The organism is Robertmurraya korlensis, from assembly GCF_023715225.1.
GTDB lineage: Bacteria > Bacillota > Bacilli > Bacillales > Cytobacillaceae > Robertmurraya_A.
On sequence record NZ_JAMBNS010000008.1, the window covers coordinates 1 to 115343 of the forward strand.

119 protein-coding genes and 1 riboswitch (1 of these 120 running past the window's edge) are annotated in these 115343 nt (G+C 41.8%); of the genes, 99 read left to right on the top strand and 20 right to left on the bottom strand.

All coding sequences use genetic code 11. The features are described from left to right. Nucleotides 1-144: 144 nt before the first annotated feature. On the bottom strand, nt 145-678 hold the full coding sequence (locus tag M3175_RS14750; protein WP_251520342.1) for a GbsR/MarR family transcriptional regulator: 534 nt from the start codon (nt 676-678) through the stop codon (nt 145-147). A gap of 325 nt (nt 679-1003) precedes the next feature. Between M3175_RS14750 and M3175_RS14755 the strand changes: the two genes are divergently transcribed. From M3175_RS14755 to M3175_RS14795, 9 genes are all read left to right on the top strand, one after another. Continuing rightward, entirely contained in the window at nt 1004-2203 is a 1200-nt protein-coding gene (locus tag M3175_RS14755) for a quaternary amine ABC transporter ATP-binding protein (protein ID WP_251520345.1), read from the top strand. After that, entirely contained in the window at nt 2200-3036 is an 837-nt protein-coding gene (locus M3175_RS14760) for an ABC transporter permease (protein ID WP_251520348.1), read from the top strand. The genes M3175_RS14755 and M3175_RS14760 overlap by 4 nt, the downstream gene beginning before the upstream one ends. A gap of 17 nt (nt 3037-3053) precedes the next feature. Next, entirely contained in the window at nt 3054-3932 is an 879-nt protein-coding gene (locus M3175_RS14765; protein ID WP_251520351.1) for a glycine betaine ABC transporter substrate-binding protein, read from the top strand. A 123-nt stretch (nt 3933-4055) separates the two neighbouring features. Then, entirely contained in the window at nt 4056-4316 is a 261-nt protein-coding gene (locus M3175_RS14770; RefSeq protein WP_251520354.1) for a YiaA/YiaB family inner membrane protein, read from the top strand. A 178-nt stretch (nt 4317-4494) separates the two neighbouring features. Beyond that, nucleotides 4495-5580, top strand: a complete 1086-nt coding sequence (locus M3175_RS14775) for a serine/threonine-protein kinase (RefSeq protein WP_251520357.1) — start codon at nt 4495-4497, stop codon at nt 5578-5580. An 11-nt stretch (nt 5581-5591) separates the two neighbouring features. After that, nucleotides 5592-6701 (top strand): glycosyltransferase family 4 protein, encoded by a 1110-nt coding sequence (locus tag M3175_RS14780; RefSeq protein ID WP_251520360.1) that lies wholly within the window; start codon nt 5592-5594, stop codon nt 6699-6701. Then, the gene (locus tag M3175_RS14785) at nt 6694-7488 is read left to right on the top strand and encodes a HipA family kinase (RefSeq protein ID WP_251520363.1); all 795 of its coding nucleotides are present in this window, start codon (nt 6694-6696) and stop codon (nt 7486-7488) included. Before M3175_RS14780 ends, M3175_RS14785 begins: the two co-directional genes overlap by 8 nt. Continuing rightward, nucleotides 7485-8390, top strand: a complete 906-nt coding sequence (galU, locus tag M3175_RS14790) for a UTP--glucose-1-phosphate uridylyltransferase GalU (protein ID WP_251520366.1) — start codon at nt 7485-7487, stop codon at nt 8388-8390. Before M3175_RS14785 ends, galU begins: the two co-directional genes overlap by 4 nt. Continuing rightward, nucleotides 8387-9706, top strand: a complete 1320-nt coding sequence (locus M3175_RS14795) for a UDP-glucose dehydrogenase family protein (protein ID WP_251520369.1) — start codon at nt 8387-8389, stop codon at nt 9704-9706. The genes galU and M3175_RS14795 overlap by 4 nt, the downstream gene beginning before the upstream one ends. Before the next feature lie 17 nt (nt 9707-9723). Here M3175_RS14795 and rluF read toward each other — a convergent pair whose 3' ends face one another. Beyond that, entirely contained in the window at nt 9724-10428 is a 705-nt protein-coding gene (rluF, locus tag M3175_RS14800; protein WP_251520372.1) for a 23S rRNA pseudouridine(2604) synthase RluF, read from the bottom strand. A 195-nt stretch (nt 10429-10623) separates the two neighbouring features. Here rluF and M3175_RS14805 point away from each other — a divergent pair, with 195 nt between their 5' ends. The 3 genes from M3175_RS14805 to M3175_RS14815 all read left to right on the top strand — a co-directional run bounded on the left by M3175_RS14805 (nt 10624) and on the right by M3175_RS14815 (nt 15054). After that, entirely contained in the window at nt 10624-11955 is a 1332-nt protein-coding gene (locus M3175_RS14805) for a hypothetical protein (RefSeq protein ID WP_251520374.1), read from the top strand. A gap of 132 nt (nt 11956-12087) precedes the next feature. Next, nucleotides 12088-13254, top strand: a complete 1167-nt coding sequence (locus M3175_RS14810; RefSeq protein ID WP_285852296.1) for an acyl-CoA dehydrogenase family protein — start codon at nt 12088-12090, stop codon at nt 13252-13254. 123 nt (nt 13255-13377) lie between these two features. Continuing rightward, complete coding sequence (locus M3175_RS14815; RefSeq protein ID WP_251520377.1) at nt 13378-15054, top strand: glycoside hydrolase family 13 protein; 1677 nt, start codon at nt 13378-13380, stop codon at nt 15052-15054. A 28-nt stretch (nt 15055-15082) separates the two neighbouring features. Here the strand turns inward: M3175_RS14815 and M3175_RS14820 are convergent, their stop codons facing one another. After that, complete coding sequence (locus M3175_RS14820) at nt 15083-16735, bottom strand: M20/M25/M40 family metallo-hydrolase (protein WP_251520382.1); 1653 nt, start codon at nt 16733-16735, stop codon at nt 15083-15085. Nucleotides 16736-16904: 169 nt separating this feature from the next. Here M3175_RS14820 and M3175_RS14825 point away from each other — a divergent pair, with 169 nt between their 5' ends. Next, nucleotides 16905-18020, top strand: coding sequence for a TIGR04053 family radical SAM/SPASM domain-containing protein (locus M3175_RS14825; protein WP_251520385.1), 1116 nt, complete (start codon nt 16905-16907; stop codon nt 18018-18020). 61 nt (nt 18021-18081) lie between these two features. On the opposite strand, the gene ykzB is transcribed toward M3175_RS14825, so the two are convergent. Next, nucleotides 18082-18222 carry a protein YkzB gene (gene ykzB / locus M3175_RS14830; RefSeq protein ID WP_503328608.1) on the bottom strand — a complete coding sequence of 47 codons (141 nt, stop codon included), beginning with the start codon at nt 18220-18222 and terminating at the stop codon, nt 18082-18084. Next, nucleotides 18209-18394, bottom strand: a complete 186-nt coding sequence (locus M3175_RS14835; RefSeq protein ID WP_119710325.1) for a hypothetical protein — start codon at nt 18392-18394, stop codon at nt 18209-18211. The genes ykzB and M3175_RS14835 overlap by 14 nt, the downstream gene beginning before the upstream one ends. Nucleotides 18395-18583: 189 nt before the next feature. Between M3175_RS14835 and M3175_RS14840 the strand changes: the two genes are divergently transcribed. The 11 genes from M3175_RS14840 to M3175_RS14890 all read left to right on the top strand — a co-directional run bounded on the left by M3175_RS14840 (nt 18584) and on the right by M3175_RS14890 (nt 31257). After that, the gene (locus tag M3175_RS14840) at nt 18584-18913 is read left to right on the top strand and encodes a MerR family transcriptional regulator (RefSeq protein ID WP_251520425.1); all 330 of its coding nucleotides are present in this window, start codon (nt 18584-18586) and stop codon (nt 18911-18913) included. 151 nt (nt 18914-19064) lie between these two features. Next, nucleotides 19065-20792, top strand: coding sequence for an ABC transporter ATP-binding protein (locus M3175_RS14845; protein ID WP_251520428.1), 1728 nt, complete (start codon nt 19065-19067; stop codon nt 20790-20792). Nucleotides 20793-20820: 28 nt separating this feature from the next. Further along, nucleotides 20821-22554 carry an ABC transporter ATP-binding protein gene (locus M3175_RS14850; RefSeq protein ID WP_251520954.1) on the top strand — a complete coding sequence of 578 codons (1734 nt, stop codon included), beginning with the start codon at nt 20821-20823 and terminating at the stop codon, nt 22552-22554. A gap of 93 nt (nt 22555-22647) precedes the next feature. After that, nucleotides 22648-23547 (top strand): NAD(P)/FAD-dependent oxidoreductase, encoded by a 900-nt coding sequence (locus M3175_RS14855; protein WP_251520433.1) that lies wholly within the window; start codon nt 22648-22650, stop codon nt 23545-23547. A 219-nt stretch (nt 23548-23766) separates the two neighbouring features. Further along, a complete protein-coding gene (locus M3175_RS14860) occupies nt 23767-25431 on the top strand; it encodes an alpha-glucosidase (protein WP_251520436.1) in 1665 nt (554 codons plus the stop codon). A 131-nt stretch (nt 25432-25562) separates the two neighbouring features. After that, a complete protein-coding gene (locus tag M3175_RS14865; RefSeq protein WP_251520438.1) occupies nt 25563-26876 on the top strand; it encodes a UDP-glucose dehydrogenase family protein in 1314 nt (437 codons plus the stop codon). A gap of 75 nt (nt 26877-26951) precedes the next feature. Continuing rightward, the gene (gene ybaK, locus M3175_RS14870) at nt 26952-27434 is read left to right on the top strand and encodes a Cys-tRNA(Pro) deacylase (RefSeq protein ID WP_251520441.1); all 483 of its coding nucleotides are present in this window, start codon (nt 26952-26954) and stop codon (nt 27432-27434) included. 111 nt (nt 27435-27545) lie between these two features. Further along, entirely contained in the window at nt 27546-28640 is a 1095-nt protein-coding gene (locus M3175_RS14875; protein ID WP_251520443.1) for a PRK06851 family protein, read from the top strand. Nucleotides 28641-28703: 63 nt separating this feature from the next. Further along, a complete protein-coding gene (locus M3175_RS14880) occupies nt 28704-29219 on the top strand; it encodes a hypothetical protein (RefSeq protein WP_251520444.1) in 516 nt (171 codons plus the stop codon). 503 nt (nt 29220-29722) lie between these two features. Then, entirely contained in the window at nt 29723-30385 is a 663-nt protein-coding gene (locus M3175_RS14885; RefSeq protein WP_251520447.1) for a DNA alkylation repair protein, read from the top strand. A 14-nt stretch (nt 30386-30399) separates the two neighbouring features. Next, the gene (locus M3175_RS14890; RefSeq protein ID WP_251520450.1) at nt 30400-31257 is read left to right on the top strand and encodes a Cof-type HAD-IIB family hydrolase; all 858 of its coding nucleotides are present in this window, start codon (nt 30400-30402) and stop codon (nt 31255-31257) included. 26 nt (nt 31258-31283) lie between these two features. Here the strand turns inward: M3175_RS14890 and M3175_RS14895 are convergent, their stop codons facing one another. Genes M3175_RS14895 through M3175_RS14905 form a run of 3 tightly spaced genes read right to left on the bottom strand, consistent with a single transcriptional unit; the run spans nt 31284 to nt 33706 of the window. Further along, nucleotides 31284-31937, bottom strand: a complete 654-nt coding sequence (locus M3175_RS14895) for a TetR/AcrR family transcriptional regulator (RefSeq protein WP_251520453.1) — start codon at nt 31935-31937, stop codon at nt 31284-31286. Nucleotides 31938-31949: 12 nt separating this feature from the next. Beyond that, nucleotides 31950-32981, bottom strand: a complete 1032-nt coding sequence (locus M3175_RS14900) for an ABC transporter permease (RefSeq protein ID WP_251520455.1) — start codon at nt 32979-32981, stop codon at nt 31950-31952. Beyond that, nucleotides 32981-33706: an ABC transporter ATP-binding protein gene (locus M3175_RS14905; RefSeq protein ID WP_251520956.1), complete on the bottom strand. Its 726-nt coding sequence runs from the start codon at nt 33704-33706 to the stop codon at nt 32981-32983. The genes M3175_RS14900 and M3175_RS14905 overlap by 1 nt, the downstream gene beginning before the upstream one ends. 153 nt (nt 33707-33859) lie before the next feature. On the opposite strand from M3175_RS14905, the gene M3175_RS14910 reads away from it, so the two are divergent. Beyond that, on the top strand, nt 33860-34309 hold the full coding sequence (locus M3175_RS14910; RefSeq protein ID WP_251520457.1) for an SRPBCC family protein: 450 nt from the start codon (nt 33860-33862) through the stop codon (nt 34307-34309). Between the two features lie 40 nt (nt 34310-34349). Here M3175_RS14910 and bshB2 read toward each other — a convergent pair whose 3' ends face one another. Together bshB2 and M3175_RS14920 are read right to left on the bottom strand one after the other, a co-directional pair. Then, nucleotides 34350-35015, bottom strand: a complete 666-nt coding sequence (gene bshB2 / locus M3175_RS14915; RefSeq protein ID WP_251520459.1) for a bacillithiol biosynthesis deacetylase BshB2 — start codon at nt 35013-35015, stop codon at nt 34350-34352. A gap of 13 nt (nt 35016-35028) precedes the next feature. Then, nucleotides 35029-35376 carry a YojF family protein gene (locus M3175_RS14920; RefSeq protein ID WP_119710310.1) on the bottom strand — a complete coding sequence of 116 codons (348 nt, stop codon included), beginning with the start codon at nt 35374-35376 and terminating at the stop codon, nt 35029-35031. A gap of 156 nt (nt 35377-35532) precedes the next feature. Beyond that, nucleotides 35533-35680: riboswitch (FMN riboswitch) on the top strand. Between the two features lie 497 nt (nt 35681-36177). Between M3175_RS14920 and M3175_RS14925 the strand changes: the two genes are divergently transcribed. From M3175_RS14925 to ribH, 4 genes are read left to right on the top strand one after another with little or no spacing between them, the layout of a single operon-like run. Then, a complete protein-coding gene (locus tag M3175_RS14925) occupies nt 36178-36447 on the top strand; it encodes a hypothetical protein (RefSeq protein WP_251520461.1) in 270 nt (89 codons plus the stop codon). Next, nucleotides 36428-37084: a riboflavin synthase gene (gene ribE / locus M3175_RS14930; RefSeq protein WP_251520463.1), complete on the top strand. Its 657-nt coding sequence runs from the start codon at nt 36428-36430 to the stop codon at nt 37082-37084. Before M3175_RS14925 ends, ribE begins: the two co-directional genes overlap by 20 nt. Nucleotides 37085-37096: 12 nt before the next feature. After that, nucleotides 37097-38290, top strand: a complete 1194-nt coding sequence (locus M3175_RS14935) for a bifunctional 3,4-dihydroxy-2-butanone-4-phosphate synthase/GTP cyclohydrolase II (RefSeq protein ID WP_251520465.1) — start codon at nt 37097-37099, stop codon at nt 38288-38290. Between the two features lie 12 nt (nt 38291-38302). Then, complete coding sequence (gene ribH / locus M3175_RS14940) at nt 38303-38770, top strand: 6,7-dimethyl-8-ribityllumazine synthase (protein ID WP_251520467.1); 468 nt, start codon at nt 38303-38305, stop codon at nt 38768-38770. Between the two features lie 78 nt (nt 38771-38848). On the opposite strand, the gene pdxK is transcribed toward ribH, so the two are convergent. Continuing rightward, on the bottom strand, nt 38849-39670 hold the full coding sequence (pdxK, locus tag M3175_RS14945) for a pyridoxine/pyridoxal/pyridoxamine kinase (protein ID WP_251520469.1): 822 nt from the start codon (nt 39668-39670) through the stop codon (nt 38849-38851). A 192-nt stretch (nt 39671-39862) separates the two neighbouring features. Here pdxK and mobA point away from each other — a divergent pair, with 192 nt between their 5' ends. From mobA to M3175_RS14990, 9 genes are all read left to right on the top strand, one after another. Beyond that, the gene (mobA, locus tag M3175_RS14950) at nt 39863-40468 is read left to right on the top strand and encodes a molybdenum cofactor guanylyltransferase (RefSeq protein ID WP_251520471.1); all 606 of its coding nucleotides are present in this window, start codon (nt 39863-39865) and stop codon (nt 40466-40468) included. A gap of 68 nt (nt 40469-40536) precedes the next feature. Further along, nucleotides 40537-41001, top strand: coding sequence for a molybdenum cofactor biosynthesis protein MoaE (locus M3175_RS14955; RefSeq protein WP_251520959.1), 465 nt, complete (start codon nt 40537-40539; stop codon nt 40999-41001). Further along, nucleotides 40994-41224 carry a molybdopterin converting factor subunit 1 gene (gene moaD / locus M3175_RS14960; protein WP_251520473.1) on the top strand — a complete coding sequence of 77 codons (231 nt, stop codon included), beginning with the start codon at nt 40994-40996 and terminating at the stop codon, nt 41222-41224. Before M3175_RS14955 ends, moaD begins: the two co-directional genes overlap by 8 nt. A gap of 39 nt (nt 41225-41263) precedes the next feature. Continuing rightward, the gene (locus M3175_RS14965) at nt 41264-42283 is read left to right on the top strand and encodes a MoeB/ThiF family adenylyltransferase (RefSeq protein WP_251520475.1); all 1020 of its coding nucleotides are present in this window, start codon (nt 41264-41266) and stop codon (nt 42281-42283) included. A 518-nt stretch (nt 42284-42801) separates the two neighbouring features. After that, nucleotides 42802-43536, top strand: a complete 735-nt coding sequence (locus M3175_RS14970) for a DUF4230 domain-containing protein (protein ID WP_251520478.1) — start codon at nt 42802-42804, stop codon at nt 43534-43536. Next, entirely contained in the window at nt 43526-44191 is a 666-nt protein-coding gene (locus M3175_RS14975) for a uracil-DNA glycosylase (protein WP_251520480.1), read from the top strand. Before M3175_RS14970 ends, M3175_RS14975 begins: the two co-directional genes overlap by 11 nt. A gap of 14 nt (nt 44192-44205) precedes the next feature. Then, complete coding sequence (locus tag M3175_RS14980; RefSeq protein ID WP_251520482.1) at nt 44206-44373, top strand: uracil-DNA glycosylase; 168 nt, start codon at nt 44206-44208, stop codon at nt 44371-44373. Between the two features lie 60 nt (nt 44374-44433). After that, complete coding sequence (locus M3175_RS14985; protein ID WP_251520484.1) at nt 44434-44730, top strand: YwdI family protein; 297 nt, start codon at nt 44434-44436, stop codon at nt 44728-44730. A gap of 18 nt (nt 44731-44748) precedes the next feature. Further along, on the top strand, nt 44749-45120 hold the full coding sequence (locus M3175_RS14990) for a DUF423 domain-containing protein (RefSeq protein ID WP_251520486.1): 372 nt from the start codon (nt 44749-44751) through the stop codon (nt 45118-45120). A gap of 40 nt (nt 45121-45160) precedes the next feature. Here M3175_RS14990 and gerQ read toward each other — a convergent pair whose 3' ends face one another. The 3 genes from gerQ to hemQ all read right to left on the bottom strand — a co-directional run bounded on the left by gerQ (nt 45161) and on the right by hemQ (nt 47063). Then, on the bottom strand, nt 45161-45706 hold the full coding sequence (gene gerQ / locus M3175_RS14995; protein WP_251520488.1) for a spore coat protein GerQ: 546 nt from the start codon (nt 45704-45706) through the stop codon (nt 45161-45163). Between the two features lie 29 nt (nt 45707-45735). Continuing rightward, nucleotides 45736-46158 (bottom strand): cell wall hydrolase, encoded by a 423-nt coding sequence (locus tag M3175_RS15000; protein ID WP_251520490.1) that lies wholly within the window; start codon nt 46156-46158, stop codon nt 45736-45738. Between the two features lie 158 nt (nt 46159-46316). After that, nucleotides 46317-47063, bottom strand: coding sequence for a hydrogen peroxide-dependent heme synthase (gene hemQ, locus M3175_RS15005; RefSeq protein WP_119710298.1), 747 nt, complete (start codon nt 47061-47063; stop codon nt 46317-46319). A 275-nt stretch (nt 47064-47338) separates the two neighbouring features. Between hemQ and pta the strand changes: the two genes are divergently transcribed. Both pta and lipL read left to right on the top strand, forming a co-directional pair. Then, entirely contained in the window at nt 47339-48316 is a 978-nt protein-coding gene (pta, locus tag M3175_RS15010) for a phosphate acetyltransferase (RefSeq protein ID WP_251520492.1), read from the top strand. 78 nt (nt 48317-48394) lie between these two features. Beyond that, on the top strand, nt 48395-49243 hold the full coding sequence (lipL, locus tag M3175_RS15015) for an octanoyl-[GcvH]:protein N-octanoyltransferase (protein WP_251520494.1): 849 nt from the start codon (nt 48395-48397) through the stop codon (nt 49241-49243). Nucleotides 49244-49330: 87 nt separating this feature from the next. Here lipL and M3175_RS15020 read toward each other — a convergent pair whose 3' ends face one another. Continuing rightward, nucleotides 49331-50086, bottom strand: a complete 756-nt coding sequence (locus M3175_RS15020) for an RsfA family transcriptional regulator (RefSeq protein WP_251520496.1) — start codon at nt 50084-50086, stop codon at nt 49331-49333. Nucleotides 50087-50352: 266 nt separating this feature from the next. Between M3175_RS15020 and M3175_RS15025 the strand changes: the two genes are divergently transcribed. From M3175_RS15025 to M3175_RS15035, 3 genes are all read left to right on the top strand, one after another. Continuing rightward, on the top strand, nt 50353-50577 hold the full coding sequence (locus M3175_RS15025; RefSeq protein ID WP_251520499.1) for a YuzB family protein: 225 nt from the start codon (nt 50353-50355) through the stop codon (nt 50575-50577). Nucleotides 50578-50843: 266 nt separating this feature from the next. Then, nucleotides 50844-52142, top strand: a complete 1299-nt coding sequence (locus tag M3175_RS15030; RefSeq protein WP_251520501.1) for an HD domain-containing protein — start codon at nt 50844-50846, stop codon at nt 52140-52142. 41 nt (nt 52143-52183) lie between these two features. After that, nucleotides 52184-52693: a YwgA family protein gene (locus M3175_RS15035; protein ID WP_119710292.1), complete on the top strand. Its 510-nt coding sequence runs from the start codon at nt 52184-52186 to the stop codon at nt 52691-52693. 132 nt (nt 52694-52825) lie between these two features. On the opposite strand, the gene thmT is transcribed toward M3175_RS15035, so the two are convergent. Further along, nucleotides 52826-53011 (bottom strand): 2-hydroxymuconate tautomerase, encoded by a 186-nt coding sequence (thmT, locus tag M3175_RS15040; RefSeq protein WP_066056926.1) that lies wholly within the window; start codon nt 53009-53011, stop codon nt 52826-52828. A 184-nt stretch (nt 53012-53195) separates the two neighbouring features. Here thmT and M3175_RS15045 point away from each other — a divergent pair, with 184 nt between their 5' ends. Together M3175_RS15045 and M3175_RS15050 are read left to right on the top strand one after the other, a co-directional pair. Beyond that, nucleotides 53196-53822, top strand: a complete 627-nt coding sequence (locus M3175_RS15045) for a site-2 protease family protein (RefSeq protein ID WP_251520962.1) — start codon at nt 53196-53198, stop codon at nt 53820-53822. A gap of 15 nt (nt 53823-53837) precedes the next feature. After that, a complete protein-coding gene (locus M3175_RS15050; protein ID WP_251520965.1) occupies nt 53838-54347 on the top strand; it encodes a YwhD family protein in 510 nt (169 codons plus the stop codon). Nucleotides 54348-54526: 179 nt separating this feature from the next. Here the strand turns inward: M3175_RS15050 and M3175_RS15055 are convergent, their stop codons facing one another. Further along, a complete protein-coding gene (locus M3175_RS15055) occupies nt 54527-56599 on the bottom strand; it encodes a transglycosylase domain-containing protein (protein WP_251520504.1) in 2073 nt (690 codons plus the stop codon). Between the two features lie 235 nt (nt 56600-56834). Between M3175_RS15055 and speE the strand changes: the two genes are divergently transcribed. The 6 genes from speE to M3175_RS15085 all read left to right on the top strand — a co-directional run bounded on the left by speE (nt 56835) and on the right by M3175_RS15085 (nt 63374). After that, complete coding sequence (gene speE, locus M3175_RS15060) at nt 56835-57665, top strand: polyamine aminopropyltransferase (protein ID WP_119710289.1); 831 nt, start codon at nt 56835-56837, stop codon at nt 57663-57665. 154 nt (nt 57666-57819) lie between these two features. Further along, nucleotides 57820-58692 (top strand): agmatinase, encoded by an 873-nt coding sequence (speB, locus tag M3175_RS15065; protein WP_251520506.1) that lies wholly within the window; start codon nt 57820-57822, stop codon nt 58690-58692. A gap of 1209 nt (nt 58693-59901) precedes the next feature. Continuing rightward, nucleotides 59902-60345 carry a YwiB family protein gene (locus tag M3175_RS15070; RefSeq protein ID WP_251520507.1) on the top strand — a complete coding sequence of 148 codons (444 nt, stop codon included), beginning with the start codon at nt 59902-59904 and terminating at the stop codon, nt 60343-60345. Next, nucleotides 60342-62012 (top strand): arginine--tRNA ligase, encoded by a 1671-nt coding sequence (gene argS / locus M3175_RS15075; RefSeq protein WP_251520509.1) that lies wholly within the window; start codon nt 60342-60344, stop codon nt 62010-62012. Before M3175_RS15070 ends, argS begins: the two co-directional genes overlap by 4 nt. A 57-nt stretch (nt 62013-62069) precedes the next feature. Next, nucleotides 62070-63140 (top strand): tRNA 2-selenouridine(34) synthase MnmH, encoded by a 1071-nt coding sequence (mnmH, locus tag M3175_RS15080; RefSeq protein ID WP_251520511.1) that lies wholly within the window; start codon nt 62070-62072, stop codon nt 63138-63140. A gap of 54 nt (nt 63141-63194) precedes the next feature. Beyond that, nucleotides 63195-63374, top strand: coding sequence for a XapX domain-containing protein (locus M3175_RS15085; RefSeq protein WP_160545886.1), 180 nt, complete (start codon nt 63195-63197; stop codon nt 63372-63374). Between the two features lie 317 nt (nt 63375-63691). Here M3175_RS15085 and uvsE read toward each other — a convergent pair whose 3' ends face one another. Continuing rightward, complete coding sequence (gene uvsE, locus M3175_RS15090) at nt 63692-64648, bottom strand: UV DNA damage repair endonuclease UvsE (RefSeq protein WP_251520513.1); 957 nt, start codon at nt 64646-64648, stop codon at nt 63692-63694. An 18-nt stretch (nt 64649-64666) separates the two neighbouring features. Next, the gene (gene cls / locus M3175_RS15095; RefSeq protein WP_251520515.1) at nt 64667-65869 is read right to left on the bottom strand and encodes a cardiolipin synthase; all 1203 of its coding nucleotides are present in this window, start codon (nt 65867-65869) and stop codon (nt 64667-64669) included. A gap of 231 nt (nt 65870-66100) precedes the next feature. Here cls and M3175_RS15100 point away from each other — a divergent pair, with 231 nt between their 5' ends. The 11 genes from M3175_RS15100 to pyrG all read left to right on the top strand — a co-directional run bounded on the left by M3175_RS15100 (nt 66101) and on the right by pyrG (nt 80134). Then, entirely contained in the window at nt 66101-68209 is a 2109-nt protein-coding gene (locus M3175_RS15100) for a (Fe-S)-binding protein (RefSeq protein WP_251520969.1), read from the top strand. Between the two features lies 1 nt (nt 68210). After that, on the top strand, nt 68211-68465 hold the full coding sequence (locus tag M3175_RS15105) for a hypothetical protein (RefSeq protein WP_251520517.1): 255 nt from the start codon (nt 68211-68213) through the stop codon (nt 68463-68465). Beyond that, nucleotides 68444-69631: an acetyl-CoA C-acetyltransferase gene (locus M3175_RS15110; RefSeq protein WP_251520519.1), complete on the top strand. Its 1188-nt coding sequence runs from the start codon at nt 68444-68446 to the stop codon at nt 69629-69631. The genes M3175_RS15105 and M3175_RS15110 overlap by 22 nt, the downstream gene beginning before the upstream one ends. Before the next feature lie 79 nt (nt 69632-69710). Further along, a complete protein-coding gene (locus tag M3175_RS15115; RefSeq protein WP_251520971.1) occupies nt 69711-70562 on the top strand; it encodes a 3-hydroxybutyryl-CoA dehydrogenase in 852 nt (283 codons plus the stop codon). Between the two features lie 26 nt (nt 70563-70588). After that, nucleotides 70589-71707, top strand: coding sequence for an acyl-CoA dehydrogenase (locus M3175_RS15120; RefSeq protein WP_251520521.1), 1119 nt, complete (start codon nt 70589-70591; stop codon nt 71705-71707). A 25-nt stretch (nt 71708-71732) separates the two neighbouring features. Next, complete coding sequence (locus M3175_RS15125) at nt 71733-72872, top strand: acyl-CoA dehydrogenase (RefSeq protein ID WP_251520523.1); 1140 nt, start codon at nt 71733-71735, stop codon at nt 72870-72872. 470 nt (nt 72873-73342) lie between these two features. Next, entirely contained in the window at nt 73343-73978 is a 636-nt protein-coding gene (locus M3175_RS15130; RefSeq protein WP_251520525.1) for a TetR/AcrR family transcriptional regulator, read from the top strand. Next, on the top strand, nt 73975-77244 hold the full coding sequence (gene icmF, locus M3175_RS15135) for a fused isobutyryl-CoA mutase/GTPase IcmF (RefSeq protein WP_251520527.1): 3270 nt from the start codon (nt 73975-73977) through the stop codon (nt 77242-77244). The genes M3175_RS15130 and icmF overlap by 4 nt, the downstream gene beginning before the upstream one ends. Nucleotides 77245-77402: 158 nt before the next feature. Further along, on the top strand, nt 77403-77579 hold the full coding sequence (locus M3175_RS15140) for a hypothetical protein (RefSeq protein WP_251520529.1): 177 nt from the start codon (nt 77403-77405) through the stop codon (nt 77577-77579). Nucleotides 77580-77695: 116 nt separating this feature from the next. Continuing rightward, complete coding sequence (gene rpoE, locus M3175_RS15145; RefSeq protein ID WP_371321700.1) at nt 77696-78277, top strand: DNA-directed RNA polymerase subunit delta; 582 nt, start codon at nt 77696-77698, stop codon at nt 78275-78277. A 255-nt stretch (nt 78278-78532) separates the two neighbouring features. Next, a complete protein-coding gene (gene pyrG / locus M3175_RS15150) occupies nt 78533-80134 on the top strand; it encodes a CTP synthase (RefSeq protein WP_251520532.1) in 1602 nt (533 codons plus the stop codon). A 72-nt stretch (nt 80135-80206) separates the two neighbouring features. Here the strand turns inward: pyrG and M3175_RS15155 are convergent, their stop codons facing one another. Further along, nucleotides 80207-80734 (bottom strand): DUF2529 domain-containing protein, encoded by a 528-nt coding sequence (locus tag M3175_RS15155; protein ID WP_251520535.1) that lies wholly within the window; start codon nt 80732-80734, stop codon nt 80207-80209. 206 nt (nt 80735-80940) lie between these two features. Between M3175_RS15155 and M3175_RS15160 the strand changes: the two genes are divergently transcribed. From M3175_RS15160 to nuoI, 37 genes are all read left to right on the top strand, one after another. Beyond that, complete coding sequence (locus M3175_RS15160; protein ID WP_119710273.1) at nt 80941-81312, top strand: response regulator; 372 nt, start codon at nt 80941-80943, stop codon at nt 81310-81312. Between the two features lie 240 nt (nt 81313-81552). Then, nucleotides 81553-82410 (top strand): class II fructose-bisphosphate aldolase, encoded by an 858-nt coding sequence (locus tag M3175_RS15165; protein WP_160545874.1) that lies wholly within the window; start codon nt 81553-81555, stop codon nt 82408-82410. A 115-nt stretch (nt 82411-82525) separates the two neighbouring features. Beyond that, nucleotides 82526-83173 carry a fructose-6-phosphate aldolase gene (gene fsa / locus M3175_RS15170; protein ID WP_251520975.1) on the top strand — a complete coding sequence of 216 codons (648 nt, stop codon included), beginning with the start codon at nt 82526-82528 and terminating at the stop codon, nt 83171-83173. 241 nt (nt 83174-83414) lie between these two features. Then, entirely contained in the window at nt 83415-84701 is a 1287-nt protein-coding gene (murA, locus tag M3175_RS15175; protein WP_160545873.1) for a UDP-N-acetylglucosamine 1-carboxyvinyltransferase, read from the top strand. 313 nt (nt 84702-85014) lie between these two features. Beyond that, the gene (rho, locus tag M3175_RS15180; RefSeq protein ID WP_160545872.1) at nt 85015-86283 is read left to right on the top strand and encodes a transcription termination factor Rho; all 1269 of its coding nucleotides are present in this window, start codon (nt 85015-85017) and stop codon (nt 86281-86283) included. Between the two features lie 129 nt (nt 86284-86412). Beyond that, on the top strand, nt 86413-86622 hold the full coding sequence (gene rpmE / locus M3175_RS15185) for a 50S ribosomal protein L31 (protein WP_119710269.1): 210 nt from the start codon (nt 86413-86415) through the stop codon (nt 86620-86622). Between the two features lie 479 nt (nt 86623-87101). Beyond that, the gene (locus tag M3175_RS15190) at nt 87102-87722 is read left to right on the top strand and encodes a thymidine kinase (protein ID WP_251520537.1); all 621 of its coding nucleotides are present in this window, start codon (nt 87102-87104) and stop codon (nt 87720-87722) included. Nucleotides 87723-88191: 469 nt separating this feature from the next. Beyond that, the gene (locus tag M3175_RS15195) at nt 88192-88626 is read left to right on the top strand and encodes a fimbrillin family protein (protein WP_251520539.1); all 435 of its coding nucleotides are present in this window, start codon (nt 88192-88194) and stop codon (nt 88624-88626) included. A gap of 160 nt (nt 88627-88786) precedes the next feature. After that, entirely contained in the window at nt 88787-89860 is a 1074-nt protein-coding gene (gene prfA, locus M3175_RS15200; RefSeq protein WP_251520541.1) for a peptide chain release factor 1, read from the top strand. Beyond that, complete coding sequence (gene prmC, locus M3175_RS15205; RefSeq protein ID WP_251520543.1) at nt 89853-90713, top strand: peptide chain release factor N(5)-glutamine methyltransferase; 861 nt, start codon at nt 89853-89855, stop codon at nt 90711-90713. Before prfA ends, prmC begins: the two co-directional genes overlap by 8 nt. A gap of 292 nt (nt 90714-91005) precedes the next feature. Next, nucleotides 91006-91683: a stage II sporulation protein R gene (spoIIR, locus tag M3175_RS15210; RefSeq protein WP_251520546.1), complete on the top strand. Its 678-nt coding sequence runs from the start codon at nt 91006-91008 to the stop codon at nt 91681-91683. 238 nt (nt 91684-91921) lie between these two features. Further along, nucleotides 91922-92359 (top strand): GNAT family N-acetyltransferase, encoded by a 438-nt coding sequence (locus tag M3175_RS15215; RefSeq protein ID WP_251520977.1) that lies wholly within the window; start codon nt 91922-91924, stop codon nt 92357-92359. A gap of 132 nt (nt 92360-92491) precedes the next feature. Then, complete coding sequence (locus tag M3175_RS15220) at nt 92492-93532, top strand: L-threonylcarbamoyladenylate synthase (protein ID WP_251520980.1); 1041 nt, start codon at nt 92492-92494, stop codon at nt 93530-93532. Nucleotides 93533-93611: 79 nt separating this feature from the next. Further along, a complete protein-coding gene (locus tag M3175_RS15225) occupies nt 93612-94166 on the top strand; it encodes a manganese efflux pump MntP (protein ID WP_251520548.1) in 555 nt (184 codons plus the stop codon). Nucleotides 94167-94387: 221 nt separating this feature from the next. Next, complete coding sequence (locus M3175_RS15230) at nt 94388-94819, top strand: low molecular weight protein arginine phosphatase (protein ID WP_251520550.1); 432 nt, start codon at nt 94388-94390, stop codon at nt 94817-94819. 21 nt (nt 94820-94840) lie between these two features. Continuing rightward, nucleotides 94841-96136 carry a methyl-accepting chemotaxis protein gene (locus M3175_RS15235; RefSeq protein ID WP_251520552.1) on the top strand — a complete coding sequence of 432 codons (1296 nt, stop codon included), beginning with the start codon at nt 94841-94843 and terminating at the stop codon, nt 96134-96136. Nucleotides 96137-96251: 115 nt separating this feature from the next. Continuing rightward, entirely contained in the window at nt 96252-96695 is a 444-nt protein-coding gene (rpiB, locus tag M3175_RS15240) for a ribose 5-phosphate isomerase B (RefSeq protein ID WP_251520554.1), read from the top strand. A gap of 18 nt (nt 96696-96713) precedes the next feature. Then, nucleotides 96714-97289 carry a TIGR01440 family protein gene (locus M3175_RS15245; RefSeq protein WP_251520556.1) on the top strand — a complete coding sequence of 192 codons (576 nt, stop codon included), beginning with the start codon at nt 96714-96716 and terminating at the stop codon, nt 97287-97289. Nucleotides 97290-97471: 182 nt separating this feature from the next. After that, nucleotides 97472-98719 (top strand): serine hydroxymethyltransferase, encoded by a 1248-nt coding sequence (glyA, locus tag M3175_RS15250; RefSeq protein ID WP_251520559.1) that lies wholly within the window; start codon nt 97472-97474, stop codon nt 98717-98719. A gap of 152 nt (nt 98720-98871) precedes the next feature. Beyond that, the gene (upp, locus tag M3175_RS15255; RefSeq protein WP_251520562.1) at nt 98872-99501 is read left to right on the top strand and encodes a uracil phosphoribosyltransferase; all 630 of its coding nucleotides are present in this window, start codon (nt 98872-98874) and stop codon (nt 99499-99501) included. A 137-nt stretch (nt 99502-99638) separates the two neighbouring features. Beyond that, nucleotides 99639-101873 (top strand): S8 family serine peptidase, encoded by a 2235-nt coding sequence (locus M3175_RS15260; protein ID WP_371321701.1) that lies wholly within the window; start codon nt 99639-99641, stop codon nt 101871-101873. A 276-nt stretch (nt 101874-102149) separates the two neighbouring features. Beyond that, entirely contained in the window at nt 102150-102374 is a 225-nt protein-coding gene (locus tag M3175_RS15265; protein ID WP_251520565.1) for an AtpZ/AtpI family protein, read from the top strand. A gap of 2 nt (nt 102375-102376) precedes the next feature. Beyond that, nucleotides 102377-102751, top strand: a complete 375-nt coding sequence (locus M3175_RS15270; RefSeq protein ID WP_119710253.1) for an ATP synthase subunit I — start codon at nt 102377-102379, stop codon at nt 102749-102751. Nucleotides 102752-102772: 21 nt separating this feature from the next. Continuing rightward, a complete protein-coding gene (atpB, locus tag M3175_RS15275) occupies nt 102773-103483 on the top strand; it encodes a F0F1 ATP synthase subunit A (protein ID WP_119710252.1) in 711 nt (236 codons plus the stop codon). A 71-nt stretch (nt 103484-103554) separates the two neighbouring features. Further along, on the top strand, nt 103555-103767 hold the full coding sequence (gene atpE / locus M3175_RS15280) for a F0F1 ATP synthase subunit C (protein ID WP_066059974.1): 213 nt from the start codon (nt 103555-103557) through the stop codon (nt 103765-103767). A 130-nt stretch (nt 103768-103897) separates the two neighbouring features. Beyond that, nucleotides 103898-104419 (top strand): F0F1 ATP synthase subunit B, encoded by a 522-nt coding sequence (locus M3175_RS15285; protein WP_251520568.1) that lies wholly within the window; start codon nt 103898-103900, stop codon nt 104417-104419. Then, complete coding sequence (locus M3175_RS15290; RefSeq protein WP_066059972.1) at nt 104416-104952, top strand: F0F1 ATP synthase subunit delta; 537 nt, start codon at nt 104416-104418, stop codon at nt 104950-104952. Before M3175_RS15285 ends, M3175_RS15290 begins: the two co-directional genes overlap by 4 nt. A gap of 24 nt (nt 104953-104976) precedes the next feature. Beyond that, nucleotides 104977-106485: a F0F1 ATP synthase subunit alpha gene (gene atpA / locus M3175_RS15295; protein ID WP_119710249.1), complete on the top strand. Its 1509-nt coding sequence runs from the start codon at nt 104977-104979 to the stop codon at nt 106483-106485. A 77-nt stretch (nt 106486-106562) separates the two neighbouring features. After that, nucleotides 106563-107420: a F0F1 ATP synthase subunit gamma gene (locus M3175_RS15300; RefSeq protein ID WP_251520571.1), complete on the top strand. Its 858-nt coding sequence runs from the start codon at nt 106563-106565 to the stop codon at nt 107418-107420. Between the two features lie 175 nt (nt 107421-107595). Beyond that, entirely contained in the window at nt 107596-109017 is a 1422-nt protein-coding gene (gene atpD, locus M3175_RS15305) for a F0F1 ATP synthase subunit beta (protein WP_251520574.1), read from the top strand. 22 nt (nt 109018-109039) lie between these two features. Next, nucleotides 109040-109444: a F0F1 ATP synthase subunit epsilon gene (locus M3175_RS15310; RefSeq protein WP_251520576.1), complete on the top strand. Its 405-nt coding sequence runs from the start codon at nt 109040-109042 to the stop codon at nt 109442-109444. A 1296-nt stretch (nt 109445-110740) separates the two neighbouring features. Further along, nucleotides 110741-111115, top strand: coding sequence for an NADH-quinone oxidoreductase subunit A (locus M3175_RS15315; protein WP_066059966.1), 375 nt, complete (start codon nt 110741-110743; stop codon nt 111113-111115). Continuing rightward, nucleotides 111106-111618, top strand: coding sequence for a NuoB/complex I 20 kDa subunit family protein (locus M3175_RS15320; protein ID WP_066059965.1), 513 nt, complete (start codon nt 111106-111108; stop codon nt 111616-111618). Before M3175_RS15315 ends, M3175_RS15320 begins: the two co-directional genes overlap by 10 nt. A 3-nt stretch (nt 111619-111621) precedes the next feature. After that, complete coding sequence (locus M3175_RS15325) at nt 111622-112761, top strand: NADH-quinone oxidoreductase subunit C (RefSeq protein WP_251520578.1); 1140 nt, start codon at nt 111622-111624, stop codon at nt 112759-112761. Between the two features lie 3 nt (nt 112762-112764). After that, the gene (locus M3175_RS15330) at nt 112765-113865 is read left to right on the top strand and encodes an NADH-quinone oxidoreductase subunit D (protein WP_251520580.1); all 1101 of its coding nucleotides are present in this window, start codon (nt 112765-112767) and stop codon (nt 113863-113865) included. Continuing rightward, nucleotides 113865-114878: an NADH-quinone oxidoreductase subunit NuoH gene (gene nuoH, locus M3175_RS15335; RefSeq protein ID WP_251520582.1), complete on the top strand. Its 1014-nt coding sequence runs from the start codon at nt 113865-113867 to the stop codon at nt 114876-114878. The genes M3175_RS15330 and nuoH overlap by 1 nt, the downstream gene beginning before the upstream one ends. A gap of 206 nt (nt 114879-115084) precedes the next feature. Beyond that, nucleotides 115085-115343: the 5' portion of an NADH-quinone oxidoreductase subunit NuoI gene (nuoI, locus tag M3175_RS15340; RefSeq protein WP_066057898.1), read on the top strand. It continues 161 nt past the right edge of the window; the window shows 259 of its 420 coding nt (coding positions 1-259); it begins with the start codon at nt 115085-115087; its stop codon lies off the right edge, out of view.

A 115343-nucleotide genomic window follows, 5' to 3' on the forward strand; every position in this document is an offset into this window, starting at 1 on the left:
CTAGTTGTAAATGTTATTTTACTCATGACGTCCCCTAATTCCCCATATGTTGAAATTCTAGTATATAAAAAAATACCTGTAGATAAAACACTCTTTTTCAAGTGTCCTTACTACAGGTACCATATTAGATGGTCAATCCATCCACTACTCCTTTTTTGGAATATGATTAAATATTTCCTTTGATTCGAGGCTGTCAACAAAACGGTTAAGCCAGTCATAGTAATCTAGTGCATATTGATATTTTTCAATATCTAACTCTGCAGAAGCCTTTACTTCGTCACTTGTTTCTGGATTTTCAAGAAGAGCATGGAGCTCTTTCAGTGATTTATTAATAGTAGAGATATTAAGGGAGATACCTGTTCGCCAGCTTGTGGTAAACAAGGCAGAAAACGATTCGTACCAGTCGTCTGCGGCTTGGTATAAATCTTTTCTTTCACCTTTCTTCCACACTTTTTCTACCATATTTAGTTCCTGAAGCTGTCTGACAGCTGTGCTCATGCTCGTTTTGCTCATTCCAAGCTCGTCTTTCATTTCATCAAGAGTCATTGGCTTTTCACTAAAGTATAACAATCCATACAGTCTTCCTACCGAATGCGTGATTCCGTATAGACTCATATTTTTAGCCATTGAATCAATAAAACGATCTCTTGCCTTCAATAGTTTGTCTTGTTCATTCAAGATATTTTCACTTCCCTGAGCTTTCTACCTATAGATTATCATATTGAATTTAAAAGTAGAAACGGATTATTTTGGAGGATACTGGAGCATTCGGGAGGAATTTTAACCATTTTATTGTTTAATTTGTACAGTTAAAACTTTACGAACAATATCTACGGAATATACAGAAATTTCGGCTTTGTTAAACACATGACTATCAAGCTACAATAAAAGGGCAGGAAAACTTCAAACTACTCACTCTCTTCGTTTTTCCTCTATATACAATACACATCATACCAATCTATCAATCTCTCAATTAAATAGAGATACAAAAAGGGGTTATAAAATGAATAAAATTCATGTGAAAAATCTCACGAAGGTGTTTGGCTCAAATCCAAAAGAGGGCGTTAAGCGTTTACACAAAGGGCAAACCAAGGAACAAATTTTAAAAGAAACAGGCATGACCGTCGGTGTCAACAATGCATCCTTTGAAGTGAAACCAGGAGAATTCTTCGTTCTTATGGGACTTTCAGGAAGTGGGAAGTCGACGTTGATTCGCTTAATCAACCGTTTGATTGAACCGACTGATGGGGAAGTTCTCATTGATGGGCAAGACATCACAAAGATGAATAAAAACGACTTGATGCAAACAAGAAGAAAGAAGCTATCAATGGTGTTTCAGAAGTTTGCTTTGTTTCCACATCGCACTGTACTTGAAAATGTCGCTTACGGGCTAGAAGTTCAAGGAGTCGAGAAAGGCATTAGAGAGGAAAAGGCACAAAAGGCAATTGAGGATGTGGGATTAAAAGGGTACGAAAATAGCTATCCTGATCAGCTCAGTGGTGGTATGCAGCAACGTGTGGGGCTTGCGAGAGCTCTTGCGAATGATTCTGATATTCTTCTCATGGACGAAGCGTTCAGTGCGCTAGATCCAATTATTCGTAAAGAGATGCAGGATGAGCTTCTTCAGCTTCAGAGCAAGCTTGGAAAAACCATTCTCTTTATCACACATGATCTTGATGAAGCGCTGAAGCTTGGTGACAGAATTGCGATTATGAAAAATGGAGAAATCGTTCAAATTGGAACGGCTGAAGAAATCCTTGAAAATCCTGCGAATGAGTATGTGTACAATTTTGTTGAGGACGTGGACCGTTCAAAGGTACTTATGGCTTCTAATATTATGAAAAAGCCTGACGTCATCACGACGTGGAAGGATGGCCCAAGGGTCGCGATGAAGAAAATGGAGGATGCAGGACTCTCGAGTATATTCGTCGTGGATAAAGATAAAAATCTCAAAGGAATCTTAACGATTGATGCTGCCATCAAAGCCTATAAGGAAAATAAATGGGTGGAAGATGTGTTAGAGTCAGATTTTCATACGACTGCTCCAACTACTCCATTAAGTGAGCTAATTGGGTTAGCGGCAGAATCAAAATATCCTATCGCTGTTGTTGAGGAAAACAAGCTAGTAGGAATTATTGTTAGAGTTTCGATCCTTTCGGGACTTGTGTTAGGGAAAGAGCAAAGCGAGGGGATGAAAGAATGAACTATTTTACCTTACCGTTAGAGGATTGGACAAATGACTTTGTTTACGACTGGTTAATCCCGGTCATGGGTGGATTTTTTGACTCCGTCAGCTCCATGATCTCTTTTTTCATTAATGGAGTGGCTGATTTATTTCTCATGATTCCAGCTGAAATTATTGCTTTACTATTTGTTTTATTAGCGTGGAAACTTGCTGGAAAAGGAATTGCTATTTTTACTTTAATCGGTACTTTATATCTTGGTTCCGTTAACCTTTGGGAAGATGCGATGCTAACATTAGCCGTTGTTGTTGTAGCAACCTTCTTTTCAATCATCATTGGACTTCCATTAGGGATTTTAACGGCAAAATATACAGTTTTAGATAAAATTGTTCGTCCGATATTGGACTTTATGCAAACTTTACCGAGCTTTGTGTATTTGATTCCGGCGATCTTGTTATTTGGATTAGGTGAAGTTCCAGCCGTTATTTCAACGTTTGTGTTTGCAACTCCGCCAGCGGTACGAATGACAACCTTGGCCATTAAACAAGTTCCTGAAGATATGGTCGAAGCAGCAAGGGCGTTCGGATCTACTTCATGGCAAATGCTTGTGAAGGTACAGCTACCCGTTGCGATTCCAACGATAATGGCAGGCGTAAATCAAACGATTATGTTAGCTCTATCGATGGCAGTAATTGCATCCATGATTGGGGCACCGGGTCTTGGTTCAACTGTTTTAGCCGGAATATCTAGCGTTAACGTTGGATTAGGTTTGGTTGGTGGATTAGGAATTGTTGTGTTAGCCATCATCCTAGACCGTATTACACAAGGTTTAGGTAATAAAAATAAAAAATAGTCAAGGAGTGGGGAAGATTGAAAAAACTAAGGGTAAGCTTATTATTACTACTAACCTTCATTTTACTAGTAGGTTGTAGCAGTGGAGCAAGTACTTCCGGAGAAACTGGAGACAGCAAGAATGTCACCATTAACTTTGGGGTAACACCGTGGACGAGTACAATCCCACCTACAAAGGTTGCCAAGCTTCTACTTGAAGACATGGGTTACACAGTAAAAGAAACTAGTGCCGATGCTGGTGGAGTGTACACGGGACTTTCAAAAGGAGATCTTGATGTATTTATGGATGCATGGCTACCCGAGATGCACGCCAATTATATGGAGAAATATGCAGATAGTCTGGATGATACAGCGGTAAGCTATGCAGATGGTGAGCTTGGATGGGTTATTCCAACGTATGTAAAAGGTATTGAGTCTGTTGAAGACTTAAAGGGCAAGGAAGATTTATTTGGTGGGAAGGTTTATGGAATTGAAGAAGGAGCAGGGATGACGGTTACTTCTCATAAAATAATTGAAGAGCTTGGATTGGATCTTGAATATGTTGCTTCCAGTGAAGGTGGTATGCTTGCTCAAGTGCAGCGTCTAATGGCGAAAGAAGAACCTGTTCTTTTCCTTGGATGGAGACCACATCCAATGTTTGCTAACTATGATTTAAAGGTACTTTCAAGTCCAGAAGGATACTTTGACACATCAGAAGTTCATGTGATTACAAACAATGAGTTAAAAGATAAAGCCCCAGAAGCATACGAATTATTAAACAACTGGAGCATAAATGTATCAGATATTGAAAAAATGATCGTTGAAATTGAAGACAATAATCGCGATGCGGAAGAAGTGGCACAGGAGTGGATCGATAATCATCCTGATGAAGTAAAAGCGATTAAGGGCGAGAAATAACAGGTAAAAAGGCTGACGATTAATTGTCAGCCTTTTTTATATAAAAAAGTGTAGATTTACACCATGTCTACTTGGTATAATATACCTGAAATGGAACTTATAGTTGGTTTTAGGAGGATGAATATGAAATACAGACGTAGAAATACCACGGCCTTCACCGTACTAGCTTATTTTACTTTCTTTGCAGGGGTATTCCTTTTTAGTATCGGTCTATATAACGCTGATAGTCTTGAACTAAATGAAAAAGGTTATTATATTGCTGTAATGATTCTGGTTGCTGTAGGGGCGATCCTGACGCAAAAAGTAACAAGAGACAATGCAGAGGATAACGAAATCATAGCTGAACAAGAGCGGCAGCGTTCACATTCGAATAGTATTGAGTAGGAAAGAGGGAATGGCTTCGGTCATTCTCTCTTTTATTTTTCTGTAAGCTAAAATTCGGCTTTTTCCCTAGTTAATAGCCTGTACACTTTCAATATTTTTGAATCTAATGTAAAGAGAATGTAAATATAACACTGGTTTGTAGATCGTGAATAGTATGGTAGAAAGGTGGTTACTTTTTTTGAACACTAAAGAGTTAAGAAAGATGGTTGGGCGCATCTCGGTTAATAATCTTGAAAATCAAGATGTAGAAGTGATCAATCATAGTCCACTTCGGATGATTGGGAAGGGGCGTCAAGGAGCGGTGTTTCATTATTCCGACGATGTCTGTGTCAAGGTATTTGGAAATGAAGAAGATTGCATGAGGGAGTATGAAGCATTATCAATGGGACAGCATACAGGGTTGTTCCCACGGATTTATGAACATGGACCTCTTTTTATTGTGATGGAAACCATTAAGGGCATTGATTTGAGGGAGTACTTACAATCACATCCGTTAACAGAAGAGCTATCAGCAAAGCTTATCGAAATGCTGGTCACTTTTAAAGAAATCGGATATGAAAGAATCGATCATCATAAGAGACAAATTTATCTCCAAGCAGATGGCAGTCTTCGTGTGATTGATGTTGCAAGGACCATTTGGCGTGACCGGGTATATCCATATCCTCGCAAACTATTAACATCCTTAGGAGAAACCCATAAAGAGACGTTTCTATCACATGTGAAGGCTTTTTCTCCGGAACTTCTCGAGGAGTGGAGCTATTATATGCAAATGGAAGAGTTAGCCAGAGAGATTTACCCTTTGTTATTGGAGGGTGAAAAAACAAAGTCAATTGTTAAAGACTTGAGCAGTCGCTTGTTAACTAAGGATGATAAAGATCATGTACCACAATTGGTTAATTTATTGCACAAGGTTTTTAAAGAAGAATGGGTAAAAACGATGTTAGCTAGAGGGCAAAATCCTGATGAAGTGATGGAGAAAATTGACGAGTACTGGAACGCATTAGAGCAGAAACAACAGCAGCAACCGGTAATAGAAAAGTCAAACAAAAAACAGCAAAAAATTGATTTTACAGATATCCAGCGTATCATTGATGGATTTAATAAGTCGGACAAAAAAGACGAAAAAGATGATAAGAAAAGCAAGAATGATAAAAAGAAATTTGAAAAGGCTTCTCCGGTAGAGAAAAGCAAAATGCTAAGACAGGAACTAACATCCATATTAATGCAAAAAATGTTGGATAACAGTAAAAAGGATAAAAAGTAAGGAGAGTCAAGATGAAAATACTTGTAATCTGGCGTCTACTCACGGTTGGAGGGGTAAATGCTGGGTGGCGTAACCGGGCGATTTATTTTAAAAAATATGGCATAAAAACAGAGTTTCTGTACACGACAGATCACGGTGGAATGCATATTATGGAAGATATCGCTCCCGTTTACTTGACGAAGGACAAAAACGAAATAGTGAAAATCATACAAGATAATCAGTATGACGCAATCATTGTTGTTGATACAAAGAATGCCTTTAAATGGCTGAGAATGGCCAATTACAAAGGACCAGTAATAGTCGAAGCACGTACCCCAGAACTTATAAAACTCACTCCTCATCTCCAGAACTTTCACGGCATTCACCCAGTTGCAGTCATTGTCCCCTCCCATTATCAAAAAGGGCTTGTATCTATCCTTATTGAAGGAATTCCAATCGAAGTGATCTATAACGGAATTGACCCAGCTTATTATTACGCACTAAATGAAGAAGTGATTGATTACGATTCAGAGCCGCTCCTGCCAATAGGTAAAAAAGTCATTGGTTGGATCGGACGATTGGATAAAAGAAAGAATTGGCCAATGTTAGTGGAAATCGCAAAAAGAGTAAAACAGGAACGAGATGATATTGAATTTTGGGTCATTGGTGGAGCACAAAGTGTGCAAAAAGAAGAGTTTGCTGCAAAGTGGAAAGAAGAAGAATTAACTGACATCATCAAGTGGTTTCCGGTCATTCCTTACCAGCAAATGCCACATGTGTATGCAAAGATTCGTCAATCTGGTGGCTGTACAATCGCGACCACAAAAACGGAGTCATTTGGGAACACCTTTGTGGAATCTATGATTTGTGGAGTCCCAGTGGTGGCCTCTCGAATGATGCCCGTCACAGAGATTGTAAAAGATGGAGAAACAGGAAAACTATTTCACGGAATGAATGTTGATGAGGCAATCAAGCAGCTATATTTTATAGTCGACCAGCCTAAAGTACAGAAAGAGATGTCTGAGGCGGCAATCTTGCACACAATTGAGCACTTTCATATTCATCGCGTGGCCGAAAAATATGTTCAGTTTTTACTAGCAATCATGCAAAAAGATACAGGTGAGGTGAAGGTGGGTGATTAAGCCAATTTCATATGTAAAAAAGTTAGAAGGAAAATCAAATACTCACTTAATCAAGTTTGACGATGGATATGAATATGCAGTGAAGTACTTCATAGAAGGATTCGAAAAATCATTGCCAAACGAATGGGTAGCATACAGCCTAGCCAGATATTTACAGCTTCCCATTCCCTATGCTCAAATTGTAGAAATACCAGCTGAGTTCTCCGCTCAAATTCCTGATTTTATCCCAAGTGCCAGTTGCTATCAGTTTGCGTCCAGATATGTTCCTGACTGCTACAACGCACATGAAGTCAATCAAATTAAGAAAATCGTAAACGAGCAACAGTTAGCTTCGATTATTTTATTTGATTATTGGTTATCAAACCGCGACCGAACGAAGAAAAATATCCTACTAAAAGAAGCAGGCAATGGGATGTATGATCTATGGATCATTGACCATGCGGAATGCTTTGGTTCCTATAACTGGACAGGAGAGCAGGTAGAAGATCTTCCTGTGAAAATATTAAAAAGTGCCACTCACCGATTAATGGCCCAATTTGTTAACGATGAATCGGACTTTTATGAAGCAATAAAAGTGATTCAAACCATCCCTAACTTTCTAATTGAGGAAATTGTCAGCATCATTCCAGAGGATTGGCAAGTCAGTTTGGAAGAAAGAAAAATACTTTCACAGTTCTTAATCCGACGCCGTAAAAAGATGCTTCCTAGTAGTTTGAGAAAGTTCATGGAAAGAGAGTACATCCCGCTTCATTTAGTAGAGAGGAACAGAGGGGAGGGTGAAGGATGAAGGTACGAAAGGCAATCATCCCCGCTGCAGGATTGGGAACAAGATTCTTGCCAGCAACCAAGGCACAGCCCAAAGAAATGCTGCCCATCGTTGATAAACCGACCATTCAATATATTGTCGAGGAGGCAGTCGCAGCTGGAATTAATGAAATTTTGATCATAATTGGTCGAGGAAAACGTTCGATTGAAGATCATTTTGATAAATCTTATGAACTCGAAGACACATTAACACGAAAAAATAAGGTAGAACTTCTAGAAGAAATTCGCAACTTATCAAGTTTAGTGACCATCTATTATGTGCGGCAAAAGGAACCACTTGGACTGGGGCACGCAATTCTATGTGCGAAAAGCTTTATTGGTAATGAGCCATTTGCTGTCATGCTTGGTGACGACATTGTGGAATCAGAAGTACCTTGCTTAAAGCAACTCATGGATGCTTTTGAATACTGCAATAGCTCGGTAGTGGCAGTTCAAACAGTGGCCGATGATGAGGTGAGCAAGTACGGAATTGTGAAACCAAAAGGAGCCATAGGAATTCCTAATCTATTTTCACTAGATTCATTAGTCGAAAAGCCAAGGAAGGAAGATGCTCCCTCAAACTATGCGATTATCGGGAGATACGTATTCAGACCAGAAATTTTTGAAAAGCTTGAGTCATTACCAATGGTTCCTAATGTCGAATTGCAGTTAACCGACGCAATTAATGAACTGAATAAAGAGCAAGCTGTATTTGCTTATTCGTTTGAAGGTACACGTTACGATATTGGAGACAAACTCGGGTTTGTGAAAGCAACACTCGATTTTGCTCTAAGAAGGGAAGACATGAGGGAAGTGGTTCTAGAGTATATCAAAGGCATCTATGAGAATATGGATATTCAACAACGAGAGAATGATGGAGTATGAGAATTGCTGTAATTGGAACGGGTTATGTGGGACTATCCACTGGTGTTTGTTTAGCAGAAATCGGACATCATGTGACATGCATTGATACAAGTGAAGAAAAAATCAAGGTTCTGCGTGGGGGAAAATCCCCTATATATGAACCGGGAATGGAAGATTTAATTACGAAAAATATGGATGCCAACCGATTGCGGTTTACAACGTCGCATGAAGAGGGCTTGGAGAAGTCAGAGGTCATAATCGTTGCTGTTGGTACTCCTCAGCAAAGTAGTGGAGAAGCAGACTTAACGTACCTATTTCAGGCGATTCACGATGCTGCTCCATATTTAAAAGAAGAGACAATCATTGTGATCAAGAGTACCGTCCCTGTTGGCACAAATGAAAAGGTGAAGAAATGGCTGGAGGGAACGGGTCAAAAGCAAACCTTTCCATCGGTTGTCTCCAATCCCGAATTTTTACGACAAGGATCAGCTGTGTTAGATACACTACATCCTGACCGAATTGTGATTGGGTGTGAGAACAAGGAGGCAGCTGCGGTAATCGAAAAGATGTATGCTCCTCTAAAGGCTCAGGTTGTCACGACAGATGCAAGAAGTGCAGAAATGATTAAGTATGCAGCGAATGCCTTCTTAGCAACGAAAATTAGCTTTATTAATAATATAGGAAACCTGTGTGAGGCAGTAGGTGCAAATGTAGAAGATGTATCTAAGGGGATGGGGCTAGATCAACGGATAGGGGAAGCCTTTTTACAAAGTGGAATCGGATATGGTGGGTCCTGTTTTCCTAAAGATGTTAGTGCACTTTTAGCCATCGCAAAAGAATATCATGTCCCTTTTTCAATGATTGAAGAAACCATGTTGATTAACGACCGACAGAAGCAGCTACTTGTGAATAAGGCTCTGAGTCGTTTTGGACATTTGAAGCAGAAGAAAATCGCTGTATTAGGCTTTGCTTTTAAACCGGAGACAGATGATATGAGAGAAGCTCCTTCGATTACAATTATCCACTCTTTACTGAAAGAAGGAGCAACCGTAATTGGCTACGACCCAGTGGCAACTCGAAATGCAAAAGTGATTTTCGGAGAACAAATCATGTATGCTGCTTCGGTGAAAGAGGCGTTAAAAGAGGCAGATGCTGTCTTTATTGTTACGGAGTGGAAGGAAATCAAACAGCTCGTATTATCAGAAGTGATTTCTCATATGAAAGAGCCAATCGTATTTGATGGAAGAAACTGTTTCTCGGAAGAGGCGGTTCGGGACTGTGAGGAAATTGAGTATTATCCGATCGGAAAGCCAGCCATCATCATTAAAAAAAGCTGAAGAATCCTTCAGCTTTTTTACTGTTTCGGTTCGTAATTCAATTCATTAAATAGTTCCTTTTTTTCTTCTTTTGTTAAATCCCTCCACTGACCAACGGGGAGGTTGCCAAGATGGATGTTCATAATTCTCGTGCGTTGAAGGCGAACGATTCCATACCCTAGGCTAGAACACATACGGCGAATTTGCCGGTTTAAGCCCTGTGTTAAAATGATTTTAAACACGTATTTTGAAAGCTGCTCCACTTTACAAGGAAGGGTTTTTGTATCAAGAATTTCTACACCCGATGACATTTTTGCGACAAACTCTTTTGTGATGGGTCTGTCAACAGTCACGATGTACTCTTTCTCATGTCTGTTTTCTGCTCGAAGAATTTCGTTGACGATGTCCCCGTCATTTGTGAGGAGAATTAAACCGTCAGAGTCTTTATCAAGCCTTCCAATATGGAAAATCCTTAGTGGGTGATTGACGAGATCGATAATATTTCCTTTAATATGACGCTCGGTGGTACTCGTAATTCCAACGGGTTTATTAAGTGCAATATATACATAGTTTCTCGCTACCACGATGGACTGGCCGTTCACCCTCACATCGTCTCCTGCTTCCACCTGACTGCCAAGCTCAGCGACACGACCGTTTATCGTCACTTTTCCTTCACTAATGAGCTTGTCTGCTCCGCGTCTGGAAGTAAAGCCTGATTCACTAATAAATTTATTTAATCTCATTATTTTTACATCCTTTAGGTGTTTTGTCCTTTAAAGAATACAGCAATTGTTTGCTTGTTTTCAAGCAAGTGGTTGGATGTAGGTTTTCATTCACTTCAATTGCAATCATTTTTTCTAGAAGTACTCATTGAATCTATTAAATGATAGGAGTACGATGGAACAAAAGATTACAAGTTCATTAGGAGAAGTTGCTCAATGAGAAGTTACCTTATTTTAGCGATGTGTGGCCTTTATTTGATTCAATATTTTGTAGAGCTTACCTGGCTTAGGTATGTGGTAGTGGTTCTAGCTTTGATTGCGTTTGTCGGTAGTGCTCCGAAAGCAGACCCACTACCAAGACTTCTTGGCTTTTTTATGATGGGACTTGGAATCATCCTTGAAATGGGAAAGGGGACAGGTGTTGAAGGTATAAGTGATGGCCTGTTTCTTATTTTACCTCTTCTTTGTTTAATAACATTAGCCCCTCTATTGTCCATTCCATTACGTTTTGGAGGCTATTTTGAGGCAGTAGCTTTGCTTCTAAAAAAGCTACTGCAGCAGCCAAAGAAACTATATGCAGGAATTACGGGTACTTTGTTTTTATTAAGTCCGGTCTTAAATCTGGGCTCGGTTCGGATTATCAATGAATTTCTAGATGAGTTAAAGCTTCCATCAATGATGTCAGCGAAAAGCTATCTCGTTGGCTTTACGACCGCCATTTTTTGGTCTCCATATTTTGCATCGGTTTCATTAGTTCTTCATTATTTGCATGTTCCGTTCAATCAGTACATCGGGTATGGAATTGCTCTATCAGCTTTGTCCTTACTGATCGGAAATATCTTATTCGCCCTTTGGCAGAAGCGAAACCCAATAAATGTGGAATCAACACCATCTCGTTTACTAGATAACAAGATTCATAATCAGCTTTTTCGACTCGTTTTCTTCGTTGTTTTGTTAATGAGCTCTTGTCTTTTGATTGAGTGGGCTACCCACTGGTCGATGATCATCATTGTTTGTCTGATCACTGTTCTTGTTCCGACCGCATTTGCCTTTCTCCCTCGTAACTGGGAGAAAATGCGCCCGCTGTTAATTGATTATCGAGATCGTACCGTTCCACTGATGAACAATGAAATGATGCTTTTTATGAGTGCGGGAATGCTTGCTTTTGCCATAAAAGGAACCGCCTTAGCAGAGGGAGTCAATTTTGTTCTTACTGGGTTTGCGAAGGAGTCCTTTTTCCTCTTTGCATTAGCCGTCATTGTGATCGTACTTGTTCTCACCTATATGGGAATTCACCAGATTGCTGTGGTGGGAGCGCTAGCGATGCAGCTTCAGCCCGCAGAGCTTGGTATAACGAGTATTTCTCTGGCGCTATTATTGTTACTCACCTGGGCAATGTCAACGGCGCTTAGTCCGTTCTCAGGATTAAATTTAATGGTTAGCCGATTTGCAGGAATATCTGGTGTTCAGGTTGGATTGCAGGCAAATGGAATGCATATGTCCCTCGTTGCGATCGTAGGAGTCACGATTATTTCATTTATTAGTTGATGAAACCTCTTAGATAATTCTAAGGGGTTCTTTTTTACAACGAAAGAGCCGTACCGTTATACTTATATAAAAAGCAGGAACGATAGGAGAGTTTACCTCTTCAACCAATAGGCAGGGAAGGGAGTTTTTTAAATGGGTTATCATGAGCAATATTTTTTAAAAACAAACCATCAAAAAGAGCTCTATAGCATGGTGAGTAAGTTAGCTGATTCCTTTCAAGAGCGCTCAGAACAACATGACCGGGAGGGGAGCTTCCCCTATGAAAATATCGAGGAATTAAAGAAAAGTGGCTACACGAAGCTTTCTGTTCCAAAAGAGTTGGGTGGGGAAGGAATTTCACTTTATGAGCTTGTACTTCTACAGGAAAGGCTCGCCCAGGGAGATGCTTCAACGGCACTTTCCATCGGCTGGCATATAGGAATTGTCATGGACACCGCAGAAAAGAAGGTATGGAAAAATGGTGCTTTTGAGAAAATCGCAAAAGACATCGTACATAATGGGGCCTTATTAAACAGTGCGGTTTCCGAGGCAGCAACAGGGAGTCCAACAAGAGGAGGTAGACCACAAACTCTTGCCGTACAAGATGGAGACCATTGGGTAATAAACGGTCGAAAGACATTTACGACCATGTCACCTGTACTCGATTATTTTATTGTCGTTGCAGCGGTGGAGAAAAATGACGAAATTGCTCAGTTTATTGTTCCACGTGAAACAAAAGGGTTGGAAATCGTCGAAACATGGGACACCATGGCGATGCGTGGAACCGGAAGTCATGACATTCTTCTACAAGATGTGAGAGTTCCTTATGATGCACTTGTACAAGTTCTTGACCAGGAATCAAAAAAGAAGGCGAACGGGTGGCTTTTGCATATTCCAGCCTGTTATATGGGAATTGCCTTAGCTGCAAGAAATTATGCGGTGAAATATGCTAATCATTATAAACCAAACTCTATCAAAGGTCCCATCAGTGAGCTTCCTAATATTCGTCAGCTTATCGGAGAAATGGAGCTTAAGTTAATGAGTGCAAGAACCTTTCTTTATTCTGTTGCAGAAAGATGGGATCAAGATGTGGAACATCGCTATGAGCTACATGCGGAGCTTGCAGCGGTGAAACATGTGGTCACCAATACAGCCATGGAGGTTGTTGACAAAGCCATGCGCATCGTAGGAGCGCAGAGCCTTTATCATAAAAGTCCACTGCAAAGATATTACCGAGATGTTCGAGCCGGGCTTCATAATCCACCAATGGATGATGCCGTTGTGTCCATGCTTGCACACAGAGCGAATAATGAAAAATAGATATGTCAAAAAATAGCCTTTCTTTCACAGAGATAGGCTGTTTTTTTTTGCTTGATAAAATGGTATTCTAGTGAGGAGCAAACGTTTGCACAGAGGTGAGTGCATATGAGAGGAGATATACATATGGATCAATCATGGTGGAAAGAAAGTGTTGTTTATCAAATTTATCCGCGAAGCTTTAAGGATAGCAATGGAGACGGAATTGGTGATATCCAAGGTATTATTGAAAAGCTTGATTATTTAAAGGAGCTCGGTGTTGGAATCATTTGGCTGTCTCCTGTATATAAGTCACCAAACGACGATAATGGGTATGATGTAAGCGATTACCAAGATATAATGGATGAATTTGGTACGATGGTAGATTGGGAACATTTGATACAGGAGATGCATGATCGGGAGATGAAGCTTATGATGGACCTTGTAGTTAATCACTCATCAGATGAGCATCGTTGGTTCCTTGAAGCGAAAAAATCCAAGGACAACCCATACCGGAATTATTATATTTGGCGTAAGGGAAAGGATGGCAAAGAGCCAACGAACTGGGAATCATTTTTTAGCGGTTCGGCTTGGGAGTATGATGAAACGACTGACGAATACTTTCTCCATCTATTTAGTAAAAAGCAACCTGATTTAAATTGGGAAAATCCAAAACTTCGAAGAGAAGTGTACGATATGATGAATTGGTGGATCGACAAGGGTGTTGATGGCTTCCGAATGGATGTGATCAATCTAATTTCTAAGGCAGGATACCAGGATGCACCGAATATGGAAGGGAAAAAGTATGCGTCAGGTGCAGAGTATTTCTTCAATGGTCCTAAAATACATGAGTATTTACAGGAAATGAATAAAGAGGTGCTTTCAAAAGGTGTCGTTACGGTAGGTGAGACACCAGGTGTAGATGTGGAGCAGGCGAAGCTTTATACCGGTTCAGATCGAAATGAACTGAATATGGTGTTCCAATTTGAACATATGGACCTTGATTCAGGACCAGGTGGAAAATGGGATTTGCGTCCGTTGAAGCTTAAAGACTTGAGAAACAATTTTACAAAATGGCAAAAGGGACTTGAGGAGGAAGGCTGGAATAGCTTGTACTTAAACAATCATGACCAGCCTCGTATGGTTTCTCGATTTGGAAATGACGGGAAGTATCGAGTAGAATCGGCAAAAATGCTTGCTACCTTCCTTCACACTTTGCAAGGAACTCCTTATATTTATCAAGGTGAGGAAATTGGCATGACGAATGTCAAATTTGACTCCATTGAAGAGTATAAAGATATTGAAACACTGAATATGTACAACGAAAAGGTCAAAGAAAACAATGAAGACGAAGCAAAAGTAATGCAATCCATTTATGTAAAAGGGCGGGACAATGCACGTACTCCAGTACAGTGGAATGCTAGTGAACATGCTGGTTTCACAACAGGTACACCATGGATTGCCGTAAATCCAAATTACAAAGAAGTGAATGTAGAACAAGCAGTGGCTGATCAGGATTCGATTTTCCATTATTACAAAAAGCTGATCAAATTACGAAAAGAGAATGATGTCATCGTTTATGGGAAATACGATGTACTTCTTGAGGATCATGAACAAATCTACGCCTATACGAGAACACTGAAAAAAGAAAAGCTGTTGGTTATCTTGAATTTCTCTGATCACCGACCAGAGTTTGTGCTACCAGAAGATATGATTTGCCGTGATATAGAAGTTTTAATTAGCAATTACGAGCAATCAGCGGAACCGGACGTTTCTTCAATCAAGCTTCGACCGTACGAGGCAATTGTGTATAAATACAGATAAGAAAGCAGGCGAGGGGATGAACCCTCGCCTATTTCAATACACGCTCGATCACTCGTTTGGTTAGTGTGGGAACCACTTCTAAGGAGTAGGTCATTTCTAGTCTTTCTAATCGTTTATGTGCATCAATTCCGTATGGTCCGATATTCACGACAGGAACATTGATATCTCGTATATCTTGAAAATTAATATAATGCTTCCTTCCCCAGCTTGGATTGTTGTTTGTGACGGCTTGAAGGCCTGCATCATCATCGCTTAATGCAACAAAGCTCATATCTGAGATATAAGGGAAAAAGTTACGCGTGACGATCGGAAACGGGTAATCTGGCTGTACTGCAGCAACGGCTTCATCAAGTGCATGAATAAGGATGGATTCATCAGATGTTTTTCCTGATAGTTCAATTCTGGGTGAATACAAGGATGAATAAAACAATATCATAGCAGGACTCTTGTCCTTCATCCATTTCCATGCTTCCTCTACCACACGCGCAGCATACATCCGGCTATCCAATGATTTGTTTTGCTGTAGTTGATCTTTAAATACGTTCATATGTTCTTTGTACTTGTCCCCATGTTCAGCAAGCAGCTTTTCTTCCATCTGTTCATAAGTAAACACTCGTGTTTTCCACGGAATGGGTTGGTATGCTTCGCCACTAATTTTACAATAATTTTTATAGCGCTCTTCATAGGTGCTTAAAGCACGGTCGAAAGCAATTGTCGCTTGTTCGGTAAGCTTATCGATGACATCCTTTGGTGTCCACGAATGAATAAAAAAGTTATAGTACACATAAGAAGCTAAGGCGGTTTGTACGTCATACGAAGGCTTCATATCCATTTGCTTTAGTGATACGGGAGGGACGGTCGTTTCCCCTAAAGCCTCGTTGCAAAGCTCCGGATTATAATTGATTTGCTGAGTTAACTCTGCTGCTAAAAAATTCGGGTCTAATCCTTCAAAACAAGAGCCAACATGTGTTTCCGAACCGGTAATGAAAAAAGAAGGCAGAAGCTTTCCGACGGTTCCTTTATATATATAGCGATTTTGATCCCCTTTAAACCGAGGAGCTACGAAATCGGCATTGATCGCCGCAACATAGTCGAAGTGATGCTCAGTCTTCCATGTTTTTAGTGTTTTTAACGATGATAGAATTCCGTTTGAACTGTCCTCCTCATCACATTCTGCCAAGAAGACAAGATTTCCGTTAAGCTCTTCAGGATGTTCTGAGTAATATTTTAGTAGATACAGGTGGCTAGCGAGTCCGCTCTTCATATCTAGGGTGCCTCTGCCGAAAAGCCAGTCGCCTGATTCAAGCTGTTTCTTTACCTCTTCTGATAAGTCTTCTTTCTTCAAAGCTTCAGCTAACTCGTCCGGATAACAGGCAAGGCTTTTTAATTGGTTGAAATCATCTATTCCAACGGTATCCACATGACCCATCAGAATGACGGTGCGGTTACTTCTGCCTTTTGTTCCTTTTACAAAGGCAAGAACATTATATCTTTCGTAATCGTCATCAATGGTTGGTGTGATGACGAGGTGTGAAGGGTTTTCTTGAAAATAAGAAAATGAAGTCAGGAGTGTATGCAATGAATGAGAGATGACTTTTTCTCCATCTGTATTGACGACACTTTCTATTTGAACGAGCTGTTTAGTGAAGGCTAACACATCTATACGACAAGGTAATAGCATGGGTTTTCTCCTTTTTCCTTGAAATAATCATCTCCTTTCACTATACGACACTGAATTCTTATTAGAAAGTAGCAAGTGTAGGAGGATTGTAACAATATGGATGATTCAACGACTTTGTTAACTCCTATAATGAGAACATTGAAAAATTAAAAGATGGTTAGGTGATACGATGCATGGGAAACATGTTCCTGTTGATTACAGCCAAAATCCGTTTATTGTCATTTGGGAAGTAACAAGAGCTTGTCAGCTTAAGTGTGTGCACTGTCGTGCGGACGCACAGTTGACGCCAGACCCAAATGAGTTAACCCATGTGGAAGGGATCGCTTTAATTGACGAAATTTATGAAATGAATAATCCGATGCTAGTTTTTAGTGGTGGTGACTGCATGATGCGTGACGATCTGTTGGAGCTAGCCGATTATGCGGTTAAAAAAGGGATGCGTGTTTCTATGACTCCTAGTGCAACAGCTAATGTGACAAAGGAGAAGATGAGACAAGCAAAGCAGGTGGGGTTATCAAGGTGGGGATTTAGCTTGGATGGACCTACTGCTGATATTCATGATCAATTCCGTGGCATTCCCGGTTCATTTGACTTAACGCTTGAGAAAGTGGCGTATTTGCGTGAGCTAAACATGCCGCTTCAGATCAATACCGTCATTTCCCGGTACAATTACGACCATCTCGAGCAAATGGCCAAGCTAATGGAAGAGCTCGATGTGGTGATGTGGTATATCTTTTTACTCGTACCCACGGGAAGAGGCCAAGTGGATGATTGTTTAACGCCACTTGAACACGAAAAGGTATTTAGGTGGTTGTACGACTTAAGTAAAAAAGTTTCTTACGATATTAAAACAACGGCAGCACAGCATTATCGACGTGTGGTTCTTCAGCAAAAAGTGAAAGAGCATAAAGTAGAAACAGGCCATATTCGCTACGAAGACACCATGACGATGGATCAAAACAGAATCCGAGATGGTTTAAAGCGAGCGCCAAAGGGTGTAAATGACGGAAATGGTTTTATCTTTGTTTCTCATACAGGAGATGTGTTTCCAAGTGGATTGCTCCCAATAAAAGTCGGAAATATCCGTGAGAATCGCTTAGATCATATTTATCGAACATCACCTGTCCTAAAGGAACTTCGTAATCCAGACCTCTACAAAGGAAAATGTGGCATGTGTGAGTATCGTCAAATTTGTGGAGGTTCTCGTTCTAGAGCATATGCTATGACAGGGGATTACTTGGCGAGTGAACCGTTTTGCGTATATGTACCACAAAGCTTACGATAGCTGCTTGTATAAATCGTGAAAAAAGGTAAGCCTGCTGGTTCATGACAGCAGGCTTTTTGAGTTAGCTATTTTGAACGTTTCGAAGAATTTCATATGCTTTATCACCGGCTTCACTTGTTAGACTCTCCCAGATTTCGTCTCGAAGTAGATCTAGTTCAATAATCATCTTGGCTAAGGTAATCGCATCTTCATTTTTCATCATCATTCTTCCTTTCCTTTTCCTTTCTAGATGCTACCCATTTTCTATAGACCTCTTCCATTTCAGTAAGAGTGAAATCAGCTGAGTCTTTACGAACTGTGAGGGCACCGGCTTTTGTTAGGAGACTCTCATACTCTTTTCGCCTTTTCTCAACCATTTCTCTTAGAAGCGCCATGGGGAGTTCATCCTTTCTGATTGGTATTAACGTTATTGTAAATGGAATGGAAGTAGTTATCACTTCGAGTGTTAGTTTAATTAACAGTGTTTTTAAAACTTGTCAGAAAATCTTACAGGTTAGACGTCTATTGTGTAAGGTAATGGTATAATCTAGAAGCAAACGGTGTGGGAAACGGAGGAATAAACCATGGGGGAAGATACATCATATAAAAGCCGAAAAGTCATAACGATTGGTGTAGTTAGTGAATTAACAGGCCTTTCCGAAAGGCAAATCCGTTATTACGAGGAAAGAAAGCTCATTTTCCCTGAGCGCTCTGAACGAGGAAACCGAAAGTATTCATTCTCTGATGTAGAAACGCTCATAGAAATAGCGAATAAGCGAGAAGAAGGCGTTCGAACGTACGAAATTAGGCAGGATATGTTGAAGAAAAATAATTTAGCTAAAGATGAAAAACTCCGTAATAAAATGCTTCGTGGACAAATTAACGCTAGGTTTGGAATTCAAAAAAATCAATAGCCCTTTCTTGAAGAGCCTGCATAAGGCTTTTTTGTTTGCCATGAAAGATGATTGAATATTTTGTACACTCTATTAATATGTTACAATTAAAATATTAAGGGTAACTAAATAATTTGTAGATTTTTCGGTAATGGAAACGGAGGGATCCCCCATGAAGAAGCTTTTTAAATACATATTTCCCTATAAATACGCTACTATCATCGCGTTAACCCTTACCGGCTTTGAGTTGGTGGTTGAGCTGATACAACCTGTGCTAATGGCAAAAATCATTGATGAGGGCATCACAAACGGTGACATGAATCCCGTCTACCTATGGGGAGGCATTCTTCTCCTTCTTTCTTTTATCGCCTTTGTTGCAGGAATTGTAAACTCCTTTTACTCCTCACAAGTAGGTCAAGGGGTCGGTTACGATCTTAGGAGAGACCTGTTTGGAAAAATCCAACGATTTGCCTTTAAGGATTTTCAGGAAATTCCCACTTCTAGCTTAATTACAAGGCTCACAAACGATGTGACTCAAATACAGAACTTCCTATTTATGAGCCTGCGTATTGCACTCCGAGCTCCTTTGTTTATATTAGGTGGAATGATTATGGCGTTCACGGTAAACGTGAAGCTAGCTACTATTCTGCTTATTTCTGTTCCTCTTTTATTAGTGATTGTATTAACCCTTATTCGAAAGGGAGTCACTCTTTTTCAACTTGTTCAAAAAAAGCTTGATACGGTGAACAGTATCATTCAAGAAAATTTAGTAGGTATTCTACTTATTAAAGCATTTACAAGAGGTATCCATGAGCAGGGACGGTTTGAAAAAGTAAATAAGCTACTAAGAGAAGATAATAAGAAAGCTCTTCAAATCATGGAGATGACGATGCCTATTCTTATGTTCGGAATGAATGTTGCGATGGTTATCATTCTTTGGTTTGGCTCTCTTCAACTGGATATGGGTGGGGCACAAGCGGGAGAAATCGTTGCTGTGCTTAATTATGGAACGAAAATTATGTTTGCTTTTACCGTTTTTTCATTTGTTATGATGAATTACTCGAGAGCACAAGCTTCTTCAGGAAGGCTTGTTGAAATTCTTGAGCAAGAGACAAATGCTGAACAGCTAAAGACTTCTTCAACAGGAGAAATTATAGATGGAAGAGTGGAGTTCCAACATGTGAGTTTCCACTATCCACAATCGCTCAAACCAACACTGAATGACATAAGCTTTACGGCCGAGGCAGGTCAAAGAATCGGAATCTTAGGGGAGACAGGGTCAGGAAAAACGTCATTATTTCAGTTAATCCCCCGATTGTTTGAGGCAACGGAAGGACATATAACAATTGATGATGAGGATATCAGGAAGTATGAAAAGGAAGAACTAAGAAAGCAAATTGGAATGGTTCCTCAAGAAGCCCACTTATTTACGGGGACGGTAAAAGAGAATATTGGCTGGGGAAAGGAGAATGCCACTTTTGAGGAAATCATAGAAGCTGCAAAAAAGGCAGAAATTCATAAGTTCATCATGACTCTTCCACATCAATATGAAACCATGGTAGGTCAGCGTGGAGTAAATTTGTCGGGTGGGCAGAAACAACGTCTCTCCATCGCACGGGCAATCGTAAGGCAGCCAAGAATTTTGTTATTGGATGATAGTACAAGTGCGCTTGATGCCAAAACAGAAGCGAATATTCTAGCTTCGATAAAGGATCTAGCATGCACTACTTTTATCATAGCTCAAAAAATTAGCTCGGTCATAAAAGCCGACCAAATCCTTCTCCTCGAAGAAGGCCGATTAGTCGCAAAAGGAACGCATGAACAATTGCTGAAAGAAAGCGAAAGCTACCGTAGAATTTACAAGTCCCAGATGCAAAAGGAGATGGAGCAGCTTGCATAAACCTCAAACTAAGCCAAAAGCAAAGAATATGAAGGGAACACTGCTTAGGGTTCTTGGTTTCGCAAACAAAGAAAAGACACTGCTATCTTGGGTTCTTTTTATGGTAATAGCAAGTTCTGTTTTTTCCTTGATTGGTCCTTATTTATTAGGTGTGGCGGTAGATGATGTTATTGCTGGAACCAATAAAGAACGATTTTTATTATTGTTATTTGGAGTCATCATCGTCTTTCTTTTACAATCAGGGGCCCTATTTTTCCAAAACTATTGGATGATCGGGATCGCTCAAGAAATTGTTTTTCGAATGAGAAACCAGCTTTTTAAAAAGCTGCATATGCTCCCTATTTCCTTTTTCCAGAAGCGTCAGCATGGTGAGCTGATGAGCCGCTTAACAAATGATATGGAAAATGTCAGTCGAACATTAAACTCAGCTATTTTACAAGTAGTAACGAGTACGTTAACTATTGTTGGAACCATTGCCATGATGCTATGGTTAAGCCCGTTGTTAACGGTATTAACCTTAACGATCGTCCCTGTCATGTTTGCCGGACTGAAATGGATTACGAACCGAACAGGGAGATTTTTTAAGGAGCAACAAAAAACACTTGGCGATATGAACGGTTTCATTGAGGAAACACTGTCGGGTCAAAAAATTGTGAAAATGTATTCGCAGGAAAGGAAAGTGATCGGGCAATTTGCGAAGAAAAACGATGCTTTAAAAGAATCCAATTTTTGGGCTCAAACATACTCTGGCTTTATTCCGAAACTAATGAATATGCTAAACAACGTCAGCTTTGCGATCATTGTTGGAGTTGGTGGAATTCTTGCTATCAAGGGATCGGTTTCAATCGGTATCATTGTTACCTTTACTACATACTCAAGGCAGTTCACGAGACCATTAAATGATCTCGCCAACCAGTTCAACATGATCTTATCAGCGGTAGCTGGAGCAGAGCGTGTGTTTCAAATCGTGGATGAAAGGAATGAACAGGATGATGAAGGAAAAGCAAACCCCATTGAACATTTGCGTGGAGAGATTGTGTTCGATCAAGTTGGCTTTTCCTATAACAAGGGCCTTGCTACATTAAGGAATGTAAGTTTCCAGGCAAGAGCTGGTGAGACGGTTGCCTTAGTTGGACCAACGGGAGCAGGGAAAACGACGGTGATCTCCTTGCTTGCTCGTTTCTACGACAGTGATCAGGGTACGATTTGGATTGATGGAAGTGATAGCAAGGAAATTACACGAGACAGCTTAAGAAAGCAAATGGGTTTTGTTTTACAGGATTCGATTTTATTTGAATCAACCGTCCGTGAAAATATCCGATTTGGTCGTTTAGATGCTACGGATGAAGAAGTTCTCCAGGCAGCAAAGGAAGCAAATGCACATGAATTTATCATGAAGCTTCCAAATGGTTATGATACAGTGCTAAACGGGGAGGGAGCGGGAATTAGTCACGGACAGCGGCAGTTGTTATCCATTGCCCGCGCGTTACTAGCGGACCCAGCCCTGCTAATTTTAGACGAGGCGACAAGCAGTATTGATACAATTACGGAGATGAAAATAATTGATGCGTTAGAAAGGCTGATGAAGGGCCGAACAACCTTTGTCATTGCCCACCGCTTGAACACGATTCAAAATGCCGACCTAATCGTTGTGTTAAAAGATGGTCAAGTGAGTGAAAAAGGTTCAAACAAAGAGCTTCTAAAACTAAATGGATTTTATGCAGAGTTAGTTCGTACACAGCAACAAAAGGCTATTATGTGAAAGTTGGCCCTTAATGGGTCAGCTTTTTCATCTTTTATAGCAAAAAATTCCCGGTTTTGGGCAAGGTAAGGAGGTAGAAAGGAGCGGGAAACAGTGGTGTATGATTGCGTGATAATTGGTGGAGGAATTGCTGGATTACAGTGTGCAATACAGCTAGGAAGATACATGTATAAAGTTCTCGTAATTGATTCAGGTGATGGCCGATCTACTCTGTGCAGAAGCTATCATAATGTGCTCGGCTATCCATCCGGAGTGAGCGGTGAGTATTTACGGTCGATTGGGGAGAAGCAGGCGAAGCAATATGGAGTTGAGTTTTTACTAGAAAAGGTTGAAAAAGTGGAGAAGAAAAAAGAAATTTTTCATGTAACCACTCATCATGGGGACGAAAAAAAGGCAAAGAGATTGTTAATTGCAACTGGTGTCATGGACCGGATTCCGCCTCTCCCTGAGCTGTACCCATGTCTAGGTCAGAGTGTGTATATATGTCCTGATTGTGATGGATACGAAATTAAAGACGAGGAATGTATTGTGATCGGCTCTGGTAATGTCGGAGCAAATGCGGCGTTGACTTTATTGTTCTGGTCGAAAAAGCTTATTTATGTGAATCATGAGCGAAAAGATGTGGATGAAAAGCTCCTTAAACAGCTTAAAAAGGAGAATATTGAGTATTATGAACAGTCGATTGAACAGGTACAGGCGAAAGACGGTCAGTTTCAAGGTGTCACTTTGGCGGATGGAACTCAGTTAGTATCAAACCACGGATTTGTCGCATTTGGAAACAACGAGGTACGTTCCGAGCTTGCTGCTCAGCTCGGAGTGGAACGCATGGAAAATAAACATATTCTTGTTGACCCTCGATCCAAAATGACGAATATCAAACATGTTTGGGCAGCAGGTGATGTGGTCGCGCATTCCGAGCAAGTAACTGTTGCGATGGGAGAAGGGCTTCAAGCGGCGATTTTTATTCATAAATCATTGTTAAGTGAATCTTGAATGGGAAACTGGCCGTTTTTAGGACGGCCAGTTGAATCAGATAATGGACATTGCATAGCAAAAAGAACTCGGTATTGCGTAAATTTCATGTAAGCGTTAAACTATTAACAACAGTGCAACCTTAAAAAAGGGTATTTTTTTATCTATTTATGCAAACGGTTGCGCTCTCCAAAAAAGTAATTTACAGCGTGAAAAAATAGAATGTCAGAGGGGTAATGTATGAAGAAGATATGGTGGAAGGAAGCCGTGGCTTATCAGATTTATCCAAGAAGCTTCCAGGATTCAAATGGAGATGGAATTGGCGATTTACAGGGAATGATTCAACGCCTTGATTATATAAAAGACCTTGGGATTGATGTGATTTGGATTTGTCCCATGTATAAGTCACCGAATGACGATAATGGTTACGATATTTCTGATTACGAGGACATTATGGAAGACTTCGGGACAATGGAGGACTTTGATGCTTTGTTAACAGCCGTTCATGAACGTGGAATGAAGCTGATTATTGATCTAGTCCCTAATCACACAAGCGATGAGCATAAATGGTTTATCGAATCACGTCAATCTAAGGACAATCCAAAACGCGACTGGTATATTTGGCGTGACGGGAAAGATGGAGCAGAGCCGAATAACTGGGAAAGTATTTTCGGAGGTTCTGCTTGGCAATACGATGAACAATCTCAGCAATACTATTTGCATGTGTTTTCAACCAAACAGCCTGACTTAAATTGGGAAAACTCTGAGGTTCGTGAAGCAGTCTATAGTATGATGAATTACTGGTTAGATAAAGGCATAGACGGGTTCCGAATCGATGCGATTAGCCATATTAAAAAGCGTCCAGGATTCCCAGATATGCCAAACCCTGAGAATAAGAAATACGTTTCTTCTTTTGACATGCATATGAATCAAGAAGGAATTCATGATTTTCTGTCTGAGATGCAAGAAAAGACGTATGGAAAATATGATGTGATGACGGTAGGAGAAGCGAATGGAGTGTCAGTAGACGAAGCGCATCTTTGGGTAGGAGAAGAAAAAGGTAAGATGAACATGGTATTCCAGTTTGAGCATCTGGATCTTTGGGATACCGATCCTGCCAAAGGTCTTGATATTTTAGGCTTGAAACATGTGCTCACGCGCTGGCAAAAGGGGTTAGAAAAAGACGGCTGGAATGCGCTATTTATTGAAAATCACGATAAGCCGCGAATTGTTTCAACATGGGGGAACGACAAAGAATATTGGTACCAAAGTGCAACAAGCATGGCGGCGATGTATTTCCTGATGCAGGGGACACCATTTATTTATCAAGGTCAAGAAATTGGAATGACCAATGTCCATTTCCCAAGTATTGATGATTATGATGATGTGGCTGTAAAGAATATGTATCGTTTGAAGCGTGAAGAAGGGGTTTCGCATGAGGACATTATGGAGATCATATGGGCCACTTCAAGAGATAACAGCCGTACGCCTATGCAATGGTCGGACGATCACGAAGCGGGGTTTACGACAGGAACACCTTGGATGAAGGTGAATCCTAACTATAAAGATATCAATGTGAAAAAGCAGCTAGAGCACGAACACTCGATCCTCTCCTTCTATAAAAAAATGATTCAGCTGAAAAAGAACAATGAAGTGTTTACGTATGGTAAATATGAGCTTCTATTAGAAGAAGATCCACAAATTTACGTGTACACACGAGAAAGTGACAACGATAAGGTCATTGTTCTATCAAATCTAACCGGGGAAGAAGCAACCTTTGCTGTTGAAGGGTTAGAATTAAAACACGATCAGCTGTTATTAGCAAATTATGAGACCGATCCCCACGACATCATAAACGGATTTACAATCAAACCGTTTGAAACAAGAGTATATCGGTTGATATAATATTGCTTGAAAAGACCATATCCACTTGATATGGTCTTTTCAATTTCTTAACACGATCTTAGCAATTCTCTCCATTTATACAAACTATACTGATAGTAAGACAGGGAAAGAAACTTGTGAGGAGGGTCTAGATGAAAATTACCGTCTGCGGGACAGGGTATGTTGGATTGGTAACGGGTGTTTGTTTAGCCGATATTGGGCATGAGGTGGTTTGTTTTGATACGGATGAACAAAAAATCAATATGCTCAATGAGGGGCTATGTCCGATTTATGAACCAGGTTTAGAAGAGCTCCTGTTAAAGCAACTTCTCGCAAATAGGCTCCACTTTTCCACAGATGCAAAGCAATCATATAAGGAATCCGAAGTGATTTTTCTAGCGGTTGGCACTCCACAAAAAGAAGACGGAGCTGCAGACCTAACTTTCATAGAACAAGCTGTAGAAACCATTGCACAACATATCAATTCACATACAATCATTGTAACGAAAAGCACCGTCCCCATTGGTACCAATGACCGGCTCCAAGCGATGTTTGACGGTAAAGGTGTTTCTGTACACGTCGTCTCAAATCCAGAATTTTTAAGGGAAGGTTCAGGCATCTATGATACGTTTCACGGTGACCGAATTGTCATTGGTTCCAATCACAAAGAAGCCAAGGAGAAAGTGGAGAAAATCTTTCAACCTCTTCAAATTCCCATTGTTCATATGAGTTTAAAAAGTGCGGAAATGGTTAAGTACGCATCCTTTTTAGCAACAAAGATTTCATTTATTAACGAAATAGCTAAGCTTTGTGAATATACGGGGGCAAATGTAGAGGATGTAGCACTTGGCATGGGGATGGACAGTCGAATTGGAACGCCTTTTTTAAAGGCAGGAATCGGTTTTGGTGGGTCCTGTTTTCCAAAGGATACGAAAGCATTAGAAAATGTGGCAAGTCTGTACGGATACGAGTTCCAAATTCTCCAATCCGTTATAAAGGTGAATGAAAAGCAAAAATCACTTCTTTTTGACAAAGCAATGAATCGTATGGGGACGGTTGAAGGGAAAACCGTAGCTGTGTTGGGTCTTTCCTTTAAACCAAACACAGATGATATAAGGGACGCTCCATCTATTCCGCTGATGGATGATTTAATAGAAGCAGGAGCCCATGTGCGCGCGTATGACCCGGTTGCTCACAATCATGTCAAAAGGATATATCAGAATACAATTCACTATTCGGAAACGATAGAGAACGCTATAGATCAAGCTGATTTGGTATGTATTGTGACGGAATGGGGAGAAATCAAGGATTTTCCACTACACAAGTATAAACAAATGATGCGAGAACCACTTCTTATTGATGGTCGAAATTGCTACAAGTTAGAAGAAGCGAAACAAGCAGATATTACGTATATCTCTATCGGTCGAGAAGTAGTAGAAAGGAAGACACCTATTTTCCGTTATTAACTATACCTTCAAGTGGCAGGGAATTGTGTCTCTCTGCCTTTTTTCGTATGATAAAAAATAAAAAGGGTGGGGTGTATGGCGAAACAGACAAAAACAAATGCAATGCGAATTCTAGATAGTAAAAAAATCGACTATGAATTAATCACGTACGATTCACTTGATGGGAAAATCGATGGAGTGTCTGTGGCAGAGAAGATAGGAAAGGACCCCAAGCAGGTGTATAAAACGCTTGTTGCACAGGGTGCCAGCAAGCAACTGTATGTGTTTATCGTCCCTGTTGAGAAGGAGCTAAATTTGAAAAAAGGGGCGCAAGCTTGTGGGGAGAAGAAAATTGAAATGATTCCCGTCAAGGATATTCAAAAATGGACAGGTTATATTCGCGGAGGATGCTCTCCCGTAGGCATGAAAAAACAGTATCCAACTGTCATTGACGAGAGTGCAGAAGAGTTATCTTCCATCATCGTGAGCGGTGGGAAAATCGGAGTCCAAATGGAGCTGAAGCTGCAAGACTTGATTTCTGTTACAGGTGGGAAATTAGCGGAACTTGCGAACGAATAAGTAAAAATTATATTGGTCATCCTCTATGTTAGATTATGTGCTAAGACAAGGAGAGAAACGCATATATTTCTAATGCTCCACGTATGAATTTTCAGCAAAGGATGTGTGCGAATGGCTGGGAGTGTTAGAAACTACTATGCTGGCGGAAATACAGCTAAGGGTTTTCATAGTTTATTTGATGACTGTTTAAAAGATTTACAGAAGGTCTTTATATTGCAAGGGGCACCAGGAACGGGAAAATCAACATTTATGAAGAGAGTGGGAGAATACTGGGCAGGAAGAAATTATCAAGTGGAGTACATGCATTGTCCGTTAGATACTTCTTCTGTTGATGGAGTGATCATTCCGGAGCTCAAGGTAGGAATCGTGAACGGCTCGAGTTTCTATACGATCACCCCAAGGGCACTTGGTGCAATTGAGGAATATGTAAATCTAGGCGAAGGTTGGGACTCAAATAAACTAGTAGAACAGAAGGAACATATTTTGCAATTGTCCATGCAAGCAAATAACGCTAAACAAAAAGCGTATGAGCACTTTGCTGAAGCGTTAAGCATTCATGACAATTGGGAAAAAATCTATATTGAAGCGATGGATTTTCAGAAAGCAGATGATTTGACTAGAAAATTAATCTCACAGTTTTATGGAAATATGACTTTGAATAAAGAATCAACGGTAAAGCACCGATTTTTAGGCGCAGCAACACCGGATGGAGCGGTTGACCATGTTCCTAATTTAACTGAGGACGTGGCCAAAAGGTATTTTATTAAAGGCAGACCTGGATCAGGAAAATCAACGATGTTAAGAAAAATTGCTGAAGAAGCACAAGTACGTGGATTAGATGTAGAGGTATATCATTGTGGATTTGATCCAAATAGTCTGGATATGGTCATTGTTAGAGAATTGGGAATGGCCATCTTTGACAGTACGGCACCTCATGAATATTTTCCAAGCCGAGATGGAGACGAAATTGTTGATATGTACGGCTCTGTCATTGCTAGTGGAACAGATGAAATTTTTGAAGAAGAGATCTCAAACCATAAAACAGCCTATAAAAATATGATGGATCAAGCGATCGGCTTTTTAAAGGAATGTAGTGAGTACAATCAAGAACTAGAACAAATTTATACAAATGCTATGGACTTTGAAAAGGTCAATGAACTGACAGAACATGTTCAAGATAGGATCCATCAGCTCGAAGAAATATAATTGACCACTCACCCCTCGTAGGCATTTTGCATACATTACAACGAGATGTATGTAGAGAGGGGTATGAGCGTGAACTATTATCATCCAGATTATTTTTTAGATGACCGACAGCAGCCAACAACTGGCGGCTTTCCAGGAGGAGGCTTCCCGGGTGGCGGATTCCCAGGAGGAGGCTTTCCGGGTGGTGGATTCCCAGGGGGAGGCTTTCCGGGTGGTGGATTCCCAGGAGGAGGCTTTCCGGGTGGTGGATTCCCAGGAGGAGGCTTTCCGGGTGGTGGATTTCCGGGAGGAGGCTTCCCAGGCGGCGGTGGAGGTGACCCATACGGTCCACCATCAGGCCCACCACCTTCTTACACACCGCAACAAGGTTTTTCCCCTTTTGCTGTTGACCCTGGTGCCATTAGAAGATGCCGATTCCGCTTCACGTATATTTGGTTAGTTAATGGAAATAGCTTCTGGTTCTATCCAACGTTTGTTGGAAGAGATTCTATTGCGGGATACCGTTGGAGAAATAGACGTTGGGTTTATTATGGTACTGATTTAAGAAGAATCAGTAGCTTCCAATGCGGTGGAAGATAAGAAACATTAGAGCTGGCATGAACTCGTTTGGGTTCATGCCTTTTTCTATGAACAGAAGAATCTCTGGAAGAATAAGTTTGAAAATTAAAGATCGACAACAATTCAAAAGAGGGTTAAGGGCCCGAACTGATAAATAGACGGAGAATTTCCGCTTAATTAGTAATTTCTAATATAAAAAGCGTAAATAGAGGGAGAGATTCCGCCTATTGGCTCGAAAAATTCTAATAGGGGAGATTTTGTAATGCATAAGCGGAAAATCTCCCCTTATTTATCCCGAAACGTGCTCCCTTCTGCATCTAAACGGAAATTCTCCGCTTATTTTCCTTTTGTTGATTCCTCGATTAAGGACAAGTCATTTCAGCACGTATTTTAAGATAAGCACTTCAAAACGGATCCCCTACTTTTGTGCATATCCGCCTTTAATAAATTTTTACAGTTACATCGTTGGAAAATTTACAAAAAAACTCTTACAATAAAGTTATGTCACTATAAAGGAGCACTGTATGAAAGAGATCCTCATTCTAACAAAATTATTCAGAGCGAATAGTAATCGCGAGAATGCTTATTATATGGAAAAATATATGCGAAACCAGTTTCCTTTTCTAGGAATCAAAACCCCCTTGAGACGTGAGCTCATGAAGCAGTTTTTTGAGGAAACCGGTATATTACAACAGCCGTATAATGAAGAATTTGTCGAAGAGGTATGGGCCCTTCCAGAAAGGGAGTTTCAAGCAGCTGCACTTGATTATATAGAAAAATCGTTGAAAAAACTGGAGAAAAAGCATTTGCCTGGGATTGAAAAGCTTATTACAACCAAGTCGTGGTGGGACACAGTGGATGTTCTCAGTCCCAAAGCAGTCGGGAAAATAGCAGCTGATCATCCAGAAGTAATCAAGGAAACGATTGATAATTGGGCGTATGGTGATGATTTGTGGTTAAGGCGCGCAGCGATTCTTTTTCAGTTAAAATATAAAAAGAATACAAATGAAGAGTTATTGTATCGTTATTGTAGAGAAAACGCCGACAGCAAGGAGTTTTTTATACAAAAGGGAATTGGCTGGGCATTGCGTGAATACTCAAAAACGAATCCGAGCAGTGTAAGGAATTTTATTGAGCGTACATCTTTATCTAAGCTCAGTATTCGTGAAGGCAGTAAATACATATAGAGGTGGAACTGATTATGATTAAATGCATCGCTAGTGATATGGATGGAACATTATTAAACTCTAAGCAGGAAGTATCCGAAAAGAACCTCGAAGCGATTCAAAAGGCATTGAATTCAGGAGTAGAAGTGGTTATTGCAACCGGTCGTTCCTATGAAGAGGCTATATCAGTTTTACAGGAGTCAGGCTTACAACTACCGATTATTTGTGCCAATGGGGCAGAGATACGAACAAAAGAAGGTGAAGTTGTCAAAGCTCATCCGCTAGATCACAAGATCGCGAAACAAGCTGCCGACGTGTTAAATCAAGTAGGCATTTACTACGAAATTTATACAAGTGAAGAAACATACACAGTCGATTATGATAAGGGTGTTGAAATCATTATTGATATCTTTACGACTGCAAATCCTGAGCTTTCAAGAGAGCTAGTAGAAGAAGAAGCTCAACATAGATATGATAAAGGCTTGATTCACATTGTGGATAGCTATGAACCGATTTTAAACGGAGAAAAAACCATATATAAGCTACTAGTATTCCATAAGGATCATAGCTTCTTAGATGAGGTTGAGGAAAAGCTTAAGCAAATTGATAACCTAGAAGTGACATCATCTGCATTTGGAAACCTAGAGCTGATGAACACGCAAGCACAAAAGGGGATTGCATTAGCTGAATTTGTGGAAGAAAAGGGGATTGCCTTACAGGATACGATGGCGGTTGGCGATAATTATAATGATTTATCCATGTTTCGAGTGGTTGGCCGATCAGTAGCCATGGGCAATGCAAACGACGATATTAAAGAACGTTGCACTCACGTGACATTGAGAAATGACGAAAGTGGTGTAGGAGAAGCCATCCTACAAGCGTTAGCAGAGTAAAATAGAAAGGCTTGAGGAATGAATCCTCAAGCCTTTTCTTTCGGTGCTAATCCATGCAAAATAAATTGAATCGTTGCTTCGATTTCTTGTTCATCATTCCAATCTAGTTCGGGAAAAAGAAGATACCGGCCGATAAGGAATCCGAAAATACTAGAAGCTGTCATTCGAACCACTTGATAAGGAGGTAGGTCAATCAGTTGTCCGGCCTCTTGATAATGCTTGATAATAGCTTCCATTCTTTCGTAAACCTTAATCGCAATATGCTCTTTAAACTGCTTTTGAAGTTCAGGTTGAAAAGGAATTTCCTGAAGAACAATTTTAAACAAGGGAATGTTGGCATTTAGAAACTCAGCACGATTATGAATCATTGCCCGTAAAAAATCTTCTAAGCTTTCAAAATCCTGGTTCAACACCTTATTCAAGTCCTTTATTACAAACGGTGCAATCAGCTTTGCCATCATAGGAGCAACAATGGATAACAAGAGATCTTTTTTCGTTTTATAATGGCGGAAAATGGTTCCTTCAGCCACACCAGCTTTCTTTGCGATTTCACTCGTAGAGGTAGCAGCATAGCCTTTTTCAGCAAAGGATTCTATAGCAGCTTCAAGAATGAGCTTTTGCTTTTCGGTAAGATTTTCGTTTTTATTAATAACTTCATCAATCATATGATTATCTGACATATAAACTCCTCGTTAGATGGAACGATATTTTTTTAGGGCAAGGATGTTTAAAATCATGAACAGAAGTGAAAATCCTGCTAACATAAGCAAATCAAATGAAATCTCACCCCACCCATACCCTCTTATCATAACATTTCTTAAGGCATCAGCTCCATAGTACAGGGGAGTAAGGGGACCAACCCAGCTTAAATAATCAGAAATCGTCTCAAGATTAAATAATCCAGAGAAAAAGATTTGTGGAACGATCACAAGCGGTATAAACTGAATCATTTGCAATTCATTGTTTGCGAAGGCTGAAAGTAATACCCCTAATGTTAGAGCGGTCAGAGATAAAAGTAAGGTGATGACAAGCACATAAATGAACGCACCCTCCATCATCATTCCAAGAACATAGATGGCATAGGAGGCAATAATGGTGGCTTGTATCATCGTGAAAATTCCAAAACCTATCACATAGCCGATTACGATTTCCCATTTTCGTAGAGGACTACAAAGCAGTCTTTCAAGCGTTCCAGTCGTTCGTTCACGTAAAAAGGAGACTCCTGCAATAAGGAATACGAAAAAGAAGATGAAAAAGCCTAACAATACGGGTCCAAACGAGTCAAACTGGCTCATCTTACTTGAACCGTGAAGATAGTTGACTTCAAGCATGGCAGCAGAAGAGTCAGGATTTAAAGACTTCAGTGACTCCTGTAACCACTTCATCGTCGCTCCATTGATGGTCGGGTCACTACCTTCTAATGTCAGCTGTAGAGAGGTGCCTGACCTACTCACATATCCATCAATGTCTCGTTCCTTTAAGGCAGTCTGTGCTTCGTCGGTTGTTTCGTATAGGTTTACAGTGGCTTCATCAGCATCATCGAGCTGTTCGACAAGGGCAGTGGGAAGGTCAACAAAGCCCACCTTTGGTTTATAGTTTTCGCCATTAAAGACAAGGTGAAGCATCGTTAAAACAAGGATTGGTGCCATAATGAGTAGGGCCATCGTTCGTTTATCACGGACAATTTGTTTTAAAATCCTTTTTACTAGGGCGATCACTCGCATTAGTTCCCACCTCCATAGCTCAAAAAGGCATCTTCAAGACTCGTACTGTTCATGCTTTCTTTTAGTGCATGAGGAGTGCCGACAGCGATTAAATGCCCATCTCTTATCATCCCTAATCGATCGCATTTATCTGCCTCATCCATGACATGTGTGGTGACTATAATCGTGACTCCTTGCTTTTTCAACTCATAAAAGGATTCCCAAATGCTTTTCCGAAGCACAGGGTCAATCCCGACCGTAGGTTCATCTAGAATTAATAACTTCGGTTCATGGATAAGGGCGATGGCCAGTGAGAGGCGGCGCTTCATTCCTCCTGAGTAATTGGAAACTTGTTTATCGGTATGGTCATTTAATTGAACAATTTCCATACACGCTTGAATTCTTTCTTTTTGACGTGCTCCGTTTAGTCCATATAAAGAAGCAAAGAATTGTAGATTTTCTCTGGCTGTTAGCTCCCCGTATAAGGCATCCGATTGAGCCATATAACCGATTTTTGAGATCACATCTAGTGAAGGCATCACGATGCTAAATACTTTGTTTTTTCCGGTTGAAGGAACCTCAAGACCGACAAGCTGCTTTACGAGGGTGGTTTTCCCTGCACCGGATGGTCCAAGCAACCCAAAGATTTCTCCTTCGTTAATGTCTAAACTAATTCCTTTTAATACTTCTTGCTTTCCAAAGTGCTTTGTCACCTGTTCCATTTGGACAATTGGATTCAATTGAATCCCTCCTTAAAAATAAAAGTGAGTAATCACTCACTACTATCATAAGCGATAATTTTTTAAAATGAAAAGGGAGATTTTGTGAATATTTTCGACAGATGTATGGCCGGATTTTAGTATAATAAGGACAAACAAACGTCCCGAGGTGCATAATAAATGGCTGATTTTCGAGTAAGTGAAATCATTCACCGACCGATTGAAGAAGTATTTAGTTATCTATCAAACCTAGAAAATGCCACGAACCTATTGCCGTTTGTGACGGATATGGAAAAATTGTCAAACGGACCTGTTGGTCATGGAAGTCGATTCTTGGAAACTAGGTTAGTGAGAAGAAGACGTATTCAAGCAGAAGTGCACATTACCGAGTTCGATCGACCAACCAGCTTTTCTTCAAAAAGTGTATCAAATGGAGTAGAAATCCTTTATCACTATACATGTTCGGCGATTGAGGAAGGCACACAGGTCGAGATGGAGGCTGAAGTCAAAACAGGAGGGTTTTTAAGCTTCCTTACGAAAAAACAGCTAGTCAAAATTATTAAAAATGAAGATGGCGGACAGTTACAAAAGTTAAAAGAAGTACTTGAGACAGAAGCCGTTCATAGATAAAGAAAGAGCCCACAGGCTTTGAATCCTGTGGGCATGGTTATTAAAATTTATACGTCCAAAAACGTTCGTTGTTTACCCAAGCAATCATGTCGGGATCATTTGCTTTAAGCTTCTCGGCCATATTTTGAATCATTAATTGCGTTTGTGATGCATGAGCCTGGATGGTGGCGATTTTCTGATCAGATACAGCGGTAACATCATTAACGATGTCTGGTGCACCAAGCTCATCCAACGAGTTTTTCGAAAAAGCTACACAGTGGAGCTTTGGTCTTTTTTCTGGAGCTAATCGACCGACTGCTTTTACAACTGCAGCCCCTGTCGCATCGTGGTCAGGGTGTACGGAATATCCAGGGTAAAACGTAATGATTAAGGACGGGTTCACATCGGCAATGATTTCTCCCATATGATCCGCTAATTTCTCAGGATCCTCAAACTCTACCGTTTTATCACGATATCCAAGCATGCGTAAATCTTGAATTCCAATTGAATTGGCTGCGTTTTGTAGTTCCACCTTACGAATATGCGGGAGCGATTCTCTTGTTGCAAACGGCGGATTCCCTAGGTTACGCCCCATTTCACCAAGCGTTAAGCAGGCATAAGTAACAGGTGTTCCTTTTTGGATATGCAAAGCCAGGGTGCCTGAAACACCAAATGCCTCGTCGTCAGGATGAGGGAAAATGACTAATATTTGACGTTCTTTTTCCATGATGCGCCCCTTTCTACTCAAATGGTGTTGGACTGATTTGGAAAGCAACTGCTAGCTTTCCTTGGTAATCGTGTCCAGCCATTAATAATCTATTTTGATCGTCTACCTCAAAATGAGTAATTCCTTCAGCATAAACCCAGCCAATATTAAGCTTCAATCCAATGCGGTAGGGACCATTTCCTTTGATTTGACCAATCTCGTATTTCACCAGTGCATTACGAATAAATGCCCCTGAGGAAAAAAAGGATTCATCATTATGAGTTGCATACGCTCCATTTGTCGTTTCTAAATGTATATACACATCTTGGTTCGCAAGACGGTTTAGCTCTTTTTGAACTTCTTCCACTATGACGAGCTCCATGCTATTTCCTCCTTCACTTCATTAACGCATATAATAATTTATATTCTACTAAAAACATGATCGAAAAGCGAAAACTAGGATTGGTTGATTTTGCAACGGAATGGTTTTAGGTTTCCTTTTGCGGAAAGTTTATGTATAATGAGAGCAATTTAAATAGTATTCCTTCGGGGTCGGGTGCAATTCCCAACCGGCGGTGATGAAGCAAGAGCTTCTTAGTCCGTGACCCGTTTGAGTGTTCATTCAAACGGTGGATCTGGTGAAATTCCAGAGCCGACAGTTAAAGTCTGGATGGGAGAAGGAAAAAATTCTGGTTTATGTTTATGGGTGAAGTGTACCCATTTTTAGACCTTTATTTGACATTGCCATTTTTCTGACCCCGTTCCTTTATTGGTGCGGGGTTTTGTTTTTGTTTATGATATGGCGCTTGGCAAAAGGTTGTGCTCGGGGTCATAAAAGTTTGTTTATGACCCGGGATAGCTGTAAAAAGCGAAAGAAGTTATCAATGTGATAGTTAAGTTCCCGTTGGCGTGAGAAAAAGGCTTTGGTGGTAACCAAAGAGGGAGTTAGGTTCCCGTTGGCGAGAGGAAAAGGCTTTGGTGGTAATCAAAGAGGGAGTTAAGTTCCCGTTGGCGTGAGAAAATGACTTTGATGGTAACCAAAGAGGGAGTTAGGTTCCCGTTGGCGTGAGGAAAAGGCTTTGGTGGTAACCAAAGAGGGAGTTAAGTTCCCGTGGGCGGGAGAAAAAGGCTTTGGTGGTAATCAAAGAGGGAGTAAGGTTCCCGTTGGCGTGAGAAAAAGGCTTTGATGGTAACCAAAGAGGGAGTAAGGTTCCCAAGGAAGCGAGAAAAAGACTTTAACGGTAATCAGAGTGATAGTAGGTTCCCAAGAGCGAACGAAAAAGGCAATTACGGTAACCAAAAAACCAGGATATCACTTTTAATCCCTTACCCGAAGGAAAACGAGAGATTCCCGAGTTTTTCGGAGATGCTACAAGTAGGAAATGGTAAAACGAGCGGCAACAATAGCTTAATCATGGAAGGAGGCAAGAAAAATGTTTACGGGGATTATTGAGGAAATTGGGCTTGTCACCAATACAAAGAATACCGGGCAATCTTCGGTGTTGACGATTGAGGCCCATCATATTCTCACGGATGTAAAGCTCGGCGACAGTATCGCCGTGAATGGGGTTTGTTTAACGGTCACTTCTTTCACGTCTAACGCATTTACAGTAGATGTGATGCCGGAGACGATTAAGGCAACCAGCTTACGAGACGTGGAACCAGGGTCCCATGTGAACCTAGAAAGGGCGATGGCAGCCGGTGGACGATTTGGTGGTCATTTCGTGTCGGGGCATGTGGATGGCCTTGGGGTAATTAAAGAAAAAAGAGAGGTTGCCAATGCCGTGTACTACGAAATAGAAACAGCGAGTGACCTCTTACACTACATAATCGAAAAAGGGTCCGTTACAGTGGACGGAACTAGTTTAACGGTTTTTGGTGTGTCAGAGACGAGTTTTCTTCTTTCGCTGATTCCGCACACGTTATCGGAAACGATTATCGGGCGAAAAGGGGCTGGCGACATCGTGAATATTGAGTGCGATATGATTGGCAAGTACATTTCACACTTTTTATCCAAACAAGCCACTCAAACCATTCAAAAGAGTTCTTCTCTTACCGCTCAATTTCTAGAGGAAAATGGGTTTAAATAAGGAGGGAAAGACATGTTTAATTCGATTGAAGAAGCATTGGAAGACTTAAAGAATGGAAAAGTAATAATTGTCTGTGATGATGAGGATCGAGAAAATGAAGGAGATTTCCTTTCGTTAGCAGAAAAGACAACTCCTGAGGTAATTAATTTAATGGCTACACATGGAAGAGGGCTCATTTGTGTCCCAATCGAAGAAGAGCTAGCTCAGAAGCTCGAGTTAATGCCGATGGTGGCTAGAAACACGGATCCGCATGGGACAGCCTTTACTGTAAGTATTGATCATAAAAATTCAACAACTGGTATATCGGCCTTTGAGCGTTCGGATACGATTTTACAAATGCTCAACCCTGAATCTAAGGCAGCTGATTTTAAACGTCCAGGCCATATTTTTCCACTAATTGCGAAAAAAGGTGGGGTGCTTAAGCGTACGGGTCATACGGAGGCGGCTGTTGACTTGGCCATTTTATCGGGAGCAAAACCAGCAGGGGTTATATGCGAAATCATGAATGAAGATGGCAGCATGGCACGTGTACCACAATTAAAAGTAATTGCCGATAAGCTGAATGTCAAAATGATAACCATTAAAGATTTGATTGAGTACCGCAATCGCGAGGATCGTTTAATTCAACGCGAAGTGGAAATTGAGCTTCCTACCGAGTTTGGCCAATTCCGAGCGGTCGGATATTCCAATGTCATTGATGGCAAAGAGCATGTAGCTTTAGTAAAAGGAACGATAGATTCTGGCAAACCAGTTCTTGTTCGCGTTCATTCCGAATGCTTAACGGGTGATGTGTTCGGATCGTATCGCTGCGACTGTGGTCCACAGCTACATTCGGCATTAAGCCAAATCGAGCAAGAAGGCGCAGGAGTGTTACTGTATTTGCGTCAGGAAGGTCGCGGACTTGGACTGTTGAACAAGCTTAGAGCGTATAAGCTTCAAGAGGAAGGCTATGATACGGTTGAAGCGAACGAAAAGCTTGGCTTTGGTGCCGATTTAAGAGAGTACGGGATTGGTGCTCAAATTTTAAAAGATTTAGGAATTAACCAAATTCGACTGTTAACGAATAATCCTCGGAAAATCAAAGGATTAAAGGGGTATGGATTGGAAATTGTTGATCGTGTGCCCATCCAAATGCAATCACGAGAAGAAAACGAAAAGTATTTAAAAACAAAACAAAGTAAGCTTGGACATTTACTACATTTTTAGGAGGAATGAATGATGGGAAGAAGCTTTGAAGGAAATTTAGTTGGCAGTGGGTTAAAGGTTGGAATTGTTGTAGGTCGTTTCAATGAGTTTATTACAAGCAAGTTGCTAAGCGGAGCGCACGATGCTCTAAAAAGACATGGTGTAGCTGAAGATGATGTTGATGTGGCTTGGGTACCAGGTGCATTTGAAATTCCATTAATTGCTCAAAAAATGGCACAAAGCAAAAAGTATGATGCGGTAATCACATTAGGAACGGTTATTCGTGGATCTACTCCACACTTCGATTATGTATGTAATGAAGCCGCAAAAGGTGTACAGGCTACAACATTAAACACAGGAGTTCCCGTTATTTTCGGTGTGTTAACAACCAATACAATTGAACAAGCAATTGAAAGAGCGGGAACAAAGGCTGGAAACAAAGGCTGGGAATCAGCGGTTTCAGCGATTGAAATGGCGAATTTAAGTCGTATGTTTGAATAATGAAATGCGGAAGCGACCGCTGGAGCTCAACATCTAATAGAAAAAGCCGCTGGATTAGTTCCAGCGGCTCTTGCTATATCATGCATTCACTTTTGTACCAAAAGTACGGTACGCACCGTGCATCGTTGGTCCAACATACTCATTTAACTTAAATCCATGTGCGATAGCAGCTGTAATGAAATCCTTCGCCGTCGCAACAGCTTCCTTCACGGATGCTCCTTTTGCAAGCTCTGCTGTAATAGCTGAAGAGTAAGTGCAGCCTGCGCCATGAATGTAAGTGGTATCAATTTTTTCACATTCGAGTAGAGTAAATTCCTCACCATCAAACAGAAGATCGACTGCTTTTTCGTGTTGTAGCTTACTTCCACCCTTAATTAATACATACTTGGCACCAAGTGCATGAATTTTTACCGCTGCTTGCTTCATATCTTCAATCGTACGAAGAGGAGCAGTTTGTGCAAGCTGACTTGCTTCAAATAGATTTGGAGTGACAACAGTTGCACGTGGCACGAGGATTTCACGAAGAGCATCGGTCGTTTCTGGGTGCAATACTTCGTCTTCTCCTTTACATACCATAACTGGATCAATAACGACGGTTTGAAGTTGATTTTCATCGATTACCTTAGCAGCTAGCTCAATGATTTCCACTGTTCCTAACATGCCTGTCTTCATCGCATCGATTCCTACAGAAAGTATCGTTTCAAGCTGTGATTCTAGTGTTTCAATCGCAATGGGAAACACATGGTGATGCCAATGATCTTTCGGATCCATCGTTACAATCGTTGTTAGAGCAGTCATTCCATACACGCCCAGCTCCTGGAATGTTTTTAAATCTGCTTGAATGCCAGCGCCTCCGCTTGTGTCAGAACCAGCAATGGTCATTACTTTTTTCAATGTCATTCTGTTGAACCTCCTATGAGCTTTATTTTTTCTAATCATAGTCTAGTTTTTCAGATGTTTCTAGTATTTTCTTTCGGTAAGCTAAATTAGTAATATCTGTGCTGAATTTGTAGATAATGGCGAACGTACGTAATAGTCTTTCTCCTCTTTCCATATTAAAATAGAGGAATATATCATTAAGAAAGGTGGACGATGAGCCTGAGCAGAACGGGAATTATTTTAGCAGGTGGACAATCAAGTCGTATGGGACAAAACAAGGCATTAATGATGATAGATGGCGTTCCAGTCATTGAAAGGATTGCAATCGAACTTGAAAAAATTACGGATGAACTTCTCATCGTCACCAATACATTTCATACGTATGATTATTTGAATATACCAATGGTTGAAGACGAACAAAAGGGGAAAGGTCCCCTTGCAGGTATCCAAGCAGGACTTAAAGGTTCTCAATCGGAGAAAAACTTAATTGTGGCCTGTGATATGCCGTTTATTTCATCAAGCCTTGGGGAATTTTTACTAGAAGAGTTAGAAAACTACCAGGCAGTCATTCCAAAGCTTGCAGGTCACATGCATCCTTTATTTGGTGCCTATCGAAAGGACGCGTTACAAGCGGTTTCACAGTCTTTGGAGAAGAATGAGCTTCGAATCATGAGCCTGCTTCAAAACCTTCGTGTGAGGTATATTTCAGAAGATATTTTGATTAGTAAAGGCATTACTGTGATGGAGAAGGCTGTATTTAATATGAATGATAGATTGGAGTATGAAAAAGCGTTAAAGCTGGATCGTGAGGGAACCTAGTTTTGTGAGAAGAGCGAAGGAATATGATACAATCTCTAAGACAAGATCGAACGGAAGAAGGTGCCAACATGAATTTTGAAATATCTAGAGAACCCCTTGATACGCAATCGATTATTGACAAAGTCGTTCAAAGGGAAGCAGGAGCGATTACAACGTTTATTGGAACGGTAAGAGAGCTAACTGCTGGAAAAAAGACTTTATACTTAATTTATGAAGCATATGAGAGCATGGCGGTTAAAAAGCTGGAGCAAATTGGACGTGAAATCGAAGAGCGCTGGCCGGGGGCAAAGGTAGCGATTTCGCACCGTGTCGGAAAGCTTGAAATTACGGATATAGCCGTTGTCATTGCTGTATCTACACCACATCGTGCGGATGCATACGAAGCGAATCGTTACGCAATCGAGCGTATCAAGGAGATCGTTCCTATTTGGAAAAAAGAGCACTGGGAAGACGGAGAAGAATGGATTGGAAATCAACTTGAAACGGTTGCTTATCCAAAAGGAAAACCAGAGGAGAGTGATTTAGATGAATAAAGTAATGTTTTTCGCTCATCTGCGTGATACGGTTGGAGAAGAATCAGTATCGCTAGACCTGACAGGAAAGACCGTTGCAGAGGCTAAAGCGATTTTAAGTGAGCAGTATGGAGTAAATTTGGATACGGTTATGGCAGCTGTAAATGAAGAATTTGCTGGTGACGAAGATGTATTAAGTGATGGAGATGTGGTTGCGTTTATACCTCCAGTTAGTGGGGGGTAAATAGAAAAGCGGAAACGGACAGAGGAAGGAGGTTTTATCATGGATGATCGGTATTCGAGGCAAATTCTTTTTTCACCGATTGGAAAAAGTGGACAGGACAAGCTGCGATCTAAGCATGTGCTGATGATTGGCGCCGGTGCACTTGGTTCGGGAAATGGGGAAGTGCTTACGCGCGCGGGTGTTGGGAAGTTAACGATAGTGGATAGAGATTATGTGGAAGCAAGCAATCTGCAAAGACAGCAGCTGTATACAGAAGAAGATGTTCGAGAGAAGCTTCCGAAGGCGATTGCAGCTGAAAAGAGATTGAAAGCCATTAATAGTGATGTAGAGATTGTGCCGGTTGTTGGCGATGCATCGACTGAGATGCTTGAGGACCTTGTGATGGATGTGGACTTGATCCTGGATGCGACCGATAATTTTGAAACGCGAATGGCTATTAACGATATATCGCAAAAGTACAAAATCCCTTGGATCTATGGTGCTTGTGTCGGGAGTTTCGGCATGAGTTTTACGATCATTCCAGGCAAAACTCCTTGCTTGAATTGTTTGCTGAAAAGAATCCCGATTCAAGGAATGACCTGTGATACAGGGGGAATCATTGGACCGGCTGTGCAGATGGTCATTGCTCATCAATCAGCAGAGGTACTGAAGATTCTTGTGGAGGATTGGGAGATGGTTCGTGATTCGTTTGCGAGCTTTGATTTATGGCGAAATCAATACAACAGCATGAAAATGGGAAAAGCAAAGGACCCAGGCTGCTTGTCATGTGGAGACCTTCGGGAGTATCCGTATTTGGATAAGGAAAATCTTTCGCGCTCAACGGTACTGTGTGGTCGTGATACGGTGCAAATTCGGCCACCACGACAAAGTGAGCTTGATTTAGGGGACTTAGCAAGTCGACTAGATAAGTTGGGGTACGTGGTGAAGGCAAATCCATATTTGCTATCGGTTGAAATGGACGAGCAACGTGTCGTTATTTTTAAAGATGGACGCGGACTGGTTCATGGGACGAAGGATATGAGTCTGGCCCGGTCGATTTATCAGAGACTGTTGGGGTAGTTTGGTGGTTGGGGAGACGCTGGTATTTTGGGAGAGTCGCAATAAAAAAGTTCCGTTTTCGAATGCTTACTTATTAAAAGACACAAGAAAAGACGTATGAATACGTCTTTTCTTATTTATTAACATTTCTGCATTCGGTCCGGGCACTTATCGGTTGGCAAATCAGGTTAAGCACACCCGAGCTGATAAATAGACGGAGAAATTCCGCTTAATTAGTAATAATTATGAAAAAATGCTTAAATAGACGGAGATATTCCGACTATTGGCTCGAAAACTACGAAAATAAGCGATTTTGCTTTGCATAAGCGGAAAATCTCCGCTTATTTCCCCCGAAACGAGCTCCATTCTGTATATAACCGGAAAACCTCCGCTTATATTTCTTTTGCTGGTTACTTAATTAAGGATAAGCCATCTTATTTAATCTACTAATATCTTCTATGCGACTTCTTTCTGCAAAATTCTACAAATTCCCTCGTCAACCGTTATAATAAATCTAGAAGTTTGTAAGGAGGGTGAAGATGAACGAGAAAGAAGTACAGATGCAATTAGAGGCCTTGCAGAAGGAACTTAATGAAGCGAAGCAGCAAATGGCGGCCTCGATTGCAGTCAATGAGTTATACCATCACAATCAATCAAAAGCGAGAGTGATTCCAAAATCATTAGCATGGAAGCTAATAGGGATCACCTTATGCATTCTAATTATAATCGGAGCCATTTTTACGATAAAAGCGACCAATCAAGCTACCGTACAAAAAGGTAGTTTTATAGAGCAAATAAAAGACTTGTCGTCACTTGCGTCAGCACAGGCGTACGCGAAGGCGGTTATTGAAAAAGAGGACAATCAGCTGTTTGGGAAGGAAATTAGTACGAATCTTCCGGGAACAAAGAGAAAGTTCCTTCTTATTATCCCAGGCACGGTTACGGCGGGAGTGGACTTAGCTGGAATCAATGAATCCAATCTCCGCGTAAATGAGGAAGAGAAGATCATAGAAATTACGCTTCCACAAGCTTCTATTATCCAAGAGCCAACATTAGATTTTGACCAAGCTCAGGTGTTTTCCGTGGAAGGGATTTTTCGGGACGAAGTGAATTGGAATGAGGCGTACGAGCTCGCAGAGGAGGCCAAGAGGCTCGTAAAGGAAGAGGCCATTGCTCAAGGGCTTATACAGGTGGCAGAACAGAATGCCGAGAAAACATTAACGGAGTTTTTCTCAGCACTTGGATATCGCGCGGTGATCACGTATGAAAAGTAATATGAATGGCTGGGAGTCTTACATCGGGGACGAGTTTAAACAGGAATACTTCACAAAGCTTGAACACCTAATTGAAGAGGAGTATAAACAATATACGATCTATCCGAAAAGAGATCACATCTTTTCTGCACTACAGTACACAAGGTTTGAGCAGGTGAAGGTTGTCATACTCGGTCAGGATCCTTATCATGGTCCAGAGCAAGCTCATGGCTTGAGCTTCTCGGTCCTGCCAGGTGTTCCTACGCCACCATCGTTAAAAAATATTTTTAAAGAGTTACAGAGTGATATAGGCGCACCTATACCAAACCACGGATATTTAAAAAATTGGGCAGATGAAGGGGTTCTTCTGTTAAACACCGTTTTAACGGTTCGAGCGGGTCAGGCACACTCTCATAAAAAGATGGGCTGGGAAACCTTCACCGATGCAGTGATCTCAAAGCTTAGTGAGAGAGAGAAACCGATGGTGTTTGTATTATGGGGGAAACCAGCACAAGAGAAAAAGAAGTTGATTTCCGATCATCACTATATCATTGAAGCTCCTCATCCAAGCCCGCTTTCAGCACATCGCGGCTTCTTTGGGAGCCGACCGTTTTCAAAAGCAAATGAATGGCTGAAGAAGAATGGTTACACAGAAATTGATTGGACAATTAAATAAAAAAGGTGGATCACATGAAGGTAGAAAAAAAGGATTGTTTTAAATGCCAATATTTCTACGTGACTTGGGACCCTCATTTTCCAAAAGGATGCAAAGCATTTGGATTTAAAACAAGGCAGCTGCCATCTATTGAAGTAAGGAAGGCATCAGGCCAGGCTTGCCTGCGTTTTGAGAAAAAGTAACGCTATTCTTTGGAAAATTTAGTGACAGGTCGTATACTATAGGGTAGACAAGGGTATGAGGTGAACGAATTGGAAATTAGTGTGCAAAAGCTACTTTTAAAAATGGAACAGGAGCTGCAGGCAGCCAAATCAAGTGGGACCAACTCACAAGTGAGAGAACGAGTTCATGCCATTAAAACATTATGCGAGCTTGTACTTGAAAGTCAATCGGGTGAGACCACACGTGGATTACCGCGAGTGAATCCTGTGATTCCAACAAAGGTCGAGCAAATTCTAACTTCTTCACCCGTTCAAACACAGCCGAAAAAGCTGCAAATAGATGATGAAAGCAATGGAGATTCACTGTTTGATTTTTAACATAATGGGGTGGAGAGGTTGAAAACGTTTATTATTATTGGTGCCATTAATGCTTTTTTAGCAGTGGCATTAGGGGCCTTCGGAGCACATGGTCTAGAAGGGCGAGTTGAGCAGAAATACTTAGAGATTTGGAAAACAGGAGTCACGTATCAAATGTTCCATGCGACGGGCTTACTGATTATAGGTGTGTTGCTTGGACGCTTGCCGGCTAATGCGCTACTATCATGGTCAGGTTGGATGATGTTAATTGGTATCATTCTTTTCTCAGGTAGCTTGTACGTTATGACATTAACGAAGATTAGCATCCTTGGTGCGATAACACCCTTAGGGGGCTTGTCGTTTTTAGCTGCATGGATTTTAATCATAGTAGCAGCAGTAAAATATTTGTAAACAACAGGAGCATCCTTCTAAGAAGGATGCTCCTGTTTTATTAACGCGGAGGATAAGCAGCTAATCCAGGAACATAACCGGGATAGTCATACTCAAGTTCCTCGTCAAAGGTTGCATAGGCGAAGTACACCATCGGAATTAAGTATCTCATGCCGGTTTGCGGATCGCTTAAGATTAAGTGGTCGCGCCCAGCTGCTTCAATTATTCCTTTAAAGGTTCTTGCTAAGCCCTCATCATTTCCATCAAAATTGGTGTAAACAGTGGTTAACTTTCCTTTGTTTAGGCGGAAGATGTTTTCGATATACGACTCCTCAAGCGGTAACATACCCGGCACTTGAGGACCAGCTGATGGCGCGTTAAAGGCACCTGTGTAACCAGGAACAGCTCCTGCTGGTGGAATTGTTGATCCCGCTGGCATAGTAGGATATGCTGCTGGTGCACCGTATGTAGGAATCCCGGTGCCGGCACCGGCTACCTGACCAGCTGATGGGAATTTTGGTGCACTGGGCTGGACAGGGGCTCCGAAATAAGGTTGTTGATACCCTGTTTGTCTGTAGAATGCATTTGGATCATAATTCTGTGACAAAGAAAATCCCTCCTAGAAAAGTGATCATTTTAATAGACTTTCGGACAATTCTGCTGTGTTGGACTGAAGAAACAGTGCTGTTTATAACGTCCTGTATTCCATTGGTTATACCATTGGGCAGGGCAGGAACCAGTAGGTCTATAAAACCATAAAGAATTGGAAGCAGGATGGAATCGCTCCCCTTTGATCGCACGTCTAGCAAGTTTCATCTCATTTTCACGGGGAGCTTGGTAAAAATAGCCCTTGATGGTTGCCTCAAAACCACCAGGACGTTGATAGATCATTTTTCGTAAGTCACGTATGTCTTTAAAATCTAAACATTCTCCTCTTACTCTGTTCACACCAACATTTCCAACCATTAACATACCTAAATTTCCTTCACCTTCAGCTTCTGCTCGAATTAATCGAGCCAACAGCTTTACATGCTCTTCTGTGTAAGGGATCACACCCATGAATTTCACCTCTCTTCATGTTGTACATTCTGTGGTGAGATGAAAGGGTCAAATAAAAGGAAGAAAGCTCACTAATTCATTCGTATGTGAAGGAAAACTCTTTTATTCCTAGATAATAGAAAAAACCCTCTAGCAAACGCTAGAGGGTTCATACATGATTAGTTTACGTGTAAGAAGCTATGTAGACGATCAATTTCTAGTAAATTTCCTACAAAGAAGGCACCGAATTCGCCGTAACGTGCACTCACTTCATCAAAGCGCATTTCGTACACTAGTTTTTTAAATTGTAAAACATCATCTGAGAACAGTGTGACTCCCCATTCGTAATCGTCAAAGCCAACAGATCCCGTAATAATCTGCTTCACTTTTCCAGCATACTGTCTACCGATCATGCCGTGGCTGCGCATCATCGAACGGCGCTCTTCCATCGGTAGCATGTACCAGTTGTCATTTCCTTGGCGACGCTTGTCCATTGGATAGAAGCAAACATGCTTCGCTTTTGGTAGAGTTGGATACAAACGAGCAAGGATTTCAGGGCTTTGATAAGGATCCTGATCAGCAGGAAGATAGTTGCTTAGCTCTACTACAGAAACGTATGAATGAGCTGGAATCGTATATTCCGCAAGCATGGTCTTATTGAATTCTGTTTCAATTTCATTTAACTCTTCCATCGTTGGACGTAAAATCATCATCATAAAATCAGCTTTTTGACCAACAATTGTATATAAAGCATGGCTGCCTTCCTTCTTATCTTGAGTGGCATTCCATTTTTCTACTAAACCTAAAAATTCATGAATAGCGGTTTGTCTGTCATCACTTGATAATAATTTCCAAGCGGTCCAATTGATTGTACGGAAGTCATGTAAACAATACCAGCCATCAAGAGTTTGTGCTGCTTCTGCCATTTGTTTCACTCCTCATTAGAATTATTATAATGTACAAAACATACTATACCATAGTTTCACCAGGAAACGTGTGAATAAAACCTGAATTTTCACGATGGTATTATTAAAAAAGGATATTTCTAGTGAGAATTGCAGATAGTAAAGAAGATGAGGATTTTGTGGATTATTCAGAAAACAAAAACTTTTTTGATGGAAACGGTAACAATCTGTGAAAGAGTTGAAATTTTATGTGGTAAGCGTATGCTAAAGGTATAGTACATAAGGGAGGATTCGTCATGAGCGACCTATTTACAGGACTGAAGGAAAAAGTAAGTGGACAAAACATTAAAATCGTTTTTCCTGAAGGTCTAGACGAAAGAATTATTAGTGCAGCAGGACGTTTAGCTGAAGAGAATGTATTAACGCCTATTTTAATAGGAAATATAGAAGAAATTGAAACGAAGGCAAAAGAATTAGGCGTGTCTTTAGAGAAGGCTGAAATATACGACCCAAGTCAATTTGCGATGATGGATGAGTTAGTGGCATCCTTTATCGAAAGAAGAAAAGGGAAAGTAACGGAAGAGGACGCACGCAAGATTTTACTTGATGAAAATTACTTTGGAACCATGCTTGTATATTCTAACAAAGCGGACGGATTAGTAAGTGGTGCAGCCCATTCAACAGCTGATACAGTACGACCTGCGCTTCAAATCATCAAAACAAAAGAAGGCGTTCGTAAAACATCAGGTGTATTTGTTATGGTACGCGAAGATGAAAAGTATGTGTTTGCAGATTGCGCGATCAACATTGCTCCAGATGCACAAGACTTAGCTGAAATCGCAGTAGAAAGTGCAAAAACAGCTAGAATGTTTGATATCGAGCCACGAGTTGCAATGCTTAGCTTCTCAACAAAGGGTTCTGCGAAGTCTCCAGAAACGGAAAAGGTATCTGCGGCTGTTCAAGAAGCAAAGCTAAGAGATCCTCTTTTAGTATTAGATGGTGAGTTCCAATTTGATGCTGCATTTGTTCCTTCTGTAGCCAAGAAAAAAGCTCCAGACTCAGTCATTCAAGGGGATGCAAACGTATTTGTTTTTCCAAGTCTAGAAGCTGGTAATATTGGGTACAAAATTGCTCAGCGTTTAGGAAATTTTGAAGCGGTTGGACCTATTTTACAAGGCTTAAACCGCCCGGTAAACGATCTTTCTCGCGGATGTAACGAAGAAGATGTATACAAGCTGTCACTAATCACAGCTGCCCAAGCATTAAGTCAATAAAACATCCGAGCCAGTTCTCTTTAGCTGGCTCTTTTCTATGGTAAAATAAAGGCAAGAAAACACGAGGTGACGGAAACGATGGAAGAAGCGCAGAAACTATTAAACCAGCCTACATGGCGAATTATGGATCAATCCAGTACGGGACTTCATATGAGTGCTCTTCATTCGTTTGGGTATGATGATACGCTCTGCGCCTCGATAGGTACAAAGGGAGCACCTGCAACGGTTCGAGCATGGGTTCATGCAGATACCATCGTACTCGGAATTCAAGATACTAGATTGCCTTATATCAGGGATGGACTTGAGTACTTGAAAGACCAAAGCTACGAGTATATTGTTCGTAATTCAGGTGGATTAGCGGTTGTACTCGACGAGGGAGTTCTAAATCTATCAATTATTCTCCCAGAAGAGGAAAAGGGAATCGATATCAATCGCGGATACGATGCGATGTGGACGCTTATTCAAGAGATGTTTGCTGATTTTGAACGTTCGATCGAGGCTCGCGAAATTGTAGGTTCTTACTGTCCAGGAAGCTATGACTTAAGCATTGATGGAAAAAAGTTTGCTGGAATCTCCCAGCGGCGTTTGCGTGGCGGCGTGGCGGTTCAAATATACCTTTGCGTAACGGGAAGTGGAAGCGAACGTGCCAAGGTTATTCAAGAGTTTTACGATCGAGCAATTAAAGGGGAGGAGACGAAGTTCTCTTATCCAAAAATAGAGCCAGTGGTCATGGCTTCTTTGTCTGAATTGTTTGGCGTTCCACTTACGGTTCAAGATGTCATGCTAAGGCTCCTGCTCACCTTGAAAAAGAAGGCAGGACTCTTGCAGGCGGGAGTGTTAACGGACGAAGAATTACAAATGCTTGATTCTTATGTCTTAAGAGTCGTAGAGCGGAATGATAAATTTTTAGTTGAAGCCAATGAATAAAGAAATGTACAAAAGCCGTACCCCATGCAGGTACGGCTTTTCAACTAAGAGATATTATTGCCTACTCTCCCAATATATATCTATATTTTACTCAGCGATTTTCTCCAAATTTCCATTTCGATCCATCTTGAATTTAGTGGCAGGACGGTCTTCTTCTTCCTCTAATACCACTAGTTTACGAGCACGGTTCATGATTTTCATTAATGTCTCGTAATCTTCTTGGATGATTTCCGTATTTTGCTCCAGATGATTGATTTTTCCTTCTAGCTCTTCATTGCGTCTTTTTAATGCAGCAATTTCACGCTTCAGTCTCTCATTCTCACTTTTTAAAATATCCACTTGAATATTGGACCCACCTAGTGATCGTAGATAAGAGATTACGGCTTCCATACTCATCTCTCTTGGAGCTTGCATTTGTGGTGCGGCCGGGCTTGGTAAGGCTACTTGTGAAATGCTTTGAGCGATTGCTGCTGGCTCGATAGCAATTTCCTCAGAGAAGTTTGGTACTTCATACGTTTCTACTTCAGCGGCTGCAATCGGGCCAACTTCTTCTAGTGTTGGAACCGGTGGTGAGTATAATAGTTTCTTTTTTCCACCTTGGTCTTTTCCTAGTATTCTTTGACGCTGCTTCCGTTGCTTTTTCGCTAATTGTAACGCTTTTTCGTAACGATGTCGTACTACTGCATTCCAGCGGAAACCACATGCTGCAGAGGTACGATTAAGCTTGTCCCCAACCTCTTCAAATGCATTTAGCTGTGTGCTTCCTTCTCGAACATGTCGTAAAACTGTTTCTGCTAGTAATAAATCATTTTCATCTGTCCATGCGTCTTGTCTAACTTTCATTCTACTCAACTCCCTAACGAAAATTACATTTTCAAGTTCTTAGTTAAAGCATGACCACATGTGGTGGGTTTTATACCAATTGATTGCAAGGATAGTAGAGTTTTTTTAAAAATATTTAAGATATCACTAGATAGACAGGTTTTTTATGGATAATCGGCTAAGGATTACAGCTTGCATTAGAAGAAAAGAAACGGTAAAATACCGTTTAGATTATTAAAAAGAGTTTACTTGGCTTAGTATGCACCGAAGAAAGGGTTGTAATATAGATGGCAAATGAATTTCGTGTGTGTGACGATTGTCAGGCCGTAAATTTAAAAACGTTGATTCCTCGTTTAAAGGATATCGATCCTGAGGCAACAATTGAAATTGGCTGTCAATCATACTGCGGACCAGGGAGAAAGAAAACATTCGCATTTGTGAATAACCGTCCCCTTGCTGCGCTAACAGAAGAAGAATTAATGGATAAAATTAATAAGAAGCTGAAAAAATAAAATCACCTATTGGTACGGAAGATAGGTGGTTTTTTTCTTTGATTATTTGTCTGATGGGATGTAGAATCGAGCCTTTATTTCAATAGAAATACCAGCGAAGAGAATGCAGCCCATCAGACATATTACTACCTGAGTTGAGGAGAAAAAGGTTGAATGTTGTCTTCTGATTTTGTCGAAATTCTGTAGATTTTTTCCTTTTTTAGGGTGAATTGTAGAATGAATCAAGTTATAATAGTTTAAAGATAGATAGGAAGAGGGATTCTACAGTGGCATATTCACAGGAAAAGCTAGTGGAGGAAAAGGTTTTTAAAGATCCCGTTCATCGTTATGTACATGTGAGAGACCGTGTGATTTGGGATTTGATTGGTACGAAGGAATTCCAACGTCTACGCCGGATTAAGCAGCTTGGAACGACATATCTTACATTTCACGGGGCAGAGCATAGCCGTTTTAATCATTCGCTTGGAGTCTATGAAATCATTCGTCGCATTATTGATGATGTGTTTGATGGAAGACCGGAGTGGAACAGTGATCAGCGCTTGCTTTCACTTTGTGCTGCGCTCCTTCACGACCTGGGACATGGACCCTTTTCGCATTCGTTTGAAAAAGTATTCGACCTCGATCATGAAGCTTTTACACAAAAGATTATTCTTGGCAACACAGAAGTAAATAAGGTTCTTACAAAAGTAAGCAAGGATTTCCCGAAGATGGTGGCAGAGGTGATCGCCAAAACCTCTCCGAACAAGCTCGTGATTAGCTTGATCTCGAGCCAGATTGATGCGGACCGGATGGATTATTTGCAGCGTGATGCGTATTTTACAGGTGTGAGCTATGGACATTTTGATATGGAACGGATTCTTCGTGTGATGCGGCCGAAGGAAGATCAAGTTGTTATTAAGCAAAGCGGTATGCATGCAGTGGAAGATTACATAATGAGTCGATATCAAATGTATTGGCAAGTGTACTTCCATCCTGTTACTCGTAGTGCAGAAGTGATTTTGACAAAGATTCTTCACCGTGCCAAGCATTTGTACCAAAAAGGCTACCAATTTAAGTACGAGCCGATTCATTTTTATTCTGTATTTGCTGAAAATATTACCCTTCATGACTACTTGAAATTAGATGAAGCTGTTATTCTCTATTACTTCCAAATGTGGGAAGAGGAAGAGGATTTGATCTTGCGCGACCTGTGTGTCCGTTTTATGGATCGAAATCTGTTTAAATACGTAGAGTTTGACCCAGCAAAAGAATATAAGAAGCTAAGTGAGCTTTCTACTTTATTCGCTAAGGCTGGTCTTGACCCGGAATATTATTTAGTGGTGGATTCCTCGTCTGACTTACCATACGACTTTTATCGCCCGGGTGAGGAAGAAGAACGCCTGCCGATACAATTGCTCATGAAAAATGGAGAAGTAAGAGAACTTTCAAGGGAATCTCAAATCGTTGATGCCATCTCAGGGAAAAGAAGAACGGACCATAAGTTGTATTTCCCTGCGGATCTTTTAAAAGACGATTCATCAAAAAAGAACATTAAAAAGCAAATTCGCAACTTACTAGACCTATGAGATAGGTGCTTGATATAAATATGAAGTAGGAGAGGGTCTCATTGTTAAAGGATCATGCCAAAATAATGCAAGCTTTTGCAGCGGCAGGGGAAATTGTTGGTCGGAAAAAACTGCAAAAAATGATTTATATAGCGAAAAAAGTAGATTTTCCTTTCCAAGAGAGGTTTCAGTTTCACTTTTATGGACCTTACTCCGAAGAGTTGACCCTTCGCGTAGAAGAGCTATGCAATATGGGCTTTCTTAACGAGGTAAAGGAGAAAAAGGGCGGTTATATGCAATACCGTTACTCCTTAACAGATGAGGGAATGGAATTTTTAAATATGAACCTAGTGGAACTTCCGGCCTTAGAGGATTGTTTAACCGACATGAATAGCCAGAATGCTAGGTTTCTAGAACTTGTTTCAACCGTACTCTTCTTTGACGATTTAGAAGTAGAGGAAGTAAAGGAGAAAATCTTTACTCTAAAAAGCAAGCAAAAATACACAGAAGACGAAATTAAGCAGGCGTATGAATATATTGAAGCATTAAAGGGGAAAGTAGTCCCTGTATAAAAGAGAGGCTTGGACGTTTTATGTCCAAGCCTTTTTTAATATATTGTCGGTTGGCATGCATGAACGAGCCTTTATTCCATTTGGAATACCAGTGAAGTGAATGCATGCTAACCGACATCTAGACACTAATTTCTACTCGTCAGACAGCCTTTTCCCAGCAATTCCATAATTATTTTTCGTCATTTCATCAATGAATACAACTACCTTCTCAGCAGGTGCGCCAGTTGTTTCCACAACAGCAGCGGTTACTTTTTCCACAAGAGCTTTCTTTTGGTCGTCTGTACGGCCTTCTAGCATTTTTACGGTTACGTATGGCATGATGATTGCCTCCTTGAGAGATATGTAAGTTCTTCATACATAATCATAATGTTCCAAACGGGAGAAAGGAATACTCTTTTTTCCATTTATCCTATATTTCATGTATAATTTGGCTAAATAGAGTCTTCGAAAAGGAGTTGTCGTGTTGGAGCAACTATCTAGGTTTTTAGCTTTTGATTTAGAAATGATTCCATACGTGGTTATTACACTTATCATAGCGTTTTCTGTCCATGAGTTTGCGCATGCGTGGGTGGCCTATAAGTTTGGGGATCATACAGCGAAAAATCAGGGCAGACTAACTCTAAATCCGATGAAGCACTTGGACCCATTTGGCACGTTGTTAATTTTTTTAATTGGATTCGGCTGGGCGAGACCTGTTCCTGTGAATCGCTTTTTCTTTAAAAATCCTCGGTTAGCAAGTATTCTTGTATCAATAGCAGGACCTCTCAGCAATCTATTGCTATCTATCCTTGGCTTTGTGTTATTGTATGGGTTGGTAGCTACTGGTGCGGTGGAAACTCTACCTCCATATGTGTTCGAGTTTCTTAATATATTTTTGTATTTAAATGTGGCTTTATTTGTGTTTAATTTGTTGCCGTTCCCACCGTTAGATGGATATCGAATCATTGAAGACCTCGTACCGGTGAATGTACGGGCTAAAATGACACAGTATGAGCAATATGGAGCACTAATCTTTCTTATTTTAGTTATTACTCCGCTTGATCAATATACGATTGACCCACTGTATTCTACAGTCGTTCCGTCGATTCTATCGACTTTAGATCAGTTCTTTTATCAGTTATTTTTGTAGGAGGCGTTCATGTTTATGGAAGAAAAAAAGAAGAAAAGTATTGGCTTTAATATTATTAAAAGTGATCCAACTGAGGGACATGGAGGATTTGGTGTTGGAGCTCTATCCCTAGATAATGTTTCACCTGTTATTATTGATGTGGATGCAGGGGAAGCGGTCATTGATGTAGGTGCCATGCACGCAAGAAGTGTTGTCGAAAAAGGGATCAAGTTTTTAAAAACCAAGGAAGAAGTTCCAAATGCCAAGCCGTACTGGCTAGTTTGGGTGACGATTGATCGAAAGCAAGAAGGGCCGTATTATGCGGGTGTGACCGCTTGTGAAATGACGGTGGACCGTGAAATTCGTCGTGGCTATAAGTCACTACCAGAGCACGTGAATCGCATGGATAAATCCATTAAACGTCATATCATCGTCGACCATATGGATAGTCGTTCAAAAGGAATCCTAACTGAGTTTCTGAAAAATCATGACGCGGGTATGTGGGAAAGATCAGAAGAGAAACTGAAGACAGATCTTCAAGGATAAGAAAATTATTCCAAAAAGGTTTTTTTAACAAATTGTAAGGAAATACTTGCCGTTTTCCGTTAAAAAAAGTAAACTTTAAACAGCGATAACACGCTATAGCACTAGGACAGAAAAAGCCCCGAGTACATGTGACTCGGGGCTTTTTCGTATATTTGAATAGTGATCGGGTGTGGGGACCGTTAGCTCCAATCAAAAATTTTCTTATACCACGTCTTTTTCTCTTTCTTTTCCTCTTTTTTCTTTTCGGTTGGCTTTTCGGCATCATGTTCTAGATGATCGATGCAGTGCTTGGTCGGTTCTGTTCCTGCAATAAAATACGTAAGTCGTTTGATAGGGCAGTCATCGGTTGCTAATAGGCCGCTTTCAGGGTCAATATATACGCCAACAGTTCCTTTAGGGACTTTGAAGTTTTTAATTGGTTCACTAGCTAATGCGTCCTCCATATAGTTAACCCAGATATTTTTCGCGTACGATTTTTCGGCAACAATTTCAATTGGATTTCCTTGGTCATATCCAGTCCAAACTGCGGTCACTAGTTGAGGAGAAAAACCGACCATCCAGCTATCAGAATCAGTGGAGCCCGACTTACCCGCATAAATCCGAGTCATATCATTGATCATTGAGCTCCCGGTCACATTGGAGTATCCATCGAGCTTTTTATCAAACATTCCTGTCATCATATGAGTCATAACGAACGCTGCATCAGCCTTTAACACACGTTCATTTTCCTTTTCATACTCGTAAATGACTTCCCCACGGTGATCTTCAACTCTCTTAATAAGAACCGGCTTCACTTTTTTTCCGCCGTTAGCAAACAGGCTATAGGCATTGGCCATATCAATCACCTTTACTCCACTTGTCCCAAGTGCTAATGACGGTACTTTTTCCATAGGAGTCGTAATCCCAAATTGCTTGGCTGTTTTTACGAGTGTGTCTTCTCCTAAAAATAAATGAGTTTTAACCGCATACACATTATCGGAAAGAGCGAGAGCTTGTGCCATCGTGATTTCTTTTCCTGCATATTTATTATTAAAATTATGTGGTGTATACTCCGCTCGGTTATCGTCAAAACGAAAGGTTGTCATTTCACTTCTAATTAAAGATGCGGGCGTAAATCCTTGTGAAATCGCCGCATAGTAAAGAAGGGGCTTGATGGTAGAACCTGGTTGACGAACCGCTTGAACAGCACGGTTAAACGGACTTTCCACATAATCTCTTCCGCCTACCATGGCCTTTACATACCCGTTTTTCGGATTCATCGACACGAGAGCTACTTGCAACTCAGAATCCTTTGCCATATGAGTAGAAACATTTTTCTCTGCTAACTCCTGCTGCTCAGTATCAAGTGTCGTGTACACACGCAATCCACCAAGCTCAATCGTCCGCTCATCCAAACCTAAGTCATTTTTTAATGCTTGCTTAACGGCATCCTGAAAATACGGTGCAATTTGTGTCACGGCATGGGAATGCTCACCAACAAAGGATAGCGTCTCATGAAGAGCGGCATTGGCATCGGATTCGGTAATGTATTTACTTTTCACCATCGAATCCAAAATAATTTTTTGACGACCCTTTGCGTTTTCCTCAGAGATGAGAGGAGAATAGATGCTTGGGCCCTTTGGAATTCCAGCTAGCATAGAGGCCTCAGCTAGAGTCAAGTCAGCGGCATTCTTTCCTAAATAATACTGACTGGCTGCTTGAATACCGTATGCTCCTTTTCCATAGTAAATCGTATTTAAGTAACCTTCTAGGATCTCATTTTTCGTATAATTCATTTCAATTCGAATCGTGTATAGTGCTTCTAGTAGCTTACGCTTCCACGTTTTCTCATGCTCGAGAAATAAATTTCGGGCATACTGCTGACTAATCGTGCTTGCTCCTTGAACCTTTGCCATTGCTTTGAGATCAGCAAGGGCTGCACCAGCAATTCGTTTAAAATCAAATCCGTTATGCTCATAAAAGGATCGATCCTCTATCGCTACGGTTGCTTCAATTAAATGGGGAGATATGTCTTCGATTCCTACCCAATATCGCTTTTCTCCATTATTGCTTTCGCCGATCACCTGCCCATCATCCGAGTAATACAGAGACGATTGTGGCACGGCAAGAGGAGGAGGGCCCTGCACCTTGGCGTATATAAGAACACCGGTCACTAATAAAACAAGTAAACCAAGACCGATCGATCCAAGAATGAGTAAGGCACGTATGTATTTCATCGTTCTTCTAAACCGCTGATCTGTAATTACCTCCAAGGATGACACCTCACCTTCAGATAGATTTTTCCTGTGTTCCCATCTTTCTTACTAGTATGAAATGAAAATGGCCGTTTTAAACGCTTATCTATTAAAAAAGAATTTTTTTCTTGCAATTTTGCTAGATTCATCTATACTTTTTCTCATGTTTGAGTTTTTTTGGGGAAGAATAACAATACCGGAAAATTAGTATTGAAACCGATAGATATTTTTAAAATAAGGAAGGATGGCGTAAATGGGACTTTGGTTTACGGAAAAGCAAACTGAGAATTTTGGTATCACAATGAAGGTAAAGCGTACATTACATACGGAGCAAACAGATTTTCAAAAATTAGATATGGTAGAAACAGAAGAATGGGGCAATATGCTTCTTTTAGATGACATGGTCATGACATCGATTAAAGATGAGTTCGTATACCACGAAATGGTTGCTCATATTCCATTATTCACTCACCCAAATCCAGAAAACGTACTAGTTGTAGGTGGCGGAGACGGAGGAGTTATTCGCGAAGTGCTTAAGCACCCAAGCGTGAAAAAGGCAACTCTAGTTGAAATCGACGGAAAAGTCATTGAGTACTCTAAAAAGTACCTTCCAGAGATCGCAGGTCAGCTAGACGATCCACGTGTAGAAGTAAAAGTGGACGATGGCTTCATGCACATCGCAACAGCAGAAAATGTATACGATGTGATCATGGTAGACTCAACGGAGCCAGTTGGTCCAGCAGTAAACCTATTTACAAAAGGTTTCTATGCAGGGATTTCTAAAGCGTTAAAAGAAGACGGAATCTTTGTTGCGCAATCAGATAACCCTTGGTTCAAAGCGGACTTAATTCGCTCTGTACAAAAAGACGTAAAGGAAATCTTCCCGATTACTCGCCTTTACATCGCAAACATCCCAACATACCCAAGCGGAATGTGGGCATTCACTTTAGGATCCAAGAAGCATGATCCACTTGAAGTAGCTGAAGAGCGCTTCCATGATATTGATACGAAGTATTACACAAAAGAACTTCACAATGCAGCATTCGTGCTACCGAAGTTTGTTAAAGATTTAATCGAAGGCTAATAATAAATAAGACGGGGGGAGCTTACCTCCGTTTTTTACTGTGAAAGTCTAGGAGGACAGTTTACACCTGAAGTTAGCCTTTCTTACGTAGTAACACCAGCTATCGGAAGGTGTAAACTGGTCCCCTTATAAGCGAATGAAGGAGGAAAAACTTATGCGTTTTGATGAAGCATACTCAGGTAATGTGTTTATTAAAAGCCATCCAAGCTTTGAGGAAAGTAAAGCGGTATTGTACGGAATGCCAATGGACTGGACAGTAAGTTACCGCCCAGGATCTCGTTTTGGTCCAGCGCGTATTCGTGAAGTGTCTATTGGATTAGAAGAGTACAGCTTGTACTTAGATCGTGAGCTAGAAGATGTGAAATACTATGATGCGGGTGATATTCCACTTCCATTCGGAAATCCACAGCGCAGTTTAGATATGATCGAAGAGTTCGTTGATCAGGTGCTTGATGCTGGGAAATTCCCGCTTGGCATGGGCGGAGAGCATTTAGTTTCTTGGCCAGTTTTTAAAGCAATGGTAAAAAAGTATCCGGATTTAGCTATCATACATATGGATGCACACACAGACCTTCGTGAGAATTATGAGGGAGAGCCATTATCTCATTCTACACCAATTCGTAAGGTGGCAGATTTAATCGGACCACAAAATGTGTATTCCTTTGGGATCCGAAGCGGTATGAAGGAAGAGTTCCAATGGGCGAAGGAAGTCGGCATGCATATTTCTCCGTTCGAAGTGCTGGAGCCTTTGAAAAAAGTATTGCCAACATTAGCGGGACGTCCTGTGTATGTAACAATTGATATCGATGTTCTTGACCCTGCACATGCACCAGGAACAGGTACAGTTGACGCAGGCGGAATTACTTCCAAAGAGCTACTAGCTTCCATTCACGAAATTGCACGCTCGGAAGTAAATGTAGTCGGAGCAGACTTAGTAGAAGTAGCCCCAATTTACGACCACTCAGAACAAACAGCAAATACAGCAAGCAAACTCATCCGCGAAATGATTCTTGGATGGGTGAAATAAGGATATGACTCGTGCACCTACCAGGTTTTGGTGGGTGTTTTTTTGTAGGGTTTTTCGGGTGCTTACCTACGATCACAGGGTAGAAAAGGGTTTGGGGGATTAAAGAGGGAGTTAGGTTCCTATGATGGGTGGAAAAGAGTGTTTGAGGGAACCAAAGAGGGGTTTAGGTTCCCGTGCAGGGTAGAAAAGAGTGCGAGCGGGAATCGAAGTGGGGGTTAGGTTCCCGTGCGGGTTAGAAAAGAGTGCGAGCGGGAATCGAAGTGGGGGTTAGGTTCCCGTGCGGGTTAGAAAAGAGTGCGAGCGGGAACCAAAGTAGGGGTTAGGTTCCCGTGCAGGGTGGAAAAGAGTGTTTGAGGGAATCAAAGAGGGGTTTAGGTTCCCGTACAGGGTAGAAAAGAGAGTTTGAGGGAACCAAAGTAGGGTTTAGGATCCCGTGCGGGGTAGAAAAGAGTGCGAGTGGGAATCGAAGTGGGGGTTAGGATCCCGTGCGGGGTGGAAAAGAGTGTTTGAGGGAATCGAAGTGGGGTTTAGGTTCCCGTGCGGGGTAGAAAAGAGTGTTTGAGGAAATCAAAGAGGGGTTTAGGTTCCCGTGCGGGGTAGAAAAGAGTGCGAGTGGGAATCAAAGAAGGGTTTAGGTTCCCGTGCGGGTTAGAATAGAGTGTGAGCGGGAATCAAAGAGGGGTTTAGGTTCCCGTGCGGGTTAGAAAAGAGTGTGAGCGGGAATCAAAGAGGGGTTTAGGTTCCCGTGCGGGGTAGAAAAGAGTGCGAGCGGGAATCAAAGAGGGGTTTAGGTTCCCGTGCAGGGTAGAAAAGAGAGTTTGAGGGAACCAAAGTGGGGTTAGGTTCCCATGTAAGGTAGCAAAAGCATGCCTTAAGGGAACTAAAGCGCAGCCCCAGGCAATGAAGAAACCGAGTTGCCAAAAGCCAATCATTAAAAGGCCAAAAGAGAAATTATGACCTTTAAAACGAAAAATAATATGGCTCTTGCGTCATAAAGTTCTTTTTATGACCTCTGACAGAAGTAAAACCAGGAGGCAAACGTCATAAAAACAAAGTTATGACATGTAAACAAGGTGATACCTCTCCAATAAAGTCATAAGAGGTATCCCACCATCTCAAATAGTAGCATCACACCTTGCGCTCCCCCTCCAAAATCTTTATAATTATTAAGTTATAGAGAAAGCATTGATAAAAGGAAGTGTATGGCCGTTGTCGAATAGTCCAGCGGATCAAATTCCCGTAAAAATTAAGGTGCATACGACGATTGAAAATGGCGGGGAAAAGGAAACTTTTGAACTCACTACTTTTGGTCGATACTATGTAAAGAATGCAAATGCCTATCTTCAATACGAGGAAAGTACGGAAGAGGGGCCGATGAAAACGACGATGAAGCTCACAGATGATGGAATTCTTCTGATGAGAAGTGGCTCGGTGAAAATGCGAATGCTGTTAGAAGAAAAGAAGAAGCATCGCGGCAGCTACACGACTCCATTTGGAGAGCTGCAAATGATCACAGATACAAAGGAACTTCAGCATAGATGGAACAGTGAGAGTAGTAAAGGAAGGATTGAGGTTTTATACGATCTTTCGATACAAGGCTCAAAAGCAGGTACATACAAATTGCAAATCGTGTTTGAGGAGGAAAAACGTTGAATATCGTTGAACAGGTACAATTGAAGCTTAAAGAGGAAATAAGAGCGGCTGTTATTAAGGCAGAGCTTGCAACAGAGGAACAGCTTCCTGATGTGATTCTTGAAACGCCAAAGGATAAAGCAAATGGGGACTACTCTACCAATATGGCGATGCAGCTAGCAAGAGTGGCAAAAAAAGCACCACGTGCAATTGCAGACGCACTTGTGGCAAGCTTTGATCAATCAAAGGCATCGATTGAAAAGATTGATATCGCTGGTCCTGGATTTATTAATTTTTACATGAACAATAATTACTTAACAGATCTTATTCCGACGATCCTTACGGCTGGGGAAAAGTATGGAGAAACGACGGTTGGAAATGGACAAAAAATTCAGGTCGAGTTTGTGTCTGCGAATCCAACAGGAGATCTTCACCTTGGACATGCGCGTGGAGCAGCTGTTGGAGATTCTCTTTGTAATGTGCTGGCAAAAGCGGGTTACGATGTATCGCGTGAATACTATATTAATGATGCAGGAAACCAAATCAATAATTTGGCATTATCGGTTGAAGCTCGTTACTTCCAAGCGCTTGGTATGGAAAAAGACATGCCGGCTGATGGATACCACGGGGAAGATATCATTGGAATCGGTAAGCGTTTGGCGGAAGAGTATGGTGATACGTTCGTGAATGCTGATGAGAAGGAGCGCTTTGACTTTTTCCGTAGCTATGGATTAAAAGAGGAAATGGCCAAGCTGAAGCAAGATCTTGAGGACTTCCGTGTGCCATTTGACGTGTGGTACTCTGAAACCTCTCTTTATGGCGATGGGAAAATTGATGTAGCTTTAGACAAGCTTCGTGAAAATGGCTATATTTACGAAGAAGATGGAGCGACTTGGTTCCGCTCTACAGATCTAGGAGATGACAAAGACCGCGTGCTTATTAAGCAGGATGGTTCTTACACCTACTTAACACCTGACATCGCTTATCATAAAAACAAGCTTGATCGTGGCTTTGAAAAGCTTATCAATATTTGGGGTGCGGATCACCACGGATATATTCCTAGAATGAAAGCAGCGATTGAAGCGTTAGGTTATGGAAAAGATGTACTTGAGGTGGAAATCATCCAGCTTGTTCACCTTTACAAAAACGGTGAAAAGATGAAGATGAGTAAGCGTACAGGAAAAGCGGTTACGATGCGTGATCTAGTGGAAGAGGTAGGCTTAGATGCCACTCGTTACTTCTTTGCGATGAGAAGTGCAGATACGCATATGGATTTTGATCTTGATTTAGCCGTATCACAATCCAATGAAAATCCAGTCTACTACGCTCAATATGCACATGCTCGTATTTGTAGTATCCTTCGCCAAGGGGAAGAGAATGGATTCACATATGATACGAACGCTGATTTCTCTTTAATCGGTGCTGAGAAGGAAATTGAAGTACTTAAAAAGCTTGGTGAGTTTCCTCTTGCAGTGGCAGAAGCAGCTCAGAAGCGCATGCCACACCGAGTGACAAACTATATTTATGAGTTGGCTTCTACTTTCCATAGCTTTTACAATGCAGAAAAAGTGTTGGATGCGGAAAATGTGGAGCGCACAAAGGCACGTCTTTCATTAATTAAAGCTGTACAAACGACGTTAAAGAATGCACTGAAATTAATCGGAGTTTCCGCTCCTGAAAAAATGTAACAAGTGAGAGGCTTCCGGATTGGGGGCCTCTTTTGAAACCTAAAGGTGGAGGAAGACATGATTAGAGACTGTTCAGTTGAAAAGTTTTTAGAAAATAAAGAGCGCTATATGACGATTGATGTACGGTCACCGGGTGAATTCACTGATAGCCATATTCCTGGGTCGGTCAATATTCCTCTTTTTACAAATGAAGAGCGGGCATTGATTGGAACCATTTATAAGCAAGAAGGTCAAAAGGAAGCTAAATGGAAGGCAATGGAAATCGTAAGTCCAAAAATTCCTGATATGCTTGAAAGAATTCAGGAGATTGAAGAATCTGGTCGCGAGCCAATGGTGTACTGCTGGAGAGGTGGAATGAGAAGCCAATCCGTGGCCACGTTTGCTACACTCGCTGGGCTTCATGTGAGGAGAATTGAGGGAGGCTACCGTGCCTATCGTGAGCATGTGGTGGAGCATATTTCTGACTTAATTCCTGCTGAATCAGTGGTCATCACCGGGATGACTGGAACAGGGAAAACAGAAATTCTTCAGCATTTAAAATCAGCGGGGTACCCCGTGCTCGATTTAGAGAAGTATGCGAATCATAAAGGCTCGGTTTTTGGCTCGATTGGTGGGGAAACGCCGCATAACCAAAAGATGTTTGATGCTCTTCTTTTTGAAGACTTAAAGAAGCTCAAGGGCTCTCCATATTTCATTATGGAAGGAGAGAGCAAACGAATTGGACATGCTGTGCAACCAACAGAGCTAGCAGAGAAAAAATTGAAAGGACTTCATATTACCGTCTATTCCTCCATCGAAAAACGAATGGAACGAATTTACGAGCAGTACGTGAAGCCTTATGAGCACTCAGATGCTTTTCATGAACGTGTTGAGCTTGCTTTAAAGATGATTATTAAGAGAATAAAATCATTTGATATTCAAATGGAGCTCCTAAGATGTGTGGAAGAAAGAGAGTATATGCCCCTTATCAGACTGTTAATGGAGCATTATTATGATCCGCGCTACGGCAATAAAGTAGGGGACTATGAGAATCCGGAAATTTTTGTTTGCAGCGATTCGATTTTAGAGGCAACAAATAAGATCGCAGAGATTATTGAGCAATCAAGAAGAGCAAAAATCGAAGTATAAAGGAGCATTGTGGGGAATGCTTTAAAGTATACGAATGATTTTTGGAGGGGTTCTATGAAGCTTGTCCTGCTATCGTTAGTCACAGGTTTTTTCGTCGGATTTATTTTTGCGCTTTTTCGTCTACCCATTCCGGCTCCACCTGCTTTAGCGGGTATTACCGGGATAGTCGGTATTTATTTAGGTTTTAAAGTGTTTGAGCAGTTAACTCCATGGCTTCAAAGTTTCGGAAAATAAGTAAGGCCAGCCGTATAGGCATAGAAACTCGCCATAGTAATTGGCGAGTTTCTTTATTAGAAATATCTCTTTAAAATAAGATGACTTGTCCTAATCAAGAAATAAGCGGAGATTTTTCCGTTAAATGCAGAACGGGGCTCGTTTCGGGGCAAATAACGGGAGGTTTTCCGCTTATGCAAAGAAAAATCCCCCATTTTTGAATATTTCAAGAGAATAGGCGGAATCTCTCCGCCTATTCAAGCAATTTTTAATAAAAATTACTTATTAATCGGAATTTCTCCGTCTATCAATCAGCTCGGGGCTTTGAATTCTATAAGTTATTTCCATTCAATTTCAGCACCGCCTACTCGTTTCACACCCCGAATGCGGCTAATGTCTTCTACCAGTTTGAGGCAGGCCATGTCCTTCGCCTTTGCTTCAATCATAAAGTCGACATCCGCATTCATTGAGCGGAGAAGGTCCATTAAAGGCATGATATATTCCAAATCAACAAAGTCCGCATGTGCTCGATACATTTTCTCCGACTTTGGGGAAGAAATATGGATTTTCGGTTTTAATGAACGGACTTCCCAGGTTTGAAATACTTTTGGGAGCAGGGTATCTAGAGGCTCTTCACTCAAATTTGCCATATGATGATGATAGTCAAAGACCAGACGAATGCCTTCTTTTTGACAAACAGAAAGGGTCTCTTCGGTTGTATACGTTTTATCATCATTCTCTAAGGTGGTCACTTCCTTGATATGAGAGGGGAGAGATTGAATGTTCTCGTGAAACCGTTCCAGTGACTGTGTTTTATCCCCGTAGGCACCTCCGACATGAATATTCAGGACTCCTTCTTTTTCCACTCCCATCGCTTCTAGCATTCTGTAATGATAGTCCATATCAATCACCGCATTCTTTGTTACTTCCTCACGTGGAGACGTGAACAAAGTGTATTGGTTGGGATGAAAGCTTACACGCATCTGATGTCTGCGAATTAAATCGCCAAGCTCCTGCCACTCCTTTCGAAACGGAGTGATAAAATCCCAGTTTACCTCCGGATGGGTTGATAAGGGGGCGATGGAGCTTGATAAGCGATACACTTGAATGCCGTGCGCGATGTTATAAGATACCATTCGTAATGTATTAAAGATATTTTCACCAGTAACAGCCATTAGTTTTTCCTCGCGTTCAGAAGCGGGAAGCTGCTTATACCGGGTAAAGGTCAAGGCTCTTGCAGGCGATGCCTCCCAAAGTGAAAGGGCAGTCGATACATAGCCAAAGCGAATTCTCATCGTTGAAAAAACTCCTAACTAAAGAAAATAAGAAATAGGACGTGCGATCCATTCGAGCATTTTTTGCTTGAAGCTTAAATGGGTTAATTCATGAAGGGATATTTTTTTTCCATCTTTTACATCCGTTTCATATATGTTTTTCATATGTGAGATGATGTCTGGATCGTACATATAGCAATTAATTTCATGATTTAAGAAAAAACTTCTTTTGTCAAAGTTGGCTGTTCCAGAATCACAGATTCGATCATCTATAATAAGAATTTTTGCATGATAAAAGCCTTTGAGATAACCGTAGACATTTGCCCCTTTAGAAATAAGCGTACGTAAATAGGGGAACGAGGCTTCTTTTACAAATGGGTGATCAGGAGTTTGAGGAACAAGGATGGTCACCTCCACACCGCGATTCAATGCAGCCAACAGATCTTGATAAATGCGTTTGCTAGGAATGAAATAAGGAGACCCGATGTGTATCGATGTTTCAGCCCCTCGAATCATTCCGGAGAAGGTTTCCTCGAGATAAAACCCTTCTGAAGGGATAATTTGGTGACGTATCGGTCCTGAAACTGGGTCAGGAAAATATGTGGGAGTATTAAGAAGATGTTCTTGCGTTTCCTCTTCCCAATCCTTTAAAAACTCACGTTGTAGATCATGAACCCCTTCACCCATAATTTTTAAATGATAATCACGCCAAGGGTTCAGCTTTGGATCCTCGTTTAAGTATTCCTTTCCAACATTGAATCCCCCAATATAACCAAGTTTCCCATCAATGACCGTAATTTTCCGGTGATTTCGGACCTGTAAACGGTAAAAGAGAAAAGGGAATTTGGGTTTATGACTATAGGCAAAATGAATGCCGGCTTGTTTCGCTTCATTTACGATTCTCCGTGGAACACCAAAGCTTCCTGCCCAATCGAGGAGAAGCCTAACTTCTACTCCTTCTAATGCTTTGTTTTTTAAAATCTGCAGAAACCTGCGGCCATATGGATCATCTTTTAATATATAAAAAAGAACATGAATATGCTCGTTTGCGTGTTCTATCTCTGAAAATAAGTCCGTAAAGAGGGCATCTCCTCTTGTAAATACATCTATATGACTTTGCCTCATCGGATAACTTTTTCTATAAATAGAAGATAAATGTTGTCTTCTGCCGAGGATAAAGTCGACATACAATAGCAATAGAATGAGTACGACAGCAAGTAGGATGAAACCAATAATCTTCATCAAATTCTCTCCCTTCAGAGGATATCCCATTGGTTCGGGAGTGATCGTACATTGTAGTATCTCCTGTTCGTGTTCTTTCTATGAAGACAGAAAGTTGCGATAAAAAAATGTTGACTGAATGCTCATTCATTATATAATAGTGGTAGATACAATTCAGAAAATTACACATTTTCACGCAAAACCTGTGCTGCTTGAAGGGGAGTTCGAGTGAGCCAGAAAGGGGTAGAAAAGATGAATAGCTTGCTTTGGATCAACTTGATTGCTTTCTTAATTGTAACCGCTTACGCAGTTAGTCTGTTTGTTTATGTTGTCAGAACGAGAATCGAGTACATAAAGCTCGGGAAAAAGGTTGAGTTTGATTCTCGAGTAAAGGAAAGACTCGAAAAGATCTGGGTCAATGTATTCGGTCAAAAAAAGCTGTTAAAGGATAAGAAAAGTGGAATTATTCATGTGATGTTTTTTTACGGTTTTATTCTTGTACAATTTGGGGCTATCGACTTTATTTTGAAAGGTCTTGTACCTGGTACGCACTTGCCACTAGGGCCTCTGTATCCAGGATTTACGTTTTTTCAGGAACTTGTCACTTTAATGATTTTAGTTGCCGTTTTTTGGGCGTTTCATCGTCGATATGTTGAAAAATTGGTTCGTTTGAAACGGAATTTCAAATCGGGACTCGTGTTAATTTTTATCGGTGGATTAATGCTTTCCGTACTTGTTGGAAATGGTATGAGTCTTATCTGGCATGGTCATGAAGCGTCATGGACAGAGCCGATTGCTTCATTGGTGAGCGTCGCATTTTCCTGGGTAGGAGAAACAGGTTCCATCGCGATTTTTTATGTGGCATGGTGGGTTCATCTATTGTTCTTACTTGCGTTTCTTGTGTACGTTCCACAGTCCAAGCACGCACATTTGATTGCAGGTCCAGCCAATGTGTATTTTAATCGTTTAGAAAAGCCAGGGAAATTAACAAAGATTGATTTTGAAGACGAAACACAAGAAACATTCGGTGTGGGGAAAATAGAGGATTTTACTCAGCATCAGCTCATCGACTTATACGCGTGTGTAGAATGTGGACGCTGTACGAATATGTGTCCAGCAACAGGGACAGGAAAGATGCTGTCGCCGATGGATTTGATCTTAAAAATGCGCGATCACTTAACGAATCACGGGGCGGCTATTACACAAAAGCAGCCATGGGTTCCGACCTTTGCTTTTTCCAATACAAAAGGAAATCAAATTGCCTTAGCAGCTGCTGGAAAAGGGGTTCAGGAGTCTGCAGCAGGCCTAGCTTACAGTCCAAGCTTGATCGGAGATGTTATTACAGAAGAAGAAATTTGGGCTTGTACCACTTGCCGTAACTGTGAAGATCAATGTCCGGTCATGAATGAACATGTGGATAAAATTATCGACCTTCGCCGTTATCTTGTTCTAACAGAAGGAAAAATGGATGCCGATGCACAAAGAGCGATGCAAAACATCGAACGTCAAGGGAACCCTTGGGGACTGAACCGCAAAGAGCGTGAGAACTGGCGAGATGAGAGAACGGACGTGGTCATTCCAACGGTTAAAGAATTGAAAAAGTCTGGCGAAGAATTTGAGTACTTGTTCTGGGTGGGGTCTATGGGCTCTTATGATAACCGTAGTCAAAAAATTGCTTTGTCCTTTGCGAAGCTTTTAAACGAAGCAGGTGTCAAGTTTGCCATTTTAGGAAGCAAGGAAAAGAACTCGGGTGATACGGCAAGACGTCTAGGAAATGAGTTTGTATTCCAAGAGCTTGCAACAAAGAATATCGAGGAATTTGAGAAGAACGAAGTAAAGAAAATCGTGACGATCGATCCTCATGCGTATAACACATTCAAAAATGAATACCCTGATTTCGGATTAAAAGCAGAAGTGTACCATCATACCGAGCTGCTTGCGGAGCTTGTGAAGACTGGAAGACTAAAGCCAAAGTTTGAAGTGAATGAAACGATTACGTTCCACGATTCTTGTTATTTAGGACGCTACAATGAAGTGTATGAAGCACCACGCGATATTTTAAAAGCCATTCCGGGCGTTACCCTCGTAGAAATGACTCGTAACAGAGATACAGGAATGTGTTGCGGAGCTGGTGGTGGCCTTATGTGGATGGAAGAAGAAACTGGCCAACGTATCAATGTAGCGAGAACAGAGCAAGCATTAGCTGTTAAACCGTCAGTTATCTCATCTGGATGCCCTTATTGCCTAACCATGCTTTCAGATGGAACAAAGGCAAAGGAAGTGGAAGAAACGGTCTCAACCTATGACGTGGCAGAGCTTTTAGAAAAAGCGGTTATCGGTGAGGCACAAATCGTGTCATAAAGTGGATAGAAATAATTTGCATGATTTTTATGTAAATTATTTCTATTCTAACTATTTTGATAGTAAAATAGAAGAAGGTAATAAAGCGCTTACAATTTGTATTTACTTCAAAGGAGAAATTCGAATTCTCCTTTTTTCCACCTCACTTACTGAGCGAGCGTTCAGTCACATCTCAGAGTCAATCACAAAAAGAAAACAATCCAAACAAATGAATACGAAAAAGGGGAGAGTAACATGGGGAAAACAGTTATTTTAAGCGGAGTTCGTACACCTTTTGGAAAAATGGGCGGAAGCTTAAGCTCATTTACTGCATCTGATTTAGGGGGATTGGTGATCAAGGAGGCACTTGGTCGCGCAGGTGTGGATGCAGAAAAAGTGGATGAAGTGATTTTTGGAACGGTTCTGCAAGGGGGGCAGGGGCAGATTCCATCACGACAAGCGGCTCAAAAAGCTGGACTTCCATGGAATGTAAAAACAGAAACAATCAATAAAGTTTGTGCTTCTGGAATGAGAAGTGTGACGTTGGGAGATCAGATTATCCGTTTAGGAGACGAAGAAGTGATCGTTGCCGGAGGTATGGAGTCGATGAGTAACGCTCCTTATTTTCTTCCAAAAGCTCGTTGGGGATTACGAATGGGCGATTCTTCGGTAAAGGATTTAATGGTATATGACGGACTTACTTGTACGTTTACAGGCGTTCATATGGGAACATACGGAAATGGTGTGGCCAAGGAAATGGAGCTGTCGCGTGAGGAGCAGGATCAATGGGCGCTAAGAAGTCATCAGCGTACCGTTCAAGCAATGGAGTCCGGTGCTTTAGCCGAAGAAATAGTAGCGGTTCAAGTTCCACAGCGTAAAGGCGAACCACTTGTAGTGGCGGCAGATGAGTCTCCGAGAAAAGATACTAGCATTGAAAAGCTGGCAAAGCTTGCGCCAGTGTTTAACTCAGACGGAACGATCACAGCAGGAAATGCACCGGGAGTAAATGATGGAGCTGCCGCCTTGGTACTGATGAGTGAAGAACGAGCGGCTCGTGAAGGAAGAACACCAGAAGCGTACATTATTGGGCAGGCAGCTGTCGCGGTAGAAGCGAAGGATTTCCCGAAAACACCGGGAATCGTGATCAACGAGTTGTTAAAGAAAACGGGCAAATCAGTTGAGGAGATTGACCTATTTGAAATTAATGAAGCGTTCGCGGCTGTTGCCTTGGCAAGTGCAGAAATCGCGGGACTTGATCATGAAAAGGTCAATGTGAATGGTGGAGCCGTAGCAATTGGTCACCCGATCGGTGCAAGTGGGGCAAGAATCATCATTACGTTAATGTATGAGTTAAAAAGACGTGGCGGTGGAATCGGTGTAGCAGCGATTTGCTCAGGTGGAGGGCAAGGAGATGCGATTATGATTGAGGTGCCAAAGCAGTAGTCTTTTTGGGGGATCTCCGACAGTCTTGTACGGAATATCCCCTTTTTTAAGAACTTGTAATGTAGAAAAGGGGGATAAGATGGAAATCAAAAAGGTAATGGTCATTGGTGCAGGCCAGATGGGATCGGGAATTGCTCAAGTGTGTGCTCAAGCAGGTTACGATGTCATACTGCATGATTTAAAGGAAGACTTCGTTTTGCGTGGGCTTGGGGTGATCCAGAAAAACCTAGCGCGCCAAGTGGACAAAGGGAAAATGACACAAGATCAAATGGAAGTGATTATAGCCTACATCCAACCTTCCACCGATTTGCATAACGCAAGTGGTGTAGACCTAGTGATCGAAGCAGCAATGGAAAACATGGAGGTCAAAACAAAGATTTTCCGTGAGCTCGATAAAATAGCTCCTGATCACGCGATCTTAGCAAGCAACACCTCCTCGCTACCGATTACAGAAATTGCGGCAGCAACCTCCAGGCCAGAAAAAGTCATCGGTATGCACTTTATGAACCCTGTCCCCGTGATGAAGCTCGTAGAAATCATCCGCGGCCTGGCAACGGACGACGAGGTATATGAACTCATTGAAGGCATGACAAAAACGATTGGAAAAGTGCCAGTTGAAGTGAATGATTTCCCTGGATTTGTATCCAATCGAATTCTCATGCCTATGATTAACGAAGCGATATACACTCTTTATGAAGGGGTAGCGACGAAGGAGGCTATCGACGAGGTCATGAAGCTTGGGATGAATCACCCAATGGGCCCACTCACCTTGGCCGACTTTATCGGGCTAGATACTTGTCTGTATATTATGGAAACCCTCTATGAAGGCTTTGGCGACAGCAAATACCGCCCATGCCCACTGCTGCGCAAATACGTAAAAGCTGGCTGGCTCGGTAAGAAATCAGGTCGCGGATTTTATGAGTATAGTTAATTACCCCTATATCAGGAGGAAATGAGATGGATTTACGATGGACGGAAGAACAGCAGATGATGAGAAAGATGGTTCAGGATTTTGCCCGAACCGAGATCAGTCCATTTATTGAAAAAATGGAACAAGGGGAGTTTCCAAGAGGCATCCTTAAGCAAATGGGGGAACTCGGCCTCATGGGGATACCTGTTCCTGAACAGTACGGCGGAGCAGAGATGGATTTCACCTCTTATATCATAGCGATTCATGAGCTTTCAAAAGTAAGTGCCACAATCGGAGTGATTCTCTCCGTGCATACATCAGTCGGTACAAATCCGATTCTTTATTTTGGTAATGAAGCGCAAAAGAAAAAGTATGTCCCGAAGCTCGCAAGTGGAGAATACTTGGGCGCCTTTTGCCTAACCGAACCAAGTGCGGGTTCTGACGCTGCTAGCTTAAAATCACGTGTCGTCAAACAAGAGAATCAGTATGTCATCAACGGCTCGAAAGTGTTTATCACAAATGGTGGGGAAGCAGATATTTACATTGTGTTTGCCTCGATTGAAGGCAAAGGAATTTCAGCTTTTATCGTTGAAAAAAATACCCCAGGACTTGTAATCGGGAAAGACGAGCACAAGATGGGCTTGCACGGGTCACGAACCGTTCAGCTCACATTTGAAGATATGCATGTGCCGGTAGAAAACTTACTCGGAGAAGAGGGCCAAGGCCTAAAAATCGCTCTTGGCAATTTGGATGTCGGAAGAATCGGCATTGCTGCACAGGCACTTGGAATTGCCGAAGCAGCCTATGAGGCAGCTGTCGATTACGCGAAACAGCGTATCCAGTTTGGAAAGCCGATCTCCCATCAGCAAGGAGTGGGGTTTAAATTAGCTGATATGGCAACGAATATTGAAGCGGCAAAACTATTAATCTACCGAGCAGCCCAGCTTCGTTCCCTAGGGCAACCATGTGGAAAAGAAGCTTCGATGGCCAAATTATTTGCTTCCAAAACGGCGATGGAGGTAACCACTGAGGCCATTCAAGTATTTGGTGGATACGGATATACAGAGGATTACCCAGTCGAGCGTTTTTTCCGAGATGCAAAAGTGACCGAAATATACGAAGGAACGAGCGAAATTCAACGCATCGTTATTAGCAAACATTTATAGATATTGAAAAAGCGAGGGGAACAAGATGAATTTCAAATTGTCAGAAGAACATGAAATGATTCGTAAGATGGTTCGTGACTTTGCGCGAAATGAAGTGGCACCAACTGCTGCTGAAAGAGATGAAGAAGAACGATTTGACCGTGAGATTTTCGACAAAATGGCAGAGCTTGGTTTGACGGGTATTCCGTGGCCAGAAGAGTACGGTGGAATTGGCAGTGATTATTTAGCCTATTGTATCGCGGTTGAAGAACTATCTCGTGTGTGTGCGTCAACGGGTGTGACGCTGTCCGCTCATACCTCTTTAGCAGGCTGGCCTATTTATAAGTTTGGTAGTGAAGATCAAAAGCAAAAGTTTTTGCGTCCGATGGCATTAGGCGAAAAAATCGGCGGTTACGGGTTAACCGAACCTGGTAGCGGGTCTGATGCAGGTGGCATGAAAACAACGGCACGTCGAGATGGTGATGATTTTATTTTAAATGGCTCCAAAATCTTTATCACGAATGGTGGCATTGCCGATATTTATGTCGTCTTTGCCGTAACAGATGCCACGCAAAAGCATAAGGGAACGTCTGCCTTTATTGTTGAAAGTGATACCCCGGGCTTTTCGGTAGGGAAAAAGGAAAAAAAGCTAGGCATTCGTTCGTCACCAACAACAGAAATCATCTTCGAAGACTGTCGTGTACCTGCAGCTAACATGCTTGGGGCTGAGGGCGAAGGGTTTAAAATTGCGATGATGACGCTTGATGGTGGACGGAACGGAATTGCGGCTCAAGCCGTCGGAATCGCACAGGGTGCACTCGATGCAGCGACCGATTATGCCAAAGAACGCGTACAGTTTGGAAAGCCAATCGCCCAGCAGCAAGGTGTTGGCTTTAAGCTAGCGGATATGGCGACAAGCATTGAAGCTTCTAGATTATTAACCTATCAAGCGGCTTGGCTAGAGTCGGAAGGTCTTCCATATGGAAAGGAATCGGCGATGTCTAAATTGTTTGCGGGTGACACCGCCATGAAAGTAACCACAGAAGCGGTTCAAATCTTTGGCGGCTATGGATACACAAAGGATTATCCGGTGGAACGATATATGCGCGACGCAAAAATCACGCAAATTTATGAAGGAACACAGGAAATTCAGCGACTCGTTATCTCACGGATGGTCACGAAATAGAAGAGAGAACTTTGGGGTTGGTTTTAGTAAGTGGCTTTTTGTTAATTGAGTGCCCATGGGGGAGGAAAAAGAAGCTTGGTGGGAACTGAAAGCGAGGTTGAGTGCCTGAGGGGGAGGAAAAACGAGCTGTGTGGGAACTGAAAGTGTGATTGAGTGCCCATGGGGGAGAAAAAAAGAGCCGCACGGGCACTTAAGTACCTGTTTGATGCCCGTGGGCCGAAAATTACCGAGGTTGCGGTAACTAAAGTGCCTGTTAGGTTCCCCAAGGGTCTAAAAAAGAGGAGCCACGGTAACCAAAGTACCAGTTAGCTTCCCGTTCTCCTGAAAAATAACATCTCGTGGTAATCAAACCATACCCCTTAGGTGAACAAACTTCCAATCACAAAAACCAAAAACCAAAGTGAACAAAACCCAGCCACCAAAAACCGAATACCCAAAACCAACTAATCTCTAAAGGGGTAGAAAAATCGATGAAAAAAAGAGAAGTTCATGCCTCTGTGAAGGATGAACAGCTCGTCGTAAAAAGGCGTGACCAGATGATCAAAGGGGCGGTTGCGCTTTTTAAAGAGAAGGGCTTTCATCGCACTACAACTAGAGAAATTGCGAAGGCATCCGGCTTTAGCATTGGAACCTTGTATGAATATATACGGACGAAGGAGGATGTGTTGTACCTGGTCTGTGATCATATTTACGACGAAGTGCAGGAGCGGTTGCAAAAGGATTTAGATACGAAAAAGGGAACGTTACAAAGCTTGGAGCGAGGAATTGCCAACTATTTTCGCGTCATGGATGAGCTTCAGTCAGAAGTGCTTGTTATGTACCAGGAGGCAAAATCGCTGAACAAGGATGCTCTTCCGTATGTACTAAGAAAAGAAATGGAAATGGTGGCGATGTTTGAGGATGTCATTGCCCGCTGCGTGGAAAATGGAGAGATTAGCCTTAGTGAAAAACAGGTGAAAATGATTGCTCATAATATTTTTGTTCAAGGACAAATGTGGGGATTCAGACGCTGGGCACTCCAAAAGCTCTACACGCTTGAAGAATACATTACTCTTCAAACCGAGCTATTGTTTTCAGGCATAACGAGGATGGGAGGAGAACAATGAGTACGAAACCAACATATAAACCAACGCATCATATCCGATTTGTCACCGCATCTAGCTTGTTTGACGGTCATGATGCCTCCATAAATATTATGAGAAGAATCCTACAGGCAAGTGGGGCTGAAGTCATCCACTTAGGCCATAACCGCTCGGTTGAAGAAGTGGTGAATGCTGCCATTCAAGAGGATGTTCAAGGAATTGCGATCTCTTCTTACCAAGGGGGACATGTTGAGTACTTTAAGTATATGTATGACCTTTTAAAGGAAAAGGGTGCCACACATATTCGTATTTATGGCGGTGGAGGTGGCGTCATTATTCCCCGTGAGATTAAGGAGCTTCATCAATATGGCATTGCTCGAATCTTCTCACCTGAAGATGGGAGACTCCTTGGCTTGCAGGGAATGATTGACCTTATGCTAGAGGAGTGCGATTATCCAACGATTACGTCGGAGGTGGATGCGTACCTTTCTAAGCTAGATTCGGGTGACACGATTGCAACAGCCAAGCTAATTACCTTTGCCGAGCAGCAGGTGGGAGCAAATAAAGAAAGCGCCGCTGCGGTAGAAACCGTGATGCAGCAGGTGAAAGCACGACAAAAATCAGTTCCTGTTCTTGGGATTACAGGGACAGGTGGGGCGGGAAAAAGCTCGTTAACAGATGAACTGATTCGACGCTTTATTAATGAAGTACCGGAGCAAAAGATCGCGGTCCTCTCTGTGGACCCTACCAAGCAAAAAACGGGTGGAGCGTTGCTGGGGGACCGAATCCGAATGAACGCGATTTTTTCCCCAAGAGTGTATATGCGGAGCTTAGCGACCAGGCAATCAAAGACCGAGCTATCGCTTGCGATCCAAGATGCGATTGCGGTGGTCAAGGCAGCTGGGTTTGACCTGATCATCGTAGAAACAAGTGGAATTGGCCAAGGGGATGCAGAGATCGCAGAGATTTGTGATGTATCTATGTACGTCATGACGAGTGAGTTTGGAGCCCCGTCACAGCTTGAGAAAATAGACATGATCGATTACGCCGATTTAATCGTGATCAATAAGTTTGAGCGAAAAGGTTCTGAAGATGCTCTTCGTCAAGTACAAAAGCAGTACCAGCGAAGTCGCATGCTTTTCGAAAAAGAGCTGGACGACATGCCGGTGTACGGGACAATTGCAAGCCAGTTCAATGATTCGGGTACTAATGCCCTGTTTGCAGCATTGATTGAGACATTGAATGAAAAAACGGGATCATCATTACCGACCACTTTTACGAAAAATGCCCTTGTAGAAAAGCAGAGCGTCATTATCCCTAATGATCGCCGCTATTATTTACGTGAAATCTCAGATGCTGTTCGAAACTACCATAAAAAAGCGGAGGAACAAGCGAATCTTGCTCGAAAACTTTTTCAAGTAGAAGGAACACTTGCTGCCATTAAGGAAGCAGGCATGGGTGAAGAAGCGGTAGTTAAAGCGCTAGAGGAACTAAAGGCTCAAGTGGAGGCCGAACTTACTGCAGAAACCAAAAAGGTGTTATCTTCGTGGGAGGAAAAACAAAAGCTGTATAGCTCCGACCGATTTGTGACAGTTATCCGCGACAAGGAAATCGTGACGATTTTAAAAACAAAAAGCTTGTCTGGCTTATGGATTCCAAAGGTGGTACTACCAAAATATAAGGATTATGGAGAAATTATTCGTTGGGTGTACAAAGAAAATGTACCGGGCGAATTTCCATACACAGCAGGAGTGTTTCCGTTCAAGCGTGAGGGCGAAGACCCAAAACGTCAGTTCGCAGGGGAAGGAACACCAGAACGGACAAACCGACGCTTTCATTACCTCTCAAAGGATGACGATGCGAAGCGCTTGAGTACGGCGTTTGATTCGGTTACCTTGTATGGAGAAGATCCGGATTATCGACCAGATATATATGGGAAAGTGGGGGAAAGCGGTGTAAGCATCTGTACTCTAGATGATATGAAAAAGCTGTATGATGGCTTTGATTTATGCCATCCATCTACTTCTGTGTCCATGACAATTAATGGTCCAGCTCCGATTATTTTGGCGATGTTTATGAATACAGCGATTGAACAGCAGGTGGAAAAAAGGGAACAGGAACTAGGTCGACCACTGTCTCTCGAAGAATGGACTCATGTGAAGGCTGCCACTCTATCAACCGTGAGAGGTACAGTTCAAGCGGATATCTTAAAAGAAGATCAAGGGCAGAATACATGTATTTTCTCCACCGAGTTTGCGCTTCGAATGATGGGAGATATTCAGCAATATTTTATTGATCATAAAGTTCGTAACTATTATTCGGTTTCGATTTCTGGCTACCATATTGCTGAAGCGGGGGCCAATCCTATTTCTCAGCTTGCCTTTACACTTGCCAATGGACTGACGTATGTGGAGTACTACTTAAGCCGTGGCATGCATATTGATGACTTTGCACCGAATCTATCCTTCTTTTTCTCCAACGGACTTGATCCTGAATATACAGTGATTGGGCGAGTGGCCCGCCGTATTTGGGCGACCGTGATGAGAGAAAAGTACGGAGCAAATGAGCGTAGTCAGAAGCTAAAGTATCATGTTCAAACAAGCGGGCGTTCTCTTCATGCGCAGGAAATTGATTTTAACGATATCCGCACTACGCTTCAAGCACTCATGGCTCTTCAGGATAACTGTAACTCGCTTCATACGAATGCGTATGATGAGGCGATCACAACCCCAACAGAAGAGTCGGTTCGCCGCGCGATGGCGATTCAAATGATTATTACAAAAGAACATGGCTTATCGAAAAATGAAAACCCTCTTCAAGGCTCTTTTATTGTTGAGGAACTCACGGATTTAGTGGAGGAAATGGTTCTTCAAGAGTTCGAGCGATTGAATGACCGTGGGGGAGTACTCGGTGCGATGGAGACACAATACCAGCGCGGAAAGATTCAAGATGAATCGATGTACTATGAAATGAAAAAGCATACAGGTGAGCTGCCAATCATCGGCGTCAACACGTACTTGAATCCGAATCCTCCATCCGAAGAAGATACAGACAATATGGAGCTGGCACGTGCAACAAAGGAAGAAAAAGAACTACAAATTCAAAATTTACGTGAGTTCCATGAAAGGAACAAAGACCAAATAGCGAAAGCGTTGCAAAAACTTAAACAAACAGCAGTTAATAACGGCAATATTTTCGAGGAACTAATGACAACAGTCAAAGTAGCAAGCCTTGGTCAAATAACCCGTGCGTTGTATGAGGTCGGAGGGCAGTATAGAAGAAATATGTAGGAAAAAGAGCAAAGTGAAAGCTAGCGCTTTCTCTTTGCTCTTTACACTTTTTTTACATAACTCATACCTAAAATGTCCTAATTTTAACTATAATAGAAGAAGATAAAACGGTCTTTTTCAAACAAAGGACCTAACCATTTTCACGGGATGTGAGATATTTGAAACAACTTCTTCAATTTATTGCTGTTATTCTTACTGTTGTTTCTGCTATTTATCTATACTCATTGCAGCTTGGTGCCATCCCTTTCTTTCTATTGGCCTTTTTTTTCTTCTATTTAGCAGTCAGATTGTTTGTTAAGGAGAAAAAGAGGCAAAAAAGCGAGGGCAAGTACTAAAAAGTTTGGTATCGATTAGATAGAACTAGCATAAAGGTTCATATTTTGTTTATAATGAAGAATATGCAATAATTGTGTACATATTTTATTTGTCGTGTTTTACATAGTGAAAGGAAGTGCAAATATTGAGTTTGAATCAAGTTACTCAAGAAGAGTTGCAAGAAATGTCCTTAATTGAGATTGCGTTTGAATTGCTTAAGGAAAAGAAACAGGCGGTCTCTTTTAAAGAATTAACGGATGAAATTACAGAGCTACGTGGATTAACACAAGATGAAGTGAGAGCGAGAATTGCTCAATTTTATACAGACTTAAATATAGATGGACGCTTTATGACGATTGGCGAAAACCGCTGGGGTCTTCGCGTTTGGTATCCAGTTGACCAAACAGAAGAAGAACATGTAACAGCTGTAAAGCCGAAGAAGAAAAAGGCGAAGAAAGTGGTCGATGAGGACGAGGATCTTGACATTGAAGAGTATGACGAGTTAGAGGAAGAAGAGCTCGACTACGATGATGTGGATGATGACTTCGATGACGAAGACGACGATGACGATCTTTTAGAGGATGACATTGATGAAGATTTAGAAGACGATGATGAAGACCTGATCGAAGATGATGAGGAATTCGATCTGGACGAAGATGAAGACGATGAAGATCTCGAAGAAGATGATTTTGATGCTGAGGACGATGAAGATCTTTAAGTCGAATTTTGTAGGATCTCGACTTGACTTTTTACAGAGCTGTAGGTAGAATACTTTTTGGGCTCCTTAAAAAGGAACAATCGAAACGTAATTTCACGCTCCCCTTGCTATTTCTAGCAGGAGGGGCGTTTTTATTTTTTTACAGGCTCTTTTCAGGTGTGAAATTCGGTCTTCAAAAATCGTTTGATCCCCTTGCCAATGTAATGGATTGATATTTTAAAAATATGCACAAACTTAATAAGAGGGGGATTACAGATGACAAAGTATATTTTCGTAACAGGTGGAGTGGTTTCTTCCTTAGGAAAAGGAATCACAGCAGCGTCTTTAGGACGATTATTAAAAAATCGCGGTTTAAGCGTAACGATCCAAAAATTTGATCCATATATTAACGTGGATCCAGGGACCATGAGCCCGTACCAACACGGAGAAGTATTCGTAACAGGTGATGGTGCTGAAACGGATCTTGACTTAGGTCACTACGAGCGTTTTATCGACATTAACCTAACCAAGTACAACAACGTGACAACTGGGAAAATCTATTCAACGGTATTAAAGAAAGAGCGCCGTGGAGATTACTTAGGTGGAACGGTACAGGTTATTCCGCATATCACTAACGAAATTAAAGAGCGCGTTTTCCGTGCGGGCCGTGAAACAGGTGCGGATGTGGTTATCACTGAAATCGGTGGAACGGTTGGGGATATCGAATCACTACCATTCCTTGAAGCAATTCGCCAAATCAAGAGTGATATCGGCCGTGATAACGTAATGTACATCCACTGTACACTGATTCCTTACATTAAAGCAGCTGGTGAAATGAAAACAAAGCCAACTCAGCACAGTGTAAAAGAACTTCGCAGCTTAGGAATTCAGCCAAACATTATCGTTGTGCGTACAGAAATGCCAGTATCACAAGACATGAAGGATAAAATTGCTTTATTCTGTGATATCGATTCGAAGGCAGTCATCGAGTGCCAAGATGCAGACACATTGTATGCAGTACCAATCGCACTTCAAGAGCAAAAAATGGATCAAATCGTTTGCGATCACTTGAAGCTTCAAAGTCCGGAACCAGAAATGACGGAATGGTTAGCATTACTAGATAAGGTTCGCAATCTGTCGAAAACCACTCGTATTGCACTAGTTGGTAAATATGTGGAACTTCAAGATGCGTATATCTCTGTTGTGGAATCATTAAAGCATGCTGGATTTGCATTTGATTCGGATATTGATATCAAGTGGATTAACGCAGAAGAAGTGAATGAAGAAAATGCACGTGAGCTTCTTTCTGATGTGGATGGAATACTTGTTCCTGGTGGTTTCGGTGACCGTGGAATTGAAGGGAAAATCACGACCATTAAATATGCTCGTGAAAACAAAGTACCTTTCCTTGGAATTTGTCTTGGTATGCAATTGGCTTCTGTTGAATTTGCACGTAATGTGCTTGGTCACAAAGACGCGAACTCTGCGGAAATTAACCCAGAAACAAATTTCCCAATCATTGACCTTTTACCAGAGCAAAAAGATATCGAAGATCTTGGTGGAACGCTGCGCCTAGGTATCTTCCCATGTAAGCTAGAAGAAAACACAAAAGCATTTGCTGCTTATAATGATGAAGTGGTGTACGAACGTCACCGCCATCGTTATGAGTTCAACAATCAGTACCGTCAAGAAATGGAGCGAGCAGGCTTTATCTTCTCGGGTACAAGTCCTGATGGTCGTTTAGTGGAAATCATTGAGCTTGCTGACCACCCATGGTTCGTTGCATCTCAATTCCACCCTGAATTTATCTCAAGACCAACAAGACCTCAGCCATTATTCAGAGATTTTGTTGAAGCATCATTAAAGTCTAAAAACTAATATGGAAGGCCTCCCGGAAATGGGAGGCTTTTTTTGTACATAAAAAATACCCCCAATTAGGGGGCAAAACAATCAGTATTCTTCCATAATCTCATCAATCGTGAATTTTAATCCATAATAAACATATAGAGCAGCCATGGAAGCAGGGTAGCCATAGCGATTTCCTTCTTCATCAGGAAGCAGTCCCTTTTTTAATTGAAGATCAATATGAACATGAGCTAAATCATTCAGAGATTCCCCATTGCCTTCGACTACAGTGGCAACAGATACAAACGGAATTCCTTTTTCTTCAAGAGCTTTCCCGACAGCAACTGCGCGCTCATCGAGAGTGGTTCTCGCTAAAATCAATACACGATCAGCAACGGTCACCTCATCCCTTTGTGGCAAACCTTCAAGCACTCGAGCACGTTGTAAAGGCTCCTTACTATGAATAGCTTCGGATTGAACAGCTGAAAGTTCATTCTCTGCAAAAATAAATATATGGCCATCTCCAATAAGTGCTTGTGAAAGTAGTCTTGCTCCATCCTCTATGGAAAGGTCTTCTTTATCCTGGATTTTTTTAAATAATCCAGTCAGTTGGGTTGTGAACATTTTTAACATAAAAGGCCTCCAAATCGTCATCTTCATATATTATAAAAGAAACAGACGAGGAAGGTAAAATCCCAAACTGTAAAAATTTATATGATTTTGATGTAAAATGTTTGCAGGAGAAATTAAGTAGTGTATCGAACTACATGAAGGTGGATAGTCCTAATCGTTTATTTACATACAAAAAATAAAAATCCAGAAAAAGAAGGTGGCTTTTCATGAAAGGCAAAATATTAATAGTAGATGACCAATTTGGTATTAGAATTCTTTTAAATGAAGTGCTACAAAAGGAAGGCTACGAAACATTTCAAGCGGCAAATGGTGTACAAGCTCTTGAAATTGTGACGAAAAATCCGCCAGACCTTGTATTACTAGATATGAAAATTCCTGGTATGGACGGAATTGAAATTTTAAAAAGAATGAAAGTTATTGAAAAGGATATTCGTGTCATCATTATGACTGCCTATGGGGAGCTAGATATGATTCAGGAAGCGAAGGATCTTGGAGCACTCACTCATTTTGCAAAACCATTTGATATTGATGATATTCGTGCGGCGGTTAAGAAGTATTTACCAGTAAAAAATAGTTGATTTTCGCAAATTATGGCAAAATGTACAAATGGTAGCGATTGCATTTCATCTATTTTATGACATCCTATAAAAGTGACCGAGATTGATAGCATTTCTATTTTTTATTTGGTATGATTACAAATGAATTTAGCGGATGATCAATCAAAGTCAGGATCTCAAATTACATAACGTTAATTGTTTAGGGAAAACTCTAATAGGGAACCTGTCTATAAAAGGTCATCATGAATAGGAGGAAGAAGAATGCCTTTAGTATCTATGACAGACATGCTCAATAAAGCAAAAGCTGAAGGGTATGCAGTAGGACAATTCAACTTGAACAACCTTGAGTTCACACAAGCGATTTTACAAGCGGCTGAAGCAGAAAAGTCTCCAGTTATCCTTGGAGTTTCTGAGGGTGCAGCTCGTTACATGGGTGGCTTCAAAACAGTTGTAAAAATGGTAGAAGGTCTTTTAGAAGATTACAAAATCACTGTACCTGTGGCTATCCACTTAGACCACGGTTCAAGCTTTGATAAATGTAAGGAAGCAATCGATGCTGGTTTTACATCAGTTATGATCGATGCATCTCACCATCCTTTCGAAGAGAACATTGAAACTACAACTAAAGTAGTTGAGTATGCTCATTCAAAAGGTGTATCTGTTGAAGCTGAGCTTGGAACAGTTGGCGGACAAGAGGATGATGTTGTTGCTGAAGGTGTTATCTATGCTGACGTTCAAGAGTGTAAAGAACTAGTATCTCGTACTGGTATCGATTGCTTGGCTCCAGCACTTGGTTCTGTTCACGGTCCTTACAAAGGTGAACCTAACCTAGGCTTCAAAGAAATGGAAGAAATCGGTGCAGCTACTGGTGTACCATTAGTTCTACACGGTGGAACAGGAATCCCAACAGCTGACATCCAAAAGTCAATCTCTTTTGGAACAGCAAAAATTAATGTAAATACTGAGAATCAAATTGCTTCTGCAAAAACGGTTCGTGAAGTGTTAGCAGCGAAACCAGATGAATACGATCCACGTAAATACTTAGGACCAGCTCGCGATGCGATTAAAGAAACAGTTATCGGCAAAATGCGCGAATTCGGTTCTTCAGGTAGAGCGTAATCGAATTTATTTGCTTCATTAGTTGAAACCGCCTTTTCTTGAAAAGGGCGGTTTCAATTGTATTGATGTCATTTTGAGAAAAAAGTCGAATAATGTAAAAGGGAGAGTGGAACAGGTGAAATTTTTTATTGATACAGCAAACATGGAAGAAATTAGAGAAGCGTATTCTTTAGGAGTTGTTGCAGGGGTTACAACAAATCCATCATTAGTTGCAAAGGAAAAAAATGTTTCATTTGAAGACCGTCTTCGTGAGATTACGGCATTAGTTCCAGGTTCGGTTAGTGCAGAAGTGATCGCGCTCGATGCAGAAGGTATGATTCGTGAAGGTCGCGAGCTAGCTGCCATTGCTCCAAATATTACAATTAAAGTACCAATGACACCAGAAGGTCTAAAAGCGGTATCAACTTTTTCTAAAGAAGGCATCAAGACAAACGTAACATTAGTTTTTAGTGCAAACCAAGCATTGCTAGCAGCAAGAGCTGGGGCTACATATGTATCTCCTTTTGTTGGTCGATTAGATGATATCGGTTACAATGGTCTCGACTTAATCACAACAATTGCAGATATTTTCGCGGTTCATGGTTTAGAAACAGAAATTATTGCTGCTTCGATCCGTCATCCGCAACACGTGACAGATGCCGCTCTTCGTGGAGCGCATATTGCTACGATACCATACAAAGTAATTATGCAATTATTCAATCATCCACTAACAGACAAAGGAATCGAAGCCTTTTTAGCAGATTGGAAAAATAGAGAGAATTAATAGATGGGACATTTTTCCTATTTATAACTTTTTTATAATTCCATACATGAAGTTTGAAATTTCGTGTAAACTATAAATTAAGGGTGGTATATGTCGTTTTTTGTATTTTTTTAGTGGAAGAATATACCTCGTATAGATTTTTCGAAAAAGCATATATGGAAAAATAAAAAAGATGAGCCAAATCAGTACAAGATATAACACGTATTCTGTGTGAATGATATGGCTTAGAAGGGAGTCAACGATGGATAAGCTGATGATTGCCGGTGGAGATCCTTTAAAGGGAACCGTTCGTATAAGTGGTGCCAAAAACAGTGCAGTCGCACTCATTCCAGCGACCATTTTAGCCGATTCACCAGTAACGATTGAAGGATTACCTGATATTTCCGATGTTCAGATTTTACAAGGATTGCTCGAGGAAATCGGAGGGAAGGTCACTTTTACAAACAATGAAATGTGGGTGGACCCTTCTGAAATGATTTCTATGCCTTTGCCAAATGGAAAGGTAAAGAAACTTCGTGCAAGCTATTATTTAATGGGAGCTATGCTTGGTCGTTTTAAAAAAGCAGTGATTGGATTGCCTGGTGGCTGCCATTTAGGGCCGAGACCGATTGATCAACATATTAAAGGCTTTGAAGCGCTAGGGGCGACCGTGACCAATGAACAAGGCGCGATCTATCTGCGTGCGGACGAGCTTCGCGGTGCAAGAATTTATTTGGACGTAGTGAGCGTTGGTGCCACCATCAATATTATGCTTGCGGCTGTTCGTGCAAAAGGGCGTACGATCATTGAAAATGCGGCAAAAGAGCCGGAAATTATTGATGTAGCTACGTTGCTCACAAATATGGGGGCAAAGATTAAAGGCGCAGGAACAGACGTCATTCGTATTGACGGAGTGGACGAGCTTCATGGCTGTCAGCATACGATTATTCCTGACCGAATTGAGGCAGGTACGTATTTAATTCTTGGTGCAGCGGTAGGGGACGGGCTGTTAATAGATAATATTATTCCTCAACACTTAGAGTCGTTAATTGCGAAGCTTCGTGAAATGGGTGTTCCGATTGAAACAAGCGATGACCAAGTATTTGTAGGAAAAGCTGAATCCTTTAAAGCAGTCGATATTAAAACATTGGTCTATCCTGGTTTCCCAACCGACTTGCAGCAGCCGCTAACCTCGTTGTTAACGAGTGCAGTTGGGACAAGCATGGTGACGGATACGATTTATGGAGCCCGTTTTAAGCATATCGATGAATTAAGAAGAATGAATGCAAACATCAAAGTAGAAGGTCGCTCAGCAATTATTCACGGTCCTGTCAAACTGCAGGGTGCCAAAGTGAAGGCAAGTGATTTACGAGCGGGAGCTGCTTTAGTGATCGCCGGGTTGATGGCAGAAGGAGTTACAGAAGTAACGGGCCTCGAGCATATTGACCGTGGATACAGCCATCTTGTGGAAAAATTAAATGGACTTGGTGCGACTATCTGGCGTGAAGCGATGACAAAAGAAGAGCTTGAACAACTGAAAAACGCATAATAACCTATCAATAGACAAAGAAAAAATAGAAAGAAGGCAGACCTGCTTTCGTCTGCCTTCTTAATTTAATTATCCTCCTGACTAACTTCCCTATAAAAATAATGTTGATTAATAATTAATAAAAAGGGTAAAATAGAAATTGTTTTTTAAAAAGGCTTACATAAAAAGCCTTGTCTTTATAGAATATAACTTTCTCTATCTCTTCTTATACTTCTAGAAAGCCTCAAACATTCAATTCTTTCCATCCATTTTATCGAACAAATTCATAAAGCTAGTGGTGGAACAACTTATTTTGTAAAAGAGTGGTGTACTAATGGAATTAACAATTTCAAGCCTGGAAAATATGAAGCTAAAAGAGCTTTATGAGCTAGCAAAGACCTTCAAAGTGTCTTATTATAGCAAGCTAACAAAAAAAGAACTTATTTTTGCGATTTTAAAAGCACGTGCGGAATCAGAGGGCTTTTTCTTTATGGAAGGTGTCCTTGAAATCATACAGTCTGAAGGCTTCGGTTTCCTACGACCTATCAACTACTCCCCAAGCTCAGAGGATATTTATATTTCAGCCTCACAAATTAGACGTTTTGACCTCAGAAATGGTGATAAAGTATCTGGTAAAGTTCGTCCGCCAAAGGAAAACGAACGCTATTTTGGACTTTTACAGGTTGGTGCCGTTAACGGTGATGACCCGGAATCAGCAAAGGAACGTGTTCACTTCCCAGCATTGACACCTTTATATCCTGACCGTCAAATGAAGCTTGAAACGTCACCAAAACATGTGAGCACGAGAATTATGGACCTTATTTCTCCTGTTGGTTTTGGTCAGCGTGGATTGATTGTTGCTCCTCCAAAAGCGGGGAAAACGATGTTATTAAAGCAAATTGCCAATAGCATTACGACGAATCATCCCGAAGCTGAGCTAATTGTTCTGTTAATCGATGAACGTCCGGAAGAGGTAACAGACATCGAGCGTTCGGTTGCTGGAGATGTGGTTAGCTCAACGTTTGACGAAGTACCTGAAAATCATATTAAAGTGGCTGAGCTTGTACTAGAGCGTGCGATGCGTCTAGTGGAGCATAAGCGAGACGTAATTATCCTGATGGACAGTATTACTCGTCTTGCTCGTGCGTACAATCTTGTGATTCCTCCAAGTGGACGTACCTTATCAGGGGGGATTGACCCTGCAGCCTTCCACCGTCCGAAACGATTTTTCGGTGCCGCGCGTAACATCGAGGAAGGTGGTAGCTTAACCATCCTTGCAACAGCGCTTGTGGACACAGGATCTCGTATGGATGATGTAATTTATGAGGAATTTAAAGGAACCGGTAATATGGAGCTTCACCTGGATCGCGGTCTAGCTGAACGCCGTATATTCCCTGCCATCGACATCCGTCGTTCAGGAACTCGTAAGGAAGAGTTGCTTATTCCGAAAGATCATCTGGATAAGCTATGGGCCATCCGTAAATCGATGTCCGATACGCCTGACTTTGTAGATAAATTTTTACGTAAGCTAAAGCAAACGAAGTCAAATGAAGAGTTCTTTGCTAAGCTTGACGAAGAGATGAAGGCAAAAAGGAACTCATAGGGAAATAAATCCCATGTTGCAAAACCTATACCTGCTTGTTATAATAACATCAGTGTGTTTTTCCATTACACCTTGTGTGTATGAATAACTCTGTTTCGAACGACTCAGGGCAAAAGGAGATGAAAGGTAATGAGAGAAGGAATTCATCCTAACTATAAAAAAGTAACGGTATCTTGTGCATGTGGCAACACATTCGAAACTGGTTCAGTGAAGAAAGAACTACGTATCGAAACTTGCTCAGAATGTCATCCATTCTACACAGGACGTCAAAAGTTTGCTGAAGCAGGCGGACGTGTTGACCGTTTCAACAAGAAATACGGAATCAAAGCTACAAACTAATAACGAAATGCGTAAGCGCCTTGCTTTGGGGCGACCAGCATAAGACGGCCACCGCAAGAAATCCTGATTTCTGGAGGGGGATGGCTTATGACTCGAGCCCCTAGGCGCTGAAGCTGGACAACTACCAACTCTTGAGTTGGAATTGAATTATACAGAAGACAGGCAAGAAGATTTCAGACCTTGCCTGTTTTTTTATGAGGCTCTTTTCTAAACTTCATTACTTTTGGAGATGGAAAATGCTTGATTGAGCTAAGATTCGTAGCAAAATGGACTCGAATTGTAAGAAAAGAGCTTGTATTCTTAATCTCAAGCACAAAATAGTTTGTTTTCGCGTTAAAATCGGCTTTAGGATTTTAACAGCCATCTATGTGAAAACAGCCATTATGAAAATGAACGTACATAGTTAGACAGTGTAAGGATAAATTACACAAAAACTGTCTACTTTAAAATAGAGAGCGAAGCGGAAGGAGAGGCCGTTTATGTATGTAATGAAGCACCATGGTTGGGTAGAAGTGATTTGTGGCAGTATGTTCTCTGGAAAGTCAGAAGAATTGATTCGCCGCGTAAGAAGAGCCCAGTTTGCCAAACAAAACATTGCCGTTTTTAAGCCGAAAATTGATAATAGATACAGCGATGAAGCTGTTGTCTCTCACAATGGTACATCGTTTATTGCGCGTCCAATCGCACATTCCACAGAGATTTTTCAGCATATTGATCCTGAAATCGATTTGATTGCCATTGATGAAGTGCAATTTTTCGATGACGAGGTAGTAAAAGTGATTCAGCACTTAGCTGATAGTGGCCATCGAGTGGTGGCTGCAGGCTTGGATCAAGACTTCCGTGGCGAGCCATTTACCGTCATGCCAGCTTTAATGGCTATCGCAGAGCTAGTAACAAAGCTGCAAGCAGTATGTGCGGTTTGCGGATCACCTGCTAGTCGAACGCAAAGACTGATTAACGGAGAGCCAGCCTCTTACGATGACCCGATTATCCTGGTAGGTGCCTCAGAAGCATACGAACCGCGCTGTCGCCACCACCACGAAGTACCAAAATCACCAAACGTAATCGAACGTGCGGATTTTACACAGTCGAAACTATAATGATTGTATCCACCCTATGTGCAGGGTGGATTTTTTAGTTATCAGTGCCCGTTGGAGGGGAGATGAGGTTGAAATGGTAAGAGAGGAGCGGTTTCAGTGCCCGTTGGAGGGGAGAAGGGGTTGAAATGGTAAGAGAGGAGCGGTTTCAGTGCTCGTTGGAGGGGAGAAGGGGTTGAAATGGTAAGAGAGGAGCGGTTTCAGTGCCCTTTGGAGGCAAGATGAGGTTGTGATGGGAAGAGAGAAGTGGTTTCAGTGCCCATTTGGGGGGAGATGGGCACTGAAATGGTAAGAGAGAAGCCAATTCAGAGCTCATTAGAGAACAAATGAGGTAGCAACGGTAACCGAGGAACATTCTCCATGACCCCAATTGACCCCAAATTTTATTAAAACGGTAAAAGAAACAACCGGAAATAATTAGCGAGAGTATTTTCACCAATATTTGCAACACTATCCATAGGAGGTGTTGACAGTGAAAAGGTGGCTTTTTATACTTTTGACGGTTTTGGTTTTAGCGGCTTGTAATAATAATCCGAAGGGCTTGTCTGATCAGCAGGAGGATCGTGCAGGAAGGTCGTTTGTGGCTAATAAAGATACTGGGCAAGATAATACTCAGTCAAGAGGGTGGCAACGAGGCGATCAAAATCCCAATTTTTTAAATACAGATGGTGGCCGGGTTGATTACGATGGATATATTGATAAAGCGAGGGAAACGGTGAATGCTACCAATGAGTTCGAAGCAGGATCGATTTGGGTGAATGGAAATCGTCTGTGGGTGACGGCTTATAAAAAAGGGCAGATGTCACGTCAGGAACGAGTGGACGCAGAAGCAAGATTACACAAGAAGCTGGTGAAGGCAGTTCCTCGCTATGAAATCGAAGTACAGGTCAAAGAAGACCGTTCATAACATGTCCCAAAGGGCATGTTATTTTTCTATGGATAGGATGGTTTTGACGAGGTGTTTCACCTATACTATAATAGAAATGTTAAGCACTTATAGATGTAGCTTTTAGATTCGGAATAACTAGCGTGTAACCACGCGTGACTAATATAAGAGGTGAAGGACTTTGTTTGATCGTCTTCAATCAGTAGAGGATCGCTATGAAAGGCTGAACGAGCTTTTAAGTGACCCAGAGATCGTGAATGATTCTAAAAAATTACGTGAGTACTCGAAGGAGCAGTCAGATTTATCTGCAACTGTCGAAGCGTATCGTGAGTATAAAGATGTAAAAGAGCAGCTTCAAGACGCAAAAGCCATGCTTGAAGAAAAGCTCGATGCAGAGATGCGTGAAATGGTAAAAGAAGAGCTTAGTGAATTAGAAGACCGTATGGAAGAGCTTCAAGCTCGTCTGCGTATCTTGTTGATTCCAAAAGATCCGAACGATGACAAAAACGTTATTATGGAAATCCGTGGGGCTGCTGGTGGAGATGAAGCAGCATTATTCGCAGGGGATCTGTATCGCATGTATTCTAGATATGCGGAATCGCAAGGTTGGAAAACGGAAGTGATGGATGCTAACACTACGGGCGTTGGCGGTTATAAAGAAATCATTTTTATGATTAATGGTACTAGTGCTTACTCGAAGCTAAAGTTCGAAAACGGAGCTCACCGCGTACAGCGTGTTCCGGAAACAGAATCAGGCGGACGTATTCATACATCAACAGCAACGGTTGCGGTTTTACCAGAAGCAGAAGAACTTGAAGTTGAGATTCATGACAAAGATATTCGTACAGATACCTTCGCATCAAGTGGTGCAGGTGGACAGTCCGTTAATACAACGATGTCAGCCGTTCGTTTAACGCATATTCCTACAGGTGTTGTCGTTTCGTGTCAGGACGAGAAGTCACAGATTAAAAACAAGGAAAAAGCGATGAAGGTACTTCGTGCCCGCGTGTACGATAAATTTCAACGTGAAGCACAAGCAGAGTACGACCAAGTTCGTAAATCAGCGGTTGGAACAGGTGACCGTTCTGAGCGTATCCGTACGTATAACTTCCCGCAAAACCGTGTGACTGACCACCGCATCGGGTTAACGATTCAAAAGCTTGATCAAATTTTACAAGGAAAGCTTGATGAAGTGCTTGAAGCGTTAATTGTGGAAGAACAATCAAGAAAGCTAGAAGAAGCATCTAATGAGTAAAAAAGTGTTCGAAGCCCTCGCTTGGGCTTCTTCTTTTTTAAAAGAGCATGGGCGCGACGAAAATGCGGGGGAATTATTGCTTCGGCATTATATGAATATGTCACGGTCAAGCCTGTTGGCGAGTTTGCATGATGTGGTCGAAGAAGCAGTATGGAAGCAGTTTGTTGAATCAATAGAAAAGCATGGCGAAGGAATTCCTGTTCAATACATGATCGGTTATGAAGAGTTTTACGGTCGTCGCTTTTCCGTTAATCAAGAGGTGCTGATTCCAAGACCGGAAACCGAAGAGCTGGTGTATGGTTCATTGGAGCGTATCAAAAGGTTATTCGGAGAGGAGTCGGTTTCGCTTGTTGATATCGGAACAGGAAGCGGAGCGATCGCAATAACAATGAAGCTTGAACGTCCCAATTTACAGGTGACAGCAACGGACATTGCTGAGGCTTCGCTGGCGGTAGCAAGGAAAAATGCGATGGAGCTTGGAGCGAAGGTTGAATTTTTACAAGGAGACCTGCTCTTTCCCTTTATAAAGTCTGGTACGAAGTTTGATGTGATTCTCTCTAATCCTCCTTATATTCCACTTGGAGATGAGAAGGAGATGTCGATAGTCGTGACAAAGCACGAACCACATCGAGCACTTTTTGCAGGAGAAGACGGGTTGGACCTGTATCGTCGCTTCATGAACGAACTTCCCCAAGTTGTAAAAAACAAAGCAATAGTCGGATTTGAAATCGGAGCCGGACAATCAGAATCCGTCAGTCGAATGCTCCAACAAACATTCCCAAATGCCTTGGTCGAGGTCGTATATGACATCAACGGCAAAGACCGAATGGTTTTCGCGGAAGTAGGGTTTTGATTTTGAAAATGACTCAGCAGGTGTTGAATGGCATCTGTTGAGTTTTTTTCTATGAAAAAAGAACCCTATTAAGTTGATTGGAGCGGAGGCTGGCGACTCCTGCGGGAAAAGCGGGATAGTCGAGACCCTGGACTGAGCGAAGCGAGGGAAGCGGCTCGGCCCCGCCCGCGGAAAGCGTCCAGCCGTAGCGCAAATCTAACCAGACTGCTTTTCTATTATTTTTTTAAATTTACTAGTTTAAGATGAACACCATTTGTCCACACTATTGATAGTGAAGGGATGGTGCTAGTAAATGAAAACAAAAACACTTGCGAAATTATATATAATCATATTATCCATAGGAACATTACTAAGTTTATACATACCAAAAAATGAAGTCACAGCCAACGATGCGATTGTCATCCCAAACGAGGCCATTCGCTTGCGAATTCTAGCAAACAGTGATTTAGAAGTAGACCAAGAACTCAAGCGCGAAGTTCGAGATGAAGTAAACGCAGCGATCACTGAATGGGTAGCAGAGTTAACTTCCGTAGAAGCAGCCCGCGACTTAATTCAATCTCGCTTACCAGAAATCAAGGCAATTGCAGAAGAAGTACTAGAAAAGAATGGATCCAACCAAAGCGTAAAAACAGATTTCGGAAAAGTAGAATTTCCAACCAAGCTATATGGTGAGTTCTTGTATCCAGCAGGTGAGTATGAAGCAGTGTTGATTACGTTGGGAGCAGGAGAAGGAGCAAACTGGTGGTGCGTGCTATTTCCACCATTATGTTTCCTAGACTTCTCTAATTCCGTAGCTGTAAAAGAAGGGGTCGACGAGCAAGAAGAGAAAGAAGCAAAAGTAGAAGAAGAAAAAGTTAAAGTTCAAGTTCAATCAGATAAAGAGCCAGTGTTCGTAGAGGAAAAGAGGGATGAACAAGAAGTTGAAGTGAAGTTTTTCCTTGTAGAGCTTTGGGATAAGATTTTTTCATAAGAAGTCAGATGCAACTATAGTGGTTGCATCTTTTTCTATGGTTTAAAACAAATTGTCGGATGGAATTCATGACCGAGCCTTTATTACGAAGGAATACCAGCGAAAGGCATGGATTCCACCCGACGTTGCAATCAATATCTATGTGCAAAAAAATATCCACAAATCTAGTTCTACTTTCTCTACCTTTTCATATTCATAGAGTAACAAGAAAAAAATAGAGGTGATTTGGGTGGAAACAATGGTTCGTTGTGCACAAGTAGAGGATGTAAGGAAACTAGTAAACTTTTTAAAAAAGGCAAACCTGGGGACGGATGGAGTAGAAGAAGCTGTGGATTATTTTCTTCTATTAGAAGACGAAGCTGGAAATATTCAAGCGACCCTTGGAATCGAACCACATGGACCTGTCGGCTTATTACGATCTTTAGCTATCACTTCGCGTGCAAGTGAAAAGGAATTGTTGTTAATTTTTGAACAAATGCTATTATTAGCAAAGGAAAAACAGATGCAATCATTATATTTAGCCACAAACAAAAAGGGATCTGTCCAATTTTTCGAGATGATGGGTTTTCAACAGGTAGAAAAGAAAGCGCTACACGAAAAAATATTCGAGTCCGCTCATGTGCAACATATCTTAACTGTGGATAACTCCTTGTTTATGGAGTTGAAACTGGATTAATCCACAAAGTTACCCACAAAATAGCAAATGTTGTACACAATTTGTGGATAAAACTTGAGTTATACACCATCTTCTTTTATACTTTCTTACGTATTACAAGAAAAATAGGGAGAAATACTCAAGGTGGAAAACATACAAACAAAGCTATGGTCAGTGGATAAAAATGTGGATAATCCAAAAAACTATCCACAAATTGCACAGGCTGCAACACTTTTAAGAGAAAATGAAGTGGTCGCATTTCCAACTGAGACGGTATATGGACTCGGTGGCAATGCACATTCGGATACAGCTATTCACAAAATATATGAAGCAAAGGGTCGCCCGAGCGATAATCCACTGATTATTCACATTGCTGACAGGGACCAACTAAATGAATTTATTACTCACATACCGGAAAAGGCTAACAAGCTAATGAACGAGTTTTGGCCTGGCCCTCTTACAATCATTTTTGAAAAAAAGAGCTCTGAATTGTCCCAACTAGCAACAGCAGGGTTATCCACAGTCGCAGTAAGAATGCCGAATCATCCCGTGGCTTTAGCAGTGATTAAAGAAGCGGGAGTTCCGATCGCAGCACCAAGCGCGAACAGTTCAGGAAAACCAAGTCCGACAAGAGCATCTCATGTGCTAGAGGATCTGAATGGAAAAATCACGGGCATTGTCGACGGTGGGGCAACAGGAGTTGGAGTGGAATCAACCGTCATTGATTGCACAGAGGAAATTCCGATTATTTTACGGCCGGGTGGAGTGACCAGGGACGAGCTTGAGCGAGTAGTTGGTGAGGTTCGAGTGGATCCCGCTCTTAAGGATCAGAATGAGGCACCAAAATCACCTGGCATGAAGTATCGACATTATGCACCAAAATCCCCTCTTTTTTTAGTAAAAGGAGACCGAGATAAGCTTCAGCAACTGATTGAAAAAGAAAGACGTGAAGGTCGAAAGGTTGGAGTGTTAACGACCACAGAGAATGACGGCTTTTACCAAGCAGATGAAGTGATTTTCTGCGGAACAAGAGAAAATCTGGCTTCTGTGGCAAGCTCTTTATACGATGTGTTACGATCGTTCGACCAAAGAGAGGTAGATATTATTTTTAGTGAAATTTTCCCTTCTACGGGTGTGGGAGAAGCGATTATGAACCGGCTAATGAAGGCGGCGGGCAACCAGATCATTGAATAAGAAGTTTTGAATGATTTTCTCATTCTAAACCCTTTTGGACGTGCATATGCTGAATTAGCAAGTCCAAGGGGGCGAAAGTATGTCATCAATGGTTGGAGAATTAATCACACTAATGATAATGGCATTTGCACTAGGAATGGATGCATTTTCAGTGGGCTTGGGAATGGGAATGTTCAGACTAGGGCTTCGGCAAATTTTAAAAATTGGAATCACCATCGGGTTATTTCATATTTGGATGCCTTTATTAGGGATGATTGCAGGAAGATTTTTGTCCGAGCAGTTTGGTGCATTTGCTGCTTATTGCGGCGGAGGCCTTTTGATTGTATTAGGTTTGCAAATGCTTTGGTCTTGCTTTAGGGAGGATGATAGTTCCTTTATCACTCCGGTAGGTTTTGGATTACTTGTATTTGCCCTTAGTGTGAGTCTTGATAGCTTTTCGGTCGGCTTGACACTAGGTATATATGGTGCCAAAACATTTCTCGTTCTGACTTGCTTCGGAATTGGTGCCACTATTTTAACTTGGTTAGGTCTACTTGTGGGACGTAAAGTTCAAGGGTGGCTTGGAACCTATAGTGAAGCATTAGGAGGCACGATTTTGCTTGCCTTTGGGATTAAATTATTGCTACCATTCTAATACAATTGAACACATGATGAAAAAGGTGTTTTCTTAATGAAAATGCCTTTTTCTATGAAAAAATAATAGTTGAATGGAATGCATGAACAAGCCTTTATTAAGGTAGTAATAACAGCGAAGAGAATGCGTTCCAATCGACATTTCTAACCTAGGATTGTACGAAATCAGACTTTAGTAATGAGGAATAATGTCATATAATATAGTTGGAGGAGAGAATCATTATGATAAATGTATTGTTTGTATGTACCGGAAACACATGCAGAAGTCCAATGGCGGAGGCTATTTTAAAAAGTAAAAACATACCCGAAGTAGAAGTTCGTTCTTCCGGAGTATTTGCTATGAATGGAAGCGATGCATCTGCGCATGCAAAAAAAGTACTAGACACGCAACAGATTGAACATGACCATCAATCCTCTTTATTAACGGAACAGCAGGTAGAGTGGGCTACGTATATTTTAACGATGACGGCGGGTCATAAAGCGAATATTGTTGCCACATTCCCGTCAGCACAAGTGAAAACCTTTACACTGAAAGAGTTTGCTGGTGGATTTGGGGATGTTAGTGACCCTTATGGTGGTTCTCTGTCTGTTTATCAACAAACATTCGAAGAGCTGAAACAATTAATTGAAAAAAGCTTACACAAATTTTCGTAACACAACCAGGGGGAAGGCTTTATGGGGGAGAAAAAGGCATTCAAGTTTGGGCTTAGGAAAAAGCTTGTATTATTTACTACCATTTTAGCAGTGATTACGTATACAACGAGTGCATTATTTATTGATGTGTTATTTCCGATCATTCAGGACTTTATTGGATTGAATAAAGGGGGCTTTTCCATCGCCACTTATTTATTAGGGATCATTTGGTCCGGAATTCTAGCATTTTTAGCGGCTGGTTTTATTATTAAGCCTCTTCAAAAGCTAGAGCGAGTCACACTAAAAGCAGCGCACGGTGACATTTGTGAGGATGTGGAGTTATCCCAATCGGATGACGAAATTCGCTCGCTAGGGGTCGCGTTTAATCATATGCTATTTAATCTACGTGATATGGTCCAAACCATTGATGAGAACTTCAAGCAAACGAATGAAAAGGTTATTGCCATCTCAAAAGAAAGTGCTGTTGCGGCGGAAAGAGCAGCGATGATTGATCGAACGGTTAATGAAATATCGCTGGGAGCGGAAAGCTCAGCGGCTGCGACGCAGAACACAGCCAGTTCGATTGATGAAGTCACTCATCTTGCGGAAGAAGTTCAATTAACAGCAAAGAACTCGAAAAAAATCTCCAATGAAATGGTCGAGGAGCTTGACCAGTCTAAAAAGGTGATTTTCTCATTAGTATCAGGCATTCAAACACTTGCTGAAGATAATAAGCAGTCACTTGTATCAGTGAAAAAACTAGAAGAAAATGCATCGCAAGTGGAACATATCATCCAATTGGTTGGAGCTATAGCGGCCCAGACTAACCTTTTAGCGCTTAACGCATCGATTGAAGCAGCTCGGGCGGGTGAGCATGGAAAAGGGTTTGCTGTTGTAGCAGACGAAGTTCGTAAGCTTGCGGATGAGAGTGCAAAAGCGGTTCAAGGAATTTCTGAATTGATTCAAAATATACAGAGCGAAGTACGGAATGTAGTATCCCAAATTACGAATCAAGTAGATACCGCACTTGGACAAGCTGAAAAAGGCCATGCGACTAACCGAGCAATTGAAGAAATGACAAGAACAGTCGTTCAAATGGCGTCATCAGTAGAAAAGATTTCAACTCTTGTTGACCGACAAATGGATGGAATTCAGCATACAGCCACACAATCACAGGAAGTGGCTGCAATAGCAGAAGAAACATCAGCAGGAGCAACAGAGGTAGCGGTAGCTGTAGGACAGCAAACAGAGGTAATCGAAAACGTTGAGCGCCTTGCTCTTGAGTTGAATGATCAAGCGGTTAAACTTAAAGGAACGATCACTAGATTTAAGATGTAAGAGAGATGGACCTTGCAAACGGATGCAGGGTCTTATTTTTTTAGAATCACAAGCTTTATCTTTATATAAGCTTATGTCAAAATAAAGATAGTTTTAATAAATGGGAGGCGTAACGATGAAGGTAGCAATTGCATCTGATCACGGTGGCGTTAATATTCGAGAAGAAATTAAAAGTCTTATGGATGAAATTGGCATTCAGTATGATGATTTTGGCTGTGAATGTGATACATCAGTCGATTATCCAGATTTTGCTTTGCCGGTTGCGCAAAAGGTGGCAAATGGGGAATACGATCGCGGAATCTTGATTTGTGGGACAGGAATCGGAATGAGCATTGCTGCAAACAAAGTAAATGGCATTCGCTGTGCCCTTGTTCATGATGTGTTTAGTGCGAAAGCAACTCGTCAGCATAACGACAGCAATATGCTAGCGATGGGAGAAAGAGTTATCGGACCTGGACTGGCACGTGAGATTGCTCTTGCTTGGCTTGAAACAGAATTTGAAGGCGGAAGACATGCAAATAGAATTGGGAAAATAAGCGATTACGAGAAAAGCAAGTAAGTCGATGGAGGGGTACAAATGACAAGCGATTTGTCCATTTGGAAAAACCAGCTACAAACGATTTTATCAGATTTTTCGGACCAAGTAGTGTTAACGGATAAGCGTGTTCTTGTGATTGGCTGTAGCACGAGCGAGGTAATTGGGAAGAAGATTGGTACAGCGGGTACCGATGAAGTGGCTGAGCTAATTTATTCCAGTCTTCGTGAATTCAGTCAACAAACAGGAGTAGCCCTTGCTTTTCAGTGTTGTGAGCATTTAAATCGTGCCCTTGTTGTTGAACGAGAGACTGCTGAACGAAAGGGTTGGGAGGAAGTGTCTGTTGTTCCGGTGAGACAAGCTGGTGGAGCGATGGCTACATATGCTTATAATCATTTTTCTGAACCGGTAGTCGTTGAGTTTATTCAAGCGGATGCAGGGATTGATATTGGAGATACTTTTATTGGGATGCATATAAAGCATGTAGCAGTTCCGGTTCGAGCATCGATTTCTGAGCTTGGCAGTGCACATGTGACGCTGGCTCGAAGCCGTCCGAAGTTAATTGGAGGGGCTCGAGCAATATACGAACATTCAAAGGGTAATGAGTCCTGTTCATAAAGCTTTTGCAGATTTTGCAGAAGCTTTTTTCTTTCGAATAGCGAAAAATGTTGGAAAAAGACGAAAATAACGCTTACAAAAATATTTTTTTCGTGCCTGTCATATGAAGGTTGTGTTAAGATGAAGTAGGAATTTTCAAAACTGCTATATAAATTAGTTTTTAACATACAAGGGGGATTACGATGAAGCATTTAGCACAGCAAGATACGCAAGTTTTACAAGCTATTCAAGACGAATTAGGGCGTCAAAGAACGAAGATTGAACTAATCGCATCAGAAAACTTTGTAAGTGAAGCAGTAATGGAAGCACAAGGATCTGTTTTAACAAACAAGTATGCAGAAGGCTATCCAGGCAAGCGTTACTACGGTGGTTGTGAGCATGTTGATGTGGTAGAAGACATCGCTCGTGACCGCGCAAAAGCAATCTTCGGTGCTGAGCATGTAAACGTACAACCTCACTCAGGTGCTCAAGCCAATATGGCTGTTTACTTTACGGCTCTTGAGCAAGGTGACACTGTTCTTGGGATGAACCTATCTCACGGTGGTCACTTAACACATGGAAGTCCGGTTAACTTCAGTGGTGTTCAATACAACTTCGTAGAGTATGGAGTAGACGAGCAAACGCAAATGATCGACTATGACATCGTACGCCAAAAAGCTTTAGAGCATAAACCTAAAATGATCGTTGCTGGTGCGAGTGCTTACCCTCGTGCAATTGATTTTAAAAAGTTCAGAGAAATCGCTGATGAAGTGGGCGCTTACTTAATGGTAGATATGGCACATATCGCTGGTTTAGTAGCAGCTGGCCTTCACCAAAACCCAGTTCCTTACGCTGATTTCGTCACAACAACTACACATAAAACATTACGTGGTCCTCGTGGTGGAATGATCCTTACTAGCGAAGAATGGGGTAAGAAAATCGACAAGTCGATCTTCCCTGGAATTCAAGGTGGTCCATTAATGCACGTCATCGCTGCAAAGGCAGTTGCTTTTGGTGAAGCGTTACAAGACAGCTTCAAAGAATATGCAGCAAACATCATTGCTAACGCGAAGACTTTAGCGGAAAGCTTGCAAGAAGAAGGAATTAGCTTAGTATCTGGTGGAACAGACAACCACCTTCTATTAATTGATGTTCGTTCTTTAGGTTTAACGGGTAAAGTAGCTGAGCATGTACTTGATGAAGTAGGAATCACAGTTAACAAAAACACAATTCCATTTGACACAGCAAGCCCATTCGTAACAAGCGGAATTCGTATCGGTACAGCAGCTGTTACTTCTCGTGGATTCGGTGCGGCTGAAATGAAAGAAATCGCAAGTATCATTAGCTTTACATTGAAAAACCATGAAGATGAAGCGAAGTTAGCAGAAGCAAGTGAGCGTGTATCTGCATTAACAAGCCGTTTCACTTTATATCCAGAAAGACAAATCTAATTTTTGCTAGTCAGCCTTATGTTTTGGGCTGGCTTTTTGTTTTGTCTCAGAATTGTTACATCCAATTTCTGTTCGAGGTTGCCCACGGGAAGTTTTTTCTGTAAAATTAGACGAAGTGTTTATGAATCGAGTTAGAAAAGGAGAGATGCTAGATGGCAAAGGTATATGTGTTTGATCATCCCCTCATTCAGCATAAGCTTACATACATCCGCGAAAAAAATACAGGAACAAAGGACTTCCGTGAGCTAGTAGACGAAGTAGCAACATTAATGGCGTTCGAAATTACTCGTGACATGCCCTTAGAAGAAATCGAAATTGATACACCAGTAAGCACAATGAAATCAAATGTGTTATCTGGGAAGAAACTAGGAATCGTCCCTATTTTACGTGCGGGAATTGGAATGGTAGATGGAATCTTAAAGCTTATTCCTGCAGCAAAAGTTGGACATATCGGTCTGTATCGTGATCCAGAAACATTAATGCCGGTTGAGTACTATGTAAAATTACCAAGTGACGTAGAAGAGCGTGACTTCATTGTAGTTGATCCAATGCTTGCAACAGGTGGTTCAGCAATCGAAGCAATTCATTCGTTGAAAAAGCGCGGCGCGAAGCATATTAAATTCATGTGCTTAATCGCAGCTCCAGAAGGTGTGGACGCACTTAAAGAAGCACACCCGGATGTAGACATCTACATCGCAGCACTAGACGAAAAATTAAACGACCACGGCTACATCGTCCCTGGACTAGGTGACGCTGGTGACCGTTTGTTTGGAACGAAGTAAGATTGGAGCTAACCGCTGGTGCGGTTAGCTTTTTTAAATTCTCCGACACAAAAAAGGCACCCTCTTTCATTCCCCATACGCATAACTCACCACCGAGTGACAAAACATAGTAAAAAACTTCGGAGGTGCTCACAAGCGTGAAACGTAGAATCTTCTCCCTTTTAACGACCGTGGTATTCGCATTTGTTTGCACTCCAACCACATTAGCAAAAACACTCATCCACCCGCCCATTCCGGAAGAATCTCCAGAAACGGAAAAAGTGGCAATCGTGACATTGCCTACAAAGGCAAATGAACAGCAAATCCAAGAGATCATCGGACCATACAGAGATCTTGAGCTGCGTCATATTTTTACAGAGGCTCTAAACGGGTTTTCAGTCAAAGGAACCCAGAGATCATTAGATAAGCTAGCGCGAACAAACAAGGTGGAGTCGGTTTCCCTGGTTAGTACATATAGCGTCCAATCGGAAACGAATACTGAGATCATCGGAGCAGAAACGATTAGGGGCTATTTTGATCCGAAAAATCAAAGACTTACTGGAAAAGGGATCACTGTTGGGGTCATTGATACGGGCATTGACTACAATCATCCTGACTTAAGACGAAGTTATAAAAGAGGCTATGATCTCGTCGATATTGATGAAGATCCGATGGAAACGCAGGGAATGTACGGCCAAAGCACTTTGCATGGGACACATGTAGCTGGCATTATTGCCGCAAACGGAAAGATTCAAGGCGTGGCTCCAGACGCGAAAATTATAGCCTATCGTGCGCTTGGTCCGGGCGGCTCTGGAACGACAGAACAAGTCCTTGCTGCGATTGATAAAGCGATCAAAGATAAAGTAGATGTCCTCAATCTATCACTGGGAAATAATGTGAATGGTCCTGATTTGCCGATATCGCTTGCTCTAAATAAAGCGGTAGATAACGGAATTGTCGCTGTGACCTCGTCTGGAAACTCTGGACCGAATATGTGGACGGTTGGTTCCCCTGGTACCGCGTCAAAGGCGATCTCGGTTGGTGCTTCCACACCCAATTTAAAAGTTCCTTATCTCACGATCGATGGAAGAAAAGATACATTAAGACTCGAACCGATGCAGGGCTCGATTGATTGGAAGCTTGATCGGTCGTATGAAGTGGTATACGGGAAGCTTGGGAAAAAAGAAGACCTCACCGATGTAGCAGGGAAAATCGCTCTGATTCAGCGGGGGGAACTTACTTTCTCAGAAAAAGCCTGGTATGCACAGGAGGCTGGTGCCGTCGCTGTGATTATTTTTAACAATATGAATGGGGAGTTTGTAGGAAACTTAGACCGTCCGATCGATATACCTGTAGCGACCATGTCCAAACAGGTAGGTTCAGAAATTGTTGACACTATGGCTACCCAAAAAATACTTGCAAAAACAGATATAATAGAAGAAAAGGATTTGCTGGCTAGTTTTAGTTCGAGAGGACCTGTTACATCCACATGGGAGATTAAGCCAGATGTAGTAGCACCGGGAGTAGCGATCACGAGCACGATACCCGGTGGTTACTTAGCTTTACAAGGAACAAGTATGGCCGCTCCACATGTGGCAGGAGCAGCAGCTCTTATCAAGCAAGCTCACCCTGATTGGGAGCCAGAAGATATCAAAGCTGCTCTCATGAATACAGCTATTCCTATTGTGGATGGAAAAAAGGTTCCTTATAAAACGTATGAACAAGGTGCTGGAAGAATAAGAATTCTTGAAGCGATCCAAACTGATACACTCGTTAAGCCCGCTTCCTTACAATTTGGGAAGTTCAAGTTAGTAGAAAGGCAGCATGAGCATACACAGCAGCTTACTTTTAAAAATGTAAGTGATCATCGCATGACCTATCGATTCGAGGTTCCACATCAAAAGGAGGGAATACAGTTCGAGCTGCCGCAATCTTTTTCGGTAGATGCGGGAAAAGAAAAGACGGTGAACATTACGATGAGTGTGGATCCCAACGAACTTACGAAAAAGATACATGAAGGTCATTTGAGCGTCATGGCTGACTCTCAAAAGGTGAGTGTTCCCTACCTATATGTTTTGGAAGAACCGGATTACCCGCGTATAATGGGGTTTGAATTTGGTCCAGGGGACAAACAAGGGGTGTATCATTACGAAGTGTACTTGCCGGGTGGAGCAGATGAATTTGGTATTGCCCTTTTTGATCCAGACACGTACCGGTTCGTCAAATTCTTGGATTGGAAAAGGAATGTGGGAAGAGGAATGCTGAAGATGGACATTCCAGTCGAACAACTACCAGAAAATGGATTATACTTAGCAAAGGTTTTTGCGAAAAAAGCTGGAAAAGAAGATATGGTTGAAACAGGGATCGCAGTCTCAAAAGTGAAAGAGCGGTAAGGAAAACAGGAGCGAGAACAACACTCGCTCCATTTGCAATAGGAAAATAAAAAACTTTTTGAACATAATGTGAACGAGAAATTCTATTGTTTGAATTGTGAACTTTTTCACTCCAAACTAATTGACATTGACAAGTGCCTATTGTATGCTTACAAAGGGTATTAATGATAGGGTTTTCAACATGGGTACTGTATAAATATAGCTTTCTTAAACGAGCAAGTCCATAGTGAAAAACATTCTTCTATCTACCAGTCTCTTTAAAAGGACGTGCCTGAAATGAATCAAAAAAACCGTCGTCCATATCAAGCAATGGCGTTAATGTCGGGGATTCTTTCGCAGTTGGTAGGCTCCGTATTAATTGGCATTTTTGCCGGAAGATGGCTTGACCGTACATTGGACACCGAGCCGCTTTTTTTAATCATCGGACTACTTCTCGGATTAGCAGCTGGCGTTTATGCCATGATCAGACTAATTCAACATTTCTTTTCAGGAGATAATTAGTGATGCCCGAAATACAATCGATCTACATCCGGCAACGAAAGTACATATTCTTCTTACTAGCTTTATACGTTCTAGGGTGGGGATTTACCTCCTATCAAACAATTTTTTTAGGGCTTATTTTAGGTACAAGCTTAAGCCTTTTTAATTTGTGGTTATTGGCCAGAAGGACTATTAAATTCGGCGATGCAATAGCAAAAGGCGAAAAGGTCCGTTCCCTCGGCATGTTTTCAAGAATGGCAACGGCTGTTTTAGCGGTGATGATCACTCTTGAGTATCCTGACAAGCTCCATTTATATAGCGTAATTATTGGATTAATGACCTCATACGTGGTTATTATGATAGATTTTTTTCTTCAAGCATTTCATTCACATAAATAGCGGGGAAGAGAGGTGAATACTGTGCATCATGAAGCTCCTTTAAGAGAATTTATGGGCCTAACCTTTAACTTATCAAATGTATTGATGATAACAATTGCTAGTGTAATTGTCTTTATCATCGCAGTGCTTTCCACTCGCTCATTGGCTATGAAACCAACGGGGATACAAAACTTCTTCGAATGGGTAATGGATTTCGTCAAAGGAATCATTAATAGTACAATGGATTGGAAAGATGGCGGAAGATTCCACATTCTAGGTATTACATTGATTATGTATATATTCGTATGTAATATGCTGGGACTTCCATTTGGAATTACTTATGACGGAACATTGTGGTGGAAATCACCAACAGCTGATCCAGTGATCACACTGACTTTAGCAACAATGGTCGTCGGGCTTTCTCACTATTACGGTGTAAAGCTGAAGGGAGTAAAAGAATACGGTCGCGATTTCGTTCGACCTATGTGGTTCTTGTTCCCGCTGAAACTTATTGAAGAGTTTGCAAACACCTTAACACTCGGGCTTCGTCTTTACGGTAACATTTATGCAGGGGAAATCCTTCTAACGTTACTAGCAGGAAGTCTAGCAACTGGAGTCGGCGGCCATCTCGCTGCGGTTATTCCAATGCTTGCTTGGCAAGGGTTCTCAATCTTTGTCGGCGCGATTCAGGCGTTTATCTTCACCATGTTAACAATGGTTTACTTGGCACACAAAGTGAGTCATGACCATTAATATATACCCGTTCATTTAATGAACAAAAAATAACAAAATCATGTTTATACATTTTAAGGAGGAACTTTATAATGGGTCTTTTAGCAGCAGCAATTGCAATTGGTTTAGCGGCACTAGGTGCAGGTATTGGTAACGGTCTTATCGTATCAAAAACAGTTGAGGGTATCGCTCGTCAACCAGAAGCTCGTGGTATGCTTCAAACAACTATGTTCATCGGGGTAGCGTTAGTAGAAGCGGTTCCGATCATCGGCGTAGTTATCGCGTTCATGGTTATCGGCGGTTAATATACGGTTTTTAACAAAACAATGGCGAAGAACATATTACGTGCAGCTTCGCCATTCCTTTATGTTCATCTATTAACATTTGTAACGTTATAAATTGTAAGTGTACGACTCTTGAAGGGAGTGAGCAAGGGTGTTAACAAGCAGTCTAGTATTAGGTTCAGCTGGTGGTGGGTTTAATAGTGGAGATATCCTTTTCCAATTAGTAACTTTCATCATCTTGTTAGCATTACTTAAGAAGTTTGCATGGGGTCCGTTAATGGGCATCATGAAACAACGTGAAGAGCATATTGCTGGAGAAATTAATGCTGCTGAACAAAGCCGCAATGAAGCAAAGCAATTACTAGAAGAGCAACGTACGCTTTTAAAAGAAGCTCGTACAGAAGCTCAAGGATTAATTGAAAATGCGAAAAAGCAAGGCGATGTACAGCGTGAAGAAATTATGGCGTTAGCGCGTGCGGAAGCAGACCGTCTAAAAGAATCTGCTAAGCTTGAAATCGAACAGCAAAAAGAGCAAGCGGTTGCTGCTATTCGTGAACAAGTCGCTTCATTATCTGTACTTATTGCTTCTAAAGTAATTGAAAAAGAACTAACAGCTGCAGATCAAGAGAAGCTAATCAATGAATATATCCAAGAGGCAGGAGAAGGGCGATGAGCAACTCGACTGTAGCGAAGCGCTATGCGTTAGCTCTTTTTCGACTAGCAAAAGAGCATCAACTTCTTGACCAAATGGAAAATGAAATGCGTGTAGTTAAAAATGTAGTAAAAAATAACGGCGACCTAGGTGTTGTCTTAAAGTCTCCTAAGCTTACGAATGAGAAGAAAAAGGAGATTATTAAACAGGCATTCTCTGGTGCTAGTGTGTACGTTCTAAATACGTTAATGATCTTAATTGATCGTCATCGTGAAGACTACATCGAAGCAGTAGCTGATTATTTTATTGAATTTGCAAATGATGAAAGAGGAATTGCTGAGGCGAAGGTGTACTCCACTCGTCCTCTAACAGAAGCTGAGCAACAAGCATTATCTGCTACGTTTGCTGCTAAAGTTGGGAAGCAATCTCTCCGTATTGAAAATATTGTTGATACCAATCTGCTCGGCGGCATCAAGCTTCGAATCGGAAACCGAATTTTCGACGGTAGCTTGCGCGGAAAGCTTGAGCGCTTGGAACGTCAATTGTTAGGCTAAGATTCGTAGATAGGGGTGAAACTCATGAGCATCAATGCTGAAGAAATTAGTGCGCTGATAAAACAGCAAATCGAAAACTATCAGTCGGAAATTCAAGTGAGTGATGTAGGTACTGTTATCCAAATTGGTGACGGAATTGCTCGTGCTCATGGTCTTGACAACGTAATGTCAGGTGAGCTAGTTGAATTTTCGAACGGCGTTATGGGTATGGCGCAAAACCTAGAAGAAAATAACGTTGGTATTATCATCCTTGGACCTTTCACTGATATTCGTGAAGGTGACGAGGTTCGTCGTACAGGACGTATCATGGAGGTTCCAGTTGGTGAAGAGCTAATTGGCCGCGTGGTAAATCCACTTGGACAACCGGTTGACGGTATGGGTCCAATTCAAACAACAAAATCTCGTCCAATTGAAGCTGGAGCACCTGGTGTTATGGATCGTAAATCTGTACACGAGCCTCTTCAAACGGGTATTAAAGCGATCGACGCTCTTGTGCCAATCGGTCGTGGTCAACGTGAGTTAATCATCGGAGACCGTCAAACAGGTAAAACATCTGTTGCTATCGATACCATCCTTAACCAAAAGGATCAAAACATGGTATGTATCTATGTAGCCATCGGACAAAAGGAATCAACGGTTCGTAACGCAGTTGAAACCCTTCGTAAAATGGGTGCATTAGAGTACACAATCGTTGTAACAGCTTCTGCATCTCAACCAGCTCCATTATTATACTTAGCTCCTTATGCGGGTGTAACAATGGGTGAAGAGTTCATGTACAATGGCAAACACGTATTAGTAGTATACGATGATCTTTCTAAGCAAGCTGCGGCTTACCGTGAATTATCACTATTATTACGTCGTCCTCCAGGTCGTGAAGCATATCCAGGGGATGTATTCTACCTACACAGCCGTCTATTAGAGCGTGCTGCAAAGCTTAGCGATGCAAAGGGTGCTGGTTCAATCACAGCTCTTCCATTCATCGAAACACAAGCAGGTGACGTATCTGCTTATATTCCAACAAACGTAATTTCGATTACGGACGGACAAATCTTCTTACAATCTGACCTATTCTTCTCTGGTGTACGTCCAGCGATCAACGCAGGTCTTTCTGTATCACGTGTAGGGGGTTCTGCCCAAATCAAAGCGATGAAAAAGGTTGCAGGTACCCTGCGTCTTGACCTTGCTTCATACCGTGAGCTAGAAGCATTTGCTCAGTTCGGATCTGACTTAGATAAAGCAACACAAGCAAAACTTAACCGTGGTGCTCGTACAGTTGAAGTTCTTAAGCAAGATCTTAACAAGCCGTTAAAAGTAGAGAAGCAAGTAATGATTCTTTACGCATTGACTAGAGGCCATTTAGATGATATTCCGGTAACGGACATCCAGCGTTTCGAAGGTGAGTTCTTATCTTGGTTAGACCACAACCGCAAGGAAGTGCTTGACCAAATCGTAACAACAAAAGACCTTCCAGCTGACGATGTATTAGTTTCTGCAATTAACGACTTCAAAAAGACATTTGCTATTAGCGAGTAATTAATGAATGGGAAGAGGAAGACCGGTTCTTCCTCTTTCCCAAGTGTTTCACTTTGAAAACAAGGTGGTGAGAATCTGTGGCATCATTACGCGATATAAAATCTCGTATTACTTCGACGAAGAAGACGAGCCAAATTACAAAAGCCATGCAAATGGTATCTGCTGCAAAGATGAATCGTGCGGAAATGAACGCGAAAGCTTTCGTTCCTTACATGACGAAGATTCAAGAGGTTACTGCTTCGATCGCACAAGGAAGTAAGGGCGTGCAAAACCCGTTGCTTACAAGCCGTCCGGTAAAAAAGACTGGGTATGTAGTCATTTCTTCTGACCGTGGACTTGCAGGTGCATACAACAGTAACGTTCTAAGACAGCTATTCAATACAATTAAAAGCCGTCACAAATCAAACGACGAGTTTGCGATTATCGCAATCGGACGTGTGGGCCGTGACTTTTTTAAGAAACGCAATATGCCGGTTGTTCTGGACATCATCGGAGTGCCAGATCAACCAAGCTTCGCTGAAATAAAAGACATCGCATCAAAGACCGTTGGCATGTTTGCTGATGAAACATTTGATGAGTTGTACCTATATTACAGCCACTACGTAAGTGCGATTCAACAGGATGTAACGGAGAAGAAGCTTCTTCCTCTAACTGATATTCAATCAGAAGGAAAACTTACATCTTACGAGTTTGAACCATCTGCGGAGGAAATTCTTGATGTCCTATTGCCACAGTACGCGGAAAGCCTCATTTATGGCGCCCTTCTTGACAGTAAAGCAAGTGAGCATGCTGCAAGGATGACTGCTATGAAGAATGCAACAGACAACGCAAACGATCTAATCAGCAACCTAAGCCTTGTCTACAACCGTGCACGTCAAGCGGCAATTACTCAGGAAATTACAGAGATTGTTGGTGGAGCAGCGGCACTAGAATAGCGCTCCATAGAATAATAATTAATATTTCAATGAAGTTAGAGCTGTCTAGCTTCAGCGCCAAGCCCCTCGAGTCACAAGTCAATCCTTTCCGGAGGTCAGGACCTCCTGCAAGGCTCGCCTTGTGCTTGTCGGGGCTGAACGAGGCGCTTACGCATTTCATTAAGGAGGGAACACAATGACTAAAGGACGCGTTCTTCAAGTTATGGGTCCGGTTGTTGACGTAAAGTTCGAAAGCGGTCATCTACCACAGATCTATAATGCACTTAAAATTGTAAACAACGCGCAGAGCGAATCTGAAGTTGATATCAACTTAACCCTTGAAGTTGCCCTTCACTTAGGTGACGATACAGTTCGTACCATCGCAATGGCTTCTACTGATGGATTAACTCGTGGAATCGAAGTAGAAGACACTGGTGCTGCTATCTCTGTACCAGTTGGTGATGTAACACTTGGACGTGTATTTAACGTACTTGGTGAGGCAATCGACTTAAATGAGGAGATTCCTGCGAGTGCTCGTCGCGACTCTATCCATAGAGAAGCACCAAAATTCGAGCAACTTTCTACACAAGTAGAAATTCTTGAAACAGGTATCAAAGTAGTAGATCTACTTGCTCCATATATCAAAGGTGGAAAAATCGGTCTATTCGGTGGTGCCGGTGTAGGTAAAACAGTTCTTATCCAGGAGTTAATCAACAACATCGCTCAAGAGCACGGCGGTATCTCGGTATTCGCAGGTGTTGGTGAGCGTACACGTGAAGGTAACGACCTTTACCACGAAATGACTGACTCTGGAGTTATTAAGAAAACAGCGATGGTATTCGGACAAATGAACGAGCCGCCTGGAGCACGTATGCGTGTTGCTCTTACGGGTCTAACAATGGCTGAATTCTTCCGTGATGATCAAGGACAAGACGTTCTTTTCTTCATGGATAACATCTTCCGTTTCACACAAGCAGGTTCTGAGGTTTCTGCCCTATTAGGTCGTATGCCATCAGCGGTAGGTTACCAACCAACTCTTGCTACTGAAATGGGTCGACTGCAAGAACGTATCACATCTACTAACGTGGGTTCTGTTACATCTATCCAAGCGATTTATGTACCTGCCGATGACTATACGGATCCGGCTCCAGCTACAACTTTCGCTCACTTAGATGCAACAACAAACCTTGAGCGTAAGCTTTCTGAGATGGGTATCTACCCTGCGGTGGATCCACTTGCTTCAACTTCTCGTGCATTGTCACCTGATATCGTTGGAGAAGAGCACTACTCAGTTGCTCGTCAAGTACAATCAACATTACAACGTTATAAAGAACTTCAAGATATTATTGCGATCCTAGGTATGGATGAGCTTTCTGACGAAGATAAGCTTATCGTAGCTCGTGCTCGTCGTATCCAGTTCTTCTTATCTCAAAACTTCCACGTGGCTGAACAGTTCACGGGACAACCAGGTTCATATGTTCCTGTTAAAGAAACGGTTAAAGGCTTCAAAGAAATCCTAGAAGGTAAGTATGACCATCTTCCAGAAGATGCATTCCGTCTTGTAGGTAGAATTGAAGAAGTAATCGAATCTGCAAAGAAAATGGGCGTAGAGGTCTAAAATAGGACCAGGAGGGTAAAAAATGAAGACGATTAAAGTCAGTGTTGTTACTCCCGATGGCCCGGTGTATGAATCAGATGTGGAAATGGTAAGCACGAAAGCTCAAAGCGGTGAGCTAGGTATTTTACCAGGACATATTCCAATGGTCGCACCGTTACAAATTGGATCTGTTCGTTTGAAAAACGGAGGCAAAACAGAATACGTAGCAGTAAGTGGCGGTCTTTTAGAAGTGCGTCCAGACCAAGTGTCAATCTTGGCTCAATCTGCGGAAGTATCTGATAGCATCGACGTCGAACGCGCACTACGTGCAAAAGAGCGTGCAGAAGAACGCCTGCGCGAGCAACAACGTGCACACGTAGACTTCAAGCGTGCCGAAATGGCATTGCAACGTGCCATCAACCGTATCTCTGTTTCAGAGAAGCGATAAAACAATCAATCAACCCCCTTGGGCGATCCTTAGTCAGATCGTCGGAGGGGGTTTTTTATGTTTTGATTTTTTGGAGGGCGGGAATATGGGGGATGCGGTAAGTTAGGTGCCTGTGGAGGGGACAAAGCAGTGGTGGCGGTAACCAAAGAGGGGGTTAGGTTCCCGAGAGCGAGGACAAAGCAGTGGTGGCGGTAACCAAAGTAGGGGTTAGGTTCCCGTGAGAGGGGGAAAGCAGTGGTGGCGGTAATCAAAGAGGGTGTTAGGTTCCCGTGAGCGAGGACAAAGCAGTGGTGGCGGTAACCAAAGAGGGGGTTAGGTTCCCGAGAGCGGGGGAAAAGCAGTGGTGGCGGTAATCAAAGAGGGGGTTAGGTTCCCGTGAGAGGGGGAAAAGCAGTGGTGGCGGTAATCAAAGAGGGGGTTAGGTTCCCGAGAGAGGGGGAAAAGCAGTGGTGACGGTAATCAAAGAGGGAGTTAGGTTCCCGTGAGCGAGGGCAAAGCAGTGGTGGCGGTAATCAAAGTAGGGGTTAGGTTCCCGTGAGCGAGGAAAAAGCAGTGGTGGCGGTAACCAAAGAGGGGGTTAGGTTCCCGTGAGCGAGGGAAAAGCAGTGGTGGCGGTAATCAAAAAGGGGGTTAGGTTCCCGTGAGAGGGGGAAAAGCAGTGGTGGCGGTAACCAAAGAGGGAGGTAGGTTCCCGTGAATGAGGACAAAGCAGAGTAGCGGTAATCAAAGAGGGAGTTAGGTTCCCATGAACGAGGAAAAGCAGAGTAGCGGTAATCAAAGTAGTGGTTAGGTTCCCAAGAACGAGGGAAAAGCTGTGAGACGGTAACCAAAGTAGGATTTCAGTGCCCATAGAGCAGGAAAAAGAACCCGCATGGTAACTGAAGTAGCGTTTCATTGCCGATAGAGCAAGACAAACAACCCCAACGGTAACTGAAACACCATTTCAATGCTCATACACCATGAAAAAACTCGTCATCAGTAACTGAATCAAACAATCAACCCCAAACAGCTACAAAAATCACCCCATTAATGGATAAATCCCCAAAAAAGAACAACAATATTTTCATATTTTCAAAATTTTATTGACTATTCTCACAGACAAACACCGCTTTTTACCATTTAATAGAATAAAGATTATTATTTCACATACTATATCCTCGAGGGACAAGAAAACATTTTATTAGAAATTCCAATAAAAGTCTTTGGCTTGTCGACACAAATTTGTAACAGTGTTATAATGAATTCGGTTACATAATTAAATGTTTAGAAAATTATAAGACATTGGAGGGGATGGACATGGAGCTGTTAAATGTATATCAGAATAACTATCTGATTGTCTTTGTGTTTCTATGTCTAGGTGTTTTATTACCTGTGGTTGCGCTGTTTCTGGGGAAACTATTGCGTCCGTATAAGCCTTATGATGCGAAGTACACCACATACGAAAGCGGAATTGAACCATTTCACGATTCAAGAGTGCAGTTCAATGTCCGCTATTATATTTTTGCTCTAATGTTTGTAATCTTTGATGTAGAAACCGTGTTTCTTTATCCATGGGCAGTAGCTTATGAGAAACTCGGTATCTTTGCATTGATTGAAATGCTTATTTTCGTATTAATGCTGCTTGTAGGACTTGTCTACGCTTGGAAGAAGAAGGTGTTAAAATGGACTTAAAATTGGAAAACATCTCACCAGAAGAATTAGAAGAGTTAAAGAGAAATGTATTTTTAACGACATTGGAACAAATTAAAGCATGGGCTAGAAGCAATTCATTATGGCCGATGACGTTCGGACTTGCTTGTTGTGCGATCGAAATGATGGGCGTAGGTTCTTCACACTATGACCTTGACCGGTTCGGATCGTTTTTTCGTACGTCTCCACGTCAGTCAGATGTCATGATTGTGTCGGGTACGGTTACGAAGAAAATGGCGCCAATTGTTCGTCGACTGTATGATCAAATGCCAGAGCCTAAATGGGTAATCGCGATGGGATCATGTGCTACAGCAGGCGGCCCTTATGTAAAATCGTATGCGGTCGTTAAAGGTGTGGATCAAATCGTACCAGTCGATGTGTATATCCCAGGCTGCCCGCCTAACCCAGCAGCACTTATTTACGGAATTAATAAATTAAGGGAAAAAATTCGCTACGAGGCTAAGACTGGGAAGAGGGTGATCTAATCCATGAGTGGGGAAAAGGACCTGGAACAGTTAAAGAAGGAAGCTGCGGAAAAAGCAAAAGCGGCCGCACTTGCAAAAATGAAAGCGAAGGAAGCTTCAACAGAAGCATCCAATGATAAGCCGATGACGGATGAGGAAAAAGCAAAGGCAAAGGCTGCCGCCGCTGCCAAAGCCAAAGCTGCTGCTTTAGCGAAAATGAAGGAAAAAGAGAAAGCCGAAGAAGAGTCGTCTAGCTCGGAGGACACGGATTTAGCTAAACAAAAAGCCGCCGCAGCCGCAAAAGCGAAGGCCGCTGCACTGGCAAAACAGCAAGGTGGAGCAGAAGGTTCTCTAGCAGGAGACGACGAAAAGGCAAAAGCCATCGCAGCCGCGAAAGCCAAAGCCGCAGCAGCCGCAAAAGCGAAGGCCGCTGCACTGGCAAAACAGCAAGCTGGAGCAGAAGGTGCTCCAGCAGGAGACGACGAAAAGGCAAAAGCCATCGCAGCCGCAAAAGCCAAAGCCGCAGCAGCCGCAAAAGCGAAAGCGGCCGCACAAGGCGGAGCTGCTGGAGATGATGAAAAAGCGAAAGCGATTGCTGCCGCGAAAGCCAAAGCTGCTGCTGCAGCCGCTGCAAGAGCGAAGGCAAAGCCTGCTGAGGATGAGGCTCCTGAAGAGCTGGTCCCTTCGCCAAACCAACCGTATTTGGATAAATACGTAAAGGTAATCGAAGAGCATCTAGGCAAAGATGTATTAGAAGACTTCTATATTAATAATCTGTCGAAGGACGTACCAACATTGGTGGCAAAGCCAGACACATATTATAAAATTGCTGAGTTCCTTCGCTATAATGAGCAGCTTGGCTTCAATTATTTATCAGAGTTTCATGGTGGAGATTTCGAGACGCACATGGAAGTGTATGCTCATCTTTACTCATATAATAACAGGCAATCCGTTGCGTTAAAGGTGAAGATTGATCGCGAGAAACCTGAGGTAGAGTCGCTTTCGAAGCTTTGGGCAGGTGCCAACTGGCCGGAGTGTGAAACATATGACTTACTGGGAATTCAGTTTAAAAATCATCCGAACTTATACCGAATTATGCTCGGTGATGATTGGATTGGTCACCCTCTACGCAAAGACTATGAACCATACGATGTGGAGGTGTAACGAGTGCTTCGAACGGAAGAAATGCTATTAAACGTAGGCCCTCAGCATCCAAGTACACATGGTGTATTCCGACTGGTGTTGAAAATTGATGGAGAGATCATCAAGGAAGCAAAGCCGGTTATCGGATACTTACACCGTGGAACGGAAAAGTTAGCTGAAAATCTACAATACACTCAAATCATTCCTTACACAGACAGACTCGATTATTTAGCAGCAATGACGAACAACTATGTGCTCTGTCATGCAGTGGAAACGATGATGGATTTAAAGATTCCTGATCGAGCGGAATACCTAAGAGTTATCGCGATGGAGCTTGGTCGTGTGGCGAGTCATCTCGTTTGGTGGGGTACATATTTATTGGATATTGGAGCGGTCAGTCCGTTTCTATACGCGTTCCGCGAGCGTGAAATGATTATTAATATGTTAAATGAATTATCTGGTGCTCGTCTTACTTTTAACTATATGCGTGTAGGTGGCGTGAAGTGGGATGCACCTGAGGGCTGGATTGAAAAAGTGGGCGAGTTTATCCCATATATGCGTGAGCAGCTAAAAGGCTATCATGACCTTGTGACGGGGAATGAAATCTTCATGAACCGTGTGAAGGGTGTGGGTCGCTACACGAAAGAAGATGCGATTAACTACTCATTAAGTGGAGCGAACTTAAGATGTACGGGAGTCAAATGGGATCTTCGTAAAGATGAGCCATATTCGATTTATGACCGTTTTGACTTCAATGTTCCTGTTCAAGAGGGTGGAGATGCATGGGCAAGATACCATGTTCGTTTAGCAGAGCTCGAGGAGTCTTTGAAAATCTTAGAACAAGCGGTTGAGCAGTTCCCGAAAGAAGGGGAAATCCTCGCTAAAGTTCCAAAGATTATTAAAGCACCTAAGGGTGAGGCGTACGTTCGTATCGAGTCACCTCGTGGAGAAATTGGTTGTTATATCGCGAGTGATGGAAAGAAAGAGCCGTACCGCTTGAAGTTCAGAAGACCTTCTTTTTACAATTTGCAAATCCTTCCGAAGTTATTGGAGGGAGAAAATATAGCAAACTTAATCGCGATTTTAGGTGCAATTGATATTGTCCTAGGGGAGGTTGATGGCTAATGGTAGAGGAACTGCTGCAATCACAACCAGGACTCTTAAACTTTGGGATTTTCTTTTTACTAGCAACGGTTCTATTATTAGTGGTTTTAGGATTCGTTACGTATGCCATTTTAGCGGAAAGAAAAGTTATGGGTTTCATGCAGCTACGTCACGGACCAAATCAGGTTGGAGGACGCTGGGGACTTTTACAAACGGTAGCTGACGTATTAAAGCTTCTATTAAAAGAAGATACGATACCGAAGCTAGCAGATCGTCCACTCTTTATTCTTGCTCCTGTTATCGCGTTTGCACCGGCATTCATGGTGCTAGCAACGATTCCGTTAACCGATCACCTGCAGTTTGCTGATATTGGTGTTGGACTGCTGTACTATATCGCCATTTCAGGTTTAACCACTGTTGGAGTGGTAACTGGTGGATGGGCATCGAATAATAAATACGCACTACTAGGTGGAATGCGTGCGGCTGCTCAAATGATTTCCTATGAAATTCCACTCGTAATGTCGGTGATTGGGGTTATCCTTTTTGCAGGCAGCTTGAATTTGAACGATATCGTCGCCGCTCAGGATGAGCAAGGCTGGTTCATACTTTGGCAACCGATTGCGTTTCTAGTGTTTATCATTGCTTCCGTAGCTGAATTAAACCGTACGCCGTTTGACTTGCCAGAAGCCGAGTCTGAACTTGTAGCCGGTTTCCACGTCGAGTATTCAGGCTTCCGATGGGCATTTTTCATGCTCGCTGAATATGTATATCTATTCGCAATGGCATCACTCACAACCGTACTATTTCTAGGAGGATGGCTACCACCGTTCGACTTCTTAGGATTCATCCCGGGAGCCGTATGGTTCGCCTTAAAATTCAGCGTCGTCATCTTTTTCCTAGTCTGGATCCGAGTCACCTTCCCACGCCTAAGAGCAGACCAGTTGATGGAATTCGGATGGAAAGTACTTTTACCAGTAGCATTAGCGAACATTTTCTTAACTGCATTGGTGAAAGAGTTACTGAAGCTTTTTTAATAATAAAACTCTGTTAGGGCAAAGTGTATTTTGCACTTGTTGATTGGAGTGGAGGTGCTTGACTCCTGGGGGATCAGCGTTACAGGTGAGACCCCACAGGAGCGATAGCGACGAGGAGGCTCACCGAACGCCCCCCGGAAAGCAAGCACCCGGAACGGAAATCAACACCCATTTTAACAGAGCCAAACTAGAGAGGGTGAGTCAACGTGCTTGGATTAGCAAAAGGGTTAGCCTATACACTCAAGAACCTAACAAGGGAAAAAGTAACCTACGATTATCCAAACGAGCCGCTGCCACTTCCGGACCGGTTCCGTGGGATACAGAAGTTTTACCCCGAAAAATGTATCGTTTGTAATCAGTGTGCAGCCATTTGTCCAACCGATTGCATTCAATTGACCGGGAAAAAACACCCTGACCCTACGAAAAAAGGAAAAATCATTGATACGTATGATATCAATTTTGAAA

Coding starts and splice junctions, on each gene's coding strand:
- icmF (WP_251520527.1), top strand. CDS start 73,975: ATGAGTACGAAACCAACATATAAACCAACGCATCATATCCGATTTGTC.
- mobA (WP_251520471.1), top strand. CDS start 39,863: ATGAGCCTGAGCAGAACGGGAATTATTTTAGCAGGTGGACAATCAAGT.
- M3175_RS15265 (WP_251520565.1), top strand. CDS start 102,150: ATGAATCAAAAAAACCGTCGTCCATATCAAGCAATGGCGTTAATGTCG.
- atpD (WP_251520574.1), top strand. CDS start 107,596: ATGACTAAAGGACGCGTTCTTCAAGTTATGGGTCCGGTTGTTGACGTA.
- M3175_RS14835 (WP_119710325.1), bottom strand. CDS start 18,394: ATGGCGCTTCTAAGAGAAATGGTTGAGAAAAGGCGAAAAGAGTATGAG.
- ribH (WP_251520467.1), top strand. CDS start 38,303: ATGGGAAGAAGCTTTGAAGGAAATTTAGTTGGCAGTGGGTTAAAGGTT.
- speE (WP_119710289.1), top strand. CDS start 56,835: ATGGGACTTTGGTTTACGGAAAAGCAAACTGAGAATTTTGGTATCACA.
- M3175_RS15315 (WP_066059966.1), top strand. CDS start 110,741: ATGGAGCTGTTAAATGTATATCAGAATAACTATCTGATTGTCTTTGTG.
- M3175_RS14890 (WP_251520450.1), top strand. CDS start 30,400: ATGATTAAATGCATCGCTAGTGATATGGATGGAACATTATTAAACTCT.
- M3175_RS14860 (WP_251520436.1), top strand. CDS start 23,767: ATGAAGAAGATATGGTGGAAGGAAGCCGTGGCTTATCAGATTTATCCA.
- M3175_RS15320 (WP_066059965.1), top strand. CDS start 111,106: ATGGACTTAAAATTGGAAAACATCTCACCAGAAGAATTAGAAGAGTTA.
- M3175_RS14820 (WP_251520382.1), bottom strand. CDS start 16,735: ATGCTATTACCTTGTCGTATAGATGTGTTAGCCTTCACTAAACAGCTC.
- M3175_RS14880 (WP_251520444.1), top strand. CDS start 28,704: ATGAGCGTGAACTATTATCATCCAGATTATTTTTTAGATGACCGACAG.
- ribE (WP_251520463.1), top strand. CDS start 36,428: ATGTTTACGGGGATTATTGAGGAAATTGGGCTTGTCACCAATACAAAG.
- murA (WP_160545873.1), top strand. CDS start 83,415: ATGGATAAGCTGATGATTGCCGGTGGAGATCCTTTAAAGGGAACCGTT.
- cls (WP_251520515.1), bottom strand. CDS start 65,869: ATGAAGATTATTGGTTTCATCCTACTTGCTGTCGTACTCATTCTATTG.
- rluF (WP_251520372.1), bottom strand. CDS start 10,428: ATGAGATTAAATAAATTTATTAGTGAATCAGGCTTTACTTCCAGACGC.
- glyA (WP_251520559.1), top strand. CDS start 97,472: ATGAAGCATTTAGCACAGCAAGATACGCAAGTTTTACAAGCTATTCAA.
- M3175_RS15045 (WP_251520962.1), top strand. CDS start 53,196: ATGATTCCATACGTGGTTATTACACTTATCATAGCGTTTTCTGTCCAT.
- M3175_RS14780 (WP_251520360.1), top strand. CDS start 5,592: ATGAAAATACTTGTAATCTGGCGTCTACTCACGGTTGGAGGGGTAAAT.
- prmC (WP_251520543.1), top strand. CDS start 89,853: ATGAGTAAAAAAGTGTTCGAAGCCCTCGCTTGGGCTTCTTCTTTTTTA.
- M3175_RS15050 (WP_251520965.1), top strand. CDS start 53,838: ATGGAAGAAAAAAAGAAGAAAAGTATTGGCTTTAATATTATTAAAAGT.
- M3175_RS15270 (WP_119710253.1), top strand. CDS start 102,377: ATGCCCGAAATACAATCGATCTACATCCGGCAACGAAAGTACATATTC.
- M3175_RS15325 (WP_251520578.1), top strand. CDS start 111,622: ATGAGTGGGGAAAAGGACCTGGAACAGTTAAAGAAGGAAGCTGCGGAA.
- M3175_RS14755 (WP_251520345.1), top strand. CDS start 1,004: ATGAATAAAATTCATGTGAAAAATCTCACGAAGGTGTTTGGCTCAAAT.
- M3175_RS14935 (WP_251520465.1), top strand. CDS start 37,097: ATGTTTAATTCGATTGAAGAAGCATTGGAAGACTTAAAGAATGGAAAA.
- M3175_RS14795 (WP_251520369.1), top strand. CDS start 8,387: ATGAGAATTGCTGTAATTGGAACGGGTTATGTGGGACTATCCACTGGT.
- lipL (WP_251520494.1), top strand. CDS start 48,395: ATGGAAGAAGCGCAGAAACTATTAAACCAGCCTACATGGCGAATTATG.
- M3175_RS14810 (WP_285852296.1), top strand. CDS start 12,088: ATGGGTTATCATGAGCAATATTTTTTAAAAACAAACCATCAAAAAGAG.
- rho (WP_160545872.1), top strand. CDS start 85,015: ATGGAATTAACAATTTCAAGCCTGGAAAATATGAAGCTAAAAGAGCTT.
- M3175_RS14980 (WP_251520482.1), top strand. CDS start 44,206: ATGAAGGTAGAAAAAAAGGATTGTTTTAAATGCCAATATTTCTACGTG.
- ybaK (WP_251520441.1), top strand. CDS start 26,952: ATGGCGAAACAGACAAAAACAAATGCAATGCGAATTCTAGATAGTAAA.
- M3175_RS15245 (WP_251520556.1), top strand. CDS start 96,714: ATGACAAGCGATTTGTCCATTTGGAAAAACCAGCTACAAACGATTTTA.
- atpE (WP_066059974.1), top strand. CDS start 103,555: ATGGGTCTTTTAGCAGCAGCAATTGCAATTGGTTTAGCGGCACTAGGT.
- M3175_RS14815 (WP_251520377.1), top strand. CDS start 13,378: ATGGATCAATCATGGTGGAAAGAAAGTGTTGTTTATCAAATTTATCCG.
- spoIIR (WP_251520546.1), top strand. CDS start 91,006: ATGAAAACAAAAACACTTGCGAAATTATATATAATCATATTATCCATA.
- M3175_RS14770 (WP_251520354.1), top strand. CDS start 4,056: ATGAAATACAGACGTAGAAATACCACGGCCTTCACCGTACTAGCTTAT.
- M3175_RS15235 (WP_251520552.1), top strand. CDS start 94,841: ATGGGGGAGAAAAAGGCATTCAAGTTTGGGCTTAGGAAAAAGCTTGTA.
- M3175_RS14875 (WP_251520443.1), top strand. CDS start 27,546: ATGGCTGGGAGTGTTAGAAACTACTATGCTGGCGGAAATACAGCTAAG.
- M3175_RS14840 (WP_251520425.1), top strand. CDS start 18,584: ATGGGGGAAGATACATCATATAAAAGCCGAAAAGTCATAACGATTGGT.
- M3175_RS14825 (WP_251520385.1), top strand. CDS start 16,905: ATGCATGGGAAACATGTTCCTGTTGATTACAGCCAAAATCCGTTTATT.
- M3175_RS15160 (WP_119710273.1), top strand. CDS start 80,941: ATGAAAGGCAAAATATTAATAGTAGATGACCAATTTGGTATTAGAATT.
- M3175_RS14955 (WP_251520959.1), top strand. CDS start 40,537: ATGAATTTTGAAATATCTAGAGAACCCCTTGATACGCAATCGATTATT.
- thmT (WP_066056926.1), bottom strand. CDS start 53,011: ATGCCATACGTAACCGTAAAAATGCTAGAAGGCCGTACAGACGACCAA.
- pyrG (WP_251520532.1), top strand. CDS start 78,533: ATGACAAAGTATATTTTCGTAACAGGTGGAGTGGTTTCTTCCTTAGGA.
- M3175_RS15165 (WP_160545874.1), top strand. CDS start 81,553: ATGCCTTTAGTATCTATGACAGACATGCTCAATAAAGCAAAAGCTGAA.
- M3175_RS14850 (WP_251520954.1), top strand. CDS start 20,821: ATGAAGGGAACACTGCTTAGGGTTCTTGGTTTCGCAAACAAAGAAAAG.
- rpmE (WP_119710269.1), top strand. CDS start 86,413: ATGAGAGAAGGAATTCATCCTAACTATAAAAAAGTAACGGTATCTTGT.
- galU (WP_251520366.1), top strand. CDS start 7,485: ATGAAGGTACGAAAGGCAATCATCCCCGCTGCAGGATTGGGAACAAGA.
- M3175_RS15225 (WP_251520548.1), top strand. CDS start 93,612: ATGTCATCAATGGTTGGAGAATTAATCACACTAATGATAATGGCATTT.
- M3175_RS14760 (WP_251520348.1), top strand. CDS start 2,200: ATGAACTATTTTACCTTACCGTTAGAGGATTGGACAAATGACTTTGTT.
- rpiB (WP_251520554.1), top strand. CDS start 96,252: ATGAAGGTAGCAATTGCATCTGATCACGGTGGCGTTAATATTCGAGAA.
- M3175_RS15155 (WP_251520535.1), bottom strand. CDS start 80,734: ATGTTAAAAATGTTCACAACCCAACTGACTGGATTATTTAAAAAAATC.
- M3175_RS14885 (WP_251520447.1), top strand. CDS start 29,723: ATGAAAGAGATCCTCATTCTAACAAAATTATTCAGAGCGAATAGTAAT.
- M3175_RS15085 (WP_160545886.1), top strand. CDS start 63,195: ATGAAGCTTGTCCTGCTATCGTTAGTCACAGGTTTTTTCGTCGGATTT.
- moaD (WP_251520473.1), top strand. CDS start 40,994: ATGAATAAAGTAATGTTTTTCGCTCATCTGCGTGATACGGTTGGAGAA.
- M3175_RS15110 (WP_251520519.1), top strand. CDS start 68,444: ATGGGGAAAACAGTTATTTTAAGCGGAGTTCGTACACCTTTTGGAAAA.
- M3175_RS14805 (WP_251520374.1), top strand. CDS start 10,624: ATGAGAAGTTACCTTATTTTAGCGATGTGTGGCCTTTATTTGATTCAA.
- M3175_RS15230 (WP_251520550.1), top strand. CDS start 94,388: ATGATAAATGTATTGTTTGTATGTACCGGAAACACATGCAGAAGTCCA.
- M3175_RS14865 (WP_251520438.1), top strand. CDS start 25,563: ATGAAAATTACCGTCTGCGGGACAGGGTATGTTGGATTGGTAACGGGT.
- hemQ (WP_119710298.1), bottom strand. CDS start 47,063: ATGGCAGAAGCAGCACAAACTCTTGATGGCTGGTATTGTTTACATGAC.
- M3175_RS15190 (WP_251520537.1), top strand. CDS start 87,102: ATGTATGTAATGAAGCACCATGGTTGGGTAGAAGTGATTTGTGGCAGT.
- M3175_RS14975 (WP_251520480.1), top strand. CDS start 43,526: ATGAAAAGTAATATGAATGGCTGGGAGTCTTACATCGGGGACGAGTTT.
- M3175_RS15125 (WP_251520523.1), top strand. CDS start 71,733: ATGAATTTCAAATTGTCAGAAGAACATGAAATGATTCGTAAGATGGTT.
- speB (WP_251520506.1), top strand. CDS start 57,820: ATGCGTTTTGATGAAGCATACTCAGGTAATGTGTTTATTAAAAGCCAT.
- uvsE (WP_251520513.1), bottom strand. CDS start 64,648: ATGAGAATTCGCTTTGGCTATGTATCGACTGCCCTTTCACTTTGGGAG.
- mnmH (WP_251520511.1), top strand. CDS start 62,070: ATGATTAGAGACTGTTCAGTTGAAAAGTTTTTAGAAAATAAAGAGCGC.
- M3175_RS15215 (WP_251520977.1), top strand. CDS start 91,922: ATGGTTCGTTGTGCACAAGTAGAGGATGTAAGGAAACTAGTAAACTTT.
- M3175_RS15025 (WP_251520499.1), top strand. CDS start 50,353: ATGGCAAATGAATTTCGTGTGTGTGACGATTGTCAGGCCGTAAATTTA.
- M3175_RS14845 (WP_251520428.1), top strand. CDS start 19,065: ATGAAGAAGCTTTTTAAATACATATTTCCCTATAAATACGCTACTATC.
- nuoH (WP_251520582.1), top strand. CDS start 113,865: ATGGTAGAGGAACTGCTGCAATCACAACCAGGACTCTTAAACTTTGGG.
- M3175_RS15120 (WP_251520521.1), top strand. CDS start 70,589: ATGGATTTACGATGGACGGAAGAACAGCAGATGATGAGAAAGATGGTT.
- pta (WP_251520492.1), top strand. CDS start 47,339: ATGAGCGACCTATTTACAGGACTGAAGGAAAAAGTAAGTGGACAAAAC.
- M3175_RS14895 (WP_251520453.1), bottom strand. CDS start 31,937: ATGTCAGATAATCATATGATTGATGAAGTTATTAATAAAAACGAAAAT.
- M3175_RS14970 (WP_251520478.1), top strand. CDS start 42,802: ATGAACGAGAAAGAAGTACAGATGCAATTAGAGGCCTTGCAGAAGGAA.
- upp (WP_251520562.1), top strand. CDS start 98,872: ATGGCAAAGGTATATGTGTTTGATCATCCCCTCATTCAGCATAAGCTT.
- M3175_RS15100 (WP_251520969.1), top strand. CDS start 66,101: ATGAATAGCTTGCTTTGGATCAACTTGATTGCTTTCTTAATTGTAACC.
- M3175_RS14900 (WP_251520455.1), bottom strand. CDS start 32,981: ATGCGAGTGATCGCCCTAGTAAAAAGGATTTTAAAACAAATTGTCCGT.
- pdxK (WP_251520469.1), bottom strand. CDS start 39,670: ATGACATTGAAAAAAGTAATGACCATTGCTGGTTCTGACACAAGCGGA.
- M3175_RS15000 (WP_251520490.1), bottom strand. CDS start 46,158: ATGGGTGTGATCCCTTACACAGAAGAGCATGTAAAGCTGTTGGCTCGA.
- ykzB (WP_503328608.1), bottom strand. CDS start 18,222: ATGATGAAAAATGAAGATGCGATTACCTTAGCCAAGATGATTATTGAA.
- M3175_RS15130 (WP_251520525.1), top strand. CDS start 73,343: ATGAAAAAAAGAGAAGTTCATGCCTCTGTGAAGGATGAACAGCTCGTC.
- M3175_RS15310 (WP_251520576.1), top strand. CDS start 109,040: ATGAAGACGATTAAAGTCAGTGTTGTTACTCCCGATGGCCCGGTGTAT.
- M3175_RS14965 (WP_251520475.1), top strand. CDS start 41,264: ATGGATGATCGGTATTCGAGGCAAATTCTTTTTTCACCGATTGGAAAA.
- M3175_RS14910 (WP_251520457.1), top strand. CDS start 33,860: ATGGCTGATTTTCGAGTAAGTGAAATCATTCACCGACCGATTGAAGAA.
- M3175_RS15020 (WP_251520496.1), bottom strand. CDS start 50,086: ATGAAAGTTAGACAAGACGCATGGACAGATGAAAATGATTTATTACTA.
- M3175_RS15115 (WP_251520971.1), top strand. CDS start 69,711: ATGGAAATCAAAAAGGTAATGGTCATTGGTGCAGGCCAGATGGGATCG.
- atpA (WP_119710249.1), top strand. CDS start 104,977: ATGAGCATCAATGCTGAAGAAATTAGTGCGCTGATAAAACAGCAAATC.
- M3175_RS15290 (WP_066059972.1), top strand. CDS start 104,416: ATGAGCAACTCGACTGTAGCGAAGCGCTATGCGTTAGCTCTTTTTCGA.
- M3175_RS14920 (WP_119710310.1), bottom strand. CDS start 35,376: ATGGAGCTCGTCATAGTGGAAGAAGTTCAAAAAGAGCTAAACCGTCTT.
- bshB2 (WP_251520459.1), bottom strand. CDS start 35,015: ATGGAAAAAGAACGTCAAATATTAGTCATTTTCCCTCATCCTGACGAC.